Genomic DNA, 111,768 nt, shown 5'->3' with positions numbered 1-111,768 from the left:
CTCGACGAACTGCTGACGGCAATGGCGCGGCGCTGCGGCCACGATCCCGTGCCCGCCCTGCTCGAGCCGGCCGGCCGTCGCCCGGGCCACGTCGGCCCGAACCTGACGGTGGAGCTGAACCCCCTGTTCACCGCCCAGAGCCCGATCGATCCGACCCCCGCCGAATGGTCCGCGGTCCTTCAGGCCGCGACCGCGTTGCGCGGCGACCTCTGAGCCCGAGCCCCGGCCAGAACGGGACGCGGCGGGCCGGCCTCCGGGGTCCCATTCAGTCCCGTAGGCGAGGCCGTCCCGCCGACCCGTGCGCCCCTGCCGACAGGTGACCAACCCGCCGCTTCGCGGAGAGGCTTACACAACGCGGAGCTTACCCGGAACCGCTCCCAGGGCACGTGCGTCACACAAGTACAACAACTAAGAGCCGCCCGGCTCTCGGGTGTTGCGTCCCATTCAAGGGCGCACGGGAGCCGGGCTGACCACCCGGGACTTGCGTGCGCCACGGCATGAGGAGTCATGCATGTCCAAGGGGGAATCCCGCCATCCTCTGGCCCTGGCCGAAGAGGCCCTGCCGATCCGGTGGGTGTTCGACCCGGGCCTCCGGCCCAAGTTCCTGGACACGTGCGGTTTCACGTGCGTGTTCTGCCACAACGAGGGCACTCCGGTGACCTCTGACCAGGTTCCCGGAACGCCGATCACGGCAGGCCCGGGCAACCAGAGCCAGCGGGTGTCGATCTACGCGGAGAAGAACGGGGTGGACTTCCTCGCGGACCGCATGCGGCCCGACGAGGAGTTCGTGCGTGTGATCACGCTTCTCCGCGACAAGTGCGGTCTCACCGAGATGCACGGCACCGGTGGCGAACCGACGTTGCACCCTCAGCTCCACGAGCTGATCGCCCTCGCCAACGGCGCGGGCTACCGCAACATCGGCGTCACCAGCAACGGTGAGAACGGCGCGCTGGCCCTGCCGAAGGCCGCCCGCGCGGGCCTGCGGAAGGTGAACTTCTCCATATTCGGCACCACGGCGGAGGAACTGGCCGAGGTGCAGGCGGAGAAGTTCGGGCGCCTGAAGCTGGCCGAGAAGAAGATCGTCGCGCTGCAGCGGTCGATCGAGGCAGCCTTGGAGAGCGATCTCAAGGTCAGCGCGAACATCGTCGTGCCCGACGAGTCCCACATCGAGCGGGTACGGCATCTCATCGAGAAGTACGGGCGCCGGGTCGAGATCCGGCTCCTTCGCTCCATCGCCGAGCCGGCGAGCGCGAACGCGATCTGGACCCTCCTCGACTCGCTCGGGGCCACGCCCGTCGAGCGGGTCGACGCCTGGAACGTCTCGGGCGGGTACAAGGTCACGTACGCCCTGCCGGACGGCGGCACGGTGGGGCTCAAGCAGATCCGGCCGGTCTTCCTGCCGGAGACCTGTGGGAAGTGCCCGCTCGCGCCGTGGAACGGCGGCGGGTGCGACGAGGGCTACTACGGCCTTCGTCTGTACAAGGCCGTCGGCGGGCCGTACATGGTGGGCGTGTGCATCCAGCGGATGGACCTCACCATGACCGTCGACGAGTTCGTCGAGTCCGAGCTCTGCGCGGAGGTGATGCGGCGGGAACGCCGCCGCGCTGACACGCTGAGCTAGCCGAACCGATGGTGCCCGCAGCGCAGCCGCGCCGCGGGCACCATCTCCGTTTCACCGGCCGTACCGCCGAGATCCCGCGGGGTCAGACGCCGACGGGGTGCCAGACGGTCTTGGTCTCCAGGAACGCGGTCATCCGGGCCGTACCGGGATCGGCGGTCCAGTCGCCGGCGGCCGGGCGGCGCACCCGCTTGAGGTTGTCCGCCGCCGCCCGCGCGCAGTCGGCCGCTAGGTCGTCCGGCGCGCCGGCCAGGTCGATCGCGTTGACGTCCTGGTGGGAGGCGAGCCAGGGGGCCAGCTCGGCGCGGTGCCCGGTGAGAAGGTTGACGACGCCGCCCGGCACGTCGGAGGTGGCGAGGACCTCGGCGAGGGTGATCGCCGGGAGTGGTCCGGGCTCCGAGGCGACGACGACGGCCGTGTTACCGGTCACGATCACCGGCGCGATCACCGACACGAGCCCGAGCAGCGGCGAGTCCGGCGCGACGACCCCGACCACGCCGGTGGGCTCGGGCGTGGAGAAGTTGAAGAACGGTCCGGAGACGGCGTTGGCCGACCCCGTCACCTGGGCGATCTTGTCGGCCCACCCGGCGTACCAGACCCACCGGTCGATCGCGGCGTCCACCTCGGCGGCGGCCGCCGCCTTGCCGAGGCCGGTGTCCCGCAACTCCTCGACGAACTGGCCGCGGCGCCCCTCCAGCATCTCGGCGATCCGGTAGAGGATCTGCCCCCGGTTGTAGCCCGTGCGCGCCGCCCAGCCGGACTGGGCCTTGCGGGCGGCCACCACCGCGTCGCGGACATCCTTGCGCGAGGCGCGCGCGGCGTTGGCCAGGAGCCTTCCCTTGGCATCGTTCACGATCACGGTCCTGCCGGACTCCGAGCGGGGGAACGCGCCCCCGATGAACAGCTTGTAGGTCTTGCGAACACTCAATCGCTCGCTCATCGCAGGTATGCCTCCAGTCCGTGCCGTCCGCCCTCGCGCCCGAAACCGGACTCCTTGTACCCGCCGAACGGGGAGGCGGGGTCGAACTTGTTGAAGGTGTTCGCCCAGACCACGCCCGCCCGCAGCCGCTCGGCCATCCACAGGATCCGCGATCCCTTGTCGGTCCAGATCCCCGCCGACAGTCCGTACGGGGTGTTGTTGGCCTTCTCGATCGCCTCGGCCGGTGTACGGAACGTCAGCGCCGACAGGACCGGCCCGAAGATCTCCTCGCGGGCGATCCGGTGCGAGGCCGCCACCCCGGTGAACACGGTCGGCGGGAACCAGAACCCGCGCTCCGGCAGCTCGCACGCGGGCGCCCAGCGGGTCGCCCCCTCGGCCTCGCCGCTGTCGGACAGTTCGCGGATCTTCGACAGCTGCGCGGCGGAGTTGATCGCGCCGACGTCGGTGTTCTTGTCGAGGGGGTCGCCGACGCGCAGCGTCGCCATCCGCGCCTTCAGCCGGTCGAGGAGCTCCTCGGCGACCGACTCCTGGACCAGCAGCCGCGACCCCGCGCAGCAGACGTGACCCTGGTTGAAGAAGATCCCGTTGACGATGCCCTCGACGGCCTGGTCCAGCGGCGCGTCGTCGAACACGATGTTGGCGGCCTTGCCGCCCAGCTCCAGGGTGAGCCTCTTGTCCGTGCCGGCGACCGAGCGGGCGATCTGCCGTCCCACCTCGGTGGAGCCGGTGAAGGCCACCTTGTCGATCCCCGGGTGCTCGACCAGCGCGCGGCCGGTCTCGCCGGCACCGGTCACGATGTTCACGACGCCGGGCGGCAGCTCGGCCTGCGCGCAGATCTCGGCGAACGCGAGCGCGGTCAGCGGCGTCGTCTCCGCGGGCTTCAGGACGACGGTGTTGCCGCATGCCAGGGCGGGCGCGATCTTCCACGCGAGCATCAGCAGCGGGAAGTTCCACGGGATGACCTGCCCGGCGACGCCCAGCGGCCGCGGGTCGGCGCCGAACCCGGCGTACGCCAGCTTGTCGGCCCAGCCCGCGTAGTAGAAGAAGTGCGCGGCGACCAGCGGCAGGTCGACGTCCCGCGACTCACGGATCGGCTTGCCGTTGTCGATCGACTCCAGCACCGCCAGCTCACGCGAGCGCTCCTGGATCAGCCGTGCGATCCGGAACAGGTACTTCGCCCGCTCCGTCCCCGGCATCGGCCCCCACACCGCGTCGTACGCGCGACGGGCGGCCGCGACCGCGCGGTCCACGTCGTCGGCGCTCGCCTCGGCGACCTCGGCCAGGACCTCCTCGGTCGCCGGATTGATCGTCTTGAAGGACCTCTTCGCCTCGACGAACTCGCCGTCGACGAACAGGCCGTACGACGGCTTGATGTCGACGATGGCCCGTGACTCCGGCGCGGGGGCGTACTCGAAACTCATCTCTGCCTCAGTCAAGGGTGAAGTAGTCGGGGCCGCCGTACACGCCGGTCGTGAGCTTGCGGCGCTGCATCAGCAGGTCGTTGAGCAGGCTGGACGCGCCGAGCCGGAACCAGTCGGGGCTCAGCCAGTCTGGCCCCGCCGTCTCGTTCACGAGCACGAGGTACTTGATCGCGTCCTTGGTCGTACGGATGCCGCCCGCCGGCTTCACGCCGATCTGACGGCCGGTCCGCGCCCGGAAATCGCGCACGGCCTCCAGCATCACCAGCGTCACCGGCAACGTCGCGGCCGGACTCACCTTGCCCGTGCTCGTCTTGATGAAGTCCGCGCCGGCCAGCATCGCCAGCCACGACGCCCGCCGTACGTTGTCGTAGGTGACCAGCTCGCCGGTCTCCAGGATCACCTTCAGGTGCACGTCGCCGCACTCGGCCTTGATCGCGACGATCTCGTCGTAGACCTTCTGGTAGTCGCCTGCCAGGAACGCGCCCCGGTCGATCACCATGTCGATCTCGGAGGCGCCGTCGTCGATCGCCCGGCGGGTGTCGGCGAGCTTGGCGTCGAGTGGTGCCCGCCCCGACGGGAACGCCGTCGCGACGCTCGCGACGCCGACCCCCGTGCCCTTGAGAGCACCGGCCGCCTCGCCGACGAGGTCGGAGTAGACGCAGACGGCCGCGACCTTAGGCACACTCGCGTCGGCCGGATCCGGGTGAGCCGCCTTGGCGCACAGCGCCCGCACCTTGCCCGGGGTGTCCGCGCCCTCCAGCGTCGTCAGGTCCACCATCGAGATCGCCAGGTCGATCGCGTACGCCTTCGCCGACGTCTTGATCGAACGGGTCGCCAGCCGCGCGGCCCGCTCCTCCGCCCCCACCTGGTCCACCGGCGGCAGACCGCGTAGGAAGCCGCGGAGCTCGGCCGGCGAGATGGCCGCCTCCGCGAAGGTCGACAGGTCAGGCACGTCTCCCCCAGTGTTCGAGTGTCCGGTCGAGGATAAGCGCCGCCGCCGGAAGCATGACCATCCGGGAGGAGCTGGATCCCCCACGATTCAACAGCGTGCGCGGAACGGACGGCAACAGCGCCGCGACGAACCCGTCGGCGCCTGGAGTCGTCCCGTGTTGGCTCACCTGGCCGGAGGCGAACCGAGCAGTCAGCGCGTTGCCATGCCGGCGTCGACTTCGGCGAGAACCTCGGGGGTGAACGTGCGCAGGAACGGGATGATGACCGTTGCGGCGGCCACGGCGAAGACGCCGAACGCCAACCGATACCCGAGCCACTGCGCGAGCGCGCCCGCCAGCGGAGCACCCAGCGCGATAGGGCCCCAACTGGACAGCCGAGCGGCCGAGTTGTAGCGGCCCATCATCTCCGCGCTGACCAGCATTTGGCTGATGCCGCGGGAGTTGACGACCCACAGGGTGCCACCCATGCCTCCGAGGAAGGCCCCGGCGTCGGCGGCCCAGACGTTCGCGGTCACCGCCGGAACAGCCACCATCGAGCAGGTCAGGAAGATGTTCGCGAACATCACCCAGCGGCGCCCGAACAGCCGGTTCGCGGTGCCCACGCCCAGGGTCCCGACGATTCCGCCCAGGCCGAGCGCGCCGACGAGCGCGCCGTAGCCGGTCGGGCTCAAGCCCCACTTTTCCGTCGCGACCAGCGGCATGAGGGCCAACCAGGCGGCCCAGCAGGTGACGAGCACGGAGACCGAGAGCGACAGCAACCGCAGCAGCCGCTGATGCCACAAGAACCGCAGCCCCTCACCGACCTGCCTGTTCACCGAAGGAATGGGCCCGGCGGCACGCACAACCTTGAACCGGCCCACCAGCAGGGGCAGAACGGCCATGGCGATCAGGTAGCCGCCGGTCGAGGCGCCGAGCGCGATCGACGCGCTCGCCGCGACCAGCAGGCCGCCCAGGAACGGGCCGACGAACTCGTTGCAGAGGGTCTCCGCCCCGACCACCCAGGCATTGACGCGTTGCCGGTGAATCGGTGCCACGGCGTCGGGGACCATCGCGGCCCCCGATGTCGAGGCGATCACCTCGGCGACGCCAAGGACCACGGCTCCCCCGTAGAGCATCGGCAGCCCGACCACATGCGTCGCGAGCCCCATCGACAAGCTGAGGACCGCGGCGATCCGTATGCCGTTCGCCAGCCACAGCAGCCTGCGCCGATCGGCGCGGTCGACCAACACTCCCACGTGCAGGGCGACCAGCAGCCATGGCAATGAGAAGGCCAGCAGCACACCGGACACCAGCGCCGGTGACGTGGTCAACGATGTCGCCACCAGCGGAAGCGCGACCTTGGTGACACCGTCGGTCAGATTCGTGACCGCAGTGAACACCACCAGCACCCAACTGTTGCGCCGGCTTGGATCCGCTGCACGCCCACTCTCGGACATCCCGCCCGTGGAAACTGTTGTCGTGGGTTCCACGAGGGGCCCTCCCAATTCGCTCTGATCCGATACGTCAGCGGAGGACCCCGCCGGGGTGGTGATGCCGCCCGGTCGCCCGTGACCTGACGATCACCGGCGGCGCCGATGAACGCGGTGATCCCAGCGGCCTGGATCCGCCGACCGCGCCATGGCGGCTGGTACGAGGCCGTGATCATCTCCGCGTCGTGACTATAAACGCAACTAGCACGCAGTTGCAATGAACTCGCAACTGGGTCCCGTACGCGGAGTGGACACTCACAGCCACGTGATCAGCGAGCGGCCCGTTGAGGCGGGCACTGTCCCCTATGAGCAGTGACCGCCAGGGATCAGGATGTGGTCGAGCCTCGGACGGTGCATATCGCTGCACGCTCACCGCCGAGGAAACCGAACTCCGTGAGCAGCCAGCCCGGCCAGAGGATGTCGATAACCCGCAGACTGCCTGTCTCGTCATCGACGATGAAAGTCAACATTCCTTGGCCGTCATCGCCGAAGAACGTTTGTCTGACCGCCGACTGGCCTGGACGCTCTGCAACCGCATTCCAGGGTTCTTCCAGGAGATCGAGGAGACGCTGCAATAAAGGGCCATTCCGCACCTGCTCAGGAAGCCCGTTCAGCTCATACAGTGCACGTCCGTGAAAGCCATCGAACTTGTAGCTCAGACGAGGCCTTCCCACTCCGGGGGACCGTACCGAACGAACGCCTCCGAACACCCCTGGAGAGCATCCTGAACGGCCTCTTCGTATCCCGGCCGCGCGTAAGCGATCGCTCGCGGGCGCCACTGTCCGAGCAAGGTCTGCACCTGCTTGAACCGCGCAAGATCGTGCGCTCGGAGTCAATGCCTTTCGGCGGCATCGAATACCTACCAGCCGAGATTGTGCGATGAGTACGCTCGCTGCGCTTCGTCAATGCGCTCGTGAGGGAGATCTGTGATCGCTCGTCTTGGGGCAGCGGGCATTTGTCTGCTCGCCGCGGCCGGCTGCGCGGAGGGCCGGAGCGAGCCGGCCCTGCCTCCGAGAGCAGCGGCGCCGCCCAGCGCTTCTCCTTCGTCCGGGACCCCGGATCTGCATGACGCGGCTCGCCGATGGTGGCAGCGAGCCGCGACGATATCGTCGGACGACTTCTTCGACCCGAAACGGTGCGGTCTGAAACAGCCGGCCGACATCTGGCTACTCGCCGGAGGCGGCACCCTCGAAAGCCCCCACCTTCGCTGTGCCGTTCCCGCGCGTCGCCTCATCCTCGCCCCGGTGCTGGCCGCCCACTACCCCGTGAAGTCGCCGGCTCCGTCGACGTCCCAGCCCCCGTTCACCCTGGCCCGATAGACGTACGCCTCGACGGCAGGCCACTGACCCCGATCGAGGTCGCCAACGACTCGCCGTACCGCATCCACCGAGTGCGGGGATCGGTGCTCGTCTTCGACGACGAACCCCTGATCACTGACCACGGATACTGGGTGCTCATTCCGGGGCTCACCCTCGGCGAGCATCGGCTGACCATCCGCACCCCGGCGTGGCGACAGCGACCCTCCGTGGACTGGACACTCACCGCCACCTGAGTCATCCGCACGGCCGATCGGCACGCGGCATCGGCCGGCGGCGGCGGCGGCGGCGGCGGCCCAATCGTCCCGTCGCGGACCGAGGGTTCCAAGACCGCCTCGATCCGTGACCGTCAGCCTTTCGCCAGCAGGAGCTGGGTACCGACGATCGGGTTGCCGTTCATCGTCCGTATGAGCACCTGCCGGTCCGCGACACGTTCGAACCCCGCGAACAGCTCTCCGAACCAGTCCGGGCTGTGGTGGCGGCAGACGGCGCCGTCACCCGTCTCGAAGATCCCGTACGTGCCGTACTTCGCGGCGAACTCGTCATAGCGGGCAACGTTGCGCTCGTCCTGTTGCAGGCACAGGTCGCTCACGTAGAGAAGGCCGCCCGGCCGCAGGACACGGCGGAGCTCCGCGACCAGCGCCCGCTGTCCGTCGTCGGTGGGCACGCAGGTCAGCAGCGCGAACAGCAGCACCGCGTCGACGCTGCCGTCACCGTCCTCCAGCCGGGGAGGATCGTCCAGCACCGCGAACCGGGCGCCCGGATGCTCCTCGCGGGCCCGCGCGATGAGATTGGGGGCGACGTCCACGCCTTCGACGTTCCCGAACCCCCACTCGGCGAGCAGCCCCGTCAGCCGCCCGTAGCCACATCCGTAGTCGAGGACGCGCGCCTCCGGGCCGATCCGGTCCAACCAGGACCGCTCGACCGGATGCCCGAACGTCTTGGTCGCACCCGCGGAATCCCAGTACGCGGCCTGGTTAGCAAGATCCACCACGCGTCCAGCTTCCCACGTCCGCCCAGAGATGGGGGCATCCGGCACTCAGGCGAACCGGATGTTCGGTCCCAACGGCATGCCGGATTTGTGAGTGATTTGGCCGTACGGACGTGGTGACAAGAACGTCCGGACATCCACTGTGGAAGGGCAGGCGGCCGGACCTACGGACTCACACCGGGAGATGTTCGATGGCGGTTTCCGATCAGTCCCTGGCGGGTGTCGCCATACCGGATACGAAGCTCGCCACCGAGGCGACCGAGCTCATCCGGGACACCACGGACGAGCTGATCTACCATCACTCGCGCCGTGTCTACTGGTTCGGCAGTCTCCAGGGGCGCGTTCGCGGCCTGAGCTGGGATCCGGAGTTGCTCTACGTCGGCGCGATGTTCCACGACGTGGGCCTGGGAGAGGCGCATCGCGGGAGCGGCCGCCGGTTCGAGGTGGACAGCGCCGACGAGGCGCGCCGCTTCCTGCAGCGCCATGGTGTGCCCGAGGACAGCATCCGGCGGGTCTGGACGGCCATCGCCCTGCACACCACGCCCGGCATCCCCGAGTACATGGAGCCAGAGGTCGCCCTGGTCACCGCCGGGGTGGAGTACGACGTGCTGGGCATCGGCTACGAGGCCATCAGCGACGCCGACCGGGAGGCGATCGTCGCGCTGCACCCGAGGCCGGATTTCAAGCACCGCATCCTGAACGCCTTCACCGAGGGCATCGCACCGAAGCCCGAGACAACGTTCGGCAACGTCAAGGCCGACGTCCTCGCCCGCTACGTCCCGGGATTCACCCGAGGCGACTTCGTGACGACCATCCTGGAGTCCCGCTGGCCCGAGTAGGGAGACGGAGGGAGTCTGTGCCGCGGACGGCGACCGGCCGACGTGCCATCGCGTTCCGGGCCGTCTACCCAGGCGATAATTTTCCGCTGAGACGAAACGGCGTGGAAACGGCCGGACGCGGGGCCAGGAAAATGCGCCGCTCCCCCGATCCTCGGAGGTCACTGCGCTCAGTGGACGCTCACCGCCACCTGACGCATGCGCGAGGCCGGTCGAAGCGACGGTCTGTCAGGACAGGTGCCCGGACGCTCGTAGAGCGTCGAAGATGAGCTTGTCCACCGGGGAGACGCGGTCGCGGTCGGCGTAGGACAGCCAGACCACCTCTTCGATCTCGCTGCTGGGCGTGATGGTTCCCAGGTAGTCGCCCGTATAGCAGGTCATCCTGACCTTCACGCCGTCCGGATGACCGTGCGCCTGCGCCTCGTACGTGCCGAGATGGGCGACGGTCTCGGGGACGATCGCGACGGTGAGTTCCTCCTCGACCTCCCGGGCCAGGGTCTGCGCGTCGCTCTCCCCCGCCTCGCGTTTGCCACCGGGGAGGTAGTACGCGTCTTTCCCCCGCGAGCGCGTGCTGAGGACCCTGCCGTCCTCGACCCGAATCCACGCCACCTTGTCGATGAACGACATCGCCTCTGCTCCGATCCCTGCACGGCCCTCGATTCCGCCGCACCCTACCGAGACCGGGTCAGCTCCCGATACCGACTCCTTGCCGCCGGCGTGGCCGGTCGGTTGCCGGAATTGCCGGGATTTGTGCGTCAACAGTGGCGGCAAAGCCCGGCGTCACCGGGTTCAAGCGCGTCGAACCAGGCCGCTCTGTGGCCTGGTGTGCCGAAAGCTCGGCGAACGCCTCGCGGTCCGTCCCGTTAAGGGGACACCGCGGGGCAATCCGGCTCGCCACAAGGGTGTTCTCCGAGACCTTTGCACGGTGGCCGTGGCGAGGACGGGGCGGCATCCGGAGGGATCGCCGGGCTCCTTGTCGTTCGCGGCGCCGGAGGCCGGCTATCGCCGGCACTCCCTGGTCTGAACGCCGGCCGGGGACGAGGCCCCGGCCGGTGGCCGGGCCGTTACTCCGGGTCGCCGGGGCGGCGGGCGGGGGCGCCGGGGATGGCGTCGCGCTCGCCGGGGGCGATGACGCCGGCGCCGGTGTCACGCGGGGTGCGCTGGACGGCGTTGAGGACGTGGTAGCCGAGCAGGACGGCGATGGTGCCGAGGGCGATGCCCTGCAGCGGGAAGTCCTTGGTGATCTTGAGGGTGACGTTGCCGATGGCCAGGATGAGGCCCGCCGCCACCGGGACGAGGTTGACCGGGTCGCCGAAGTCGACGCGGTTCTCGATCCAGATCTTCGCGCCGAGCAGGCCGATCATGCCGTACAGCACGACCGTGATGCCGCCGAGGACCCCGCCGGGGGTCGATGCGACCAGCGCGCCGAATTTGGGGCACAGGCCGACGAGGATCGCGACGATCGCGGCGACGTAGTAGGCGGCCGTCGAGTAGATCCTGGTGGCGGCCATGACGCCGATGTTCTCGGCGTACGTGGTGGTCGGCGCGCCGCCGACCGCGGCCGCCAGGACGGTGCCGAGGCCGTCGGCGGCGATGGCGCGGCCGACGTACGGGTCGAGGTCCGCGCCGGTCATCGCGGCGACCGCCTTGACGTGCCCGGTGTTCTCCGCGATCAGGGCGATGACCGGGGGCAGGGTGACGAGGATGGCCGAGGTCTTGAAGTCCGGGGCGTGGAAGTGCGGCAGGCCGAACCAGTCCGCCGCCTTGACGTGGCTCAGGTCGACGCGGAAGTGGGAGCTGACCTTTCCGGTGCCGTCCGGCGCGGTGATCCGGCCGGCGGTCCTGTCGAGGATCCACGACAGCAGGAAGCCGAAGATCAGCCCGAGCAGCACCGCGATCCGCGACCAGAAGCCGCGGAGCACCACGGCGCACAGCACCACGACGGCGAGGGTGGCGAGCGCGACCCACTGGTCCTGCGGCCAGTAGACGTCGGCGACGACCGGCGCGAGGTTGAAGCCGATCAGCATGACGACCGCGCCGGTGACGACGGGCGGGAAGATCCGGTGGATGATCCCGGCGCCCAGAACGTGGATGACCAGGCCGACGACGGCCAGCACGGCGCCGGCGACGAGGATCGCGCCGGTCACGTTCGCGGTGGTACCGCCCGCCGCGCGGATGGAGGCGACGGCGCCGACGAAGGACGCGCTGGTGCCGAGATAGCTCGGCACCCTCCCGGCGGTGATCAGCAGGAACATGATCGTGGCGATGCCCGACATCATGATCGCGAGGTTCGGGTCGAGCCCCATCACGACCGGGAACACGAAGGTCGCGCCGAACATGGCGATCACGTGCTGGGCGCCGATGCCGACGGTGCGTCCCCACGACAGGCGCTCGTCCGGCGCGACCACCTCGCCCGGCGGGGGTGTACGCCCGTCGCCGTGCAGTTTCCAGCCGATCGCCATGGAGTCCTCCCGGGGATGTCGCCGCGGGCATGGCGGAACCGCCCGCCCACACAGTGGAGCGAACGCCTGCCCGGCCCGCGCGCGGGCGGTCGGGCCTCAGATCCCCCGCATGCGCAGGACGTGCAGCGCGAGGGTGAGGTTGAGGCGGAGATGGGCGTCGTCGGTGAACGGGCCCAGCAGGCGCTCCAGTTTACCGATGCGGTAACGGAGCGTGTTGTAGTGGAAGTGCAGCCGGCGGGCGGTCTCGGCGACGTTGAGGTTGGTCTCCAGGAGTACCTGCAGCGTACGGCGCAGGTCGACCGCCTCGGGGTCCTGGTCGCCGGCGAGCTCGCCGAGGGTCTCCTGGACGAAGGCGTGCAGCTCGGACGTGTTCTCGACCAGGCTGAGCAGCCGGAAGACGCCGAGCTCGTCGAAGTGCACGATGGCCCCGTCGCCGTGCATCTGCCGCCCCACCCGTACCGCCGTGATGGCCTGGTCGTACGTGGACGGCAGGTCGCCGGGCTGCTGCGCGACGCGGCTCACCCCGGTGGAGAACGTGCGCTCCTGGTCGGCGAAGACCGCGGCGGCGTCCTTGGCCAGCGCCTGGACGTCGCAGGCGTCGGCGGCGACGACCGCGACGACCTCACTGGAGAACCCGGCGACCGCGCCCTCGCGGTCGCGGCGCCGGACCGCCGAGGTCCACGCGGCGACCAGGCGGTCCTGGACGACGCGTTCCTCCGGGCCGCGCGCCGGTCCGCGGTCGAGTTCGGCGACGACGACGGCGGCGGGACGGCCCAGGTCCCAGCCGAAGCTCGCGCTGTGGGCGATGACGCGCTCGTCGGCGCCTGAGCGCCCGGTGAGCACGTCGCGCAGGAAGTCGGCGCGGTACTTGCTCTCCACGGCGGACACGGCCTGCTGCTTGGTGATGATGAGGGCCACGACCGTGGCCGCGCGTTCGAGGATGCCGAGGTCGGGCGCTGACACGCCGATCGCCGCCATCCGTCCGTAGGTGAACCCCCCGGCCACGATGGGGACGACGATGTGCCCGCCGAACTCGGCGGTCCCGGGGTCGTCGCAGGCCACCGGTCCCGCGGAGGGCACCGGGCGGCCGAGTCCGGGCCGGTCGCCCGCGGGGGCGGCGGGCCAGACGGGCGGGAGGACGTCCGGGGGCGACGCCTCGTCGGCCGCGGCCGGCCGGGGGTCCGACAGTACGGCCCGCAGCCGGGTCGGGAGCGCCTCGTCGCCGGAGGCCGCGAGCCGGCGGCCGTCACCGTCCAGGACGGCCACGGCGGCGTCCAGGAGCGTGGCGACCTCGTCGGTGACCTCCTGCAGGCCACCGCCGCAGAGCACGATCTGCACGAGGGCCCGGTGCACCTCCTCCCCGCGCGCCAGGACCGCCGCCTGGCGGTTGAGGATGTCGGTGAGCACCTGGTTGAGGATGTCGTCGAACCCGACGTCCTCGGGTAGCACGATGAGCGGGAGGCCGAGCCCGTCGGCCTGCTCGATCATCTCGGCCGGCAGGCGGTCGAGGTAGCGGCCGGGCTTGACCGCGAGGGCCGCGAGACCGCACGCGTCGAGGTCGGCGACCAGGTGACCGAGGGATTCGGGGGTGTGGCGCAGCGGATAGCCGGTGGTCAGGAGGAGTTCGTTCGGCTTGACCCAGGCGAGGACGTCCGGGACCTCCATGACGTTGAGGCGCTGCACGACGCGGCCGAGGCCACCGGCCCCGGCGATGAGCCGGGCGCCCGCGAGAGTAGACAGGCCCAGAACCTCCCCGACGGGCAGTCCGTACGTCAGGGTGCCGGTGCTGGCGAGACGCAGATTCGGAGGACGAGGTCCGGAAAAAGACGACATGGCCGCCCCATCTGCCGTAGTTACCCCCCGGTACCGATCACACGATGACGAGAAACACGAACGATGGCAACCATCCTTGGCAGAATTATCCATACGGCCACGGCCCACACCGGTTTACGTTCACGACCGTGACCGGCCCCGACGAGGCGGGCGATCCGACCCATCGCACGGCGGGAGGTCCGGATGAAGGCGTCCACCGGCGCCGGGCGGCGACGCGGCCCGCGCGCCGCCCCGGCCCTGAACCTGCCGGGCGCCGCCAGCCTCGGTGTCCGTGCCGTGCTCGGCGGTCCCCGGCGCGCCGCCCGCGTGGTCGCGGTGTTCCCCTCGACGGCCTACCTGAGAGTCGGCGGGCCCGCCGAGCCGATCATCGTCGCGCTGGTCGCCAAGGACGCCGTCCGGCCGCCGAACGCCGTCGTGCTGGCCGTGTCGGCGCGGCAGGAGCCGTTCCGTGGCGTGTGCGAGGGGGACGTCGCGTTCGTCGGAGACGGCGGCGTGGACGTCGCCACCCGGCTCCGGGTGCGGATACGCCGATGGTGGGACCCGACCCCGGTACTCGGGCCGCTCTCGCTGGCCCGGCTCGCGCACGGGGCCGGCGCGCTGGGCGAACTGGCCGGTCCCTGGGGGCTGAGCGGGCACCCGGTGCCGGGCGTCCTCGCCGACAGCTGCGCGGCGGGCGACCTCGCCCACGCCGTCGACGCCGCGGAGCGGATCGTCGGGCTGGGCCCGGGCCTGACGCCGAGCGGCGACGACGCGCTGGCGGGCCTCCTGCTCGCCCTGCGCCTGCTGGGGGGTGCGGTCCCCGGCGGAGGCCGGGCCGTCTGGCTGGCCGACTGGATCGGCGCCGCCGTCACCGCGTACGCGTGCGAGCGCACGACCGCCCTGGCGGCGACCCTGCTGCAGTGCGCCGCGCGCGGGCAGGCGAGCGTGGAGGCCGCCGCCGTCCTGCGCGGCATCGCCGGGCAGGAGCCCCTCGAGCCCGCCGCGCACCGCCTCATCGACATCGGGCACACCTCCGGCGCCGACGTCGCGTGGGGCCTGCTCACCGGCTGCCGCGCCGCCCTGGCGCTCAGCGCCCCGCAGCCGGGTTCCGGCCGCTGATGGCGCGGCGGCACCTGACGGCCGATGCGCCCGCGCCTCCGGCTGGACGACAATCGACGCATGACACTTACGGGGAACCAGTACGAGATCGGCGCGGGCCCGTACGGCGCAGTCGTCACCGAACAGGGCGCCACGCTGCGCGCCCTGACGCACGACGGGCGGCCGCTGATCCTCTCCCACGGCCCGGACGAGCTCGCGCCCGCGGCCGCCGGCCAACTGCTGGCACCGTGGCCGAACCGCGTGGACCGCGGCCGCTACGAGTTCGGCGGCGAGGCGTACCAGTTGCTGATCAACGAGGGCGGCCGCGACAACGCCATCCATGGACTGATCCGCCATGAGTCCTGGGCGATCGCCGAGCACGAGGCGCATCGGGTGCGCCTCACGTACCGGCTGCTCGGTCACAGCGGCTATCCGTTCCGGCTGGACCTGTCCGCGGAGTACGCCCTCGACCCCGAGCAGGGCCTGACCGTACGGCTGTCGGTACGCAACGCCGGCTCACGGCCCGCGCCGTACGGGCACGGCGCGCACCCGTACCTCACCCTGGGCCGCCCGCTGGACGAGTGCGACCTGACGGTGCCCGCCGACCGTTACCTCGAGGTCGACGACCGCGCCATCCCCGAGCCGACGGCCCGGGACGTGGCCGGCACCCCGTACGACCTGCGGGAGGGGCGGCGTCTCGGGGCCACGGAGATCGACAACCCGTACACCGGGCTGCGCCGCGACGCGGACGGACGGGCGTGGGTGCGCCTGGACGACGGGACGCGTTCGGTCGCGCTGTGGGCCGACGAGGCGCATCCGTGGCTGGAGATCTACACGGGCGACGAGACGCCTGCGGGCATGCGCCGCATGGGGGTGGGCGCCGAGCCGATGACCTGCCCGCCGAACGCGTTCGTCACGGGGACGGACCTGGTCACCCTGGAGCCCGGCGCGGAGTTCGGCGGATCCTGGGGCATCGTCGGCGGCTGACCCCGCACTCGCCGGGAACCGATCGCCGCGGGCGGCGATCACATTTGCCGAAGCCGGGCCGCCCGCCGGTGATCGACGCCGGCGGCGGCCCGGCTCGGTAACGTGTGACGCGGTGTCTTTGGGAAGGAACTTCGTGAAGCTGACCCTGTCCTCTGTCGACGACCTGAGCGCCCGTGTCGAGGAGGCGCGCGCCGAGTACGACCGCCGGTACCCCGGCGACTCGGACCAGCGCCGGCCCGTGCACACCGTGTACGTCCCGGCCGACCGCTTCACCGCCACCACGGCCGCCGACCTGGGCAAGGAGGCGCTGCGGCTGCTCGACGCGCACGCCCCCGACGGTGCCGCGACGGCCGGTGCCTTCGGCATCGACGCGGCCCTGGGTGAGACCGTGCGCGAGCGGGTCGCCGCAAAGCTGGCCCGCGAACCGGTGGAGGACCTGCGCATCGACTTCGAGGACGGGTACGGCGTCCGCGACGACGCCGAGGAGGACGGGCACGTCACCGCCGCCGTGGAGGCGGTCGCCCAGGCGTACGAGGCGCGGTCCCTCCCGTACTACTGGGGGCTGCGGGTCAAGTCGTTCGCGACGGGCGGCCACGGGCGGGCCATGCGCACCCTCGACGGCTTCCTCACCGGGCTGGCCGAGCGTCTCGGCCGCCTGCCAGGCGGCTTCGTGGTGACCTTTCCGAAGATCGTGACGCCCGAGCATGTGGGGATATTCGCCGACTTCCTCACCCGGTTCGAGGGGGAAATCGGCCTGCCGGAGGGGTTGCTGCGCTTCGAAGTCCAGATCGAGACGCCGCAGTCGGTCACCCACCTGGCGGACATCGTCGCCCTCGCCGGAAGCCGGTTGAGCGCCGCCCACTTCGGCGTGTACGACTACACGGCCGCGTGCGGGCTGCCCCCGTCGGAACAGCGGCTCGACCACCCGGCGTGCGACCATGCCCGCCATGTGATGCAGGTCACACTGGCCGGCACGGGCGTACGCCTCTCGGACGGCGCGACCAACATCGTCCCGGCCGGCGACGAGACGAAGGACGTGCACAGGGCCTGGCGGCTGCACGCCGGGCTGGTGCGCTACTCCCTGCTGCACGGCTTCTACCAGGGCTGGGACGGGCACGCCGCGCAGTTGCCGAGCCGGTACGCCGCGGTGTACGCGTTCCTGCTGAACGGCCTGGACGACACCGTCGACCGGCTGCGCGCGAACCGCGCCGGGCAGGTCGACGGCGCCGTCGACGGACCGGCGACCGTCGCGGCGCTGACCGCCCGGCTGCGGCACGCGGCCGACTGCGGCGCCGTCGACCGCGACGACGTCCGCGAGCTGATCGGCTGACCCGGCGGGCCTACCGGTCCACCACGGCGCCCGGGTGGGGCAACGGCGCGCCGTCGTCGCCGCGCCGGTCATCGCCGAGGTCGTCCACGCCCACGAACTGCCGCAGATCCTCGATCGCCATGGTCTGCTCGCGCATCTTGGCCATCATGTCGCGGAGCGTGTGGACGACGACGAGAGTGGCCTCCGCCTGGGCGAGAGTGGCGTGGACCTGCGCCAGCGCCATGTCCGGAGGCATCCGGGTCAGGGCGTTCTCGGCCTTGATCAGGTGGGAGGCGGCGCTGTCATTGTGCGTCACCCAGTGGTAGCCGGGTTCCTCCGGCCAGGCAGACGTCATAGCGGGTTGCTTACCTCTCCAGCCGGAGTCCCCGCGACCCCGGCGATCTTGTCCGAACCGTACACGGCCCCTGCGCGTCAGTAGGACGCACGAGTGGCGGCGCCGGTTGTCCCGGCGAACATCTCGATCCGATCTCCCGCCGTACGGTCGGGGCGCGGCGTCTCGGCGCGGGTACATCCACCGCCACGTCTCGATCCCCTCCGTACGGGCACGGCGAGGTCAGCGGAGGCGTTCGAGGTCCTCGGGAGTGTCGATGTCGTCGGCTCCGGCGACGTCGTCGCAGGGCACGGGGACGACGAGTTCGGGATGGGCGCGCAGGAAGGCGCGGGCCCCGACGTCTCCGGAGGCGTCGGCCGCCGCCTCCGCGACGTGCTCATGCGCGATGAGGACCGGGTTGCGGGGACGCCCCCCGTAGGTGGCGACCGCCACCCGCGCCCCGGACTCGTACGCCGCCCGCAGCCGGCGAACGGCCGCCGCGGTCACCCGCGGCTGGTCGACGAGGGCGATCACGACGGCCGGGCAGTCGGGCGGCAGGGCCGACAGCCCGGCGCGCAGCGACGAGGCCATGCCGGTGCGCCAGTCCGGGTTGTGGACGACGACCGCGCCGGCCACATCGGTCGGGGCCGCGCCGGTGACCACCACGATCGGGGTGCAGCCCGCCTCGTGCAGCATCCGCACCCCACGGTCGACGAGCCGAACCCCGCCGATCTCGACGAGCGCCTTCGGCGTGCCGAGTCGGCGCCCCTCTCCGGCGGCCAGCAACAGCCCGGCCGGCGCGCCCGCGTGCCTGATCCCCATCTCGGGAGCGTATCCATCCGCGTGGCCCCGGTCACGCGGAACAGACGGCCCGCCCGGCGGTGTCAGCGGTGGTGGGTGACGGGCGGGAGCACGCCATGGGCGGCGCGCTCGGGAGCGGCCACCGTCCCCCCGGCCACGGCGGTGCCGATCAGCGCCGTGACGACGAGCCGGCGCACCACGGTCCTCCGTGCGTTCTGTGACATGATCATCGGCCTTTCTCCCCGTTGTGGACTCTTCCGAGTCTCGGCCGTGAGCCGCGCCCGCGCATTGGGGCCAGACCTACTCTTCGACGGTGGTACTACCCCCCGTGGATCCGTCCGTCCGTCTCGCTGAGGGGGTGTCCGCTGCCACCCCAGCGGAGCCGGATGAGCTCCGCCGCGATCGAGACGGCGGTCTCCTCCGGGGTACGGGCGCCGAGGTCCAGGCCGATGGGCGAGCGCAGCCGCGCGATCTCGTCCTCGGTGACGCCCGCCTCGAGCAGCCGCTTGAGCCGGTCGTCGTGGGTGCGCCGGGAACCCATCGCCCCGATGTAGCCGGCCGGCGTGCGCAGCGCCACCTCCAGCAGCGGCACGTCGAACTTCGGATCATGGGTGAGGACGCAGATCACCGTGCGCTCGTCCACCTCCGTGTCGGCCAGGAACCGGTGCGGCCACGTCACGACGACCTCGTCCGCCTCGGGGAAGCGCTTGGCGGTGGCGAAGACCGGACGGGCGTCGCACACGGTCACGTGGTACCCGAGGAACCTGCCGATGCGGGCGACCGCCGCCGCGAAGTCGATCGCGCCGAACACCAGCATGCGCGGCGGCGGCGCGAAGGAGTGCACGAAGACGGAGAGTTCGTCGCGGCGGCGTTCGCCGTCCGGCCCGTAACGGCGGACCCCGGTGATCCCCTGGGCGAGCATCCCGCGGACGTCGTCGTCGACGGCGGCGTCCAGCCGGTCGAGCCCCAGGGAGCCCGCCGCGCGGTCGGGCCAGACGACGCGGCGCGTGCCGATCCGCCGCGGCCCGGCGACGGTGGTCGCGACCGCCACCGGCTCGTGCCGTTCGACCGACGCCGCCACGTCCGCGAACTCCGGGAACGTCGCCGGGCCGACCGGCTCGACCAGCACGTCGAGAAGCCCGCCGCAGGTCAGGCCGACGGCGAAGGCGTCGTCGTCGCTGACGCCGTACCGTCGCAGCACCGGCCGTCCCGTCTTCATGACCTCCCGCGCCAGCTCGTACACCGCGCCCTCGACACAGCCGCCGGACACGCTGCCCACCGCCTCGCCTCCTGCGGAGACGGCCATGGAGGCGCCCGGCGGCCGGGGCGCGCTGCGGAACGTGTCGACGACGGTGGCCAGGCCGAACATCTCCCCCGCCGCGTACCAGGTGCGGATCTCGCCGAGCACGTCACGCATCGCCGATCACTCCCGCCAGTTCCTCCAGGGCGGCCAGGCTGTGCCCGGCCACGAAGTCGTCGACGTGCGGCAGGGCCGCCGCCATCCCGGCCGTGAGGGGTTCGTACCCGGGCCGGGCCTTGTGCGGATTGGCCCACACGACCCGGTGGGCGAGCCGGCGCAGGCGCGCCATCTGCGCGCCGAGCAGGGTCGCGTCGCCGCGTTCCCAGCCGTCGGAGGCGACCACGACGACCGCACCGCGCGCCATGCCGCGCTGGCCGTACCGGTCGAGGAACTCCTTCAGCTCCTCGCCGAGCCGGGTTCCGCCGCTCCAGTCGGGGATCGCGGAGGACACCGCCGCGATCGCCGCGTCGGGTTCGCGGTGCCGCAGTTCGCGGGTGACGCGGGTCAGCCGGGTGCCGACCGTGAACACCTCGGTGCTGCGCGGGGCGCAGCGCACGGCGGCGTGCGCGAACCGCAACAGCACGTCGGCGTACGGGCTCATCGAGCCGCTGACGTCGACCAGGAGCACGACCCGGCGCGGCCGGGTCCGGTGGGCGCGGTGGTGGAGACGGGAGACCTCACCGCCCCGCCGGAGGACGGAGCGGACCGTCCGGCCCGGATCGAGACGCCCCCGGTGGGCCGGGGCGAAGCGCCGGGACCGGCGGCGCGCCGAGACGTCCTGGAGGAGGGCGATCAGGCGCCGCACCTCGGCCCGCTCCGCCGCGCTGAGCCGGGCGACGTCGCGCCTGCGCAGGACCTCGGCCTCGCTGGCCGCCGCCACGCTCGGGTCGCCGCGCCGCTCCTGCCCGCCCACCTCGGAGCGTGCGGCGAACCGTGCGGCGACCACCGGCGGACGGGACACGCGGCGGACCGAGGCGGACTCCCCGGAGAAGTACGCGGCGAAGCACCGGTCATAGCGCCGCAGGTCGGCGGGGTCGGCGCACAGGGTCAGGCGGCCGGCCCAGTACACGTCCCGGGCGTTCTCCACGTCCAGGCGGTCCAGCGCGGCGATCATCGCCTGGAGCCGCTCGGGGTCGGCGTTCACCCCTGCCGCGCGCAGCGTACGGGCGAAGCCGGCCATCGTCGCGACGACGTCGCGCGGGGACGTCCGGCGCTCCGCTCCGTCCGACGGTCCGGCGCCCGGCGGTTCGGGCTCCGAAGGCCCTGCACGTCCGCTCGCTCCGCCCATGGTCAGGATCCGTTGAGCAGGACGTCGAGGCCCCTGACGACCCGCTCGGTGTCCTCGCGGTACTTCAGGACCGCGCCGAGGGTGACGGCCGCGGTGTCGGGATCGAGGTCGCGGGCCCCCAGAGCGACGAGGGCCTCGGTCCAGTCGAGACTCTCGGCCACGCCGGGCGTCTTCAGCAGGTCCAGCCCCCGCAACCGGGCGGCCGCGCCGGCCACCTGCCGGACGAGCCGTTCGGACGCCTCCGGCAGCCGCCGCCGGATGATCGCGACCTCGCGGTCGAACGCCGGATGCTCCAGCCAGTGGTAGAGGCAGCGGCGTTTCAGCGCGTCGTGCACCTCGCGCGTGCGGTTGGAGGTGACGATGACGACGGGCGGATGCTCGGCCCGTACGGTGCCCAGCTCCGGGATCGAGATCGTGAAGTCGCTCAGCACCTCGAGCAGGAACGCCTCGAACTCGTCGTCGGCGCGGTCGATCTCGTCGACCAGCAGCACGCTCGGGCGGTCCGCCGACGAGGTCTCCAGCGCCCGCAGCAGCGGACGGGCGACGAGGAACCGCCGGTCGTACAGCTCCGACTCGAGCCGCTGGACGTCGGTCACGCCCGCGGCCTCGGCGGCGCGCAGGTGCAGCAGCTGGCGCGGGAAGTCCCAGTCGTAGAGCGCCTGCGCGGCGTCCAGGCCCTCGTAGCACTGGAGGCGGATCAGCGGGACGTCGAGCACGGCCGCGAGCGTCTTGGCCAGTTCGGTCTTGCCGACCCCGGCCTCGCCCTCCAGGAACAGCGGGCGGCTCATGCGCAGGCTCAGGAAACAGGCGGTGGCGAGCCCCTCGTCGGCCAGGTAGGCGTGCCGGTCCAGCGCCTCACTCAACGCCGTCGGCGAGGCGAAGTCAGACGCCGGAAATGAGGCGGTATTCGGCACGCCTCAAGGCTACTTCTCCGGACAGGACCATCCAGGGCGGTCACGCGCAGTACTCAAAGCGGGCATCTTGCCGATGACCACCGTGGCGTACGGGGGCGTCCAGGACGTCCTCGCGCAGGTCGGGGACGCGCTGCGCGGGCGAACGGTGATCGACTGTGTGAACGGCATCCGGCATCCCGGCGTCACGCTCGCCACCGGGAACGGCCCGTCCGTCGCCCGGCAGGTCGCCGACGCGACCGGCGCCCACGTGGTCAAGGCGTTCAACCTGTGCCCCGACGACGTCTGGCGGATGACGCCGCCGCACTTCGACGGCCGGCCGCTGACCGTGCCGATCTGCGGGCACGACCCGGGCGCCCTCGCGACGGCGCGGACCCTGATCACCGACCTCGGCTGCGCGCCGGCCGACGCCGGCGGGCTCGACCGATCCGGCCTGCTGGAGGCCACGGCGGCGTTCGTGATCGGCCTGCACATCTCCGGCGTCGACCCGCGCTCCGCCCTGCCCAGGGCTGATGCGTTCTCGGCTGGTGAGACTGTTGAGATCTGACGTCTGATGGGGCGGTCGGCCGAAACGAAGGGCACGGCCCTGAAGATCACGTGGTTGTCTGATCGATGACTTCGCCCGCTACTGCGCCGACGCGGATCTGCCGGATACGGCTGCCCAGGTGGATCTGGTGCCGGTGTTCCCGACACTGCTGGACTGCCTTGCACCGTACGGACGGGCGCATGGTCATGAGCTGGTGATTACCCCCGAACGAATCACCCATTTGGGAGGCACACCCATGTATTGGGCACCGACGGCACGCCACCGCGTCAGCCGCCGTCCACTGAGACGATAATTTTCTCGCCTGAGTAGACACCGTGGAAACACACGGGTTCCCCCACGGCGTTGGCGGCCGACCACCGTAACCCGCGCGGCACGATCCTCCTGACACCTCGGGCAGGAATAACCTCAAACCGGAAGTTGACGGAGGGTCATGATTCGACAGACCACTTACTCCCTCCCTCAACGAGCGGACGTCGGTCGGACCGGTTCGATTGACCTGCGGTACGGGTCGAACATTATGTCCTTCGCCAACCACCTCACACCTGAGTGAAGGAGTCAGAGCCCCGAACCTCGCTCGAACCGATTGAGTCAACACGCGATCAAACGTAGGTTTCTTTGGTAGATCATTAGCGTCGGGACCTGTTGCGAGGGGTAGGGCCGCAATTGTGAGGGACTGCACGGATATCGTCGGTCGTCACTGACCAAGCCGGCGGTCCAGTCCGATACGAAAATAGGAGAGTCCTCATGACGCCAGCGCCACCTTACAAACCGCCTCCGTTGACGAACCCTAAGTTCAACGACGCTCGGGTGCGCCAGTGGCAGCAGCAGATGAAGGACCGCGGCTGGAATATCGCGGTCGACAGTGACTATGGCGACGACAGCGAAAGGATCTGCAGGGCCTTCCAGAAGGAGAAGGGCCTGAAGGTGGACGGCATCGTCGGGCCGATCACCTGGAAGGCCACTTGGGAGGCACCGGTCACGGCCGCCGCCTCGCCCAGGCACTGAACCATCGCTTTCAGGTAACGGGCAAGGCCCGTGTGCCGCAGGACGACTAGCCGGGCCGACCGCCCTTCATCGGGTGGTCGGCTCGTGCCATGCCGTCTCGGCGGCGACCCGGACGAACTCTTGGATCATCGGATTCCGTGCGCCGGCCGGCCACACGGGCGCGCAGATCATCGGGGGCAGGCCGTAGACCGGCACGGTCACGACGTGTGGGTCGTCCAGGTGCAGTGAGGCGACCGTCAGGTGGACCACGTCCCCCTCGCCGACCAGGATGATCGCCTCTTCGATGGACGCGGAGGCATGACGGGCGACGCGGCGGAGCGGCACTCCGCTCGGAGTGGTCCGGGGAATCCAGAGGTCGGCGATCCGCTCCGGCATGCGGCTCGGATACAGCACGTCGTACGCGACCAACTCCTCGGCGTCGACGACGGCGCGCCGGGCCAGCGGATGCCCGGCCGCCACCAGCACCACGCGCTCGTCCCGCAGCAGCGCGGGTCCGACGCGGACACCCAGGTCCCGGATCAACGAGGGGTCGGCGGGAAGCCAGCCGATGAAGAGGTCCACCGGCCAGTCGCCGCGCCAGCGGACCGGGTCGGTGTTGGGATGCGCGGACCGCACCACGGCGCACTGCGGGTGCGCGCGCTCGAAGGCCCTGATCGGCCGGTCGGGCACGCCCTCGGGCAGGCTCGTCGCGACGCCGACGCGGAGCACGCCCGGCCGTACGCTCCGCTGCGCCTCGCGCAACGCCCGCTCCATCCGGTCGTACGCGGGCCGCAGTTCGTCCTCCAGCCGTTCGCCCAGCGGTGTCAGCCGCACCCGCCTGCTCGTCCGCTCGAACAGCAGAGCGCCGACCCGGCGTTCGAGCGCGCGCACCGCCTGGCTGACGCGGGGAGTGGAGATCCCCAGGTCGGCCGCCGCACGCCCGAAGTGCAACTCGCGAGCCACCGCCAGGAACGCCTCGATCTCCCGGATCTCCATACGATCATTGTGTCGCCCCGCTTAATGATCGTGACGCGATCCGTCCTTGATCACCTTTGCCGGAGCGGCCAGCCTTAGATCACTATGGGACTCGAAGAACATCTACCCGGAGGATTCCTGCTCACGACGGTCGAGGCGATGGCCGGTCTGGCTCGCAAGTCGTCGATGTGGCCGATGACCTTCGGTTTGGCCTGCTGCGGGATGGAGCTGATGGCGGTCGGCGATCCGCGCCACGATTTCTCGCGGTTCGGGATGGAGCGCGCGTCGGGCTCGCCCCGCCAGGCCGATCTCATGATCGTCGCCGGGCGGGTCAGCCAGAAGATGGCGCCCGTGCTGCGGCAGCTGTACGACCAGATGGCGTCGCCGAAGTGGGTCATCGCGATGGGCGTGTGCGCCTCCTCGGGCGGCATGTTCAACAACTACGCGGTCGTCCAGGGCGTCGACCACCTCGTGCCCGTCGACATCTACCTGCCCGGCTGCCCGCCTCGCCCGGAGATGCTCCTCGACGCGATCCTCAAACTGCACGACAAGGTCCAGAACACGAAGCTGGGCGCGCACCGCCGCGACCAGATCGTGGCCGAGGAGCGGGCTCGCCTCACGCAACTCCCGCTGATCGACGTGTCATCGCCCAGCGCGATTCACTGATCACCTGAATCTTCGACACCTCACGGTGTCGAAGATTCAGGTGATCACGACCCTTCTGCCGGATTCACGGTCACGCTCCCGGCGTCGGAGGTCAGGGGTGAGCTTGCGCGAGGCCGATGGGCTGTCGGTCACGTTGATGTGGGGTGTACCCGACCTCGTGCGGGCAGGAGGTCAGCGGCGCCAGGACGGCATGACCTCGAACATCGCCGCGGTCTTGGCCGGATCGCGGTCGACGAGTTCGTCGAGCACCTCGTCGATCCGCTTCATGATCGAGTCGTCGAGACGCCGCCCGCTGACGGCGGCGTTCTCGGCGACCTGCTCGGGCCGCGACGCACCGATGATCGCCGCCGCGACGTTCGGGTTCCGCAGGACCCACGCGACGGCGAGCTGGGCCATCGTGAGCCCGGCCTCCTCGGCGATCGGTCGCAGCCGCTGGACCCGTTCGAGCACCGTGTCGGACATGTAGCGGCCGACGAAGCGCGAACCCCGCGCGTCATCGGCCCGTGTCCCCGCGGGGACCTCACGGCCGGGCAGGTACTTGCCGGTGAGAACGCCTTGGGCGACCGGGGAGAACACGATCTGGCTCAGGCCGAGACGCTCGCACGCGGGCACGACCTCCGGCTCGATGACACGCCACAGCATGGAGTACTGCGGCTGGTTGGACACCAGCGACACCCCCATCCGGCGAGCCAGCGCCTGCCCCTTCTCGATCTGCGCGGCCGTCCACTCCGACACCCCGACGTAGAGGGCCTTCCCCTGCCGCACCAGGTCGGCGAACGCCCGGATGGTCTCCTCCAGCGGGGTGTTCTCGTCGAAGCGGTGCGCCTGGTAGAGGTCGACGCAGTCGGTGCCGAGCCGCCGCAGTGAGGCGTGGCAGCTCTCCATGATGTGCTTGCGGGAGAGCCCCCGATCGTTCGGGCCCGGTCCGGTCGGCAGGCACACCTTCGTGGCGATGACGACCGAATCGCGGCGAACGCCGGACAGCGCCCGGCCGAGCACCTCCTCGGCGCGTCCCTGGGAGTAGATGTCGGCCGTGTCGAACGTGGTGATGCCGGCGTCCAGCGCCGCCCGGACACATGCGGCCTGGGCGTCCTCGGCGATCTGGCCGTCCAGCGTCAGCCAGTTGCCGAAAATGATCTCACTGACCTTGAGTCCGCTGTCGCCCAGAAATCGATGCTCCATGGTGATCATCGTAGTGACGAGCGACGACGCGGATCGAACCGCTGCGCGGGCACCACATCTCCCGGCCACCATCTACCCGTCAGGCCCGTTTCGCCCGATCGTTCGCCGCCGAAAGCAGAACGCCCCCGCCGGACCGTGTCGGTCCAGCGGGGGCAATGAGTGAACGATCAGTGTTAGGGGTCAGGCCGTCACCGGCGGTCGAACGCCTCGCCGGCCCGCTCGATCACGGCCACCTCGACACAGTCACCACCGTTGGCCGTACTCCGTGCGGCCTTCCGCCACGTCACCGCCAGTTCGACGCAGTTGCCGCCATTCGCCGTGCTACGTGAGGCCTTCTGCCACGTCACGTCGTCCATTGCTCCGACTTCCTCCGAATGAGCTCGATCGACTGCCGCCTGGGGAGGGTGTCCGCCCGGAACACCTCGAACATACGCCGCAGCATCGCCACATCGTGCTGGCGCTCGACCACCTCTCCGCTGAGCTGACTGTCAACGTAGGCCAGCTCGATCCCGCCGTCGAGGGTCGCAACGGCGAATGGGCCCGTGAACCCGGCGCACGCCTCCGCCTCCGCCGGAACGATCTGCACCACCACGTTGTCCCGCTCGGCCATGGCCGCCAGGTACATGAGTTGGTCGGCCATGACCTTGGCTCCGCCGACGTTCTGGCCGAGCACGCTCTCGGCGATGACGGCGACGAGGACGGGCGGGGCGTCCTCCCGCGTAAGGATCTTCTGGCGGTCCAGCCGTGCGCCCACCATGTCCTCCAGGTCGGCGATGTCGTGGCGCCCCGCCCGCAGCACCGCGCGGGCGTATTCCTGGTTCTGCAGCAGGCCGGGCACCACGGTCGACTGGAATGACAGAAGCGACGTCGCCCGACGCTCGACGACCAGCCACTTGTCCAGCCATTCGGGCGGGACCTCGCCGGCGACGAGCTCATCGATGACGCGGACCAGGATGTCGCTCACGCCCAGCATCGGGAGGAGGCGTTCGAGATGCTCCGGCCTCGGCAGCATCCGATGGGTCTCCCATGCGGCGACCAGGGAGTCCGAAACGTAGAGGGATTTCCCCACTGTCGCCCGGGTCAGCCATTTCGCCTCGCGAGCGCGGCGAAGCTCTTTGGCGACGAATACTCGCGCCGTCATCCGATTTCCGCTCATCGACCCGTACCCTTTCGCCCGAAATGGGAAGCGTCCCATTCGTCCGGTAACAGTGGAGCGCTCCCCAGCGTACGCAGATGAGCACGCTCCGTGTCCAGATATTCGTCACGTCGGATGCGGAAAGCTCGGTGACCAATGGATCGGAGGTCCGGAAAAACGGGATTCGCCGCTTCTCACGGCCGATCCGCCGAGCATTCGGCCCGCACCGCGCTTACGGTCGATCGTGCGGCTGGAAGTCAGCAAAGGAATGCGTGCCACTCGGCGTCCGGTGAGTTGCAATCGCCCCGGCTCCCGGGACGATCTTCGGCAAACCGACAATCGAGAGACAACGAAGGGATCTTGCCATGAGCGAGACCATCACGTCACCGGCACCGAGTGTTCCGACTCCCAGGGACCTGATCATGTCGTTGCGTCTGCGCGAGCTCGTCCGTCTGGGGATGGTCTCGCCGCTGGACCGCGACGCCGTTCTGAAGGTCGCCGCCGCCGCGCAGGTGGTCGAAATCGTCGACGGCGGCTTCGACCTCATGCGCTACCGCCGGATGCGGACTGTGGCGACGCACCCGGAGTCGATCGAGATCCTCACCCTCGAACAGGAGCTCGGCAAGGGCGCCGGTAACACGTACGTCGACATCCGTCAGGTCGCCACCGACGTCACTCACGACCAGGTGAAGGACGTCATCGAGAACCACGACCTCGGATGGGGTTATCTCCCCCTGCTCCATGCCACCGCGTCACACGCCAAGACGCTCGAACTGCTCAAGGACGGTGTCGATGGGCACCAGTACGTCCGGGTGCACGAGTACGCCGGCAGTCACGAGAACACCCTTGAGGTGATCGCGGTGGCCGGACCCGAACTGTACGCGCCGCTCTCCGGCGCCTACATCTACCTGTGTGCGAACGGGGTGTCGCACCCGGAGGCGATGGAGGTCATCGTCGCCGCCCGCGACAAGAACATCAACCCCGCCCTGTACCTGTCCTACCGTGGGCTGCACGCGGCCAACCGGCCCGGCGACGTCACGCTGGGCCACCGCGAGGCGCTCCAGGAAGCCGTGAAGCACCCCCTGTAGCGGCTTGCCGATCCCCGTCGGCCCCCACTCCGCCAAACGGAGTGGGGGCCGAACCTCGTCATCCCGCAAGGCCCGATCGTGCGGTCGTCGGCGTCGAGGATCAGGAACGCGGGTGCCATGGTGGCCAGGCGACGCGCGAGGATCGGAACGCGCCGGCGGAGGAAGCCGGCCATGATGATCTGCCCGGCGTACGTTCGGGATGGTGCGCCGCGTCAGTGGTCTTTCGCCTCGCCGCGTTCGTGGATGAGTGCGGCCAGCTCGCCGAGGGCGCGGCTCGCGCGGTCGCCGTCGGACGCCTGGATGCCCATGATCGCGACGGTGGAGCCGTCGGCCAGGTCGAGGGTGGGCCAGGGCGCGCCCTCGGCCATCGACACGCCGATCAGCTCCGCCCAGTCGTACTCGTGCGTGCGCAGGCCGTTGACGATCGTCACCCCTTCGGGGTCGGCGGTCACGCGGCTGCGGGCGAGCATGTGCAGGATCCCGGCGACGATCAGTCCGATCGCGACCAGGCCGAGCCGGTCGCCGAGCCCCCAGGGGGCGGGCATGACCACGGCGAGAACGATCATGCCGAGGACCACCACCGTCGCAAGGACGTACGGGACGATCCTGGCCCGCCGTGGTCGCCACGTCGCCGTGGTCATGAGGGAGCCGCCTTAAACGAGAATGGGTCAGTCGACGATCTTGGAGATGGGGATCTCGAGGATGTCGCGGGCGCCCGCCGCCTTGAGCGCCGGGATCAGGGTGTTGACGCCGTGCTTGGCGACGACGCTCTCGACCGCGTGCATCTCACCGCCGGCCAGCGGGGTGACCGTGGGGAACGACATCGACGGGATGATGTCGAGCACCGACTGGAGCGCGCCGTTCTCGACGTTGAGCTTGAGCAGGACGTTGCCGCGGGCCCGGATCGCGCCCTGCAGCAGCAGCGCGATGTCCTCCATGGCCGCCCGCTTGTCGGCGTCCTCGTAGGCCTCGCGGCTGGCGACCAGCTCGGTGTAGCTGGTCAGCAGCGTGTCGAGGATGCGCAGGCCGTTCTTGCGCAGCGACGACCCGGTCTCGGTGAGGTCGACGATCACGTCGACGATGTCGGGGACCTTCGCCTCGGTGGCGCCGTACGAGGGCACGACGCGGGCCTTGACCCCGTGCTTGGCGAGGAACCGCTCGGTGAGGGCGGGGAACTCGGTGGAGATCCGCACCCCTTCCGGCAGGTCGGACACGGTCTGCCAGGGAGCGTCGTTCGGTACGGCCATGATGACGCGCACCGGGTTGGACGTGGCCTTGGAGTATTTCAGCTCGCCGAGCGAGACGACGTCGGCGTCGGTCTCGGTGATCCAGTCGCGGCCGGTGATCCCGAGGTCGAACAGGCCCTGTTCGAGGTAGGTCGGGATCTCCTGCGGGCGCAGGACGCGGACCCGGTCGATCCGCGGATCGTCGATCGAGGCGCGGTAGTCGCGGTCGGAGCCCCGGCGGACGGTCAGGTCGGCGGCGTCGAACAGCTCGAACGTCGCCTTCTCGAGAGAGCCCTTGGGCAGCACGAGTGACAGCACGGTTGTGAACCTTCCTGATGACAGATGGGAATCGCGGTGTCGACGCTCAGGAGCCCAGATGCTCCGCGTCGCGCCGCGCGTGACCGTGGTGCCGAAGACCTCGCAGGGTCAGTGCCGTATCGAGAGCGGCCACGGTCGCCTCCATCCCTTTGTCCTCACGGCTGTCGTCCAGCCCGCAGCGGTCCAATGCCTGGTCGAGCGTCTCACATGTTAGTACCCCATTGCCCACCGGGGTGCCCTCGTCCAGGGCAACCCTTGTCAAACCCGCGGTGACGGAGTCGCAGACGTAATCGAAATGCGGGGTCCCGCCGCGGATGACCGTTCCCAGGCAGACGACCGCGTCGTTGTCGCGGGCGAGCTGCTGGGCGACGACCGGGAGTTCGAGAGCGCCCGCCACGCGCACGACCACCGGGTCGGCGACGCGGCACTCCTTGGCGGCGGCGACGGCCCGCTCCAGCAGCCGGTCGGTGACCCGTGCGTGCCACCGGGTGCAGACGATGCCCAGGCTCAGCCCGGACGCGTCGACGAAGCCCTCTTCGGGGCGTCCGATTCCGCTCATGCGCCCTCCTTCGTCGGGGGAGTGACCAGACGCGCCATGCTTTCGATTCGCTCGCTCCGCTCGCTCATCCCAGATCTCCGATCGTGTGGCCGAGGCGGTCGCGCTTGGCCGAGAGGTAGCGCCGGTTGTGCTCGGTGACGACGACGGGCAGCCCGGCGCGCCCGCGCACCTCTACGCCGAAGCTCTCCAGCCCCTCGACCTTGGCCGGGTTGTTGGTCAGCACGCGTACGGACCGGACGCCGAGGTCGAGGAGCATCTGCGCGGCGTTGCCGTACTCGCGGGCGTCCACCGGGAGGCCGAGTTCGAGGTTGGCGTCGACGGTGTCGGAGCCGTCGTCCTGGCGCTGGTAGGCCCGCAGCTTGGCCAGCAGCCCGATCCCCCGGCCCTCGTGACCGCGCAGGTACAGCACCACTCCCCTGCCCTCGGCGGCGATCGCGGCCATGGCGGCCTCCAGCTGGGTGCCGCAGTCGCAGCGCTCCGAGCCGAGCACGTCGCCGGTCAGGCACTCCGAGTGGGCGCGTACGAGGACGTCCTCGCCGTCGCCGAGGTCGCCGTACACGAGGGCGACGTGCTCGCCGCCGTCCACCTCACTCGCGTAGCCGACCGCCCGCCACATGCCGTGGCGGTTCGGGATGCGGGTCTCGGCGACCCGCTCGACCATCCGCTCGGTCCGCTTGCGGTACTCCACGAGCTGGTCGATCGAGATCAGCTTCAGGTCGTGCTCCTTGGCGAACACCTCCAGCTGCGGCAGCCGCGCCATCGTGCCGTCGTCGTTGACGACCTCGGCCAGCACCCCGGCCGGCGTCAGCCCGGCCAGCCGCGCCAGGTCGACCGCCGCCTCGGTGTGCCCGCGCCGCCTCAGCACCCCGCCGTCGCGGTACCGCAGCGGGAAGATGTGCCCGGGCCGGACCAGTTCGTACGGCTCGGTCGCCGAGTCGGCGAGCGTGCGGATCGTGTGGGCGCGGTCGGCGGCGGAGATGCCGGTCTCCACGCCGTCGCGGGCGTCGACGCTCACGGTGTACGCCGTGCGCATCCGCTCGTGGTTGTGCGCCGTCATCAGCGGGACCTGCAGCCGGTCGAGGTCGCGGCCCTCCATCGGCACGCAGATCACGCCGCTGCTGTAGCGGATGGTGAAGGCCGTCAGCTCCGGCGTCGCCTTCGAGGCGGCGAAGATGATGTCGCCTTCGTTCTCCCGGTCGGCGTCGTCGACGACGACCACGGCCTTGCCGGCCGCGATGTCCGCGATCGCCTCTTCCACACTGTCGAAACTCATGCCACAACCACCTCGGGCTCGGGGTGCCGCCGCTGCCGGCGGTACTGCTTCTGCCAGTCACGGAAACCGGCGATGACGAGGATGAAGAAGATTCCGTACGCGGCGCCGGAGACGTACAGCCCCGACTTGAACGCGAGGGGGACGCCGACCAGGTCGACGAGGACCCAGATGACCCAGAAGTCCACGAGCGCCCGGCTCTGCGCGAACGTCGCCACCGCGCTGCCGACGAAGATGTACGCGTTGGCCAGCGGCGACCAGGAGATCTGCAGCCAGGGGATGTTCGCGAACAGCAGGGCCACCGCGGCGGTGCCCGCGGCGAGCGTCCCGATGAGCGCCAGACGCTCGCGACCGGTGGCCGGGCGGACCGGCAGGTCCCGGCTCTCCCGGAGGCCGCGCAGCCACCGGACCCAGCCGTACGAGACGAGCACGAGGAACATCACCTGCTTGAGCGCGTTGCCCGGCGCGTGCGCGCTGACCGAGGCGACCAGCAGGAGCGCCGCGCCGGCGAGCTGGACCGGCCAGGTCCAGATGGTCCGCCGCATCGCCAGCCACACCGTGGCCAGGGACAGGACGTTGCCCACCAGGTCGGTCCACAGGACCTTCTCGCCGAGGACGGTGATCCCCGCCTGCGTCCAGGAGCTCACCGTGTCGCTCCCGCCGTGACGAGCCGCTCGACGTACTTGGCGACGACGTCGACCTCGAGGTTCACCGGGTCGCCGGGGCCCTTGCGGCCCAGGGTGGTCAGCTCCAGCGTCGTCGGGATCAGCGCGATCGTGAAGGCGTCGTCGCGGGCCTCAACGACGGTCAGGCTGACGCCGTCGACCGTGATGGAGCCCTTCTCGACGACGTACCGGGCGAGCCGCGGGGGCAGCTCGACGGTCACGATCTCCCAGCGGTCCCCGGGCTCGCGGGACGTGATCCGCCCGACGCCGTCGACGTGGCCCTGGACGATGTGCCCGCCGAGCCGGTCGGCCGGCCGGACGGGCCGCTCGAGGTTGACCGCCGACCCCGGCTCCAGGGCGGCGAGGCTCGAGCGGTCCAGCGTCTCCTTCATGACGTCGACGGTGAAGACGTCGTCCTTGACGTCGGTCACGGTGAGGCAGACCCCGTTGACCGCGATGGACGCGCCGTGCACGGCGTCGGAGACGACGAGCGGGCCGCGCACGGTGAGCCGGGCGGAGTCCCCCGCCGGTTCCAGCGCGACGACCTCGCCCAGCTCCTCGACGATTCCGGTGAACATTCAGTTCTCCCTTCGGGCCGCTACCGGCTCCGGTGATGGGGGTACGACGGCTCGGCCGACCGCCGTGACCCGCAGGTCCGCGCCGATCCGGGTGACGTCGTCGATGTGCAGGCGGTGGGCCTCGGCGAGCGTGCCGACGCCCGCCGCGCCGAGGGCGGCGGGGCCGGCGCCGAGCAGCGTCGGGGCGAGGTAGGCGACGACCCGGTCGACCAGGCCGGCGGCCAGGAAGGAGCCGGCGAGCGTGGGGCCGCCTTCGAGGAGGACGGAGACGATCTGCCGGTCGCGCAGTTCGGTGAGGAGGGCGGCCAGGTCGAGGCCGCCGTCGCCGCGCGGCAGGCGCACGACGGCGGCGCGGCCCTCCAGCGCGGTCGTGTCGGCGTCCTCGGCGACGGCGATCAGCGTCGGGGCCTCATCGTCCAGGACCCGGCCGGTCGGCGGCGTGCGCGCCGACGTGTCGACGACGACGCGCAGGGGCCTGCGGGGCGTGCGCCGGTGGTCGTGGCGCCGCACGCCACGCACGGTCAGGCGGGGATCGTCGGCGAGCACGGTGCCGACGCCGGCGACGATCGCGTCGCATCGGGCGCGCAGCTCGTGGACGTCGTGCCGGGCCTCGGGGCCGGTGATCCACTGGCTGGTGCCGTCGGCGGCCGCGGACCGGCCGTCGAGCGTCGCGGCGAACTTCCAGGTGACGTGCGGCCGGTTCAGCCGGGTGCGGGTGAGCCACTCGGCGTTGCCACGCTCGGCCTCGTCGGCGAGCAGGCCGGCCTCGACCTCGATGCCCGCCTCGGCGAGCCGGCGGGCTCCGCCGCCCGCGACGGGGTGGGGGTCGGCGACGGCGTAGACGACGCGCCGGACGCCGGCGTCGATGATGGCGCGGGTGCACGGGCCGGTACGCCCCTGGTGGTCGCAGGGTTCGAGGGTGACGACGAGCGTGCCGCCCTGGGCGCGGCCGGCGGCCTCCCGGAGCGCGACGACCTCGGCGTGCGGGCCGCCGGCGTAGGGGTGGTACCCCTCACCTGCCACGTCTCCGGCGGGGTCGAGGACGACACAGCCGACCACGGGATTGGGGCTGGTCTCACCTTGGGCGCGGGCGGCGAGCGCCAGCGCCCGGCGCATCGCCCGCTCCCGCGCGGGATGAACGGTCACCCGGGCCTCCTCATCAGGCTCCGGGTGTGCGGCAAGGCCGCGAAAGGCCATGCCCACGAAGGGCACGGCCGCGCGCTGCCTCCCATCCGGACTTTAACCGTCGGTCCCGGAGTTCCACCGGGTCAACCGGCCGATGGTTTCGGCCGGGTCGCGGACTGTCACCGCCGGTTCGGAATTTCACCGACCCCGGAGCACGCTTATTGACTCCCAACCAGTGTGCCATGCCGGGCATTCCATGCCACATGTGAGGATGCACACGTCCACATTCGGCCAAGCAAGCGCTCGCTTGGCAAGCTTCCCCAGCGGGAACCATGGCGCTCCCCACCTCTGGTCCGATATAGATCGAATGTCGTTCTAGCGGAAAAGATGAGGTCGAGCCGATGACGCAGCGAACGGAGTGGACGGAGCCTGGAGCGTTCCAGGTGGCACCGGGTGTGCACCGGATCCCCCTGCCGCTACCGAGCGACGGCCTCCGCGCCGTCAACGTCTACGCGGTCTCCGGCGACGACGGGCTGGTGCTGGTCGACGGCGGCTGGGCGCTGGAGGAGTCCCGGCGGCGGCTCGAGGCGGCGCTGAAGGAGATCGGTCACGGCCTCGGCGACATCACCCGGTTCCTCGTCACCCACGTCCACCGCGACCACTACACGCAGGCGATCGCCGTCCGCCGGGAGTTCGGCACGCGGGTCAGCGTCGGCATCGGTGAACGCGAGACGCTCGAACTGCTCACCCGGCCGACGCGCCGCGCGGGCTCCCCCCAGCTCGCACGGCTCCTCGTCTGCGGCGCGCAGCCGCTCGTCGAACGCCTCAAGGTCGCCTGGCGCGAAGGCGGGCACGACGCCCTCGAGTGGGAGATGCCGGACGACTGGATCGACGGCCGCACGGCCCTGCCGCTCGGCGGGCGCGAGCTCCTCGCCGTCCCCACGCCGGGCCACACCCGCGGGCACCTCGTCTTCGCCGACCTCGACGGCGGGCTGATGTTCGCCGGAGACCATGTCCTGCCCCACATCACGCCCTCCATCGGCTTCGAGAGCGCGCCGGACACGTCCCCGCTCGGGGCCTACCTCGACTCCCTCAGGATCGTCAAGGAACTACCCGACCTGCGGCTGCTACCCGCCCACGGCCCGGTCACCGAGAGCGTGCACGCCCGCGTCGACGCCCTCCTGCAACACCACGCCGACCGCCTCGACGCGAGCGCCGCGGCGGTCGCCGCCGGCTCGGGCACGGCCTACGAGACCGCCCGTGCGCTGACCTGGACCCGGCGGGAACGCTCCTTCGACGACCTCGACCTGTTCAACCAGATGCTGGCGACCACGGAGACCCAGGCGCACCTGGAGGTTCTCGTCACCCAGGGCCGCCTGCGCAGCCGCGCCGACGGCGACGGCGTCGTGGCCTACGAACCGTAGGCGACCCCCGGCCCGCACGCCGACGGAACCGCGGCCCACACGGTGGAGGCGCCGCTCGCGTGAAGGCCCGAACGTCGACCCCGGCATGGCCTACGAACCGCAGGCCACGCCGGGCCCGCACGCCGACGGAACCGCGGCCTATGCGGTGTAGGCGTCACTCGCCCGATCCCGCAGGGAGCGCACCGCCGCGGCGGGGTCGTCGGCGGAGTAGACGGCCGACCCCGCCACGAAGACGTCCGCGCCCGCCTCGGCGCAGCGCTCGATGGTCTCGGCGTTGACCCCGCCGTCGACCTGAAGCCACACGTCGAGGTCCCGGCCCTTGATCAGCTCCCGGGCCCGTCGTACCTTCGGCAGCACCACGTCGAGGAACGACTGCCCGCCGAAGCCCGGCTCGACCGTCATCACGAGCAGCGTGTCGATCTCGGCGAGCAGGTCGGTGTACGGATCGACGGCCGTCCCGGGATTCAGGGCGAGCCCCGCGCGGGCCCCCGCCGAACGGATCGCCCGGAGCGTACGGATCGGCGCGCTCGCGGCCTCCACGTGGATGGTCACGCTGGACGCGCCCGCCTCCGCGTAGCCGGGGGCCCACCGGTCCGGGTCCTCGATCATCAGGTGGCAGTCGAGCGGCAGCGGCGTGACCTTGAGCAGCGACTCGACCACCGGCAGCCCGAGCGTGAGGTTGGGAACGAAGTGGTTGTCCATCACGTCGACGTGGATCCAGTCGGCGTTGGACACCGCCGTCACCTCGTCCGCGAGACGGGCGAAGTCGGCGGACAGGATGCTGGGAGCGATTTGCACGGCCATGATGCGCCCAAGTCTAGAGACGATCGCCGCAGCCGTCGTCAGTCGCCCTCGGGACGGCGGGAGGCGGTCCGCCGGGCGTCGAGGTCGGCGGCGGCGGACTTCAGCGCCTCGACGGTGACCGCGACGGACGGGCGGCGCACGCTCGCGGTCCGCACGACCGCGTAGACGTACCGGGTCATCGCACGCGGCAGTCTCCGCACGGCGATCCCCGGGATGTCGGCGGTCAGGGTGAGGCTGGGCACGGCGGCGACGCCGACGCCCCGGGCGACCAGCGCGAGGATGGTGCCGAGCCCCTCGAACTCCCACGGCACCGACGGCGCGCCGCCGACGTCGGCGAGGAGCCGGTCGAACGCCTCACGGGACGGCTCGCCGGGCGGCGCCGCCATCCACGGCTCTTCGCGAAGGCGCCGCAGGTCGACCCGGACGGCCGGGTCCGCCGCCCAATGGTCGGACGGCACGACGAGGACGACCGGGTCGTGCATCAGCACCGTGAACCGCAGGCTGCCGCCGCCACGGGTGGGCAGCCGGCCCGTCCAGTCGTCGATCAGGGCGATGTCCACCTCGCCCGAGCGCACCTGCGGCATGCCGTCGCCGGAGGTCTGGCGCAGCTGGAACGTCAGGCCCGAGTGCCGGCGCAGGCTGTGCGCGAGCGCCGGTGCGAACGCCACGGCCGCCGTGGGGAAGGCGGTGAGCACCACATGCCCGGAGGGCTCCGGCTCGGCCATGTCCGCCTCGGCGAACTCGATCATCCGCAGGATGCGCTCGGCGTGACCGACGAGCCGCCGTCCGGCGTCGGTCAGCTCGGCGCTGCGCGCGGTGCGGTCGAGGAGCGTCGCGCCGACCTCCCGCTCGAGGACGGCGAGCTGCTGGGACACGGCCGAGGCCGTGTAGCCCAGCGCCTTGGCCGTCGCGGCGATGCTGCCGCGCTCGGCGAACTCGCGCAGCAGACGGAGCCGCCGGACATCCAGCATAAGTTCATCTTACGCACAGCAGCGGAAAGCCTCGCTTGTGGTGATGCCCCGGATGGCTGAACGATTGAGGGGCGCGCGCCGCAACGACCACTCTTCCGCCAGCAGCTCCATTGGAGTCATGAGATGACAGTCGCAATATCCGCGACTCTGGCCGCCAACGAGGCGCTCGAACAAAGACGACGGGCCGGTCTGCCAGTGCTTCACCTGGCCTTCGGGGAGGCCGGCCTGAACGTCCACCCGACCCTCGAGAACCGGCTCGGCGCGGCGGCCGGACGCGGCGCCTACGGTCCGGTCGCGGGCAGCACCACCCTGCGGAACGCCGCCGCGGGGTACTGGCGCCGCCGCGGGCTGGCCGCCGACCCCGGTCTGGTGGTGGCCGGCCCCGGCAGCAAACCTCTTCTCTACGCCCTGCTGCTGGCGATCGGCGGAAGCGTCGTCGTCCCGCGCCCCAGCTGGGTCAGCTACGCCGCTCAGACCCGCCTGCTGGGCACCGAGCCCGTCTTCGTCCCCATCCGCCCCGGTGAGGGCGGCGTTCCCGACCCCGACGCCCTGCCCGGCGTGGTCGCGCGGGCCCGCGCCGCGGGGCACCACGTACGCAGCGTCGTCGTCACCCTCCCCGACAACCCCACGGGCACGCTCGCCCGTCCCGGCACCGTCCGCCGGCTCTGCGAGGTCGCGCGCGAGCTGGACCTGGTGATCATCGCCGACGAGATCTACCGTGACCTGGTCTTCGACCAGGGCGCCGACTTTCCGTCCCCGGCGCGGTTCGCGCCGGAGCGTACGGTCATCACCACCGCGCTGAGCAAGAGCCTCGCGCTCGGGGGCTGGCGGATCGGGGTGGCACTGCTCCCCGAGGAGCTGCACGGCCTGCGGGACCGGCTCGCCGGGGTGGCCAGCGAGATCTGGTCGAGCGCGTCCGGTCCGGTCCAGGAGGCGGCGGCGTACGCCTTCGGCGAGCCACCGGAGATCACCGGCCGGATCGCGGCGAGCCGCCGCCTGCACGCGGCCGTGGCGACGGCGATGGCGGAACGGTTCGCCGACGCCGGAACGCGCGTCGCGGCGCCGCAGGGCGGCTTCTACTGCTACCCGGAGTTCTCCGGGCCGGGCCGCGACGACCTGCGCGAGCGGCACGGGATCGAGACGTCCGCCGACCTGGCGGAGTTCCTCCTTGAGGAGTACGGCGTCGGTGTGCTGCCGGGCAGTGCTTTCGGCGACCCGCCCGACGCTCTGCGGATCCGCGTGGCGACCAGCCTGCTGTACGGGGAGACGCCCGAGCAGCGTGACGCCGCCCTCGGCGCTCCGGACCCGCTCGCCCTGCCCTGGATCGCGGACGCCCTCGACCGCGCCACCGAGGTGCTCTCGGACCTGACCTCCAAGGTCCGCGAACCGGCGCCGGCCTCCGCCTGACGCCGCCCGGCTCACCGGCGCGGGCGCCGACGGGGACCGGCGGGTCGCCCTCTCGTGGACGGTCAGGAGGTGCGGCGCAGGAGGGCGAGGAACATCGCGTCGGTGCCGTGCCGGTGCGGCCAGAACTGCGCGTACGGGCCGTCGCCCAGGCCGGGCACCTCCTTGAGGTGCGCGGGGGCGTCCAGGCGCTCGACGTCGTCACGGCCGCGCAGGACGTCGTCGACGACGACCCTGGTCTCGGCCAGGTGCGGCGAGCAGGTGACGTACGCGACCACGCCGCCGGGCCGTACGGACTCCAGAGCCGAGGTGAGCAGCCGCCGCTGCAGCGGGCCCAGCTCGGCGACCGCCTCCGGGCCGCGCCGCCAGCGCGCCTCGGGCCTGCGGCGCAGTGCTCCGAGACCCGTGCACGGGGCGTCGACCAGCACCCGGTCGAAGGAGCCGGGCCGCCAGGCGGGCCGGGTGCCGTCCACGACGGCGACCCCACCGGCGGCGTCCACGCTCCCCGCCACCAGCCGGGCGCGGTGCGGCTGCACGTCACAGGCGAGCAGGTGCCCACCGCGCTCGCCCGCCAGCCCCGACAGCAGGCCGGCCTTGCCGCCCGGTCCCGCGCACAGGTCGAGCCAGCGGCGGTCCGGGCCGTCGATGGCGGCGCGTGCGAGGGCGAGGGCGACCAGCTGGCTCGCCTCGTCCTGGACCCCGGCGCGGCCCTCGGCGACCGCGCGGATCGCGCCAGGGTCGCCCTCGGCGAGGTACGCCGCGTACGGGGAGTACACGGCGGGCTCACCGCCGAGCTCCTCGACGGTCGCACGGCCCGGCCGGGCGACGAGCGTGACGCGGGGCCGCTGGTTGTCGGCGGCGAGCAGTGCCTCGATCTCCTGCGGTCCGACCGCGTCGCGCAGGGCGTTCACGATCCAGCGCGGGTGGCTGTGCACGACGGCGAGCCGCCCGGTCTCGTCCCCGGGCGCCACGATCTCCAGCCACGCGTCCATGTCACGGGCGGCGACCTTGCGCAGCACCGCGTTGGCGAACTTGGCCTGGCCGGGACCGGCCACCGAACGGGCCAGGTCCACGGTCGTACCGACGGCGGCGTGCGGGGGGATGCGGGTGCTCAGCAGCTGGTGGGCGCCGAGCCTCAGGACGTTCAGCAGCGGCTGGTCGATCTTGGTCACCGGGCGGTCGCTGCACACGTCGAGCACCGCGTCGTACGTGCCGCGCCCGCGCAGGGTGCCGTAGGTCAGCTCGGTCGCCAGCGCGGCGTCCCGGCCGGTCAGCCCGCGTTCGCGCAGCAGGGACGGCAGCAGCAGGTTGGCGTACGCGTCGCGGTCGTCGACCGCCTGCACGACGTCGAACGCGGTACGGCGGACGGGGTCGCGCGGACGGCGCGGCCGCTGCGCGGGCCGGCGGTCCGGCCGGTCTCCCTGGCCGGACGTGCGGCGGGGTTGCCGGGGCGGCATCAGATCAGTTCGTCCTCATCGGTCGGGTGGACGCCGCGCGCCCAGGCGGAGGCGTCCATGCGCTGCTTGCCCTGCGGCTGGACCTGCCCGAGCAGCACCGGGTGAGTGCCGGTGCCGGCGAAGACCTCCTTCTTGGTCACCCGCAGGCGCCCGGCCGCGAGCGGCTCGGCGTCGGGAGCGGGCCGCACCGGCGCGAGCTTGAGCCGCTCACCGCGGAACGTCGTCCAGGCCCCCGGCGCCGGCGTGCAGGCGCGGACGAGCCGGTCGACGTGCAGGGCCGGCTTGGTCCAGTCGACCCTGGCGTCGTCCGGGGTGAGCTTGGCGGCGTGCGAGACGCCGTCGGCGGGCTGCGGGCGAGGCTCGAGGCTGCCGTCCTCGATGCCGTCCATCGTCGCGACCAGCAGGTGCGCGCCCGTCCGCGCCAGCCGGCCGAGCAGATCGCCGCTGGTGTCCTCGGGCAGGATCGGCTCGGTGACGACGCCGTACACGGGTCCGGTGTCGAGGTCCTCCTCGATCTGGAACGTCGCCGCGCCGGTGATGTCGTCGCCGTGCAGCACGGCGCGCTGGACGGGCGCCGCGCCCCGCCAGGCGGGCAGCAGCGAGAAGTGCAGGTTGACCCAGCCGTGCCGCGGGATGTCCAGCGCCGCGCGCGGGATCAGCGCGCCGTACGCGACGACCGGGCAGCAGTCGGGCGCGATGGCGCGCAGCCGGTCCTGGAACTCCGGCTCCTTCACCTTGGCGGGCTTGAGGATCTCGATGCCCGCCTCGGCAGCCCGCTCCGCGACCGGGCTCGGCGTGAGCCGGCGCCCGCGCCCGGCGGGCGCGTCGGGCCGCGTGACGACCGCGACGACCTCGTGGCGGGAGTTCAGCAGCGCCTCCAGGGCGGGCACCGCGGTCTCCGGGGTTCCGGCGAATACCAGACGCACTAGCGGTCTCCGTCCGCGCTCACAGGGCCTTGCCGAACGTGCGGTGCGGGGACTCCTTCACGATGGGCTTCGGCTCGCCGAACCACTCGGCCTCACGGATCGCCTTCATCGCGGTCTTGCGCTGCTCCGTGTCGAGCCGGTCGATGAAGATGATGCCGTCGAGGTGGTCGGTCTCATGCTGGACGCAGCGGGCCAGCAGGTGGGTGCCCTCCAGCACGATCGGCTCGCCGTACATGTTGAAGCCCTTGGCGACCACGCCGACGGCGCGCTTGGTCGGGAAGGCGAGGCCCGGCAGCGACAGGCAGCCCTCGTCGCCCTCCTCCTGCTCGTCCGACAGGTCGAGGGTGGGGTTGACGACGTGGCCCAGCTGGTCGTCGACGTAGTAGGTGAAGACCCGCAGCCCGACGCCGAGCTGCGGCGCGGCCAGCCCGACGCCCGGCGCGTCGAGCATGGTGTCGGACAGGTCCTTGACCAGCGTCCGGAGCTCCTTGTCGAAGTCCTTGACCGGATCCGCCGGAGTCCGCAGGACCGGGTCACCGAAGAGGCGGATGGGCTTGACTGCCACGTACGGCTCCGTTCGACGTTCTGGGGCTGGGGACCCCAGTCTACGGAGGTCTCGGCACCGGAATCCCTCAGATGAGTTCCAGCGGGTCGATCTGGACGCGGACGACCTCGGTGGCCTTGCGCGCGCTCCGGGCCGCCTGGGCGGCCTTGAGGCACCGGGCCAGCACGGCGCCGCGGGCGCGGTCCACCCGGACGAGCGCGCGCTCCTGGCCGTCGCCGACCTCGACCGGCCCCAGCACCTCGGCGTCCGGGGGGAGGCCGGCCGCCTCCACGAGCTCCCGGACGGCCTGCGGGCCGCCGGTCAGGGACGCCATGCGCACGGCGGGCGGGAAGCCGAGCTCCCGGCGTTCGGCGAACTCGCGTTCGGCGAACGTCACCGGGTCCCAGCGGATCAGCGACTGCACGGGGGTCAACGCGCCGTCGGCGAGGACGACGACGGTCCCGCCCGAGCGGACGAGCGCGGCGGCGTTCGTCCACCGGCGCAGCGCCTCCTCACCGGCCCGCAGGTCGGCGCGGCCGAGCAGCACCCACCCATCGAGCAGGAGCGCGGCGGCGTACCCCTCCGCGGGCACCGGCTCGGCGCCGGGGGTGGCGACGACCAGCGCGGGTTCGGCGCCGACCGACGCCAGCACGCCGTCCCGGCCGGAGGTGCGAATCGGGACGCCGGGGAAGGCCCGGCCGAGTTCTTCGGCCGTGCGCCTGGCACCGACCACGACGGCCCGCACGTGCCCGCTCCCGCACTCCGGGCACTGCCACGCCCCGGCGATGCGGCCGCACCACCGGCAGTACGGCGCGGCGTGTCCCGAGGTGAGGGCGAGCGGACCCTCGCACTCCGGGCAGCGCGCGGGCCCCCGGCAGCGGGCGCAGGCCAGGGCCGGCACGTAGCCGCGTCGCGGCACCTGAACGAGCACCGGACCCGTCTCCAGCCCCTGCCGGGCCGTCCGGAACGCCAGGTGCGGCAGCCGTGCCGTGCGGGCGGCCTCGTCACGGGCCAGTTCGGCGTCGTCACCGGCGGGCCGGACGTACGGCATCGACCGGCGCAGCCGATCCCGGTCAGGGACCAGCGGATGCGCCCAGCCGGCCTCGACGAGCTGCGTGCCGTCGGTCGTGCGCGTGAAGCCGCCGATCAGCGCGCCCGCCCCGGCCCGGTGAGCCCGCAGCGCGAGCACCTCGCGGGCGTGCGGGTACGGCGCGTGCGGCTCGGCGTGGACGTCGTCGCCGTCGTCCCAGAGAACGACGAGCCCGAGGTCGCGCACTGGCGCGAACATCGCGGCGCGCGTGCCGACGACGACCTTCACCTCGCCGCGCAAGATGGTGAGCCACCGGCGGTACCGCTCGGCCGGACCGAGCTCGGCGGTGAGCGCGACGTGCCGGCCGGGACCCAGGGCCGTCTGCAGGGCCGTGTCCACCCGCGCCACCTCGCGGCCGTCGGCCACCACGATCAGGACTCCGCGTCCGCCGTCCAGCGCGGCCCGCGCCGCGCGGGCGGCGAAGGCGGTCCAGTCCGTCCCCGGAAGGGCGGTCCAGACCGCGCGGGGAGCCCGCGCCTCCATCAGGGCGGCGAGGAAGGACGGCCCTGCCCGATAGGCCTCCCACGGCCCCGGATCGGCGCACGCCCCCACGTCCCGGCCCGGACGGACGGCGTCGACCTCGACCGTCGGCCGCTCCAGGGCGACGTCCCGCCCGGCGGCGCCATCGTCCGCCACCGGGCGCTCCGCGCCCGCCTCCTGACCGACGTCGCGGTTCTCCGTCGCGGCCGTCTGCCGCTGCGCACCCGGACCGGTGTCTCCAGCCTCCGGCTCCGCGTCCTGACCGGCGTCGCCCGCCTTCGGCGCGGTCTCCTTACGCTCCGCCTCGACGCGGGCGTGGCGGGGCGGGACGGCCAGACGCAGCACGTCGGCGAGGGTGCCCGCGTACCGGTCGGCAACCTCCCGGGCGAGCGCGGCGATCTCGGGGGTCAGCACCGGTTCGGGGGAGATCACGCGCTCGAGGAAGGACAGTCGCCCGTCGTGCTCGCTGTCCTCGACCCGCTCCAGCAGGAACCCGTCGACCAGCTGACCGGCGAACCGCACCCGCACCCGGCAGCCGGGCACGGCCTTCTCGTCCAGGTCGGACGGGACCAGATAGTCGAACGGCCGGTCCAGGTGCGGCAGGGACACGTCGACGGCGACCCTCGCGACTTTCAGCGTCTCCGCGGGCTGCCGCGCGCCCTTCCGCGACGTCTTGCGTGCGGCGCGCGGGCCCGCCTCGGAGACGACGGCCGTCACGTCGTCCATCCCGGGGATCTGGGGAGCGGTCCCGGGCCCCCCGCCATCGTTCGCCACTACCCCGTCCTACCAGATCGAACGGACGCCGACGCCGCTGCAGACCAGTGGAACCCGTGACCCAGCCGGCTCGTCACACCGATCATGGATTCAGAGCAGAAGACCGAGACCGTGAGCCCGAGGGCCGATGCCGAACGGATCGACTTCGCGGATCTGTGCCAGGACCTCGGCGGGATCGTGTGCGACTATCCGTACTGCGATCCCGCCCTTGTGCTGCAGGTGACCGCGTCGGATCTGCGGGCCAGGGCGGAGGACGGCGGGCACCCGGCCCGCGACGATGCCCCCGGTCTCCTGCTCGCCCTCCACGCGGCGTCCTGGTACGCCGTGTCGGGGCGGATCGACGACCCCGCGGTCGTCGACTCGATGATCGAGGCCGTGGAGCGGGCGGCTACCGGATACGAGGCGGGCGCCTGCCCGCACCCCGGAGGCGAGGGCCACCCCGACCTGACGGACGAGAGCCCCGACTCGATCGTGGACCTGATCCTGCCGCTCTACGACGAGGAGGAGTGGAAGGACTACTACGGGACGGACTTCGCCGAGGGCGCGGAGGAACGGGCCGGCTGGTTCTGTCCCGGGTTCATCCGTGGCATCGCCGAGAGCACGCTGGCGACGCTGCGCGATGGGCGGGATGAGCTGTTCGGTCCCCCGGACATCGACGCCCTGGAACGCGTCTACCTGAAGCCCGACGGCCGAGCCGACATCTCTCGTCTGATCCACGACGCCGGCGATGCATGGTACGGCGGCTCTCCCGGGCTGACGGAGAAGGCCAGTGTCCTGGCCGCCCACCGGATGGCCCATGGCGCCCCTGCGGAGGAGCGGCTGCCGCTGTTGCTCACCGTCGGCTTCGCCGTGCAGAACGCCACGTGGGAGGCGATCCCCCCGAAGACGGCCGAGCTCTACCACAGGGCGCTCGAGTCGGTGGATCAGACCCCGCTCGCCGCGCCGTGCCCGCATTCCGACGGGCACCCCGAGGTCGCCGTGGAGGCCAAGGACTGGGCGCGGCTCGCGCGGGCGCTCCACGACCCGAGCACGAAGAAGGGGATGACGGTGGACGAGGCCGCCGTGCGATGCCCGAAATTCGCCGCCGAGCGGGCCGCCGCGCTGCTCCGCGTCACCGGCGAACACCTCACACCCGGCGAGGGCTGACCTTCGGTACGACCCGCAGCGCGATCCCGAGTTCCTCCTTGATCTCCCGAGCACATGCATCCAGCGGTGATTCCTCCGCCTCAAGCATCCCGCCAGGGATCTCCCATCCGTCCTTATAGACCGGATGAACGACCAGCACACGGCCCTGCCGGTCACGGATCACGGCGCCTGCCGCCGCGCGGACCCGAACCAGCCCGGCGATGTAGGAAGGGTCCGGCGCGCTGCCGGGAACGTTCATCCAGCGACTTTACGACGTGCGTTCCGCACGCTGGCCTGCGGACAGCGTGATGTGGCCCCGCTCCCGGGCACGGGGCCGAGCAGGAGCACGAGTACCTGTGCCGCCGCTCGGGGACGGCCACAGGCCCGTCCCCGGCGCTTCGGTCACCGACACCGGGTGCCCGTGACCGGGCTCGGTCCGAGACGTGTGGCGGCGACGCGCTTGGGAACGACCATGCGCCAGGCCTCCTCGACGAGTTCGCGCATCTCGTCCTCGTCTAGGGTGGCGAGGCGGACCTCGACCCAGTTGAAGCGCTGGTCGGAGAGCCGGGGCAGGCGGAACTTCTCCGGCTCTCCGGCGATGAGCGCGGCCCGCTCCTCCTTGGGGAAGGCGAAGCCCATCCACTCCTCGTCGGCGGAGAACGCGAGGTAGACGATCTTGCCGACGCGGAACTTGATGCGGTCCCTGATCAGGTGCTCTTCGGTGCGCGGCAACGACGATGCCACGCGCCGCACGTCCTCGACCGTGACCATTCCCGCCCGCCTCCCGCTCACGGCCCCGTACGGCTCAGCAGTCCGGGGCGGAGCAGGGGATCAGCTCCAGGCCGTCAGCGTCGTCGACGCGAGACCGGCCCGGCGGTCCCTCCGGGGCATGATGCCGCTCGAGCCGGGCCGCGACGGCCAGGGCCCGCAGCGAGTGCGACCGCACCATATGCTGGCGAGGGCTCGCGGCCCGGTTCCGGCGTTCGGGGATGCTGCTGTTCACAGTGACCTCCAGGGGTTGAAAACGCCACCGGGTCCGTCGATCGCGGACACCCGTCTCTCCTCCCCCACAGCAGAAAATCACTCCTGAATATTCCGAAAGTGAATAATTCATACCTCTGGGATCCCACCGGCCTCAGCAGTTCACCGGCGTGAACGTGACGGGCAGGTGCTCGAGTCCGCGCAGTCCGGCGACCTGCCAGGGCAGTTCTTCGTACGGCACGGCGAGAGCAAGATCGTCGAGTCGTCGCAGCGCCGTCCCGATGGCGATCCGCCCCTCCAGCCGGGCCAGCGGCGCGCCGAGGCAGTAATGGATGCCGTGCCCGAACGCCAGGTGGGCACCTGCGGTCCGTGTGACATCGAGACGGTCGGCCTCGGGGAACTCCGTGAGGTCGCGGTCGGCGACCGCGGTGGCGATGATGACGGTCGCGCCCCGGGGAACGGCCACTCCGCCGATCTCGAGGTTCTCCGCCGCGACGCGCAGGATGCCCGGGTTCACCGGACCGTCGTATCGCAGGAACTCCTCGACGGCGCCCGGGAGCAGACCCGGGTCGTCGCGAAGGAGCTTCAGCTGGGCGGGGTGGGCGAGCAGCGCCACGATCCCGTTGCCGATCAGATTGACCGTGGTGATGTAGCCGGCGACCAGCAGCAGGAAGGCCATCGCCACCAGCTCGCCCTCGTCGAGTCGCTGGTCCCGGTCCCTGGCAGTGATCAATGCGCCGAGCAGATCGTCGGCGGGGTCCGTCCGCTTGGCCGCCAAGAGCCCTTCCAGGTAGGACCACATCTGCCGCCACGCCCGCTCTGTCGCCGCCAGGTCCGGCCGGTCCGGGCGCTGGGTGAGCAGGACGTTCGTCCACTCCTGGAAGCGATCCCGGTCCGTCAGGGGCACGCCGAGCAGCTCGCTGATCACCGTGACCGGCAGCGGCAGGGCGAAATCCTTGATCAGGTCCGCCCGCCCGGCCGGGATGATCGCGTCGAGCAGCCGATCCGTGATCGCCTGCACTCGTGGTTCGAGTTCGGCCACCCGGCGTGCCGTGAACGCCTTCGACACGAGACGGCGCAGCCGGCCGTGGTCAGGGGCGTCCAGGCGGACCATGCTGCGCATGGCGGAGGTCCGCTCCGCGGAGGGCAGTTGCTCCAAGAGCCGAGGGTCTGTGGCACCGCGGAGATCGCTGGTCAGGCGGGGATCCGTGAGCGCCTCCCGCGCATCGCCATAGCGGGTCACCAGCCACGCTTCCATCCCGCGGACGGTGACGACCCGGCGGACCGGGCCGCCCTCGCGGAGCCTGCGGTAGAACGGGAACGGGTCGGCCACGAAGGCCGGATCCTCATGCGGTAGAACGATCGGCTCACCCATCCGGCCCCCCGAACCGGTCACGACGGCGGCGACGTCCGCCGCCCGGACCACGCCCCCTTAACCGGTGCCCCGTTCCAGGCCTCCGCTGACGCGACCGCGAGCGACCGGAAGCGCACCGTCCGTACATGATCGGTCTGCCCGCCCGGAACCGGGCTCAAGCTTCGTTGCCGCGGTTGCGGTCGCCCCGGACGCCACCGCTCAGACCGGCCGGCTCAGAGACTCAGCCCCGCCTCTTTCGCGGCGACCGTGATCGGCCCCGAGAACTCCTTGACGGCAGCGTCCCGGGCGGCCTCGGGCGGGGTTCCGGGCCACAGGTGGGTGAGCATCAGACCGGCGGCGCCCGCGTCGGCGGCCTGCCGCGCCGCCTGCCGGGCGCTGGTGAGGAAGGCCGCGTCCTCCGGCGGTACGACCTCCGGATAGGTCGCGTCGGCGATCAACAGGTCGGCGTCCCGGGCGAGTTCGACCACGTCCGGGCTCGGGCCGGTGTCGCCGGTGTAGGCCAGGACCTTTCCGCCTGCGGCCACCCGCATCCCGGCGTTCGGCACCCAGTGCGGGAGCAGCCGGGTGTCGACCGTGAACGGGCCGATGCTCAGGCGATCGCCGGCGGAGAACTCCCGCAGCGCGAGGGCGTGGTCGAGCATCCCCGGACGGTCCAGCGCCAGCACCGCGTCCAGGGCGCCGGGCAGCGCATACACCGGCAGGGCGGGGACCGACTCCGCCGTCAGGCCACGAGCCCGCAGGAACGGGTTGAGGTCGGCACAGTGGTCCGGGTGCCCGTGGCTGATGACGACCGCGTCGACCTGGTCGGCCGTGACGTGCCGGAGCAGCTCGGGCACTGTCGCGTACCCGAGGTCCAGTAGCAGCCGATGGCCGTCGTGCTCCACGAGGAACCCGCTGCACGCCGCCCCGGCGGCCGGCCACGCGCCGCACCCGCCCAACACAGTGATCTTCACGGCGAACAGCGTAGAACGCGTCGCGGCCGCCCCGGAGGATCCGGAACGGCCGCGATGCGAAGCAGGGTGCTTCCCCGTCGGAGAGCGCTCGGGGTCAGAGCCCGGCGGCCGCCTGCAGGGCCTCGGCGCGGTCGGTCCGCTCCCACGAGAAATCGGGCTCCTCGCGGCCGAAGTGGCCGTACGCCGCGGTCTGGGAGTAGATCGGGCGCAGCAGGTCGAGGTCGCGGATGATCGCGGCCGGGCGGAGGTCGAAGACCTCGAGGACGGCCTCCTGGATCTTCTCGACCGGGAGCTTCTCGGTGCCGAAGGTCTCGATGAACAGGCCGACCGGGTGGGCCTTGCCGATGGCGTACGCGACCTGGGCCTCGCAGCGGTCGGCGAGGCCGCCGGCGACGACGTTCTTGGCGACCCAGCGCATGGCGTACGCGGCGGAGCGGTCGACCTTGGACGGGTCCTTGCCGGAGAAGGCGCCGCCGCCGTGGCGGGCCATGCCGCCGTAAGTGTCGATGATGATCTTTCGGCCGGTCAGGCCGGCGTCGCCCATCGGGCCGCCGATCTCGAAGCGGCCGGTCGGGTTGACCAGCAGGCGGTAGCCCTCGGTGTCGAGGTCGAGCTCGGCGACGACCGGGTCGACGACGTGCTCCTTGATGTCGGGGGTCAGCAGGTCGCTGAGGCTGATGTCCGGGGCGTGCTGGGAGGACACGACGACCGTGTCGAGCCGGACGGGGCGGTCGCCGTCGTACTCGATGGTGACCTGGGTCTTGCCGTCCGGGCGGAGGTAGGGGACCACGCCGCTGTTGCGGACGGCCGACAGACGCCGGGCCAGCCGGTGCGCGAGGGTGATCGGCAGGGGCATCAGCTCGGGGGTCTCGCGGCAGGCGTAGCCGAACATCAGGCCCTGGTCGCCGGCGCCCTGCCGGTCGAGCTCGTCGGAGCCGTCGCCCTCGCGGGTCTCGTAGGCGTCGTCGACGCCCTGCGCGATGTCGGGCGACTGGGCGCCGATGGACACCGAGACGCCGCAGGAGTGGCCGTCGAAGCCCTTGCTGGAGGAGTCGTAGCCGATCTCGAGGATCTTCTCCCGGATGACGCCGGGGATGTCGACGTACGTCTCGGTGGTCACCTCGCCCGCGACGTGGACCTGCCCGGTCGTGATCAGCGTCTCGACGGCGACGCGGCTGCGCGCGTCGTCCTTCAGCATCGAGTCGAGGATCGCGTCACTGATCTGGTCGGCGATCTTGTCGGGGTGACCTTCCGTCACGGACTCGGAGGTGAACAGGCGACGTGACACGTACGTGTACTCCTTGCAGCGGCTGCTGACTGACGTAGCAGAGTGGTCTGGTCTCGGTGGCGAAGTCTAGCCGGGACCGGTCGAGCAACAATTGAGCGTGCGAGAACCGGCGACTTTACTGTAGCCGCCCGGCCACCTGATCCCATACGACGTCGGCGAGCGCTTCTTTCGAACCTCGCGGCACGTCGACGGGCGTGCCGTCGACGGAGAGGATCACCGCGGCGTTGTCGGGGGCGCCGAAGGTCAGGCGCTCCCCCACCTCGTTGACGACCAGCAGGTCACAGCCCTTGCGGGCGAGCTTCTCGCGGCCGTTGCGGAGCACGTCGTTCGTCTCGGCGGCGAATCCGACGATCACCTGGCCGGGGCGGCGGGCGGCGACGAGCTCGACGAGGACGTCGGGGTTCTTCACCAGGCGGATCGGCTCCGGCTCGGCGTCGTCCGTTTTCTTGATTTTCATGTCGCGGTAGCCGGCGGGCCGGAAGTCGGCCACCGCGGCCGCCATGACGACGGCGTCGGCCTCGCCGGCGACCTTGAGCACCGCGTCGCGCAGTTCGAGGGCCGAGCCGACGGGCACCACCTCAGCGCCCGCCGGATCCGGCAGCGCGACGTTGGCGGCGACCAGGGTGACGCGGGCGCCACGCGCGAGCGCCGTCCGCGCCAGGGCGTACCCCTGCAGGCCCGACGAACGGTTGCCGATGAACCGGACGGGGTCGATGGCCTCGCGGGTGCCGCCCGCCGAGATGACGACGTGGCGGCCGGTGAGGTCGGCGGGAAGGTCTCCCCGCGCCAGCACGAGGCGGGCGGCGTCGAACAGCGCGTCCGGATCGGGCAGCCGCCCCTTACCGGAGTCGGCGCCGGTGAGCCGGCCGACGGCCGGGTCGATCACGACGCACCCGCGGGAGCGCAGAGTCGCCGCGTTGGCCTGCGTGGCGGGGTGCTCCCACATCTCGGTGTGCATCGCGGGCGCGAACACGACCGGGCACCGGGCGGTCAGCAGGGTGTTGGTGAGCAGGTCGTCGGCGAGACCGTGCGCGGCCTTGGCCAGCAGGTCGGCGGTGGCCGGCGCGACGATGACGAGGTCGGCGCCCTGGCCGAGGCGGACGTGCGGCACCTCGGCGACGTCCGACCAGACCTCCGTGGTCACCGGCTCGCCGGACAGGGCCGCCCACGTCGGCTCGCCGACGAAGCGCAGCGCGTCGCGCGTCGGGATCACCCGGACGCGGTGGCCCGACTCGGTCAGCCGCCGCAGCAGCTCGCACACCTTGTAGGCGGCGATACCGCCGCCGACGCCGAGGAGCACGCGGGGACGACGCCCGGCCGGCTCCGATGCCTCACTCACCGGCAGACCCTTCCGCGGGGCACGAGGCGACACCCGAAGGTCGTCACCGCGGGCGCCCGCATGTCAGGGCGCCACACGCCCCGGGGCCGCCGGAGGACAACTCAGGCGCCTTCGATGGCCTCGGAGTTGAGCAGGCCCTCGCTGACCTCGCGCAGCGCGATGGACAGCGGCTTCTCCTGGACCTGGGTCTCCACCAGGGGACCGACGTACTCCAGGAGACCCTCGCCGAGCTGGGCGTAGTAGGCGTTGATCTGGCGGGCGCGCTTGGCCCCCATGATCACGAGGCTGTACTTGCTGTCGACGATCTTCAGCAGGTCGTCGATCGGCGGGTTGGTGATGCCTTCGGCACCAGGGGCATTCGATGCCACTCCTGCGCCTTCCGCTAGTCGGAGTTCGGTGGTTGTGCAGCCAGCAAGGCTACCAGCTCGGCACAGACGTCCTGGACCGACGTGTTGACGAGGGTGACGTCGAACTCCTTCTCGGCCGCCAGCTCGGTGCGGGCGGTGTCGAGGCGGCGTTCGATCACCTCGGGCGGCTCGGTGCCCCGGCCGACGAGACGGCGGACGAGCTCGTCCCACGACGGCGGCGCGAGGAACACGAACAGCGCGTCGGGCATGGCCGCGTGCACCTGGCGTGCGCCCTGCAGGTCGATCTCGAGCAGGACCGGCACGCCGGCTTCGAGGTGCTCCAGCACCGCGCGGCGCGGCGTGCCGTACCGATTGCCCGCGAACTCGGCCCACTCGAGCAGTTCACCCTCGGCGACGAGCCGGTCGAACCCGGCGTCGTCGACGAAGAAGTAGTGCACACCGTGGGTCTCGCCAGGACGGGGCGTACGGGTTGTCACCGAGACCGACAGCCACACCTGTGGGTGGGCACGCCGGATCTCGGCGACGACCGTGCTCTTGCCGACGCCGGACGGCCCTGAGAGGACCGTCAGGCGCCTGGACGGGATGGAGCCGCCCGCCAGGGGGGTGGCGGAAGCGGCCGCGGCGGTCTGCCCGCCGCGCCCGTCCGAGGCGAGCCGATCAGCGATTTCCACCGCCGCCGAACTCACGCTCGAGAGCGGCCCGCTGGTTGTTACCGAGACCCCGCACGCGGCGGGACTCGGCGATACCAAGCCGCTCCATGATCTGCTTGGCACGGACCTTCCCGACGCCAGGCAGGGATTCCAGCAGAGCCGACACCTTCATCTTGCCGATGACGTCGTCGGCCTGCCCATCCTTCAGAACCTCAGCGAGGGAGGTACCCCCGTGCTTGAGCCGGTCTTTGACCTCGGCACGCTCTTTGCGAGCCTTTGCAGCCTTTTCCAGGGCTGCGGCGCGCTGTTCAGGGGTTAGGGGCGGAAGCGCCACGCCGGGTCACCTCGTGTTTCCACTCGATTGAGTCGGACGGCTCGGGAACCTAGCGAGTTCAGGGCCCATAAAGCAACGTGAAAGCCCGTACAGCCCGGCATTTAGTTACAGATGTCACTCTATGCGCCGTCACGATCACTCACTGTATTGAAAGTAGGCGGTTCTTACACCCCGAACCGTACGACGGCCTGGCGTTTCTTGCGAGGGGAAAACCGGTCAGTCAAGCTGTTCCGGTACGGCGCAGCGCCGCCGCGATGCCGGCCGCCGCCGCCCCCGGATCCGGGGCGCCCGTGATGGGCCGGCCGATCACGAGAAGGTCGGCTCCGGCGGCGAGGGCCTCCTCGGGGGTCGCCACGCGCGCCTGGTCCTGTGTCGCGGCGCCGGCCGGCCGGACGCCCGGAGTGATGAGGGTGATGCCGGGACCGACCTCCGCCCGGACGTCCGCCACCTCGCGGGGCGAGCACACCAGCGCCTGGGCCCCCGCGCCGACGGCCAGGGCGGCCATACGGCGCACGACGTCGGCCGCCGGGCCTCCGAGTCCAACCCCGGCCAGATCGGCCTCCGAGAGCGACGTGAGGACCGTGACGGCCGCGATCTTGGTGTGCGGTGCCGCCTCGACGGCCGCGCGGATCATGGCGGCGCCGCCGCCGGCGTGCACGGTGAGGTACGCGGGCTTCAGGCGGGCCACCGCGTGCGCGGCGCCCGCGACGGTCGCCGGGATGTCGTGGAGCTTCAGGTCGAGGAAGACCTGGACGCCGCTCGCCCCGCGGACGCTCGCGACGACGTCGGGGCCGTACCTCAGGTACAGTTCAAGGCCGACCTTGACCGTGCTGACGTGCGGGGTGACCAGCGCGGCCCAGCGCGCGGCGGTCTCGAGGTCCGCCGCGTCGAGCGCGACGGCGATGGGAGCGGTGTTCACTGGGTGGTCTCCTGTTCGATCGGCTCGGCCCCGCCCGCGCCGACGGTGTCTCCGGCGACCGCCAGGCCGACGTTGGGGTCGATGCGGCGGAAGTGGGTCCCCGCCGGCTTGTGGGCGAGCCCCACGACGTCGGCGAGCCGGTCGATGCCGCGCTCCTTCAACGCCCCTTCGAGCTCGCGCAGGATGCGTGCGCACGCGGACGGGTCGTGCAGGAGCACCGTGCCCACGGCGACGGCCGAGGCCCCGGCCAGGACGAACTCCAGGGCGTCCAGGCCGGTCCGGATCCCGCCGGTCCCGACGATGGGCACCTCCGGCAGCGCGGCGTGCACCTGGTAGACGCAGCGGACCGCCACGGGGCGGATCGCCGGTCCGGACAGTTCGCCGGTGACGCCGGCGAGCCTCGGGCGCAGCGTGGTCGTGTCGATCGCCATGCCGTGTAGCGTGTTGATCATCGACAGGCCGTCCGCGCCGGCGTCGGCGCACGCCATGGCGACCCCGACGATGTCGGTGACGTCCGCGGACAGCTTGGCCAGCACCGGGAGGCGGCGCGGCGTACTCGCCCGCACCGCGCGCACCAGGCCGGCGGCGGCCGACGGGTGGGCGGCGAACATCGACCCGCGGTCCTCGGCGTTGGGGCAGGAGGTGTTGACCTCCACGGCCGCGACGCCGGGCGCGTCGCCGAGAAGACGGGCGACCTCGGCGTACTCGCCGACGCTGCCGCCGGCGATCGACACGATCACGCGGGCCTCACGCTCGGCGAGCCAGGGCAGGTCGCGGCTCAGGAACGCCTCGATCCCCGGGCCCTGGAGGCCCGCGGCGTTCAGCACGCCGGACGGCGTCTCGGTGAGCCGGGGCGCCGGGCGCCCGGCGCGCGGCTGCGGCGTGATGGACGGCGTCACCAGCGCGCCGAGCCGGGCGACGTCGAAGAAGCGGCCCAGTTCGCGACCCGTCCCGCCGCAGCCCGCCGCCGTCATGACCGGATTCGGCAGCGTGAGGCCGCCGATCCGCGCCTCCAGGTCCGTCATGAGAAGTTTCCGGGCAGTAGGGAGCGGGGGGCGCCGTAGGCGTCGAACGGGATCGTGCCGAGGTCGTCCCAGCGCACGCGCTCGCCGCGGAACACCGGGCCCTCGACGCACGAGCGCGCCATGTGGGTGACGCCCTCGTCATCGATCACCGGGAGCACGCAGGCCAGGCACACGCCCGTGCCGCACGACATCGGCTCCTCCACCGCCACCTGCACCGGCAGGTCGTTGCCGGCGGCGATCCGGCTCACGGCCCGCAGCGTCTCCGTGGGCCCGCAGGCGTAGACCACGTCGGCGCCGACCTCCTCGATGACGGCGGCCACGAGGTCCTCGGGACGGCCCCGGTGGCCGAGCGAGCCGTCCTCGGTGACCACGGACGTGGAGTCGCCGTCTCGGCGCGCCGCGCGCGTGCCGTAGACGTGGTCGGAGTCGGCTCCGCCCAGGACGAAGTGCAACGGGCACTCGCGCTGGCGGAGCACGGCGGCGAGCGGGAACAGCGCCGCCGCGGAGTACCCCTCGCCGACGAGGACGCAGCGCACGGGGTGACGCGGCAGCGGGAACGGGCGGCCGAGCGGGCCGGCGACGTCGAGGATGTCGCGCGGCCGCAGCGCCGCCAGCCACCGGGTGCCGGCGCCGCGCACCGCGAAGACGATCTCGACGGTGCCGCCGTAGTCGGGCTTGACCTCGCGGACGAAGAAGCACCGCCGCGTCAGCATGCTCGACTGTTCCCCGCCCACGGCGAGGGCGGCGAACTGGCCCGGCCGGAAGCGTTCGGCGATGCCCGGGGCCATGAGGGTGATCGTGTGGTAGGCCCCGGTCCGCCGGATCGTCAGGACCGTTCCGGGCACCTGCACCGGTGCGACCGGTGAGTCGGTCAAATGTCCTCCTCGCCACCCCAGAGGTGCTGGGCGTGCTCCTGCAGCGACCGGACTCCGACAACGCCCGCAGCGATCGCCTCGATGCCCTGGACGGCCGCACCGAGCGCCTGCACCGTGGTGAGGCAGGGCACACCGCGGAGCACGGCGGCGGTGCGGATCTCGTATCCGTCGAGCCGCGGCCCGGACTGCCCCGGGCTGCCGAACGGGGTGTTCACGATGAGGTCGACCTCGCCGTCGAGGATGCGCCGCACGATCGTCGGCTCGCCGTCCGACCCGGGGCCGGCGCTGTGCTTACGCACGATCTTGGCATGCACCCCGTTGCGGCGCAGGACTTCCGCCGTCCCCTCGGTGGCCAGGATCTCGAACCCCAGGTCCGCGAGCCGCTTCACCGGGAAGATCATGGCTCGTTTGTCGCGGTTCGCCACGGAGACGAACGCGCGGCCCTTCGTGGGCAGCGAGGCGTAGACCGCGATCTGCGACTTGGCGTACGCCGTGCCGAAGACCGCGTCGATGCCCATGACCTCGCCGGTGGAGCGCATCTCCGGGCCGAGGATGGTGTCGACGCCGATCCCCTCGGGCGTGCGGAACCGGTCGAACGGCAGCACCGCCTCCTTGACCGAGATCGGCGCGTCGAGCGGGAGGTCGCCGCCGTCGCCGGTGGCGGGCAGCAGGCGCTCGGCGCGGAGCCGGGCGACGGTCTCGCCCATCATGACCCGCGCCGCGGCCTTGGCCAGCGGCACGGCCGTGGCCTTGGACACGAACGGCACCGTACGGGACGCGCGCGGGTTGGCCTCCAGGACGTACAGGACGCCCGCCGCGAGGGCGTACTGGACGTTCATGAGGCCGCGCACGCCGATCTCGCGCGCGAGGGCCTCTGTGGAGGTGCGGATGCGGGCGATGTCCTCCTGCCCGAGGGTGATCGGGGGCAGGGCGCACGCCGAGTCGCCGGAGTGGATGCCGGCCTCCTCGATGTGCTCCATGACGCCGCCGAGGTACAGCTCCTCGCCGTCGTACAGCGCGTCGACGTCGATCTCGATCGCGTCGTCGAGGAACCGGTCGACGAGCACCGGGTGCTCGGGGTTCCACCGCCCGCCGCCGGCGCGCTCGACGTAGGACTTCAGCGTGGCGTCGTCGTAGACGATCTCCATGCCGCGCCCGCCGAGGACGTACGAGGGCCGGACGAGCACCGGGTAGCCGATCTCGGCCGCGATCGCCGCCGCCTCCTCGTAGGACGTGGCGGTGCCGTGCTTGGGCGCGGGCAGCCCGGCGCGGGCCAGGACCTGGCCGAACGCCCCCCGTTCCTCGGCGAGATGGATGCTCTCCGGTGAGGTGCCGACCACGGGCACGCCCGCGTCCTTGAGCTTCTGCGCCAGACCCAGCGGCGTCTGCCCGCCGAGCTGGACGATCACCCCGGCGACCTCGCCGGTCTCCTGCTCGGCGTGCACGACCTCCAGGACGTCCTCCAGGGTGAGCGGCTCGAAGTACAGCCGGCCGGAGGTGTCGTAGTCGGTCGAGACGGTCTCGGGGTTGCAGTTGACCATCACCGTCTCGTAGCCGGCGTCGGCCAGCGTGAACGAGGCGTGCACGCAGCTGTAGTCGAACTCGACGCCCTGCCCGATGCGGTTCGGGCCGCTCCCGAGGATGATCACCTTGGGTTTGTCGCCCGCTGGGACCTCGGTCTCCTCGTCGTAGGTCGAGTACAGGTACGGCGTGCGGGCCTCGAACTCGGCGGCGCAGGTGTCGACGGTCAGGTAGACGGGGCGGATGCCGAGGGCGTGCCGCAGCTCGCGGACGACCTCGGCGGAGGTGCCGCGGATCTCGGCGATCTGCTCGTCGGAGAAGCCGTGCCGCTTCGCCTCGCGGAGCGCGTCCGGGTCGAGGTGGTCGCCTGACAGGTCGGCGGCGACCTCGTCGAGGGCCGCGATCTGGTCGAGGAACCACGGGTCGATCGACGTCGCCTCGTACAGCTCCTGGACCGTCGCGCCCGCCCGCAGCGCCTGCTGCACGTCGCGCAGCCGGCCGTCGTGCGGCCTGCGGGCGCGCTCGACCAGCTCGGCCTTCAGCGCGGCCCGCTCGTCGCCTGTGAGGCCCTCCGGGCCCGGACCCCAGGAGAAGGAGCTTCCGGCCTTCTCCAGCGACCTGAGGGCCTTCTGCAGCGCTTCGGGGAAGGACCGGCCGATCGCCATGGCCTCGCCGACCGACTTCATGTGGGTCGTGAGCGTCTTGTCGGCCGCGGGGAACTTCTCGAACGCGAACCGCGGCGCCTTCACCACGACGTAGTCGAGGCTCGGCTCGAAGCTGGCGGGCGTCTCGCGGGTGATGTCGTTGCGGATCTCGTCGAGGGTGTAGCCGACGGCGAGCCTCGCTGCGATCTTGGCGATCGGGAAGCCGGTCGCCTTGGAAGCCAGCGCGCTGGAGCGCGACACGCGCGGGTTCATCTCGATGACGATCATGCGGCCGTCGTGCGGGTCGATCGCGAACTGGATGTTGCACCCGCCGGTGTCGACGCCGACGGCGCGGATGACGTCGATCGCGACGTCCCGCATCCGCTGGTACTCCCGGTCGGTGAGCGTCATGGCCGGCGCGACGGTGATCGAGTCGCCGGTGTGCACGCCCATCGGGTCGACGTTCTCGATGGAGCAGACGACCACGACGTTGTCGTGCCGGTCGCGCATCAGCTCCAGCTCGTACTCCTTCCAGCCGAGGATCGACTCCTCCAGGAGCACCTCGCTGGTCGGGCTGGCCGCCAGGCCGGCGCCGGCGATGCGGCGCAGGTCGTTCTCGTCGTAGGCCATGCCGGACCCGGCGCCGCCCATCGTGAACGACGGCCGGACGACCATCGGGTATCCGAGGGTCGTCGCGGCGGCGAGGCAGTCGTCCATCGTGTGGCAGATCACGCTGTGCGCGGACTCGGCGCCGATGTCGGCCACGATCTTCTTGAACCGCTCGCGGTTCTCCCCCGCCTGGATGGCGTCGATGTTGGCGCCGATCAGCTCGACGCCGTACCGCTCCAGGACGCCGGACTCGTGCAGCGCCACGGCGGTGTTGAGCGCGGTCTGGCCGCCCAGCGTGGGCAGCAGCGCGTCGGGGCGTTCCTTGGCGATGACCTTCTCGACGGTGTCCGGGGTGATCGGCTCGACGTACGTCGCGTCGGCGATCTCCGGGTCGGTCATGATCGTCGCTGGGTTGCTGTTGACGAGGGCCACGCGCAGGCCCTCGGCCTTGAGGATCCGGCACGCCTGGGTGCCGGAGTAGTCGAACTCGGCGGCCTGGCCGATGACGATCGGGCCCGAGCCGATGACGAGGACGGATTTCAGGTCGGTACGGCGCGGCATCAGGTTCCCTGTCCGGACGCGACCGCGACGGCCACGAGGGCCACCACGGTCAAGACGGCGGCGACGGCGGTGAGGATGAGGGCGATCGGTGTCGGCGGACGGGCCCGTACGACGGCGTCGTTCGGGTCGACGGGCACGTGACCGTGGGAGGCGGTGTCCGAAGCGTGGTCGTCTGTGTGCCCGTGAACGTCACTCATTTTGAGTCCATCAATTCGCAGAACCGGTCGAACAGTCCGGTGGCGTCGTGCGGGCCCGGCGCCGCCTCAGGGTGGTACTGGACGCTGAACGCGGGCCGGTCGAGCAGCCGCAGCCCCTCGACGACGCCGTCGTTCAGGTCGACGTGGCTGACCTCGGCGCGGCCGTACGGCGTGTCGAACGGCCCGTCCAGGGGCGCCTCGACCGCGAACCCGTGGTTGTGGCTGGTGATGTGCACCCGCCCGTCGGCGCGGTCCTGCACCGGCTGGTTCACGCCGCGGTGGCCGAACCGCAGCTTGTACGTGCCGAGGCCGAGCGCGCGGCCGAGCATCTGGTTGCCGAGGCAGATGCCGAACACCGGGGTGCCGGAGTCCAGCACGCCGCGCAGGGAGTCGACCGCGTAGCCGCAGGCGGCCGGGTCGCCCGGCCCGTTGCTGTAGAACACGCCGTCCGGCTCGAGCGCGAGGATGTCCTCGGCGGTCGCGGTCGCCGGCAGCACGTGCACCTCACAGCCGCGCTCGGCCATGCGCCGCGGCGTCATCGCCTTGACGCCCAGGTCGATCGCCGCCACCCGGTGGCGCACGTCCCCCTCGGGGCGCACGACGTACGGCTCGGAGGTGGAGACGACGCGGGCCAGGTCGGCGCCGATCATGTCCGGGCTGTCCAGCACGCGCTCCAGGAGCGCCTCGGGGTCGGTCTCGGCCGTGCTGACGCCCGCCCGCATGGCTCCGCGATCCCGCAGGTGCCGGGTGAGCGCACGGGTGCCGTTGATCGCGATGCCGACGACGCCGTACGCGCGCAGCTCGTCGTCGAGCGAGCGGCGCGCCCGCCAGTTCGAGACGATCCGGGAGGGCTCGCGGACGACGTACCCGGCGACCTGGACGCGGCCGGACTCGGGGTCCTCGTCGTTGACGCCGGTGTTGCCGATGTGCGGCGCGGTCATCGTGACGATCTGCCGGTGGTACGACGGGTCGGTCAGCGTCTCCTGGTAGCCCGTCATGCCGGTGTTGAAGACGATCTCCCCGAACGCCTCTCCCTCGGCGCCGTACGCGGCCCCGTGGAACGTCCGGCCGTCCTCCAGGACGAGCAGCGCGGGCTTGGTCGCGGAACTCAAATGACCTTTCCTTCCAGGACGGTGGGACGGCCGCGCAGGAACGTCGCGTGCACCCGGCCCGGCAGCTCGAGCCCGGCGAACGGCGTGTTGCGGCTCTTCGAGACGAAGGCCGCCGGGTCGACGGCCGTGCGCGCGGCCGGGTCGTACAGCGTCAGATTGGCCGGGGCGCCGACCTCGATCGGGCGGCCCTGGCCGGTGAGGCGGCCGATGCGCGCCGGACGGGCCGACATGCGGTCCGCGACGCCGGCCCAGTCGAGCAGCCCGGTCTCCACCATGGCCTCATGGACGACGGACAGGGCCGTCTCCAGGCCGATCATGCCCATCGCGGCCGGCGCCCACTCGGTCTCCTTCGCCTCGGCCGGGTGCGGGGCGTGGTCGGTGGCGACGCAGTCGATCGTGCCGTCGGCGAGGGCCTCACGCAGCGCCTCGACGTCGGCCTTGGTGCGCAGCGGCGGATTCACCTTGTAGACCGGGTCGTAGGTCTCGGCGAGCTCGTCGGTCAGCAGCAGGTGGTGCGGGGTGACCTCGGCGGTGACCTGCCAGCCCTTGCTCTTCGCCCACCGGAGGATCTCCACCGAACCGGCGGTGGAGACGTGGCAGACGTGCAGCCGGGAGCCGACGTGCGCGGCGAGCAGGCAGTCGCGGGCGATGATCGCCTCTTCGGCCACGGCCGGCCAGCCGGCCAGGCCGAGCCGCCCGGAGACCTCGCCCTCGTTCATCTGCGCGTGCTCGGTGAGCCGGGGCTCCTGCGCGTGCTGGGCGACCACGCCGTCGAACGCCTTGACGTACTCCAGCGCACGGCGCATCAGCACCGCGTCGGACACGCAGTGGCCGTCGTCGGAGAACACCCGGACCCGCGCCGCGGAGTCGGCCATCGCGCCGAGCTCGGCGAGGCGCTCGCCCTCCAGCCCGCGGGTGACCGCGCCGACCGGGTGGACGTCGCAGTGACCGGCCTCCCTGCCGAGCCGCCAGACCTGCTCGACGACGCCGGCCGTGTCGGCCACCGGCTCGGTGTTGGCCATGGCGTGCACGGCGGTGTAGCCGCCGGCCGCCGCGGCGCGGGTGCCGCTCTCGACCGTCTCGGCGTCCTCCCGGCCGGGCTCGCGCAGGTGGGTGTGCAGGTCGACCAGGCCGGGCAGCGCGATCAGCCCGTCGGCCTCGACGACGGTCGCCTCCGGCGCGGTGAGACCCGCGCCGACCTCGGCGACGACGCCGTCGCGCAGCAGGATGTCGGCGGGTGCCCCGCCGAGGATCCGCGCGCCCTTGATGAGGAACATCACGCGTCTTCCCTTCTCGATGCGTCGCCGCCGTTCCGTATCGCATCGCCGCCACGCGACACGTCCCCGCGGTCACGGATCGCTCCGCCACGCGACACGTCCCCGCCGTCACGGGCGGCGTCGCCGCCGTCGCGGGCCGCGCCGCCGATCGCCGGCTCGGAGCCGCCCAGCAGGAGGTAGAGCACGGCCATGCGGACAGTCACGCCGTTGGCCACCTGCTCGACGATGGTCGAGCGCGGCGAGTCGGCCACCTCCGCGGCGATCTCGACGCCGCGGTTCATCGGGCCGGGGTGCATGACGATCGCATGCTCCGGGAGCGCGGACAGGCGGCGGGCGTCCAGGCCGTAGCGCCGGCTGTACTCGCGGACGGTCGGGAAGAAGGCGTCGGACATCCTCTCCTGCTGCACCCGCAGCATCATCACGACGTCGCTCTTGGGCAGGACGGCGTCGAAGTCGTAGGCGACCTCGCACGGCCAGGTGTCGACCGCGACGGGGAACAGCGTGGGCGGCGCGACCAGCGTGACGTCCGCGCCGAGCGTGTTCAGCAGGAGCACGTTCGAGCGGGCGACCCGGCTGTGCAGGATGTCGCCCACGATGGTGACGCGGCGCCCGTCGAGGTCACCGAGCCGCCGCCGCATGGTGTAGGCGTCGAGCAGCGCCTGCGTCGGATGCTCATGCGTGCCGTCGCCGGCGTTGACGACGCTGCCGCGCACCCAGCCGGCGAGCCGATGCGGAGCGCCGGAGGCGTTGTGGCGGATGACGACGCCGTCCGCGCCCATCGCCTCGAGGGTGAGCGCGGTGTCCTTGAGGCTCTCCCCCTTGGAGACGCTGGAGCCCTTGGCGGAGAAGTTGATGACGTCCGCCGACAGCCGCTTGGCGGCCGCCTCGAAGGAGATGCGGGTGCGCGTGGAGTCCTCGAAGAAGAGGTTGACGACGGTGCGCCCGCGCAGCGTGGGCAGCTTCTTGATCGGACGGTCGGCGATCCGGGACAGCTCTTCGGCCGTGTCGAGGATGAGCAGCGCGTCGTCCCGGGTGAGATCGGCCGCCGAGATCAGGTGGCGCTTCACTTGGGGACCTCCAGCACGACGGCGTCCCGGCCGTCGATCTCGGCGAGCAGCACCTTGACCTTCTCGCGGGCGCTGGTCGGAAGGTTCTTGCCGACGTAGTCGGCGCGGATGGGCAGCTCGCGGTGGCCGCGGTCGACCAGTGTGGCGAGCTGCACGGCGCGCGGGCGGCCGAGGTCGTTCAGCGCGTCGAGGGCCGCCCGGACGGTGCGGCCGGAGTAGAGGACGTCGTCGACCAGGACGACGACGCGGTCGTCGACCCCCTCGGGGGGCAGCTCGGTGCGGCCGAGCGCACGGGCCGGGCGCAGGCGCAGATCGTCGCGGTACATCGTCACGTCGAGGGAGCCCTGCGGAATCGGCTCGCCCTCGACCTCGGCGATCCGCGCGGCCAGGCGGGCGGCGAGCGTGACCCCGCGTGTCGGGATGCCGAGGAGGACGATGTCGCGGCCGCCCTTGGTACGTTCGAGGATCTCGTGGGCGATCCTGGTGAGCGCCCGCCGGATGTCGGGGGCCTCCAGAACGGTCTTGTGACTCACATCACTATCGGGTGACGATCCGTGCGCAGGCACGGAGGCAGCACTCACCGCGATAACCTCCTTTCCCGCCTCACTGGACGGGCCTTAAAGGACGTCGGGCGCTCTCACGTTAGCAGGACGGCCACCGGCGCCCCGCACCGGCACCGGCACGTTTCCGCTGGTGACGACACTGCGCAAGCGAGCCGCCGGACGCCGGGCCCCGGATATGGCAAGCTTTTACCCGACGGTCGGCGGTCCACTCGACGCGGGGCCACCGGGTCCCGGAAGCCCCGGCACACAAGGGATTCCGAGCGCTCCGAGCCCCTCTTCGGAGGCCCCGCGGACGCCGACTGATTCGCCGCTTTTTTCCAATCAGCTTGACCTGGGGCTCTCCCCGTTTTACCGTCACTGTCCGTAACCATCCCTGGGATGGACCCCTCGGGCAGTCGGCCCCCCGGCCGACTGAGAGTGCGCCTCACGGCGCACCCGTCTCGGGGTGGCGGGAACCACCCGTCCGGGGTCCTCCTCCCGGGGCCATATCGACGACGAGAAAGTGAGCCTGGGGGCCGCACGATGCCGTCTGAATACGCTAAGGCTCTCGGCGCGAGGCTTCGCGCCATCCGCACCCAGCAGGGTCTGTCCCTGCATGGCGTGGAGGAGAAATCACGTGGCCGCTGGAAGGCCGTCGTCGTAGGTTCGTACGAGCGGGGCGACCGCGCCGTCACCGTTCAGAAGCTGGCCGAGCTCGCCGAGTTCTACGGCGTGCCGGTGTCCGAGTTGCTCCCCGGCGGAGCCGCGCCGAGTCCGCTCGGCCCGACGCCGAAGCTCGTGATCGATCTCGAGCGACTCCAACAGCTTCCGAAGGACAAGGCCGGTCCCCTCGCCCGTTACGCCGCGACGATCCAGAGCCAGCGGGGCGACTACAACGGAAAGGTCCTGTCCATCCGGCAGGAGGATCTGCGTTCGCTGGCGGTGATCTACGACAAGTCACCGACGGAGCTCACCGAAGAGCTCATCGGCTGGGGCGTCCTCGACCCTGAGGCACGCCGCGCGGTCGAGGCGTTCTGAGCCATAACCAGTGATCATGCGGCCCCCACGGGTCGCCGCATGATCGATGCGTCGTGAGGAAACCCGTCCGGTATGACCGGACGGGTTTCTTCATGCCCGCACGTGCGTCGTGGCCGCCAAGGGCCCGCCCAGCGGACGGACTACTCGGCGCAAAGACCGACTACAGCGCGCGATTCACGGCTTTCAGCCGGATTTGTGCTCGCGGTCACCGAGCATTCGGCGCGTCCGGCGGGCCGAGAGGCCGACCGGGCGAACGTGGGCATGGTGAGCGGCCGCGCGGGTCCCGTCGCTTCGGGGGGAGGTCCACGACGGGACCCGCGGGCGCACCCGGCTCCGGTGAAGAGCCGGCCTTCGGAGGGGGCTCAGCCGACGGCGGGCAGCATGGGCTGGCCCGGGACGCCAAGGGTGGTCTCGACGAGCGAGACGAAGATCTCCGCGTCGCGCAGGAGCTCGTCGGCCTCGTCCGCGGTGACGGCGCGCGGCAGGCCGGCCTCCGCGGCGGCGCGCTTGTCGGCGCCCGCGGCGAAGAACGCCGCCCACTCGCGCAGCGCCGGCTCGACCTCGGGCAGCAGCACCCAGACGCTGCGCGGTCTGCCGCGGGTGCGGGATCCGGGGTCGGCGCGCTCGGCGAGCACGGCGGCGGCGGCGCGCAACGCCGCCAGATGCGCCGCGACGTAGCGCTGCGCCGGAGCGGCCGACTCGGCGGCCTCGATGAGCCCGCGCCGGGCCGTCTGAAGGAGGGACATCGCCGATGCGGCGGGCCGGTGCCGTGGCGCAGGACGAAGAGGGGCGGCAGTGGACGACCTTGCGGACATGACATGCCTCCTTCCGCTCGGCGGGCCCAAGGGCCCAGGGGGGCCGGGCGAAGCGCTTCCCCTCGCCCCGCCCGGCCGTCGCATCCCGCCCGGCATGCGCTGCCCGCGAGAGACGATCCCCTCGGCGCGGGCCGCGAGTCCCGCGCCGTACTCGAACACAAGTTCGAGCATGTACCTCAGTAAAGCGGCCACCACTCCATTCGTCAACGTGTTCGAATAGATGTGTCCTCGCAGTTCGGAACCCCTTACCTCGCTCCGGGCCATAAGGTGCTGGCATGCATCCCAACGCCGAACACGTCGCCGCCCGCCTCCGCGAGCTGGGCGCCGGCGGACAGGTCCGCGAGCTGCCGGAGGCCGCGCCGACGGCGGCCGCGGCGGCGGCCCAGCTCGGCTGTGACGTCGGCGCCATCGCGAACAGCCTGATCTTCGTCGCCGACGGGGAGCCGCTGCTCGTCCTGACCAGCGGAGCGCACCGGGTCGACACCTCCGGGCTGGCCGAGCGGATCGGCGTCGCCGGGATCAAGCGGGCGGACCCCGAGTTCGTCCGGTCGGTGACCGGGCAGCCCATCGGAGGCGTCGCACCGCTCGGGCACCCGCGGCCGGTGCGCACGCTCGTCGACGAGTGGCTGGCCAAGTACGACGTCGTCTGGGCCGCCGCCGGGCATCCGCACACCGTCTTCCCCACCTCGTACGACGAACTGCTCCGTCTCACGGGCGGCGCGCCGGCCGACGTCGGGTAGACCTGCGGTGTGACCGACACCGGACGGTCCGTCACGGCATCGGGCACGCGTCAGCGGAGACAAGGGCCGACAGGCGGTGATACAACGGTCACCAGAGGCGTGAGCGCACTCCCCGGAGCGTGTGCCCTATGGCTGGACAGGACGGTCTGCGTGCCAGTGCGGCGCGCGACAAGGATTTCGTCGGCATCGACACCGCCGCGATGGCTCGGCTCATCCAGCAGATGACGAGCGCGTCGAACGCCATCACCGCCTGGCTGCGCACGAACGCCGCGCTGCCCCCGAGCGTCCCGCACACCGGCCTGCGCCAGGCTGCGGCCGTGGAGAGCTGGACCCGCGCCCAGCAGGGGATGCTCGCCAGGCGGCGCGACTACGCCATCGCGCACCTGAGCAAGGGCGCCGCCGACATGCCGCGGGTCGGCACGGGCCGCCTCGGCGATCGCCCGAGCCGTACGACCGCGGCCGGGGCGGGGCACGCGGTCGGCCACTTCCCCGACGCGCACGCCGCGACCAGGGCGGGTTCCGCCGACGCCGCCACGATCCACGCGGCGCTCCAGGCGCACCGCCTGGTCCCGGCCGACGTCTGGAGACGGCTGTCGGCCGATGCCGGGGACCCCGACTACGTCAAGGGTCTGTACGCGCGCCTCGGCCCCGCCGGAACCGCCGACCTGATCGCCGCCGCCCTCGGGCACGAGGCGCGCCTGGCGGCGGTCCGGGAGTCGCTGGGCCTGGCCGGCCATCATCTGCCGATGACGGAGAAGTGGTTCCGGGAGCTCCTCGACGAGGCCTCACGGAAGGGCGTGCACGACGACGTCGTCCACGTGCTCGAACACGCCGGGCTCGACCGGCGGGCGAAGGTCGCCCTCGCGCACATCGGGCTGACCCACCTCGCAGCGGCCCCACCCGAGCACCGGTTCCCCACTCCCCACCCGCCACATGAGGCGATGGTCCGCCCGGCCGCGACGGACCCCGAGGCGGCGGCCGAACTCTACGCACGTCACTCCGAGGCCGTGCACCGGGCGCTCGCGGGCTACCCGCACTCCACGACGCTGGAACGGCTGGTCGCGCACGGCACGGCCGCCCACGCCGCCGACGCCCATGCCACGGCTGCGGCCCACGCCGCCACCGCCGCTCACGCAGCCGCCGCCCACGCATCCGACCAGGCCACGACCCGCCACGCGGCCGGCGCCCACGCCGCCGCAGCCGTCCCCCCATCCGACCAGGCCACCACCCACCACGCGGCTGCCGACGGCCGCGGCGCGGCCGCTCCGCCCACGGCCGCCCGCGACGCCGGGAGGGACTCATGAGCGCCTATCCGCCGTCGCCGGCCACCCTCCGTCCGCCGACGGACCCGCCCGGCCCGCCGGGTGGCCCGGCGCAGCGGCCCAACCCGGCGTACGCCGAGTTGTACGCCGCCTACGAGCGCGCCTACGCGAGTGCCCCTACGCTGGAGGCGGCGCTCGATCCACCGGTCCGCACGGCCGGCGACGCCTGGGTCGGGCCGGCCGCGCGGACCTGGGAACGGCAACTGGAGACCGAGCGCGGGCAGCTGAAGAAGGCGGCGGCCCAGATTCTGTGGGACATTTACGACGCGCTGTCGAAGGTCCCGCCTTATCTACCTAAGTGAGCCACGTGAGACCAGCTTTTGGAGCCCGGCGGGAGACCGCGCCGCAGATACGGGAGATCGACAAGCGGGCGTTCTTCCGGCGGCTCGACGCGATGCTGGAGACGTACGCCGCGGCGATGGAGCCGCCGACCGACCAGATGCCGGGCCGGCGGACCATCATGGAACGCCATACCGCGTACCCCGGGTTCCGCGCGTTCGTCGCCGGCCGCCGGCGCAACGTGGCCGGCTTCGCGTACGGCTTCCACGGCGAGCCCGGGCAGTGGTGGCATGACGTCGTACACGCCGCGCTGGCCGAGACCGGCGGCGCGGAGCACGCGCGCACCTGGATGGACGACGCCTTCGAGGTCGCCGAGTTGCACGTGCACCCCGACAGTCAGGGCCAGGGGCTCGGCCGGAGGCTGATCACCACACTGTGCGCCGGACGCACGGAGGGCACTGTCGTGCTGTCCACGCTCGACGCCCAGACGCCCGCCCGGAACCTCTACCGCTCGCTCGGGATGACGGACCTGCTGAGCGGCTTCCGGTTTCCCGGCGGTGGGCCGCTCTACGCGGTGATGGGCGCGCGCCTCCCGCTGACCTCCAGGCGGTCGTAGACCTCGCGCGTCGCGGTCGAACTGTTGAACGTGATGAAGTGAATGCCGGGCACGCCCTCATCCAGCAGCGTGCGGCACAGCCCCGCGGCCTGCTCGATGCCGAGCCGCCGCACCGCCTCCGGGTCGTCCCCGACGGCCTCGAACCGCTCCGCCAGCTCCGCCGGGAACGGCGCGCCCGACAGCTGTTCGGACCGCTCGATCGTGCTCAGCTTGGTGACCGGCATGATGCCCGGGATGATCGGCACGTCACAGCCCTGCGCGGCGACGCGGTCGCGCAGCCGCAGGTAGTCCTCGGCCTGGAAGAACATCTGTGTGATCGCGTAGTCGGCGCCGGCCTGGCACTTGCGCACGAAGTGCCGGGTGTCGCTCTCGACATCGGCCGACCGCGGGTGCTTGTACGGGAACGCCGCGACACCGACACTGAAGTCGCCCGAGGACTTGATGAGCCGCACGACCTCCTCGGCGTACTCGACGCCGTCGGGATGCTTGATCCACTCCCCCATCGGGTCGCCGGGCGGGTCGCCCCGCAGCGCCAGCAGGTCGCGCACGCCGACGGCGGCGAACCTGCCGATCAGCTGCCGCAACTCGCGGATCGAGTGGTCGACGGCGGTGAAGTGCGCGACCGGCGTGAGCGTCGTGTCCATCGCGATGCGCTCGACGATCTCGACCGTTCGGTCCCGGGTGCCGCCGCCGGCACCGTACGTCACCGAGACGAAGGTCGGGCGCAGCACCTCGAGCCGGCGGATCGCCTGCCACAGGTTGCGGGCGCCCTGCTCCGTCTTGGGGGGAAAGAATTCGAAGGAGAACGTCGGCTCGCCCGCGGCGAGCACTTCCCGGATCGTGGGGCGAGCGGAGGTCATGCAGACCAGGGTAACGGGGCAGGCCTCGAAGGCCACTAGTCTCGACACATGGCCTCCAGTCGTGTACGTAAGGAGATCGACGAGGCGCTGTACGCCTTCGTCGACCGGCAGCGCCCGGTGCTGCGGGCGGTCGGCGACGACCTGGCACCGATGCTGACGGCGCTCGATGCGCTGCTGGCCGGGGGCAAGCGACTGCGCCCGGCGTTCTGCTACTGGGGCTGGCGCGGATCGGGCGGCGAGCAGCGGCCCGAGATCTACGCGGCGGCGGCGTCCCTGGAGCTCCTGCAGGCGAGCGCGCTGATCCACGACGACGTGATGGACGGCAGCGACACACGACGCGGTCAGCCCGCCGCGCACCGCCGGTTCGAGGCGCTGCACGCCGGGTCGGGCTGGCGCGGTTCGGCCGAGGCGTTCGGCGCGGGCGCGGCCATCCTTCTCGGCGACGTGTGCCTGTCCTGGAGCGACGAGATGTTCCAGGGCAGCGGTCTTCCGCAGGACGCCCTGCGGCGTGGGCGGCCCGTGTTCGACCTCATGCGCACCGAGGTGATGTGCGGGCAGTACCTCGACCTCGTCGGGCAGGCGCGAGGATCGGGCGTGGACGGGCGGGCCATGGTGGAGGCGGCCCTGCGGGTCGTCCGGTTCAAGTCCGCCAAGTACACCATCGAGCGGCCGCTGCAGCTCGGCGCGGCGCTGGCCGGGTCCGGGGCGATGGCGGCCCTGTCGGCGTACGGCATGCCGCTGGGGATCGCGTTCCAGCTGCGCGACGACGTCCTCGGCGTCTTCGGGGACCCGGCGGAGACCGGCAAGCCCGCGGGCGACGACCTCCGCGAGGGCAAGCGCACCGTCCTGATCGCGCTGACCCTCGAGCGGTCGGCTCCGGTCCAGGCGGAGACCGTGGAGCGGCTGCTCGGCGACCCCGGGCTCGACGCCGAGGGGGTCGAGCGGCTCCGGGCGATCATCGTGGAGACGGGCGCGCTGGACGCCTGCGAGCGGATGATCGACCGGTACGCCGACGAGGCGTCCGGTGCGCTGGCGAGCGCGCCGCTCACGACGGAGGCCCGCACGGCACTGTCGGAGCTGACGATCGCCGCCACCGCCCGCCGGGTCTGACCCTTCTGACCTGGGCCTCCGGCCGGGATAGTGATTCGCCGGACAAGCGGGGTTTGGGTGGATAAGAATGAGGGCATGATCCCTCGAATGCCCGCATGAAGCTCGACACGCCGTACCCGCCGCGTATCGTCGAACCCGTGGCCCACGTGCGCGCCTCCGCGCCCGGGCCGCGACACAGCCCCCGCAGCCGGAGACTGATTCTCGCGCTGACCTTGGTGGCCGTCGCCGGGTTCCTGCTGGGCCTGGGCCTGCCGGCCCATCCCTAGCGCCGGCTGACGCGACGGCGCGTCCTCCGAGCAGACGCCGGCGAGCCCGGCCGTCATCCCGACACAACGAAGAGCCCCCGGCCCGAGAGAGCGGGCCGGGGGCTCCTTTTCGTCAGCTGACGCCTCAGCGCGTCGCCTTGATCGTCTGCGCCGCGCCCGTACCGATCGACACCCTCAGGCTGGTCACGCCGGTCCAGTGGAGGCCCTTCTTGCCACCCAGGAGGACATAGCCGGGCTTGCCGAGCTTGCCGGCGGCCGGGACGGCGATCGGCTTCAACGGCGTGGAGATCTTGCCCCTGACGATCGTGATCTTGACGTAGACCTTCTTCTTGGTCTTGTTCTCGGCAAGGCCGGTCAGGGTCGTCAGCTTGCCGCGGAAGACGACCTTTCCGAGCGCCCTCGACGTCCAGTGCTTCGTGGTGGGGCTGTAGACGTGAAGCTTCTTGACCGCCACCGGCGTGGGCTTCGCCACGGTGGCGTGGGCGGTGCCGGCGGCGCCCATGAGGGCGACGCCCGACACGATCGTGGCGGCGATCGTCTTGTGGACGAGCGACATGTGCTTCTCCTCGCGTGAAGGGGGATCCGGCCGCGTCACAGGCGAACCTCCGCCCCGCGACCGGACGCGAAGCTACCAAGCCCTTTGATCTTGCTGGAAGGTCCCAGGACCAAGTTGAGCCGCAAGTCCCCTACAAAATCGACCAAGATAGTGGAGAACGCCGGACTTCTGAGCTCAAAGCTCCTGGAAGAGAGGGTGGACCACCGATCCCCCGGTCCGCCCGGGGAAATTGGTCACGCGGACTCTGGCGCGGCCGGGCCGGGTCTGTTACCAGTGCGGCGGACGGTCCTCCAGCAGACGGGCGTCGTCGTCATCGTCGCGGGGGTAACCGCCCCAGCCGAGCTCGGACTCGTCGCGCGTCTGGTCGGGCAGCACCGCCAGATCGTCGTCGTCGGCCAGCTCAACGAGGCGCTCGTCGTCAGGGTTGCCGATCACGCGTCCCATTGTCGCGCATCGGACCGGTCGTCTCGTCCGGGGGTGATCAGAACGCGTGGTCGGCGTCGCGAAGGCGTCGGGCGAACCCGGCCGCGGCGCCTCGCGGATCGTCCGCATCGGTGATCGCGCGGACCACGACGACGCGGTGGGCCCCCGCCGCGAGCACCTGGTCGAGGTTGCCGGCGTCGATGCCGCCGATCGCGAACCAGGGCCTGCCGAAGCCGCGCCGGGAGATGTACTCCAGCAGACCGATCCCGGCCGCCGGACGGCCGGGCTTCGTCGGCGTCGGCCACGTCGGACCGGCGCAGAAGTAGTCGACGCCGGGCTCGGCGGCGGCGGCCGCGGCCTGTGCCTCCGAGTGCGTCGACCGGCCGATGAGCATGTTCTGGCCGACGACGGCGCGCGCGTACGGGACCGGAAGGTCGTCCTGTCCCAGATGGAGGACGTCCGCGCGTACGGCGTGGGCGATGTCGGCCCGGTCGTTGACCGCGAGCAGCGCGCCGTGCTTGTCGCAGGCGGCGCGGAAGGCCGAGAGGTACTCGATCTCCTGCCGCGCCTCCAGGCCCTTCTGCCGGAGCTGCACGATGTCGACGCCGCCGCCGAGGACCGCGTCCAGGAAGTCCTCCAGGTCGCCCTGGGCCTCCCGTGCGTCCGTGCAGAGGTAGAGGCGGGCCCGGTCGAGCCGGGCCCGCAGGGTCACGGCGCGTTCAGAGGGCAGGTGCCTCGCCACTCCCAGACCTTTCGCCGGTGGAACGACCCGTCGCCCGCCCTCCGCGGCTCAAAGGGCCAGCGCCTGGGCGCGCCGATTGATCTCCTTGAGGCGGTGCTGGGTGAGCGCCTGGACGGGTGTTCCCGGGAGGGACTCGTCCTCGGTGAACAGCCAGCGCAGCGCCTCGACGTTGTCGAGGCCAGAGTCGGCGAGCACCGTCAGGGTGCTGTTCAGTCCCTTGAGCGGCTGGCCGTCGGAGATGAACGCCGCCGGGACGCAGAGCCCTGCGGCACGCTGCACTCCCAGGAGCTTGTGGTCACGGAGGAGCTGCTTCACTCGCTTGAGATCGAGGCCGAGGCTGTCGCCCACCTCACGGAGGGTGAGCCATTCGCCCACCAGTGCGTCGGTCTGTCGGTCGATCTCGATTTCGGCAACGGTGTGCGTCACGGAATCCTGCCTACCACCTTCGGCATCTTCTGAAACCTCACTCACGGACGGTGTCCCTGACCGGAACGGCGGGATCCGCCAACGCTGACCGGTCGATGCGTTTCCGGCCTGCGATGATACGCCGAGCCTGCAGCAGGTCGCGCGGCCGGTCGACGGTGAGGATCGCGACGAGCCGATCGCCGGCGAGCCAGCAGGCCGCCCACCCTCCGGCTCCCGGCTCCCCGCGCCAGATCATGGCGTCGGCGACCGGATGATGTCCGGCGTACTGCACCATGTGCCCGAACTGCTCCGACCAGAAGTACGGCACCGGATCATAGACGCGGTCTCCGCCCAGGAGACCCGCGGCCGCGACCTCCGGGGCGTTCAGCGCGGTGTCCCAGTGCTCGACGCGCAGGCGGCGCCGGAACGTCGGCGACCACCACGCGGCGCAGTCGCCGACCGCGAACACCCCTGGTCGGCCGGTGCGCAGCCGCTCGTCGACGGCGATCCCGTCGTCGAGCGCCAGGCCCGCGCCCTCGAGCCAGGCCGTCTCGGGACGGACTCCGACGCCCGTCACGACCGCGTCCGCCTCGATCGAGCCGCCACCCGCCAGGTCGAGGCCGCCCCGCCCCACGGAGGCGACCTTGACGCCGGGGCGGAGCTCGACGCCCGCTTCGGAGTACCAGGCCGCCGTCTTCGAGCCGACCTCGGCGCCGATGGCGCCGGCGAGCGGCGCGTCGGCGGCCTCCACGACGGTGACCCGGCAGCCGGCCGCGGCCGCCGCCGTCGCCACCTCCGCGCCGATCCAGCCGGCGCCCACGATGGCCACCCGGGCTCCGGGGCGCAGCTCGGCGCGGAGCGCGCGGGCGTCGTCGATGGTGCGCAGCACGTGCTGCGGGCCCTCGCCGGGCAGCCGGATCGGCGACGCCCCCGTCGCGATCACCAGGCCGTCGAAGCCGAGGGGGCCCGCCGTCGTCTCCAGGGCGTCGGTGAGACCGGTCACACGGTGCCCGAGGAGCAGTTCGCAGTCGAGCGCCGTCCAGTCGGCGTCGACGGTCGTGTCGTCGGTCTCACCGCGCAGGACTGCCTTGGACAGCGGTGGCCGGTCGTACGGGCGGTGTGGCTCGGCCCCGACCAGCGTCAACCGGCCGGTGTACCCCTGCGCCCGCAGTGCCTCGACGGTCCGGACGCCCGCCAGTCCACCACCTGCGACGATCACCCGCTCCATGTCCGTGACCTTATAGTCTGATGGCGTAAGCGCGGGAGTCCGGCGTACCGGGCTGAGAGGGCGGCACAGCGGCCGCCGACCGCATGAGCCCAGCCGACGGCGGCCTTTCGCCGGCGGGGGCTCTGGACCTGATCCGGATCATGCCGGCGAAGGGAGCGCACGCGTGCACGTGGTCATCGTGGGCGGCGGAGTGATCGGCCTCGGGATCGCGTGGCGGTCCCTGGTCCGTGGCGTCCGCGTCACGGTCGTCGATCCCGAGCCGGCGAGCAAGGCGTCGCGCGTCGCCGCCGGCATGCTGACCCCCGTCACCGAGCTCGGGTACGGCGAGAACGCCCTGCTGCGGCTCGGTATCGCCTCCCGTGACCGGTACCCCTCGTTCGTCGCCGAGCTGGAGGACGCCTCCGGCCTCGACACCGCGTACCGGCGTGACGGGGTGCTGCAGGTCGCTCTCGACTCCGACGACCTGGCCGTCCTGGAGGAGCTGCGGAGGTTCCAGGAGTCGCTCGGCATCGCCGCCGAGGCGCTCACCGGCCGGGAGTGCCGCCGCCGGGAGCCCATGCTGGCGCCGTCGGCGCGCGGCGGGCTGTTCGCGCCCGACGACGGTTCGATCGACCCCCGCCGCCTGTCGGCGGCCCTGCTGGCCGCCGTCGACCGGCTCGGCGGCACCCTGATCCGCGACCGCGCGGCCGAGGTCCTGGTCGACCGCGACCGGGCCACCGGCGTGCGGCTCGCCGGCGGCGACGCGCTCCACGCGGATCAGGTCGTCCTGGCCGCCGGCCCGTGGAGCCACGAGCTCAAGGGGCTGCCGCCGGACACCGTTCCCCCGGTCCGCCCGGTGAAGGGCCAGGTCGTACGCCTGCGCGGCACGGTCCCCCTGCTCGGCCACACCGTCCGCGGCCTCGTGCGCGGCTCCTCGGTCTACCTCGTGCCCCGCGCCGACGGCGGGCTCGTCATTGGCGCGACCCAGGAGGAGATGGGCTACGACACGACGGTCACCGCGGGCGGCGTCTGGGAGCTGCTGCGGGACGCCCGCGAGCTGGTCCCCGGCGTCACCGAGCTGGCGTTCGAGGAGGTGACCGCGGGCCTGCGGCCCGGCTCCCCGGACAACGCCCCCATCCTCGGGCCGTCGGCGCTGCCCGGTCTGCTGCTCGCCACTGGTCACTTCCGCAACGGCGTGCTCCTCACCCCGGTGACCGCCGACGCCATGGCGGAGACCCTCGCGACCGCCGAGCCGCCCGAGGTCATCCGGCCGTTCACACCCGGAAGGTTCCGACATTGAAGATCACCGTCAACGGCGCCGAACGGGACACCCCGGAGGGGTCGTCGGTCGCGGGCGTGGTCGCGTCGCTGACCGAGCGTCCCGCCGGTGTCGCCGTCGCGCTGAACGACGAGGTCGTGCCGCGCGCCGACTGGACCACCACGATTCTGCGCGAGGCGGACCGCATCGAGGTGCTGACCGCCGTTCAGGGAGGTTGACCATGCAGCGCAACGCCGAAGACGCCCCCGCGGCGGAGCCCCTCGTCATCGCGGGCGAGAGCTTCGAGTCACGTCTGATCATGGGGACGGGAGGCGCGCCGAGCATGCGGGTCCTGGAGGAGGCGCTGACCTCCTCCGGCACCGAGCTGACCACCGTCGCGATGCGCCGCGTCGGCGCGGACGCCCCCGGCTCCGTCCTCGACGTGCTCCGACGATGCGGCATCCGGATCCTGCCGAACACCGCCGGATGCTTCACGGCGGGCGAGGCCGTCCTGACCGCCAAGCTCTCCCGTGAGGCCCTGGGCACCGACTGGGTCAAGCTCGAGGTGATCGCCGACGAGCGGACCCTGCTGCCCGACCCGATCGAGCTGCTCGACGCCGCGGAGCGGCTCGTCGACGACGGGTTCGTCGTGCTGCCGTACACCAACGACGATCCGGTGCTGGCCCGGCGCCTCGAGCAGGCCGGCTGCGCCGCGGTGATGCCGCTCGGCTCCCCCATCGGCTCGGGGCTGGGCATCCGCAACCCGCACAACATCGAGCTGATCGTCGAGCAGGCCGGGGTGCCCGTGGTCCTGGACGCGGGCCTGGGGACGGCCAGCGACGCCGCCCTCGCCATGGAGCTCGGCTGCGACGCGGTCCTGCTCGCCACCGCCGTCACCCGGGCCCAGTCGCCTGCACTGATGGCCGCGGCGATGCGGCACGCGGTGGAGGCCGGCCGGCTGGCCCGCCTCGCCGGCCGGATCCCCAAGCGCCGGTACGCTCAGGCATCGTCGCCGTGGGAGGGGCTGAGCTCTTGAACCCGCAGCCCGGCGGTCCGGCCATCGGTTACGAGATCCTTGGGCTCGCCGGACACGCCGCTCACCAGGCGGTTCGGCTCGGCGATGGTCTCGATCGGACAAGGATTGATGCTTTGATCCACACTCGTGACAAGTATGCACCTCGATCCCTAATACACTCCCTCTGATGGATACGACGGTTGCGGACCCCCTCGTCGGGCAGGTGCTCGACGGGCGCTACCTCGTACGGTCACGTGTCGCCCGCGGGGGCATGGCCACCGTTTACGCCGGTCACGACACCAAGCTCGACCGTACGGTGGCGCTCAAGGTCATGCACGGAAACCTCGCCGGCGACGAGGAGTTCGTGCGGCGTTTCATCGGCGAGGCCAAGCACGCCGCCGCCCTGTCCCACCCCAACGTCGTCGCGGTCTACGACCAGGGCACCGACAAGGGCTACGTGTTCCTCGCGATGGAGTACGTCCCCGGGCGGACCCTGCGCGACCTCCTGACGGAGCGCGGCCGGCTGGGACCGCGCGAGGCCCTGCAGGTCATGCAGCCGGTCCTGTCGGCGCTCGGCGCCGCGCACCGCGCCGGCCTGATCCACCGCGACGTGAAGCCCGAGAACGTCCTGCTCACCTCCGACGGACAGGTGAAGGTCGCCGACTTCGGCCTGGCCCGCGCCGAGACCGCGAGCAAGCAGACCAAGACCGGCATGATCATCGGCACGGTCGGCTACCTCGCCCCCGAACAGGTCATCTCCGGCGACGCCGACGCCCGCACCGACGTGTACGCCGCGGGCATCATGCTGTTCGAGCTGCTGACCGGCCGCCAGCCGTACGACGGCGGCACGCCGCTGGCCGTCGCCTACAAGCACGTCAACGAGACCGTGCCGTTGCCGTCGAGCGTCATCGCCGGCCTGCCGCCGCAGCTCGACGCGCTCGTGGCCAGCGCCACCAACCGCGACCCGGCGCGCCGCCCCTCCGACGCCGACCACTTCCACGCCGCGGCCGGCGAGGTGTACCGCCTGCTGCCGCCGGAGGTCGACGCGGCGCTGGCCGGAGTGGCGGCGGCGCCCCCGCCTCCGCCCGCCTCGCTCTCGCCCGCCACCGCCCTCGGCGCCACGTCCGCCGACGGCTCGACGCAGATGTTCGGCCAGCACCCGGGCGGCTACGCACCGCCGCACGCGGGGACGCAGACGTTCAACCCGCAGACGATGGCGATCCACCACCAGCCGCCGTCCCCTCCGACCATGCGGGATCGGCTGCTGCGGCCGCCTGGCCTGTACGGGCTGATCGCGGCCGGTCTCGCCGTCGTGCTGCTGCTCGGCGGGGTCGTGTGGTTCCAGACGGTGGGCAACAAGGAGCGTGTGCCCACGCTGACGGGGCTGACCGAGGAGCAGGCCCGCGTCAGCGCCGAGAAGGTCGGCTTCAAGATCAAGGTCGGCTCTTCGCGCTTCGACCCGAACGTCCCGAAGGACAAGGTCGCCGAGGTCCAGCCGCAGCCGGGCACGGAGGTCAAGAAGGGCACTCTGCTCACGCTGATCCTGTCCAAGGGCAAGCAGCCGGTCGCGATCCCGGACGTCAAGGGCAAGCCGGTCGAGGAGGCCAAGCAACTGCTGCAGCAGAAGGGCCTCAAGGCCGGCGACTTGGACAAGCTGGCCAGCACCACCGTGCCGAACGGCTCGGTGATCAAGACGCGCCCGGCGGCCGGCACGGAGCAGAGCCCGGATGACCCGGTCACCCTCGTGGTCAGCACCGGCATCAAGATGCCGAGCCTCGTCAACCTGAAGCGTGAGGTGGCCGCCCAGAAGCTGGCCAAGCTCGGTCTCAACGTGCAGTGGCAGGAGCAGGACCCGGGCGACGGGCAGCAGCCGAACACCGTGATCGGCCAGAACCCGCCCGCCGGTTCGCCTCTCACGCCCGGCCAGGCCGTCCAGGTCAACGTGACCAGGGCCGAGAAGAAGTGCGCGCCCTTCGACCTGCCCTGCCTGTTCAATCGCATGAACGGGAAGGATCAGAACGCAGGCCAGCCGGCCCCCGTTCCCAACGTGGTCGGCCAGCCGATGCAGCAGGCCGCCACGGCGCTGATCAACAGCGGTTTCCGGGTCCAGGCCAGCGGCGGTCAGCCGTCGGACGTCGTCACCGGCCAGGATCCCGGAGCTCCCGGTCCGCTGCCGCGGGGAACGGTCATCAACATCTGGCACTGAGCGCCGCCGTCGCCACGGGGCCTCGGCGTCGGCCGACCGGCCGGATGAGGATCCCCGGCACGGCACTAAGCTGGATCGGTCATGGCCAGTGAACGCATCAATCCGATCGGGGCGCACGTTCCGGTGGCGGGCGGGCTCGCGACCGGCGGGCTCCGCTACGCCGCCGAGATCGGGGCCGAGGCCGTCCAGGTCTTCGTGAGCAATCCACGGGGCTGGGCACGCGCCGCCGGGAAGCCCGCCGAGGACCGGCGGCTGCGCGAACACAGCGAGCAGCACGACCTGCCGGTGTTCGTGCACGCGCCCTACCTCATCAACCTCGGCTCACCGAGCCCCGAGACCATCGCGGGCTCCGTCGCCTCGATCCGGCACGCCCTCCAGCGTGGCGCCGTGATCGGCGCGCGGGGCGTGGTCGTGCACACCGGCTCCGCGGTGTCGCAGCCGCGGGAGGACGCCATGCGGCAGATCCGCGAGCACCTGCTGCCCCTGCTCGACGAGATCCCCGCCGACGGTCCCGACCTGCTCCTGGAGCCGATGGCCGGCCAGGGCAACATGCTGTGCGCCACGGTCGGAGACCTCGGCCCGTACCTCGACGCCATCGACCGTCATCCGCGCGCCGGAATCTGCCTCGACACCTGCCACGCGTTCGCCGCCGGACACGACCTGACGGCGCCGGGCGGCGTCGCGGAGACCCTCGACGCGCTGGCCGAGACCGCCGGCGCCGACCGGCTGGGGCTCATCCACGCGAACGACAGCAAGGACGCGTGCGGCTCGTGCCGGGACCGCCACGAGAACATCGGAGCCGGGCTGATCGGCGCCGCCCCGTTCGCCGAGCTGTTCCGCCATCCGGTCAGCCGCGGCGTGCCCCTCGTGATCGAGACCCCGGGCCGCAGCGCCGAACCGCACCGCGCCGACATCGAGACCCTCAAGAAACTCCGCGACGGCTGACCCGGCCTCGGCATGAAAAAGGCCTGGGTGCCGCTGAACAACCCCCCGACCGTTCAGCAGCACCCAGGCGCGCCGCCTGGCATCCACCCCCCCGAGTCGGAGCCTGGCGGCCGTCCGGAGAACGTCGCTGTGTCCGAAACCCTAGGGTCCCCGCGCCGCCCCGCGAAACCCATATTGGCCTCGCCTCGGCAAACGGTTAGTAGTGAGCGGTATACGTTCCGTAAGTGGGAGCCGAGCGGTCGGTGGGGCGCGACGAACGGCGTCAGCGCGGCCCCTCCGGCAGGAGTTCCTCGGGGAGGTGCATCCGGGCCATCGCACGGTCCGTGCGCTCGGGAACCCGGCCGGGGGTGAGCAACGACACCGCGATCGTCGCCGCGAACGCCAGGGGAACGGTCAGGATCGCCGGTTGCTCGACGAGCGTGCCCAGCCAGCCGGAGCCCGGGCCGGGATCGCCGAGCACCCGCGCGAGCCCGGCGGCGGTGGCCGGCAGGCCGCCGGCGACGACCCCGGTCATCGCGCCGGGCGGGGTGAGCCGCCGCCACCACACGCCGAGCACGAGCACGGGGCACAGTGACGAGGCGGCGACGACGAACGCGACGGTCACCAGGGCCGCCGACTGCGGCGTGCAGGCCCAGGGCGCGAGCAGCAGCGGCACGGCCACCGCGACCAGGACGGCGGTACGGAAGCCGCGGGTCCCGCCGCCGAGGCCCTGGGCGATGCTGCCCGACACGGCGACCACGACGCCGCAGGACGTCGAGGTGAAGGCGGCGAACGCCCCCGTCGCGACCAGGGCGGTGAGCAGGTCTCCGGTGACGCCGGGGACGATCCGGTGCGGCAGCAGGAGCAACGTCGCGTCGGTGTCCCCGGTCATCAGCAGTTCCGGCGTGTAGAGCCGGCCGAGGGTGCCGAACAGGGCCGGGAAGAGGGAGAACACCGCCAGCATCAGGACGACGAGCCCGGCCGTGCGCCGGGCCGTGCGCCCGCACGCGTTGGTGTAGAACCGCACCGTGATCTGCGGCAGGCCCATGGTCCCGAGGATCGTCGCGAGGAGCACGGAGTAGGTGGCGGCCAGCGGGTGTTCACGGCCGCCCGCGAACGGCGTCGCCCAGCGGTCGCCGCGCAGCAGCGCGATCCGCGACGTGTGGGGCACCGCCGCGCCCGCGGGGAAGCGGAGCCGGGTGCCGGCCCGCACCCGGTGCCGGCCCGCCGCGAGGTGAAGCCGCTCGCCGCTGTGGCGACGGCCGTCGAGGACGCCGGTGACCGCCACCACGGCCGGTGCCGCCAGGTGGATGCCCGCGCCCGTGTCGGCCGTCACGGTCGTCTCACGGTGGAAGTACGGCGGCCGCGCGGCGTCCGCGTCGTTCTGCAGCCGCCACACGGCCAGGAAGACCAGCGCGGGGACGGCCACGGCCGTCAGCTTCAGCCAGAACTGCACGGCCTGCACGCCGGTGATGCTGCGCACCCCGCCCGGGAGGACGAGCACGACGACCGCCGCCATCACCACGAGCCAGCCCATCCACACGGGCAGTCCGCTGATCACCGACAGGGTCACTCCGGCGCCCTGGAACTGCGGGAGGAGGTAGAACCACCCGATGACGAGGACGCACGTGCTGACGGCACGGCGAACCCGCCGCGAACCCAGCCGCCATTCGGCGAAGTCCGACAGGGTGTACGCCCCGGAGCGCCGCAGGGGAGCCGTGACGAGGGCGAGCAGCACGACGTGACCGGCGGCGGCGCCGATCGGCAGCCACAGCATGTCGGCGCCGTACGCGAGCACGAGACCGGCCATGCCGAGGAAGGCCGCCGCGGAGACGTACTCGCCGCTGATCGCCGAGGCGTTCCACCAGGGCGACACCTCGCGGGCGGCGGTGTAGAGGTCGCAGACCTGGGCGGGCCGGCCCCGCGCCGGCACGGTCGCGAGTGAGGCGATGAGCAGGGCCATCGCGAGCATTGTGATCATTTGTTCTCCTCGCCGGGCGGCGAGTCCCACCACCTTCCGGGGGGTATGGCGTCGGCACGTGCTCCGGTCACTCGTGCCGGGTCATGGCGGCGAAGTCGCGTTCGGCACGCTCGGCAAGGCGTACGTGCCGGCGCGCCACGGCCACCCACACGACGGGAACGACCGCGCACAGGACCAGCCAGGGCAGGCGTACGCCGAACAGCCGGACCCGTGACAGCGCGGGCTCCCACGCGAACAGCAGCGGCAGCCCACCGGCGACCAGCGCGACGATCGCGCAGGTCAGCGCGGCGTGCCCGGCCTGGACGCGCATGAGTGCCCGGACCGGAGCCGCGTCGACGCGGCTCCGGTCACCGGTGGTGCGGCGCAGGGGCCGCGCCGAGCGTCCACGCGGACCGGTGACGGTGACGCGTTCACTCATCTGGGGGTTCGGGCCTCTGCCGGAACCGGCGGATCAGCAGGTCGCGGACCTCCCGCGTGTGGCGGCGGCTCACCGGCAGCAGCCGGTCGCCGATCTCCAGGAGCACACGGCCCTCCTCGAAGCGGAGCTCGGTGATGTGCGCGGCGGCGACGAGCGTCTTGCGGTGGATGCGGATGAACCCGGCGGCCTGCCAGCGCTCGGCGAGGACGGCCAGCGGCATCCGGAGGAGGTAGCTGCCGTCTGCGGTGTGCAGGCGGATGTAGTCGCCGTGGGTCTCGGCATGGGTGACGTCGGCACGGGAGATCAGCCGGGTGCGCCCGCCCAGCTCCACCGGGATGACCTCGTCCGCCTCCGGCTCGGGCGGGGTGGTGTCCCGGTGGACGGCCTCGTCGACGCGGCGCACGGCCTCGCTGAGACGGTCGGGGTCGATGGGCTTCAGGAGGTAGTCGACGGCGCCGAACTCGAAGGCGGTGACGGCGAACTCGTCGTGCGCGGTGACGAAGACGATGGCGGGCGGGTCGGCGAAGCCGGCGGCGAGGCGCGCGAAGTCGAGTCCGTCGAGCGCGGGCATGCAGATGTCGAGGAAGACCGCGTCGAGCCGCTCCCCGCTCTTGATCATCCGCCCGATCTCGCGAAGCGCCTCCGCGGCGTCCCGCGCGGCCTTGACGTGCTCGATCCGCGGATGTCGGCGGAGCAGATAGGTGAGCTCCTCCAGCGCGGGGGCCTCATCATCGGCGGCGAGCACGCGAAGCATGGCAGGAGACTCCCTCTTTTACTCTCGGTATGCAACTCGTTTCACCAAGTAGTTGGTTTCTTTTACCGAGCGGCGACGGCCGTGTGGCTCTTGGGCACGCGTAGGCTGACCTTCATGCCCGCCCCGACGGCCGTCTCGATGACCAGGCCGTACTCCTCTCCGTACACCTGACGCAGGCGGTGGTCGACGTTGACCAGGCCGATGCCGCCGTGCGGAGCGCTCTCTCCGCCCTCCTCCAGGAGGGCCCGCAGCTTGCCGGGATCCATGCCGACCCCGTCGTCCTCCACGCTGATCGCCGCCTCGGCGCCCGCGTCCCGCGCCACGATCCGGACGTGGAGCCGCTCGGCGCCGTACTGCATGCCGTGCCGGATGGCGTTCTCGACCAGCGGCTGCAGGGACAGGAACGGCACCGCGACCGGGAGCACCTCCGGGGCGATCTCGACGCTGAACCGCAGCCGCTCGTCGCCGAAGCGCGCCCGCTCCAGCAGGAGGTACCGGTGGATCGACCGCAACTCCTCGGCCAGCGTCGTGAAGTCCCGCTGGTCGCGGAAGGAGTAGCGCGCGAAGTCGGCGAAGTCGAGCAGCAGCTCGCGGGCCCGCTCGGGATCGGTGCGCACGAAGGACGCGATCGTGGTCAGCGAGTTGTAGACGAAGTGCGGGGAGATCTGGGCGCGCAGCGCCCTCATCTCCGCCTCAACGAGGCGGGTCTTCGACGACTCGAGCTCGGCCAGCTCCAGTTGCCCGGAGGCCCAGCGGGCCACCTCGCCGAGGGTCTGCAGGCGTTCGTCGCGGACGCCCCCGCCGTACGCCGCCAGGGCCCCGGCGACGCGGCCCTCGATGGTCAGCGGCGCGATCAGCGCGACCCGGATGGGGCAGCCGGGGTCGCCGCACGCGACCGGCTCGGGGACGGCGACGCGTGGCCGCCCGGTCGTGAGGACCGGTGAGGCGAGCGGGAACACGGTCGCGGAGTGGACCTCCCCGGCGCCCTCCCAGGCGAGCAGGCGCTCGGTGTCGGTGATCGCGACGGCCGGCACGCCGAGGAGCTCCCTCAGGTGACGGGCCGCGCGCCGCGCCGACTCCTCGGTCAGGCCGGTCCGCAGGGAGGCCGACGCGAGGGAGATGGTGTGCAGGACGGCGAACGACGCCTCACCGCCCGGCGCGTCGTCCCCGCGCCGGCGGGCCGAGCCCAACGACCATCCGGCCGCGGCCGCCGTCAGGGCGGCCGTGGCGGCGAGCACGGCCTCGGCCGAAATCCCCAGCATGACCACAGACGGTAATGCCATCGTCACGCAATCGCCGGTATTTCGGCAAGTCACCTCGGAGCTCGCCCGGAATGGGCGTCGGATCGGGGAGCCCGGCGGTCCGTTCCGCGTGGACTCTCACGCCGGAGGCTCGTCCTCCTGGTAGGAGTACCGCTGCTCATGCCAGGGATCGGCGATGTTGTGGTAGCCGCGCTCCTCCCAGAAGCCACGGCGATCCACGGTGAGGTATTCGATGGCGCGCACCCATTTCACGCTCTTCCAGGCGTACAGGTGCGGCACGACCATCCGCAGCGGCGCGCCGTGGTCGGGGGTGAGCGGCTCACCGCCCTGATGAGTGGCCAGCAGCGCCCTGTCGTCCAGGAAATCGATCATCCGCAGGTTGGCGCTGTAGCCGTAGTCCGCCCACACCATGACGTGGGTGGCGTCGTCGGCCGGTGGCGCCAGCTCGACCAGCATGGCCGTGAGGACGCCCTCCCACCCGACGTCGGGCACGGTGAACTTCGTGACGCAGTGGAAGTCGGCGCTGACCTTCGCGCGCGGCATCGCCTGCACCTGCGGCCAGGTCCAGGCGTACTCCCGCCCCGACTCGGTGGCGCCGTACACCCGCAGGTCCCAGGTGTCGGGGCGGAACTTCGGCACCGGGCCGTAGTGCAGGACGGGCCAGCCGCGCGGGACGTACTGTCCCGGCGGGAGCCGATCATCAGGCCCCACCGCGTCGTCCTTGCCACTCCGAATGCGCGCTCATGGTCATCGCCATCCTGCCACCCCCCGCGGGCGGAGTCCGCCGAACCCCTCCCCCCGCACGCCCTCCGGACATCGGCTACGCTGTGCTCCGTGAGCAACGTCTTCTCCTTTACCTATGGCGGGCCCGGGACACGGGTGGCTGCCAGGAGGACGCTGCGCTAAAAGGCAACCACTGACAGATGCCCCGGGCCCGATGGGTCCGGGGCATCTGTCGTTTTCGCAGAAATGGGGAGCACCATGGTCGTCGTCATGTCCGCCGAGGCGGAGGAAGCGCACATCCAGGCCGTCGTCGGGCTCGTCGAGAAGGCGGGCGGTGAGGCGTTCGTCAGCCGCGGCGTCAACCGTACGATCATCGGGCTGGTCGGCGACGTCGAGCAGTTCGGGACGCTGAACCTCCACGCCCTGCCCGGCGTCACCGACGTGGTGCGGATCTCCGTGCCGTACAAGCTGATCAGCAGGGAGAACCACCCCGACCGCTCGGTCGTCCGGGTCGGCGGGGTGCCGATCGGCCCCGGCACCATGACGCTCATCGCCGGGCCGTGCGCGGTCGAGACGCCGGAGCAGACCCTCGAGGCGGCGCTGATGGCCCGGTCCGCGGGCGCGACCCTGCTGCGCGGCGGGGCTTTCAAGCCGCGCACCTCCCCCTACGCCTTCCAGGGACTCGGCGAGAAGGGCTTGGGCATCCTGGCCGACGTACGCGCCGAGACGGGCATGCCCATCGTCACCGAGGTCGTGGACGCCCGCGACGTCGAGCTCGTCGCCTCCTACGCCGACATGCTCCAGGTCGGCACCCGGAACATGCAGAACTTCGCGCTGCTGCAGGCGGTCGGCGCCGCCGGCAGGCCGGTCATGCTCAAGCGCGGCATGAACGCCACGATCGAGGAGTGGCTGATGGCCGCCGAGTACATCGCCCAGCGCGGCAACCTCGACATCGTGCTGTGCGAGCGCGGCATCCGCACGTTCGAGAAGGCCACCCGCAACACCCTGGACATCTCGGCCGTCCCGGTGGCACAGCGGCTGTCGCACCTGCCCGTCATCGTCGACCCGTCCCACTCCGGCGGCCGCCGCGACCTGGTCCTGCCGCTGACCCGCGCGGCGATCGCGATCGGCGCCGACGGCGTGATCATCGACGTGCACCCGCACCCGGAGACCGCGCTGTGCGACGGCCCGCAGGCCCTCGTCGACGGTGACGTGCGGGAGCTCGCCGAGACCGTGCGCGCCCTGCCGCCGGTGGTCGGCCGCACCCTCACCCAGGTCTGACCTCGCGGTGCGCCGCCCGGACCACGCCCCCCCGGGCGGCGCGCCGCGCCACGCGGACGGTAGTCTCCCCGTCATGGCGTACTACACCGCCCAGCTCGGGCCGCCCCGCTCCTGACCGGGGCCACCGCACGCACGCCCGGCACCGCCGGACGCCTTCTGTGACGCCGCACTGAAGCGGCTCTTCGGCACGCCCCGGATTCGCGTACCCCGAACCGTACGTCTTCTGGAGCGTTCTCCTTGACCACCACTGAGGTCTCCTCGCCCGCGCGCCGCGGGCTCGGCGGGTCCGCCGACATCGTCCTGGCCGCCGCCCTGTGGGGCACGACCGGCACCGTACGCAGCTTCGTCCACGCCGACCCGGTCGCGGTGGGCGCCGCCCGCCTCCTCATCGGGGGTGCCTTCCTGTTCGCCGTCGCCCTGCGCGGCGGCGGGCTGCGGCCCCTGCTCGCCCGCGGCACCCGCACCCGGCTGGTGCTCCTCCTGGGCGCGGTGCTCGTCGCCGTCTACCAGACGGCGTTCTTCAGCGCGGTCGCCCGCACCGGCGTGGCGACCGGGACCGTCGTCACGATCGGCAGCGGTCCGGTCTTCGCCGGCCTGCTGTCCCGGCTCCTGCGCATGGGGACGCTGACCCCACGCTGGATGCTGTCCACGGCCGGAGCGGTCGCCGGATGTGCGGCGCTGACCCTGGGCGGCCAGGCGGCCGGTGTCGAGCCCGCGGGCGTCGCGCTGGCCCTGCTGTCCGGGTTCGGCTACGCCGCGTACGCCACCGTCGCTTCGTACCTCATCACGCGCGGCGACGACAGCCGGGCGGTGCTCGGCGCGCTGTTCGGCGGGTCCGGCGTGCTGCTGCTACCGGTGCTGCTGATCGCGGGCTCCGGCTGGCTGTTCACCGGAGGCGGCGCGGCGGCGGCCGTCTATCTCGGCGTGATCACGACCGGGATCGGCTACCTGCTGTACGGCCGGGGCCTGCGGACGACGCCGGTGGCCGCCGCGACCACCCTCACCCTGGCCGAACCCGCGGTCGCGGCACTCCTGGGGTTGTTCGTCCTCGGCGAGCACCTGGGCGCGATCGCCCTCGGCGGCCTGGCCCTCCTCGCCGCCAGCCTGCTGACCCTCACCCTCCCCACCCGCTCCCAGTAAGTTCCGGGCGAAACCGGAGCGGTAGCCCGATGCAGATCGCCTATCGAGAGGGCGTTTGCAGAAGAGCGGCCGCCCGCGCGGGTCACGGTGGTCGGCCACCAACGCCGTTGGGGGAACCCGTGTGTTTCCACGGTGTCTACTCAGGCGCGAAAATTATCGTCTCAGTGGACGGCGGCTGACGCAGTGGCGTGCCGTCGGTGCCCAATACATGGGTGTGCCTCCCAAATGGGCGGTTCATTCGGGGGCCATCACGAGCTCATGACCATGCGCCCGTCCGTACGCAGCTTGCCCTGGCGGAAGAGCAGCCGAAGAGGCCCCCGGCCTAGCCGGGGGCCTCCGCTTTCCCGGGCGTCAGGCGGTGGGCTCGCCGTAGCCGGGGCGGTGCTCCTGGAGGTTGCCGGCGAGCTGCTCGGCCATCTCCCCCGCGTCGAGCCGCTTCTCGATCTGACGAAGGTCGTCGATCTTGGCGCGGGTCTCGGCGCGGCGGGGGGTGAGCACGGTGCAGCAGTCCTCGTCGGGCAGCTCCGAGATGCTCAAGGTGTGGATCCTCCGCGCCTCGGCCATGATCTCGGTCTTGTCCATGCCGATGAGCGGGCGCAGGATCGGCAGGTTCACCGCGTCGTCGAGGGCGGTGATGTTCTGCATCGTCTGGCTGCTGACCTGGCCGAGGGAGTCGCCCGTGATCAGGGCCGCGCCCCCGAGCTTGTGCGCGACGACCTCGCCGGTCTTCAGCATCAGGCGGCGCTGCGCGATGATCTGCAGCCGGTCGGCGCCGGAGGACTTGATCTGCTGCTGCGCCTTGCCGAACGGCACGACGAACAGCCGCGACCCGCCCTGAAACTTGTCGAGCTCGCGCACCAGGGCGTACGCCTTGTAGATCGACTCGGGGCCGGTGAACGGCATCCCGGAGAAGTGCAGGAAGTCGACCCGCAGTCCGCGGCGCATCATGCGATACGCGGCGACGGGCGAGTCGATGCCCCCCGACATGAGCACCAGCGCCCGGCCGCTCATGCCGACCGGCAGGCCGCCCGCGCCGGGCATGCCGTCGGTGAAGACGAACACCTCGCGCTGGTCGACCTCGATGAAGACCGCGAGGTCGGGGTGCTTGAGGTTGACCGGAAGGTCGTAGCGCTCCTTGACCTTCGAACCGACGAGGACGTTGAGGTCGGAGGAGGTGATCGGGAAGCGCTTGTCGCGGCGGCGCGCGCGGATGGCGAACGCGCCCTTGCGGGCGAGCGCGGGGTGCTGCGCGACGAGGTCGAGGGCCGCCTGGACGGTCGCGTCGACGTCCTTGGCCACCCGCCAGGCGCGGTGCACCCACACGATGCCCATCACGTCGGTGAGCCGCCGGGCCACGGCGTCGACGTCGGCCAGCTCGCCGCTCTCGGCACGGACGACGATGACGCCTTCGCGCTGCCAGACGTTGATCTTGATGCCGAGCCCCTTCACGGCGGCGCGGATGTTGTTCTGCAGCCGCCGCTCGAACAGCTCGCGGTTCTTACCCTTGAGGACGATCTCGCCCAGTTTGAGCAGAACGCAGGGCTCACCGGCGACGGCGGGCCGCTCGGCGTTCTGGGGCTGCGTCACGGTCTCGAGCGTGGGCATGCGTCCTAACCTCCAACGGACAATGGGTGCCTCTCAAGTGTCGCGCACGATGACGACTACCCGCACCAACCGCGAGGGCGCATACCCGTCTTCCCCCGGCGATGACACGCGACCGGCCCGTGGCGCAGTGGGCACCACGGGCCGGTGACGGTCACGGCCGTGCGGGCCGGGTCGCCCCGGCCGCCCGGTCAGCCGAAGAAGACCTCGGCCTCTTCGTAGCGCTGGACCGGGACGGTCTTGAGCTGGTCGGTGGCGGCGCTCAGGTCGACGCGCACGATCTCGGTGCCCTCCAGGCCGACCATCTTGCCGTACGCGCCGTCATGGATGGCGTCGATGGCGTGCACGCCGAACCGGGTGGCCAGCACCCGGTCGAACGCGGTCGGCGTGCCGCCGCGCTGGATGTGGCCGAGGACCGTCGTGCGGGCCTCCTTGCCGGTGCGCTTCTCGATCTCCGCGGCGAGGCGCTCGCCGATGCCGCCGAGGCGCACGTGGCCGAAGGAGTCGAGCTCCTGGGTCTGCGTGTCCATCTGGCCGTCGACCGGGTGTGCGCCCTCGGCCACCACGATGATCGGCGCGTAGCGCGTCTTGAAGCGGCTCTCGACGTACCCGCAGACCTTCTCGATGTCGAAGGGCTTCTCCGGGATGAGGATGACGTTCGCGCCCGCGGCCATGCCGGCGTGCAACGCGATCCAGCCCGCGTGCCTGCCCATGACCTCGCAGATCAGGGCGCGGTGGTGCGACTCGGCCGTGGTGTGCAGCCGGTCGATGGCCTCCATCGCGATGTTCACCGCGGTGTCGAACCCGAACGTGTAGTCCGTGGCGTTCAGGTCGTTGTCGATGGTCTTCGGGACGCCGACGACCTTGACCCCGTTGTCGTGCAGCTGGCGCGCCACGCCGAGGGTGTCCTCCCCGCCGATGGCGATGAGCGCGTCGACGCCCAGCCCGGCGAGGTTGTCCTTGATCCGCTCGACGCCGCCCTCGATCTTGATCGGGTTCGTCCGGGACGAGCCGAGGATCGTGCCGCCGCGCGGCAGGATGCCGCGCACCGCCTGAACGTCGAGCGGCCGGGTGTCGCCCTCGAGCGGACCACGCCAGCCGTCGCGGAAGCCGACGAACTCGTATCCGTAGACCTGGATGCCCTTGCGGACAACGGCGCGGATGACGGCGTTCAGCCCGGGGCAGTCACCGCCACCGGTCAGCACTCCGACACGCATGCCCAACTCCTCTTTGTAACCCTGTGTTCACCCGACCAGACTAGTGGTGCGGGTAGGACGTATCGAAGGCGGCGCGTCCTCAGGACACCACCATCCCGATTGGTCTAGACCATATCGGAAAGCGGCCCCTCTGATCAGCCCTTCGAGGTGTTTGATGCTCGCTCGGCACCCTGCTCTTCCGCCTCGGTCAGGTCGTCCGCCGGATGCCCTGCCGCCTCGACCGGGCCCGGCGCCGTGTCCTGCTTCACGTCGCCGGCGTACCGATCGACGTACTCCTGCCCGGACAGCCGCATGATCGCGTACATGATCTCGTCGGTCACCGCCCGCAGCACGACCCTGTCGTGGGCCATGCCGTAATACCGGGAGAAGTCGAGGGGCTCACCGAACCGCACCTCGGGGCGCGGGCGCAACCGGGGCAGCCGCCGCCCGGAGGGCATCAGCTCGAACGTGTTGATCATGGCCATCGGCACGACCGGCGCACGCGACTCCAGGGCGAGCCGGGCCACCCCGGTCTTGCCTCGGTACAGCCGGTTGTCCGGCGCGCGGGTCCCCTCCGGGTAGATGCCGAGCAGCCTCCCCTCGGCCAGCACCCGCAGCCCGGTCCGCAGCGCGGCCTCGCTCGCCCGGCCGCCCGTACGGTCGATGGGCACCTGCCCGACGCCGCTGAAGAACATCCGGCTGAGGAAGCCCTTCACGCCCGTCCCGGTGAAGTACTCCGCCTTCGCCAGGAACGTGACCTTGCGCGGCAACGGCAGCGGCCCGAAGAAGTGGTCGGCGAACGACAGATGGTTGCCGACCAGGATCGCCGGGCCGTGGCGCGGCACGTTACGCGTCCCGCGCGCCCGTGGTAGCCAGACCAGGTACAGAATGGGACCCAAGATCGCCTTGACGACCCAGTAGAACAACGCCCCGCCTTCCCCTACCCCCTGCCGTTCACCCGTCCGTGGGATGATAATCATCTTCCCATCTCAGGCCGGACACACCCACATCCACACACCGCACGTTTTCGTCATTGCGCGGCGCGGGAGCCGTAGGCTCATCTTGAAGCGTCGGCCGACGGCAGTTCGAGGGGAGGCGCCATGGCGTTGACGCCGGACGTCCGGTCACGCACGACCGACGTGCCGCACGACGACCTGGCCACGATGCGACGGGAGACCGGGGTATGAGTCGGCGCGGCAACGGGCTCACGGCGGACGCCTACGTTCCACTCGCCGACCTGACTCCGCAGCTCGCCGACGCGATGCTGTCCGCCCTCCGTGAGGTCGGAATCGCCGCCTACGCGGCGCCGGCGCCGGGCACGACCGGCGGCTACCTCGACGTACGGCTGCCCGAGGAGCCCACCGACCGGCTGTACGCCGACGCGGAGGCCAAGCAGGCCGCCGAGGACATCCTCGAACGACGCCTTCCCGAGTTGCGCGCGGACTACGCCGCCTCACGCGACGAGGACGAGATCTTCGCCGAGATCGTGGCGGGGTTCGACCGTCCGGCGGACGGCGACGAGACGCCCTGGCCCGCCGAGGAGAACATCGACGAAGGCCCCGAGGAGGCCGCCGCGCTGTCCGGCGAGGACTCCGGTACGGAGCGCACCGTGACCGCGCGCGTCGTCAAGCCCGCCTCCGAGGACGAGGACGAGGACGAGGACCACTTCGTCCCCCCGCCCCCACCGCCGCTCCCCAAGGCGGACCCGATGACGCGGTTCGCGTGGATCGCGCTGCTCGGCGGGCCGGTGTACCTGGTGCTGTCGGTGTTCCTCGGCTGGGCGGTCCCGAGCTGGGCGGCGTTCGCCGCCGTCGCGGCGTTCATCGGCGGCTTCGTCGCGCTCGTACTCCGCATGGGCGACGACCCCCCCGACGACGACGGCGCCGTGGTCTGACACCGCCACGGCCGGGACGTCACGGCTCGGCCCGCGTCCCCACTGGGCCGGATCCGGTCACGGCCGGAGCCGGCTCCCGCGGAACACCCCTTAGTCGATCTTGGATCGATACGATCGACGTCCGGTGATCATGGAGGACGGCGAGGTATCTCATGTCCGGCGAGGAGCCGACACCGAACAGTGGGCGGGAAGAGCCGCCCTCGCTCCAGGACGTCCCGCCCTCTTACGGAGCGCCTCCGCAGGGCGCGCCGCCACCGTACGGAATGCCTCCCGCGTACGGACCGCCGCCCTCCTACGCGCCGCCCGCACTTCCGTACGGGCCGGGGACGGTCACCGGGCCGCTGCCGCCGCTCGCCCACCGGGGCAAGCGGCTCCTGGCCCGAATGATCGATTTCGTGATCATGACGTTGACGGCGATGGCACTGGCCGTCCCTTGGATCATGTTCGTGGCGCACGAGGATCCCTACGGCGAGACCACCTGGACGAATATCGGCGTCGCCGGGATGGTGATCATCCTGGCCGCGACCTTCTTCCTTTATGAGGGGCTGCAGCTCGCCATGTGGGGGAAGACCCTGGGCAAGCGGTGGCTGGGCCTTCGGGTCGTGCTCGCGACGCCGCCCGGCGCCCCCTTGCCCACCGGGAGAGCCCTGGGACGCGCGGCGGTCTATCCGCCCGGGTTCATGCTCGTCAACGTCATACCGATCCTTGGACTCCTCGGCCTGCTCAACGTGCTGTCGCAGTTCTGGGACGAGCCCCTCCACCAGTGCCTGCACGACAAGATCGCCGGCACCATGGTCATCGACGGCCGGTCGGCGGATCGCGCTCTGGCCGGCGCGTTCGTCGGCGGCTGACCGGCCGGACCGCGGGCGCTGACGGCGAGCGCCGTCAGACGCGGAGTTCGGCGAGGACGGGACGGTGGTCGGTGGCGGCCGGGTAGTCGGCGAGCAGGTCGGGGTCGTCGGGCACGCCGCAGCGGAGGACCTCGATGCCCTCGTCGGCGAAGACGCCGTCGATGCGGCGCATCGGGTTCGCCGTGCTGAAGGTCTCCCGCAACCCGAACGGCGCGGTCGCGCCCGCGTCCTGGAAGCGTTCGGCGAGGAAGTCCCAGGCTGCGCCGCCGGGCTGTTCGTTGATGTCCCCGGCGACCACGACGGGCGCTCCGGTCTCCGCGCGGGCCCGGTCGAGCTCCTCGGCGATCTCCTCCGCGTGCCGGCGGCGTGGCCCGGCGGCGAGGTCGAGGTGGACGCTCGCGGCGATCAGGCGGACGCCGCGGACGTCGAACAGTCCCAGCGCGAGCCCACGGCGGTGCATTCCGGGCACGGGCGACAGCAGGCGGTCCCGCCCGTTCGTGGCGGTGGCCCGCGGCCCGGCGTACAACTGCAGCCCGGCGGCCCGCCTCAGCACGACCGGGACCAGGGCGGCGCGCCGGGCGAGCCAGATGCGCCGGCGGCGCCAGAACAGGAAGCGCGGGGCCTCTTGGACGCAGACGATGTCCGGCCGCAGGCGCCGGACGACGCGGGCGAGCGCCGCCCGGTCGTCCCGCATCGACCGGATGTTGTAGCTGACCAGTCGTACCGTGGGCATCTACCGGGAGCGGGCCAGGTCCGCGGCGCCGACGATGCCGGCGTCCGGGCCGAGCTCGGCGATCCGGATGTCGGCGAAGACGCGGTGGCCCCGGCCGGTCAGGGCGTTCTGGAACGCGGCGCGGGCCGGGTCGAGCAGCAGGTCGCCCGCCTCCGACAGGCCACCGCCGATGACGAACGCCCCGGGGTCCAGGATGGCCGCGAGGTCGGCCAGGCCCTGCCCGACCCAGCGGGCGACTGTGCGGAAGCACTCCAGTGCCGCGCTGTCGCCCTCGCGTGCCGCCTCGGTGATCTCCGGGCCGCTGATGCCCTCGGGCCTGCCGTCGCCGAGCTCGAGCAGCCGACCGGCCAGCGCCGGGGACACACGGGCCAGTTCGCGGGCCTCGGCGACCAGGGCGTTGCCGGAGGCGTACTGCTCCCAGCAGCCGCGGTTGCCGCAGCCGCAGCGCCGGCCGTCGGGGACCACGCGGTAGTGCCCGAACTCGGCACCGATGCCGAACCGGCCGCGGTACAGCTCGCCGCCGAGGATCAGGCCGCCGCCGATGCCCGTGCCGAGGGTGATGAGGACCATGTGATCCTCGCCTCGTCCGGCGCCGAACTTCGCCTCGCCCCAGGCGGTGGCGTTCGCGTCGTTCTCCACCACCACGGGGAGGCCGACCTCGCCCTCGACCTTCTTCTTGATGGGCTCGTCGCGCCAGGCGAGGTTCGGCGCGAACAGCACGGTGGACCGGCTCTCGTCCACGAATCCGGCCGCGCCGAGACCCACCGCCTCGACCTCGCCGAAGCGGCCCCTGAGGATGTCGACGACCTCCGCGATCACGCGGGCCGTCTCGTGCGGGCTCGTCGACGGCGTCGGGCGGCGTACCTTCTCCAGGATCCGCCCATGGTCGTCGACCACACCGGCGGCGACCTTCGTGCCGCCGACATCCACACCAATGGTCAGCGTCATGGACGCTTCTCCTCCGTCAACCCGTCGCCGTGCCGGCGCCCGCCGGGTCGTCGCCCGCCGCCTGGGGGCGCGGCCGCGTGCGCTCGAACCCTGCCATCGCCTCGCGGACCGCCGAGTAGAGCTGCTCGCCCGCCGCCATCACGTGGGAGAGGACCTCGGGGCCCGACTCGCGCGACGCCGCGATCGCGCGGCACACCGGGCAGTAGCGGCACTCGGCCGCACCGGTCGCGATGTGCCCGCCCCAGGCCTCGCTCGTAGCGTCGCTCCACACGTCGCCCTTGGGCGCGCCGCCGGCGTTCATCCGCCGGCGAAGCGTGTCGACGAGGCGCACTGCCTCGTACAACACGGATGGTGGCTGCTCACTCATTGGTCATCATCTACCTATCGTCCAGCGTGAAACCGTACCGTCCCGGAAGGGATGCCCGCGCCAGCGGGTGCCCGCGCCGTCCAGGGCGGCGCCCACCGTCGGATCCCGTCGCATGCCTATCCCTCGACGCGTCGCTTGAGCCCTCTGAGGGCCGTGTCGATGATGCGCTTCTCCGCCTTCCGCCTGACCATGCCGATCATGGGGACGCGCACGTCGACGGAGAGCTCGTACGTCACCTCGGTCTCACCGTCACGCTCGGCGAGGCGGTAGCCGCCGGTCATGCCGGTCAGCATGGTTCCGCGCTCCGCGAGGTGCCAGTGCACCGCTTCGTCGTCGTCCCAGTCGTAGGCCAGGACGTAGGTGTCCTTGATCGGCCCAGCCTCCAGCGTGATCCGCACCTGTTCGGCGCGTCCGTCGTCCTCGGTCACGACGACCTCGGCCGCGGTGATTCCCTCTGCCCATTCAGGGTATTCCGCGAAATCGGCGATGACCGCCATGATCTCCGGCTTTCCGGCCTTGATGGTGATGCTGGAGCTCGTACGGTCCGCCATCGGCGTTTCCTTCTTTCGGCTTCTTTCGGGCGGGAACGGCGCGGTGTCACTGCCTTGAGCGGAGCGTAGCGGCTACCACTCCAGAACGTACGGAACCCCGCGTGCGCGGAAGTGCCCGACGTTCACGCATTCGGTCCGGCCGATGCGGGTGCGAGGGACGAGCGGCTGGTGGACGTGGCCGAACAGCACGTATTTCGGCTGCGTCTCGTGGATCGTCCGCAGGACCGCCTCACTGCCGCGTTCGAAACGCCGCGCGACCGTGTCGTACAGCAGTTCGGGCACCGCCGGGGGGATGTGGCAGCACAGCACGTCCACCGCGCCGATCGCGGCGACCTTCGCCGCGAAGACGTCGTCGTCGAGTTCGTACGGGGTGCGGTATTCGGTGCGCAGCCCGCCGCCCACGAAGCCGAAGCGCAGGCCGCCGATCTCCACGGTCTCGCCGTCGAGAACCCGCTGGCCGGGACGCAGGCTCTCCGGCCACAGCCGGGGGACGTCGACGTTGCCGTAGGTGAGGTACGTGGGCGTGGGCATGGCGCCGAACAGCTCCTTGTACTGCCGGCGCACGGCGGCCTCGATGTACGGCCCGGCACCGCCCTCCAGCGTCGCCCACATCGAGCGGGAGAAGGCCCGCGCCTCCTCGAACCGCTTCTGGGTGCGCAGTTCGATGAACGTCGCGGCGTGCTCCTCGCCGAACAACTCGGCGAAGATGCCCTTGCCGTGGTCGTCGTAGTCGATGAACAGGATCAGATCACCGAGACAGATGAACGCGTCGGCCCCGTCCCCGGCCCGGGCGAGCGCGTCGGCCCGTCCGTGCACGTCGCTCACCACATGAACCCGCATGCGCCAACTTTATGACCAGCCGGCCGCGCGGCGATCACAGCCGCCCGGCGATCGGCCTCAGCGCTCCGGAGGCCTCAGCGCTCGGCGGCGGCGTCGACGAGCGTGCGCCATTCGCGGACGCGGGCGGCGTCGACCGGAGCCTGGCCGCCGGGGCTCACCGGGCGTACGGCGTCCTCGACCTGGAAGGCACGCACCCCGGCCGCCGCCAGGGCCGCCACGTGCCTGCGCCGCAGGCCGCCGCCCACGAGCATGAGCCGCGCGTCGCGGGCGGCCCGGCGCAGCAGCGCCTCCATACCGGCGCCCACGCCGCCCGCCGCTCCGGCGCACAGGACGGAGTCGAGGCCGCGCAGCAGGCCGAGCGTGCGCCAGGCGGCCTCCGGCTCGACGGCGTGGTCGATCGCCCGGTGGAACGTCCAGGGCAGCGGCAGCACGGCGTCGGCGAGCCGCGCCGTCGCGGACAGGTCGACGGTGTGGTCGGCGTGCAGGAAACCGAAGACGAACCCGTCCGCGCCGGCGGCGGCGTGGGCGGCGGCGGCCCGGCACAGCCGGTCGAGCTCCGGCTCGGTCGTCCGGAAGCCGCTCTTGGCCCGGAGGACGACCCGGATCGGCAGGGAGGTCGTCTTGCGCATCGCGGCGACGGTCTTGGGATCGGGAGAGAGCCCGCCGGACTGGCGGTCGGCGACGGCCATGACGCGGTCGGCGCCTCCCGTCTCGGCGGCCTCGGCGTCCACCTCGTTCATCGCGACCACCTCGAGCAACGCCATCGTCTCCCCCCGCTCCGGCGACCGCGAACACCGCGGCCGACGCGTATTCTGGCCGCGCTCGTTCGGGGCCGCTTCCGCGGCTGGCCTTCCTTTGACGTGAAGCGACGATGTCGTTACCGGACCCGTACGCGATCAGGCCGAGACGGCCGTCGCGGGAACGGGAATCAACGAGGTCCTTTCACGCGTGGTAAGAAGAAATGCGACAGGTGTCACGCGCCGAAGGCTACCGATCGGTAGGTGGAGGCGGTAGCGTCCCTGCACCGATGGCCGCCGCACCAGCTGAGGAGTAGTCGTGCGTGAGTACACCGTTCCCGCACAGGTGACGATCGTCGACTCTGCCAATCTCACCGACACGCTCTTCTCCCGGGCCGCCGAGGAGCCGGACCGCGTCGTCTTCCGGCGCAAGGCCGGCTCCGGATGGCGGGACGTCACCGCGCGGGAGTTCGCCGACGAGGTGACCGAGGTCGCCAAGGGGCTGATCTCCGCGGGCATCGAGCCGGGTGACCGTGTCGCGATCATGTCACGCACCCGCTACGAGTGGACCGTCGCCGACTACGCGATCTGGGCCGCCGGCGGCGTCACCGTGCCGATCTACGAGACGTCCTCCGCCTCGCAGGTCGAGTGGATCGTCGGCGACTCCGGCGCCAAGGCCGTCTTCGTCGAGAGCGACGACCACGAGAAGGTGGTCGAGGCGATCCGGGAGCGTCTGCCCGAGCTGAAGAACGTCTGGCGGATCGACACCCTTCCGAGCGGCGAGGGCTCCGACGAGGACCTGACGGAGCGGCGCGAGTCGCGGGCCGCCGCCGACCTGGCGACGATCATCTACACGTCGGGCACCACCGGCCGCCCCAAGGGCAGTGAGATCACTCACGGCAACCTGCTCGCGACGGCACGGAACGTCGCCGAGGGCGCGCTGACGGAGGTCTTCGGCCTCAAGGACGGCTCGACGCTGCTGTTCCTTCCGCTCGCCCACGTCTTCGCCCGGCTCATCGAGGTCGGCTGCGTCGAGGCGGGCGTCACGGTCGGCCACACGCCCGACACGACGCACCTCGTGGACGACCTCGGCTCCTTCCAGCCGACCTTCCTGCTGGCCGTCCCCCGCGTCTTCGAGAAGGTCTACATCGGCGCCGAGCAGAAGGCGACCGCCGACGGCAAGGGCCGCATCTTCCGCATCGCCGCGGACACCGCGATCGCCTACAGCCGCGCCGACTCCCCCGGCCTGGGGCTGCGGTTGAAGCACGCCGTGTTCGACCGGCTGGTGTACGGCAAGCTGCGCGCCGCGGTCGGCGGCCACGTCACCCACGCCGTGTCGGGCGGTGCCGCGCTGGGCGAGCGGCTCGGGCACTTCTTCGACGGCGTCGGCATCAGCATCCTCGAGGGCTACGGCCTGACGGAGACGACCGCCCCTGTCGCGGTGAACTTCCCCAGCGGCAACCACATCGGGACCGTCGGCAAGCCGATCCCCGGCACGACCGTCCGCATCGCCGACGACGGAGAGGTCCTCGTCAAGGGGCCGAACGTCTTCGCCGGGTACTGGCACAACGAGGAGGCGTCCGAGCAGTGCCTGGAGGACGGCTGGTTCCACACCGGTGACGTGGGCGAGCTGGACGGTGACGGATACCTGAAGCTCACCGGCCGCAAGAAGGAGATCATCGTCACCGCCGGCGGGAAGAACGTCGCGCCGGCGCCGCTGGAGGACCGCCTGCGCGCGCATCCGCTCATCAGCCAGTGCATGGTGGTCGGTGACGGCCGGAAGTTCATCGGCTGCCTCGTGACCCTCGATCCCGAGTCGCTGGACGCGTGGAAGGAGCAGCACGGCAAGACCGCGCTGTCGACCGCCGAACTGGCCGAGGACCCGGACCTGGTCAAAGAGATCGACGCGGCGGTGGCCGACGCCAACACCACGGTGTCCCGGGCCGAGGCGATCAAGAAGTACCGGATCCTCGACAGCGACTTCACCGAGGAGTCCGGTCACCTCACCCCGACCCTGAAGGTGAAGCGGAACCTCGTGGAGAGGGACTTCGCCGCCGAGATCGAGGCGCTGTACGCCTAGGGGCACCCGTCACAGGATGGCGGCGAAACGGGCCGCCTGGACCTCCCAGCGCCACTCGCGTTCCACCCAGGCGCGTCCTCTCTTGCCCATCGCCTGGGCCGCGGACGGGTCGCGCAGCAGGCCGATGACGGCCTCGGCGACCGCGCGGACCGAGCGGCCGTCGACCACGACGCCGGTCTCGCCGTCGAGGACGGCGTCGGGTGCGCCGCCCGAGTCGCCCGCCACCACCGGAAGGCCGGTCGCGGACGCCTCGAGGTAGACGATGCCGAGGCCCTCGACGTCGAGCCCGCGGCGGCGGGTACGGCACGGCATGGCGAACACGTCACCGGCGTCGTAGTGCGCGGGGAGTTCCTCCCAGGGAACGGCGCCGGTCAGCCGTACGGCGCCGGCCACGCCCAGCTCGACGCGGAGCCGTTCCAGCGCGGTCCGGTGCGGGCCGCCGCCGACGATCAGCAGGGCGGCGTCCGGCACGGCGCGCAGCACGTGCGGCCAGGCGTGGATCAACGCGTCCTGGCCCTTGCGCGGCACCAGGCGGGAGACGCACACGACGACCGGGCGGTTCGCCAGGCCGTGCCTGGCCCGGATCTCCTCCCCGCCGGCACCGGGGCGGAACACCGTCTCGTCGACGCCGGGGGCCAGCCGCCGCATCCGCGCCACGGCCGCGGGTGACAGCGCGCGGGCCATCCGGCTGCGGGTGTACTCCCCCAGGTAGGTCAGGACGTCGACCTCGTCCCCGATGCGGCGCAGCAACCGCCGCGATGCGGGCAGGGCCGCCCAGCCCGCCTCGTGGCCGTGCGTGATGCCGACGATCCGCTCGACGCCGGACCGCCGCAGCGGCGCGGCGAGCAGCCCGAGAGGCGCCGCCGCACCGAAGACGACCGAATCGCAGCCCTCCGCGCGGACGATCGCTGCGGCGCGCCGCAGCACCGGGGGCACCGGGAGCATCAGCGAAGCCGGATGCCGGACCACGGGGAACGATTGAGCGGCGTCGAACTTCGCCGCGTCCTCCCAGGTGGGCGCGTACACGATGAGCGAGCCGGGCGGCCGGCGGACCGCGAGGTTGTGGACGAACGCCTGGATGCCGCCCGGCCGGGGCGGGAAGTCATTGGTCACGACGAGCGTCTTCGTCATTGCTGTCAGGATCGCATGAGCAATCTGATCATTCTTGCGCGCCCCCGTGACCAGCGCGAAACAGGGAGTTAATGTAAAGGCGCGTCATTTGCGGCCGCCCGATCCCCGCCCGGCCTGCGATACGAAAGGCGGACCTGACGAGGCACGGCGGTGGGAGCTTCACAACGAGGAGGAGCCACCCCATGACCGAAACCCCCCGACCCCCGACCACCCCGGTATCCGCGATCGCCGATCCAGCCCCACTCGGCCTCGCGGCGTTCGCCCTGACGACATTCCTGCTCTCCGCCAAGAACGCCGGGTGGACCAACGGCACGGACGCCTGGCTCGGCTACGCGTTCGCGTACGGCGGCCTGGTCCAGTTGCTCGCCGGCATGTGGGAGTTCCGCAACCGGAACGTCTTCGGAGCGACCGCCTTCTCGACGTACGGCGGGTTCTGGATCGGCCTGGGCCTGTACGTCCACTGGGTCGTCCCCACGGCCGCGGCCACGGCGGCGGCCACGAAGGCGAATCCGGAGGACCTGATCCAGAACGACCTCGGCTGGATCCTGCTGGCGTTCGCGATCTTCAACACGTACATGCTCCTGTGGAGCACCCAGGTGACGGCGGCGGTCTTCGGGGTATTCCTCACCCTGGAGCTGACCGAGATCATCCTCTTCATCGGCAACCTCTCCCACAGCAGCGGCACCGTCAAGCTCGGCGGCTGGGTGGGCGTCCTCACCGCCCTGGTCGCGTGGTACACCTCCGCGGCCGGCGTCGCGAACGGCATGGGCGGCCGGTTCGCGCTGCCGGTCGGCGCGCCGCTCGGCGCCCGTCGTCCCGTCGTCGGAGAGACGAGCCCGGTCACGGAGTAGTCGCGCGGGCCGTCCGTACGTCCCCGGCCACGGCGGGACCGTGGTCAGGGGCGTACGGACGGCGCGGGTACGGGCACGTGGTGCAGACGGGCCCACGCGCGACCCATGGCGATGCGCTCTGGCCCGGAGGGGTGGGTGTTCCACAGCGCGTAGGCGAACGCACTCGGTGACAGGTCGTCCAGGTTGCGGAGGCTGAGCGACCGCTGCATCGCCCCGAACGACACCGGGTCCCGCGTCAGATCGAGGGCGTGCACGTCGGCCCGGGCCTCGACGTGCCGGCTCATCAGGTTCTGCACGGGCCCTGCGGCCAGGGTCAGGACGGTCACCGTGGCCAGCAGCAGCGCGGTCGAGCGCGGGTCGGCGGCCGAGCGAACCCCGGCACGGCGCAGCAGCCGCGGCGAGGTCATCGCCAGGTACAGGACACAGGCGCCGGCCGCGACCCCGAGCCCGCTGACGAGGGTGCCCGTGAGTACGTCGCCGCGCTTGGCGTGGCCGAGTTCGTGCGCGACGACGAGCCGGACCTCCTTGGGCGACTGCGACGCCAGAAGGGTGTCGTAGACGACGATCCGCCGGGTCGAGCCGAACCCCGAGACATAGGCGTTCAGCTCCGTGGTGCGCTTGGAAGCGTCGGCGACCAGCACGTCGCGCACCGGCACGCCGTCCGCGTGGGCCATCCGGAGCAGATCGGTGCGCAGCGGGCCGGCGGGCATCCTCGTGAACGAGTTGAACAGCGGCTCGACCACGACCGGATAGGCGTAGAAGACGCCGGTGACGAGCAGGAAGCCGCCGACGGCCGCGCCCGCCCACCAGTGGCGGGGGAAGCGGTGGATGAGCAGGTGCAGTGCCAGGAGCGCGACGATCCAGATCACGAGGCTCACCCCGAGCTCCGTGAGCCGGTCGGTGAGCCAGGAGCCCCAACCCTGGGTCGACAGGCCGTACCTCCGCAGCACCGACTCCGACCACGCCGCGAACGGCAGCGTGACCAGCCGGCTCAGCGCGGACAGCACCACCGCGACGGCGATCAGTCGCAGGGCCCGGAGCCGCAGCGGCGGATTCGCGCCTGAGGGGTCCGGCCGCCGGGTGACCACGCCCAGCAGGCGTGCGCCCCAGGGCGTCAGGCCGAGGCCGAGGGCCACGACCAGGCCGATGGCGAGCCCGGCGTACGCGGGGGGATCGAGCGCGGCGCCGAAGGCCTTGCTGCGAGCGATCTGGTCCCGCGTGAAGTCGAGCGCCGGATCCGCGGCGACCCGGCCGCCGGGCAGCGGATGCCAGGGCGTCATCACCGCGACCACGACGACCAGCAGCGCGCCGAGGACCACGGCGGCGACGGCCGCGGCCCGCCGGGACGGTGCCTCGGGCTCCCCGCGGTGAGCGGACTCGCGATCGGCCTCGGTGCGCACGGGCGGCGCCGCGTACTCCGGGCCGTCCGGCTCCCTCAAGTGAGCTCCTTCCGCATGTAGGCCCGCCACTGCGCGGCGAACTCGGTCGACCCGACGCCGAGCACGCTCCGCAGGGCGCGCTCCTCGATCCGCGGGTCCCCGGCGTCGCCGGGTTCGGCCATGGCGGTCCGGTACAGCCGGACCAGCTTGCTCTCACCGTAGCGTTCCGCGATCATCCGGCAGGCCAGCCACGCCTCTTCGTAGGCGGCGGACAGGCGTTCGCCGGACCCGGTGAAGGCGTTACGCCCCGGCGGTGACGCGGGGGCGTCTCCGGAGGTGATCAGGGCGGCGAGCTCGCGCCCCGCCGCCCGCGTCGAGACGCCGGCCTTCTTGTAGCCGACGTAGTCGGCGAGTCCTTCGACGAGCCACATGGGGGTGCGGCTGTCGCGGGCACCGCCCATCGCGACGTGGACGAGTTCGTGGGTGAGCACGACGTGCCGGCCGAGCCCGTTCAGCCGGCCGAACGCGGTGGGGGTGATGACGACGCGGTCGGCGCCGCGCTCGCTGTCACCCGCACCGCCGCTGACGGTGGCGAGCGCGGCGATGTCGCCCAGGTTCCGGACGTCGCCGACGAGTTCCTCGGCCTGCTGCTCCGTCGCGGGCGCGAGCGCCACGACCCGCCGTGACCAGCGGTCGCCGACGACGTCGGAGACCAGGCCGACTCCGGTGTCCAGCCGGTGGGCGATGTCGCGCAGCTCGACGGTCCGTGTCTCGGGGCCGTCGGTCGCTCCGGCCCCGTCCCCGACCCCGGTGCCGCCTTCGCCGAGGACCAGGCTGCGCCGGCCCCGGATGACGGTGAGGTCGCCATCGTCCCAGATCTGCGGGTCGTCGCGCAGACCGTGCGCGGAGCCGTCGCCGGACACCACCCAGCCCGCGTCCTTGCGCCGGTCGAAGGTGAGGTACTGGGTGTAGGCGACGTCGCTCGCGTCGAAGCCGCGCAGCCGGTACGTGAGCGTCAGGCGCGCCGTCCAGCCGTCGTCGGCGGCCGTGGCTGCGCGGGTGTCCGCCAGCGACTCGCGCCACGTCGCCAGGGGGATCTTCGCCAGGTTGTCGAAGAGCGTCTCCTGCCCGGTGCGGAACGCCTCGTCCGACGGATCGACGGTGGCGAGGAAGGCCGCGCGGTCGTGGGCGAGGACGGCGCGGGAACGGCGCTGCAGGACGGCCGTGACGGTGGCCGGGCTGGGGGCGGGCACCGCCCCGGCGGCGACCGGCGACGCGGCCGTACGCCCCGACTCGCGGTGCAGCGTGACGTAGCCGACCGCGGTGACCAGGTTCAACGCGATCGCCGCCCCGGCCAGCGCGGCGACCCGTCCCTGCCCGGTGCTCGCCGACGACATGCGCGTGATGGTAGCGGGCGAAACTGAGAACGCCGGGGCCGTCCGTGTGGACGGCCCCGGCGTGATCAGCCGGCTCGCTGCCGAATGCCGCGCCGCAGCGGGGGGCGGCGCCGGGGTTCAGCTCCGCTCAGTACGGGCGTGCGGCGCCGTAGAACTTACTGCGGTAGTAGCTGTTGTTGTCGATCCGGACCTCTTTGATCTGCGTGCCGGTGTGCGACGCGTGGATCATGTAGATCTTGTGGCCCTTCACCTTGGAGATGATCCCGGTGTGGTTGTTGTAGTTGAAGTACACCAGGTCACCGGCGGCGAGGTTCTTCCACCGGATGTGGCGCTTGATGTGACGGTGCTGCTGGCCCGCGGTGCGCGGCAGGCGGACGCCCGCCTTGCGGTACGAGTACTGCACCAGACCGGAGCAGTCGAACCTGGTCGGCCCGGCGCCCCCGTAGCGGTACCACTTGCCGATCTGCTTACGGGCGGCGGAGACCGCCTTCAGACCGACCTTGTGACGCTGACTCCAGGACTTGTGCTTCTTCTGCGCCTTGACGACGGCCGTCTGAGGGGTCGCGGCGTGCGCCGCGGAGGCCGTGAAGGCGACGGGGGCGAGGACCGCACCCGCTGCCACCATGCCTCCGACGAGGCGGAGGCGCAGCGACGAAGTGGTCGAGGGGTTGCGAGACAGGGGTCTCTCCTTCCACTACGCCTACCGGGTTAGCTGTCGGGTTCGGACGTGGAAGCCGCCCTACGGCATGCCTGTGGGAGAACAGGCGCCCCGATTCACCCCCGTGAAGCCGCGCCTTTCGGCGCGGTTGGTTCCCCGGTTCCGCGTGCCCGCGGATTAGGCGTTGACGGCCACCCGCGGCCCCCGTCGGACCACGTCGGTGATGACCGTTCCTCTGCATCTCTGACAAGCCGGAACCGGCCCGTCCTCAGGGGCGCGTCCCCACGACGCGCCGCCGTTGACGGAGGCCTCTCCGGCCGAGCGGCGCATGGCGTGCGCCGCAAGCCTGCACCGCACCATCACCGGGTGCGGAAGATTCGCGATGACGCCGGCAGGCCGACCGGATCCGGTCCGCGCCGCAGGTCGAGCCCGGCCGGGAATCCGCTCCCGGCCTGCCGCCGTCCGCTGTTTCAGTTGTCCGCCGGCCTCAGACCAGCCGGCCGCCGCCTACCCACACGGAGGTGTACCAGGAGTCGCTGAGGTTAGAGATCTTGACGACGTCGCCGGTGTGCGGGGCGTGCAGGAACTTGCCCTGGCCGACGTAGATCCCCATGTGCCCGAGGTCGTGGAAGAAGACCAGGTCGCCCGGCTGCAGGTCCGCCTTGGAGACCCGTCGGCTGGCGTCGTACTGGTCCGGCACCCAGTGGTTGAGCTTGATGCCGACCTTGCGGAACGCCACCATCGTCAGCCCAGAGCAGTCCCAGACCCCCGGGCCCGCGCCGCCGAAGACGTACGGCTTGCCGAGCTGGGCGCAGGCGAACTTCAGGACGATCTCCGCCTTGCCCGTCGCCAGGATCGAGCAGTTCTCCTTGGAGCTGCCGGGATCGATGCTCCCGCCGAGCTTGGCGATCAGCCGCAGCTGCTTCTTGACGGCCGCGTTGGCCTGCGAACGCTGCTTCTCCAGCTGGTTCTTCTTCGCCGTGAGCTGCTGGGCCGCCTGCACGCGCAGCGCCTGCTCGCGCTCCAGCCGCTGGGCGGAGGCGAGGTACTGCGAGAACTCGGCCGTCCGGTTGTGCGCGAGCTGGGTGAACGCCGACATCTGCGAGAGCACGGCGTCGGGGTCCTTCGAGCCGACGAGCGCGGGGATCGATCCGTTGTCCCCGGACTTGTAGGCGTCCGCGGCCAGCTGCGCCACCCGCAGCCGGAGCTGCTGGAAGGTCTTGCGCTCTGCCTGCACCGACTTGCTCAGCGCGTTGAGGCGGCCCTGAGCCGCCTTCCAGTCGGCCTTCGTCTTGTTGTACTGGTTGCCCAGCTGGTCGACTTGGTCGTTCAGCGTCGCCAGCTGCTTCTTCGCCGCGCTCAGCGAGCCACCGGGGCTGGCGTGCGCGGGAACTCCGGGCAGGGAAAGCCCGGCGATGGCGACGAACCCGATGGTCGTCACGAACCGGCGGCCGGTCCTGGACATGATCGTACGCTCCTTGGCCATGGTGATCGCGCTCCTAGAGCTGGCCGGCGCCGACGTAGTGGGAGCTGTACCAGACGTTGCTCAGGCTGTCGATCTTCACGTACGAGCCCGTGTGCGGGTCGTGGATGAACTTGCCGCCGCCGACGTAGATGCCGACGTGCCCGAGGTTGTCGAAGAAGACCAGGTCGCCGGGCGACAGGTTGGCCCGGGAGACCCGGCTGGTCGCGTCGTACTGGTCGGGGACGACGCGGGGGATGCTCACCCCGGCCTGCCGGTAGGCCGCCATCGTGAAGCCCGAGCAGTCGTACCGCGGGCCGTTGCCGCCGTAGAGGTACGGGCTGCCGCACTTGCTGTACGCCCAGACGAGGACGGTGCGCGCCTTGCCCGTCGCCGAGCCCGTGTAGCCGCCGCCGCAGTTGCTCGGCATGGGGCCGCTGTCGTCACCGCCGCCACCGCCACCGCTCTCGGCCGCGGGGCCCAGCTTCTTGATCAGCGCCTTCTGCCGCGTGACCAACTTCTCCATCTGCTTCTTCTGGTCGAGGGCGGCGTTCTTCTTCTGCGCCAGGTCTGTTTCGGCCTGCTTGGCCTGCGCCTGCTGCCGCTGCAGCAGCTGGGCGACGTTCAGGAACTGGCTGAGCTCGGTCGAGCGGTTCTTCGACACCTGCGCGAACGCCGACATCTGGTCGAGCACGGACTGCGGGTCCTTGGCCGACACGAGTGCGGGGATGTCCGCGTTGGCCGAGCCGCTCTTGTACGCGGACGCGGCCATCTGAGCGACGCGGACGCGCAAGTCCTCCCAGGACCGGCGCTGCTGCTTGACCGAGGCGTTCAGCGCCTTGAGCCTCTTGTCGGCCGCCTGCCACTGGGACTTGGCCTTGTTGTAGGTGTTGTCCTGGTGGTCGAACTTGGAATTCAACCTGGTCAGCTCGGCCTTCGCCTGGCTCAGCGTCTGCTTCGGCTTCGCCTCGGCCGTACCGGCCGGCAAAGTCAGCGCCACTGAGGCGGCGACGCACAGGGTGACCAGCACGCGGCCGCCGAACCCGCCACTCGCCGGCCGACCGACGGCTGAGCCGTCGGCACTGCGCTCTGTTGCCACGATTGCGGCACGCCCCTCTCCCACTGACCGCCTACCGGGTTAGCTGACGGATTCGGGCGTGGAAGGCGCCCTACGGAGCGCGTCGCGCCCCGATTCACCCCGGAAACCTGGTTCCCCGGCTCGTCGTGCCGGTGAGGATCGTAGGGCCCGAACCCCGGGCGACCTCACCGAACGTGACGACTCGGCGGTGGCCGTCGCCGTCGCCTGGGGGGCGACGAAACAGCGACCGGCTCAGCGCGTGAGACTAGTCAAGTCTCACGCTGGTAACAACCGCTTCTCCCGGAATTCTAACAATTCTCGTCATTCAGGCAACAGCCTGCGCGCTTGTCGTCACGATGCGCGATCGACGGAGATCGTCAACCGCAGCGGGGGAATCAATCCCTCGGCGGCGAGTATCCCCAGCGCCCGGCGCTCGAGCGGCCCGATCTCCAGACCTGACTCCGGGATCACGGGCATCGCTGTGACGACGCAGTCGGCACATCCGACGTTGCGTAGCTCACACTTGTCGCAGTCGATGATCACGAATTCCTCCTCGTGTCGTCGTCATGGCCGAACGTTAGGAGGAGCCACCGACAAATCCGGGGCGAGGACGAGGAGCGGTCGAGGGACGGGGCCGCCGCGCAGCGAGTGAGGAAGACGAGCGACCCACGAGCCCGAGCGAGGACGACGAGCGCGCGGAGTGGCCGGGCGAGGGGCGCGTGAGCGGAGTGGCCGGGCGAGGGGCGATCGTCAGGTGCGGCCGAGGCGGCGGAGGAGGAGCGACGACGGGGCCGGCCGGGCGTCGGCCCTGCGGGCCGAGTCGCAGACCTCCTGGTCGGAGGAGATGACCACCACGGCGCGTCCCCTCGGCTCGGCGCGTACGAGGTGGCCGATGAGCTCGTCCGCCGTCTGGCCGGGCTCGCTGAACAGCACGCGGACGCCGCGTGGCGCCTGCACCGCGACGGGGGCGTTCAACTCCGCACCGTCGAACACCACCGTCACCTCCGCCTTGGTCTGGGCGTGCAGCACGCCCAGACCCGAGACCAGACGGGCCCGCTGGTCGGCTAGCGGCAGGTCGCCGTAGCCGGTCTTGGTGACGTTGTAGCCGTCGATGATGAGGTGGACCTGCGGGAGGGTGAGCAACTGGTCGAGGAGCGCCGGGTCGCTGTCGGCCAGCGCCCGCCCGGGCAGCGTGCGGTGCCCGGGACGGCTGGGCGTGATGCCCCCGACGCTGTCGGCGGGCCTGGTGATGCCGGGCGGCAGGGCGATCTCGTCGCGCAGGCCCTTGGCGGCGTCGGTGAGGGCGTCCAGAAGGACGCGCAGCCGGGCCTCGTCGACGCTGCGGCCCTCCCGGGCGGCACGCCGGGCGCTCTCCGCGGCGGCCTCGGCATGGGACAGCCGGCTGCGCAGCCGGCGCAGCTCCGCCTCGGCGGCGGCCGCCGCGACGGACGACGCGGCGCGCTCCTCCCCCAGCCGGCGGTCGAGCTCCTCCGCCCGTGCGTGCTCCCGTTTCGCCTTGGCCCGCGCCTCGTGCAGGCGCTTGCGCAGCTCGGCGTTCTCGCCGCGGACCTCGCGCAGCTCGGCGCGGAGCTTCTCCGTCTCCTCCGAACGGGTGGCCTTCGCCGCGGCGATCTGCTCGCGGAGTTCGGCGACCTGGCGGATGACCCTGGCCTCCTCGGCGGCCGCCGCGGACCGCTCCAGGTCACGGCGCGCGGTCTCGATCCGCTCGGGCCAGCCTGGCGGGCGCAGCAGGTAGGCGAGGGCCGCGACGGTCACCGGGTCGGCGGCGGGAGGCACCGTGCCCGAGAGGATCGCCTCACCCAGCACCGGCTCGCTCTCCCGGACGACCTCGGCGACGCGCTCGCGGAACCCCGCGTGGTCCTCCAGATGCGCGGCGATCAGGGTCGCGGCCAGCCGGGCCCGGCGGCGGGGTTCGAACCGGGCGACGCGCCGCAGCGGCGCCGGGAGCTCATCGGACCGGAGCGCACCGATCACGTCGGCCGCGGCCTCGACGACGCGCTGCCGGACCGCTTCGGGGAGCGGCTGATCGAGGTGTTCGCCCGGGCCGGTGTCGATGGTCTGCTCCTCATTGGTCGAGCCGGGTGGGGTGGTGCGCCGGGACGCGTGCACCGGGCTCCGTGTCGCCGTCGCTGCCCAGCGTAGACGCCCTGGCGACCCACGGTCCGCAATCCCCCCGACGAATACCGCACGGTATCCGGCACCAGGTCACCGGCACGGAATGTCGGTCGCCACGCGTACGGTTCCGCCATGGCCTCTGTCGGCCCTGCCGTGCAGGGCACCCTCGATGACCTCGGCACCCCGCTGGCCGGGGTCACCTTCGTCGTCGTCGATCTCGAGACGACCGGAGGATCGGCCAAGGATGACGCGATCACCGAGATCGGCGCGGTCAAGGTGTGCGGGGGCGAGGTCGTGGGCGAGTTCGCCACTCTCGTCGACCCCGGCATGCCGATCCCGCCGTTCATCTCGGTGATCACCGGCATCACCCAGCAGATGGTCGTGGCCGCTCCCCGGATCGGCGAGGTCCTGCCCTCCTTCCTGGAGTTCGCCAGGGGCGCCGTCCTCGTCGCCCACAACGCGCCGTTCGACACGGGCTTCCTGAAGGCCGCCTGCGCCGCGCAGGAGCGCCCCTGGCCGGCACCGCCGGTCGTGGACACGGTCGACCTCGCGCGCCGTCTCCTCACCCGCGACGAGGTCCCCAACTGCAAGCTCGCCACCCTCGCCCGCTTCTTCCGCACCCGCATCGAGCCCTGCCACCGCGCGCTCACCGACGCCCGCGCGACCGTCGACGTGCTGCACGGCCTGCTGGAGCGCGCCGGCGCGTTCGGGGTGCACACCCTGGAGGAGCTGACCGGCTTCACCCGCGCGCCGACGCCGGAGCAGCGCAGCAAACGTCACCTGGCCGACGGCGTGCCCGCCGCACCCGGCGTGTACCTCTTCGAGGACACCCGCGGCGAGGTGCTGTACGTCGGCAAGAGCGGCCGGCTGCGCAGCCGTGTCACGTCCTACTTCACCGCGTCGGAGACCCGCCGCCACGTTCGCGAGATGATCGGGATCGCCGAGCGGGTGCGGACCATCGTGTGCGCGAGCCCCCTCGAGGCCGAGGTCCGCGAGCTGCGGCTCATCGCCGCGCACAAGCCGCGTTACAACCGCCGGTCCCGCCATCCGGAGCGGGCGGTGTGGCTCAAGCTCACCGCCGAGGCCTTCCCCCGGCTGTCGATCGTCCGGGAGGTCCGCGACGACGGCGCCACCTACCTGGGCCCGTTCGGCAGCACCCGCACGGCCGAGGAGGCGCGCGCCGCCGTCCATGACGCGGTCCCCCTGCGCCAGTGCACCCAGCGGCTGACCCTGCGGCTGATCGAGAGCGGGCGCGCCGCCACCTGCGCGCTGGCCGAGCTCGGGCGCTGCGGGGCGCCGTGCGAGGGCCGGCAGGCGCCGGAGGACTACTCCCGGCACGGCTCCCTGGCGCGGACGATCCTGGAGGGCGACGTCCGGCCGGTCGTCACGGCCGCCCGGGCCCGCATCGACCGGCTCGCCGCCGAGCTGCGCTACGAGGAGGCCGCCGTGCAGCGCGACCGGCTGGCCGCCTTCGTCCGCGGCGCCGCGCGCTGCCAGCGGCTGTCCGCCCTCGCGGGGCTGGCGCAGCTGGTCGCGGCACGGCCCGCCTTCGACGGCGGCTGGGAGCTGCACGTCGTGCGCCACGGCCGGCTCGCCGCCGCCGGCACCGTCCCGCCGAACGCCCACCCCGTCCCGTACGTCGACGCGCTCGTCGCCACCGCCGAGACGGTACGCCCGGGGATCGGGGCGACCCCGAGGGCCTCGGCCGAGGAGATGGAATGCGTCCTGCGCTGGCTCGACTCCCCCGGCGTGCGCCTGGTCGAGGTCGACGGCACGTGGACCTGCCCGCCCCACGGCGCCGAGAGCGTCCGGCGCTGGATCGAGAATGCCGCGGCGCGCCCTGATTCCCGTAAGGTTGACCGCGCCGGTCGGCCGATGCGATAGGAGCAGGTGTGGCGCTGCCGCTGTACGACAACCAGCCGACGCGGCGCGCGCCCCTGGTCACCTACCTCCTCATCGCCGCCAACGTCGTCGTCTTCCTGCTGTCGCCGATCGCCTCGATCGGGCACCACGACGAAGGGCCCACGCAGCGCAAGTGCGCGCAGGTGACGTTCCTGCTGAAGTACGGTGCCATCCCGAAGGAGCTGCTCTCGGACCGGCCGAATCCGGTGCCGGAGGAGGTCGCCGACGCCTGCCACCCGAAGCCGTACCACAAGCGGCCCTGGTTCTCCGCGCTGTCGTCGATGTTCCTGCACGGCGGCGTCGCGCACATCCTCGGCAACATGGTGTACCTCTTCATCTTCGGCGCGGCGACCGAAGACCGCCTCGGGCGGCTCCGTTTCCTGGTCTTCTATCTGCTCGTCGGCTACATCGCGGCGTACGGCTTCGCGATCACCTACCCCGGCTCCGCCACCCCGCTCGTCGGGGCGTCCGGCGCCATCGCCGGGGTGCTCGGCTCCCACCTGGTGCTCTATCCGCGGTCGCGGACGATCGCGCTCATCCTGTCGATCTTCCCGTTCCGGCTGCCCTCCTGGGCCCTGCTCGCGCAGTTCTTCGTGTTCCAGTGGCTCAGCCTCGGCGACAGCCAGAGCCAGACCGCGTACGTCGCGCACATCTACGGCTTCGTCGCCGGAATGGTCGTCGGCCTCCTCGTGCGACGCGGCACCGTCGCACGCAGGTCGGCCGCCCTGAGCTGGCAGTAGTCCGGGTTCGGCGGCGGGCGCGCCCGCCCACGATCACGCCGAACGGCCTCTACTAGTCTGTGCGACGGGCGACCCGACGCCGCGCGCAAACCATCGCAGGAGGCATTCCGTGATCACCGCCATCGTGCACATCAAGGCCGACGTCTCGCGCATCCCGGAGGTCGCCGAGACCATCGCGGGTATCGAGGGGGTGAGCGAGGTCTATTCCGTGACCGGCGAGTTCGACCTGGTCGCCCTCGTGCGCGTCCGGCAGTACGAGCAGATCGCTGACGTCATCCCCGGCGGGCTGAACAAGGTTCCGGGTGTCACGCACACCGAGACTCACATCGCCTTCCGCACCTACTCCCAGCACGACCTGGAGGCCGCCTTCGCGCTCGGCCTCCCCGACGCGGACTGACCGGCACACCGCCGACGCTCGCCGGCCCGTGGCTCGGCGTCGCCCCGTGTCCGCGTCAGTCCTGCTTTCACCGGGGAGTCCGAGGGGCCGCGCCCTCAGCGGCTCACCGGCCGCGCCGGCGCTCTCCGTACGCGACGCGGCTCTCCGTACGCGACGAAGGCCGCCCTCCGGGACCGCCCGCAGACGAACGCCGGCCCCGCCACCCGGATCTTCCGGGCGGCGGGGCCGGCGTCGTTCGCTGAACGCGGGCGTCAGTGGCGGCTGATGGCCTTGCCGCCGCCCGTCTCGACGCCGTCCGACGCGAGTTGCTCATCGTCGTGCGGGCCGGTCTCGTGGTGGCCCTCGCCGTGCCCGTCGACCGAGACCTCGTCGGGAGCGAAGGCGCGGTTGAGGTTCTTGCGCACCTTGCCCAGCGGACCACGGGCGGACGGCGCCGGGACGCCGTTCTCGTCCTCTGCCTCCTCGAGTTCGGGGGCGGGCAGCAGGTCCTTGCCCTGGAGAACCGCCGCTTCCTCCTCGCTCGCCGGCTCGTGCACCTCGATGAACTCGCCGTTCGGAAGCCGCATGATCTTTCCGGACTCCACACCGTGGTGCAGCACGTCCGCGTCCTTGCCCTGCAGACCCAGGCAGATCCGCTTGGTGACGAAGAACGCGATGACCGGGCCGATGACGATCGTGAACCGGAAGAACCACGTCGTCGCGT

Annotated in this window: 115 protein-coding genes, 1 pseudogene and 3 riboswitches (2 of these 119 cut by a window edge); of the genes and pseudogenes, 35 read left to right on the top strand and 81 right to left on the bottom strand. The window is 71.8% G+C overall.

Features of this window, described 5'->3' with window-relative positions; translation table 11 throughout:
* Together NE236_RS12485 and NE236_RS12480 are read left to right on the top strand one after the other, a co-directional pair.
* Positions 1-213, top strand: the final stretch of a protein-coding gene (locus tag NE236_RS12485) for a hypothetical protein (protein WP_252842076.1). It extends 789 nt beyond the left edge of the window; only the last 213 of its 1,002 coding nucleotides appear in the window; its start codon lies beyond the left edge, outside the window; it ends in the stop codon at positions 211-213.
* 298 nt (positions 214-511) lie between these two features.
* Positions 512-1,621, top strand: a complete 1,110-nt coding sequence (locus NE236_RS12480; RefSeq protein ID WP_252842075.1) for a radical SAM protein — start codon at positions 512-514, stop codon at positions 1,619-1,621.
* A gap of 82 nt (positions 1,622-1,703) precedes the next feature.
* On the opposite strand, the gene NE236_RS12475 is transcribed toward NE236_RS12480, so the two are convergent.
* From NE236_RS12475 to NE236_RS12455, 5 genes are all read right to left on the bottom strand, one after another.
* Positions 1,704-2,558 (bottom strand): aldehyde dehydrogenase family protein, encoded by an 855-nt coding sequence (locus NE236_RS12475; protein WP_252842074.1) that lies wholly within the window; start codon positions 2,556-2,558, stop codon positions 1,704-1,706.
* The gene (locus NE236_RS12470) at positions 2,555-3,979 is read right to left on the bottom strand and encodes an aldehyde dehydrogenase family protein (protein ID WP_252842073.1); all 1,425 of its coding nucleotides are present in this window, start codon (positions 3,977-3,979) and stop codon (positions 2,555-2,557) included. Before NE236_RS12470 ends, NE236_RS12475 begins: the two co-directional genes overlap by 4 nt.
* Positions 3,980-3,986: 7 nt before the next feature.
* Positions 3,987-4,922 (bottom strand): deoxyribose-phosphate aldolase, encoded by a 936-nt coding sequence (gene deoC, locus NE236_RS12465; protein WP_252842198.1) that lies wholly within the window; start codon positions 4,920-4,922, stop codon positions 3,987-3,989.
* A gap of 198 nt (positions 4,923-5,120) precedes the next feature.
* The gene (locus NE236_RS12460; protein WP_252842072.1) at positions 5,121-6,317 is read right to left on the bottom strand and encodes an MFS transporter; all 1,197 of its coding nucleotides are present in this window, start codon (positions 6,315-6,317) and stop codon (positions 5,121-5,123) included.
* A gap of 407 nt (positions 6,318-6,724) precedes the next feature.
* Positions 6,725-7,072, bottom strand: a complete 348-nt coding sequence (locus tag NE236_RS12455) for a hypothetical protein (RefSeq protein WP_252842071.1) — start codon at positions 7,070-7,072, stop codon at positions 6,725-6,727.
* Positions 7,073-7,788: 716 nt separating this feature from the next.
* Here NE236_RS12455 and NE236_RS12450 point away from each other — a divergent pair.
* Positions 7,789-7,950 carry a hypothetical protein gene (locus NE236_RS12450; RefSeq protein ID WP_252842070.1) on the top strand — a complete coding sequence of 54 codons (162 nt, stop codon included), beginning with the start codon at positions 7,789-7,791 and terminating at the stop codon, positions 7,948-7,950.
* Between the two features lie 113 nt (positions 7,951-8,063).
* On the opposite strand, the gene NE236_RS12445 is transcribed toward NE236_RS12450, so the two are convergent.
* Entirely contained in the window at positions 8,064-8,708 is a 645-nt protein-coding gene (locus NE236_RS12445; RefSeq protein ID WP_252842069.1) for a class I SAM-dependent methyltransferase, read from the bottom strand.
* 188 nt (positions 8,709-8,896) lie between these two features.
* Between NE236_RS12445 and NE236_RS12440 the strand changes: the two genes are divergently transcribed.
* On the top strand, positions 8,897-9,544 hold the full coding sequence (locus NE236_RS12440) for an HD domain-containing protein (protein ID WP_252842068.1): 648 nt from the start codon (positions 8,897-8,899) through the stop codon (positions 9,542-9,544).
* Positions 9,545-9,769: 225 nt separating this feature from the next.
* On the opposite strand, the gene NE236_RS12435 is transcribed toward NE236_RS12440, so the two are convergent.
* From NE236_RS12435 to NE236_RS12425, 3 genes are all read right to left on the bottom strand, one after another.
* Positions 9,770-10,168, bottom strand: a complete 399-nt coding sequence (locus NE236_RS12435; protein WP_252842067.1) for an NUDIX hydrolase — start codon at positions 10,166-10,168, stop codon at positions 9,770-9,772.
* Positions 10,169-10,605: 437 nt separating this feature from the next.
* Positions 10,606-12,003 carry a uracil-xanthine permease family protein gene (locus NE236_RS12430; RefSeq protein WP_252842066.1) on the bottom strand — a complete coding sequence of 466 codons (1,398 nt, stop codon included), beginning with the start codon at positions 12,001-12,003 and terminating at the stop codon, positions 10,606-10,608.
* Between the two features lie 96 nt (positions 12,004-12,099).
* Positions 12,100-13,836 (bottom strand): PucR family transcriptional regulator, encoded by a 1,737-nt coding sequence (locus tag NE236_RS12425; protein ID WP_252842065.1) that lies wholly within the window; start codon positions 13,834-13,836, stop codon positions 12,100-12,102.
* A 183-nt stretch (positions 13,837-14,019) separates the two neighbouring features.
* On the opposite strand from NE236_RS12425, the gene NE236_RS12420 reads away from it, so the two are divergent.
* The 3 genes from NE236_RS12420 (at position 14,020) to NE236_RS12410 (ending at position 17,230) form a co-directional block, all read left to right on the top strand.
* Entirely contained in the window at positions 14,020-14,934 is a 915-nt protein-coding gene (locus tag NE236_RS12420) for an oxamate carbamoyltransferase subunit AllH family protein (RefSeq protein ID WP_252842064.1), read from the top strand.
* A gap of 60 nt (positions 14,935-14,994) precedes the next feature.
* Positions 14,995-15,900, top strand: coding sequence for an aldose 1-epimerase family protein (locus NE236_RS12415; RefSeq protein ID WP_252842063.1), 906 nt, complete (start codon positions 14,995-14,997; stop codon positions 15,898-15,900).
* 133 nt (positions 15,901-16,033) lie between these two features.
* Positions 16,034-17,230, top strand: a complete 1,197-nt coding sequence (locus NE236_RS12410) for a DUF6986 family protein (protein WP_252842062.1) — start codon at positions 16,034-16,036, stop codon at positions 17,228-17,230.
* A 10-nt stretch (positions 17,231-17,240) separates the two neighbouring features.
* Here NE236_RS12410 and NE236_RS12405 read toward each other — a convergent pair whose 3' ends face one another.
* From NE236_RS12405 to NE236_RS12380, 6 genes are all read right to left on the bottom strand, one after another.
* Positions 17,241-17,564 (bottom strand): hypothetical protein, encoded by a 324-nt coding sequence (locus tag NE236_RS12405; RefSeq protein ID WP_252842061.1) that lies wholly within the window; start codon positions 17,562-17,564, stop codon positions 17,241-17,243.
* 219 nt (positions 17,565-17,783) lie between these two features.
* Positions 17,784-18,362 carry a nucleotidyltransferase family protein gene (locus tag NE236_RS12400; protein WP_252842060.1) on the bottom strand — a complete coding sequence of 193 codons (579 nt, stop codon included), beginning with the start codon at positions 18,360-18,362 and terminating at the stop codon, positions 17,784-17,786.
* A gap of 62 nt (positions 18,363-18,424) precedes the next feature.
* A complete protein-coding gene (locus tag NE236_RS12395; RefSeq protein ID WP_252842059.1) occupies positions 18,425-18,571 on the bottom strand; it encodes a hypothetical protein in 147 nt (48 codons plus the stop codon).
* An 89-nt stretch (positions 18,572-18,660) separates the two neighbouring features.
* A complete protein-coding gene (locus NE236_RS12390; RefSeq protein WP_252842058.1) occupies positions 18,661-19,758 on the bottom strand; it encodes an XdhC family protein in 1,098 nt (365 codons plus the stop codon).
* Positions 19,751-20,929, bottom strand: coding sequence for a vWA domain-containing protein (locus NE236_RS12385; protein ID WP_252842057.1), 1,179 nt, complete (start codon positions 20,927-20,929; stop codon positions 19,751-19,753). Before NE236_RS12385 ends, NE236_RS12390 begins: the two co-directional genes overlap by 8 nt.
* Positions 20,930-20,931: 2 nt before the next feature.
* Complete coding sequence (locus NE236_RS12380) at positions 20,932-21,843, bottom strand: AAA family ATPase (RefSeq protein WP_252842056.1); 912 nt, start codon at positions 21,841-21,843, stop codon at positions 20,932-20,934.
* A gap of 73 nt (positions 21,844-21,916) precedes the next feature.
* On the opposite strand from NE236_RS12380, the gene NE236_RS12375 reads away from it, so the two are divergent.
* Entirely contained in the window at positions 21,917-22,387 is a 471-nt protein-coding gene (locus NE236_RS12375) for an NADPH-dependent F420 reductase (RefSeq protein ID WP_252842055.1), read from the top strand.
* Between the two features lie 744 nt (positions 22,388-23,131).
* Positions 23,132-23,392 carry a peptidoglycan-binding domain-containing protein gene (locus NE236_RS12370; RefSeq protein ID WP_252842054.1) on the top strand — a complete coding sequence of 87 codons (261 nt, stop codon included), beginning with the start codon at positions 23,132-23,134 and terminating at the stop codon, positions 23,390-23,392.
* Between the two features lie 66 nt (positions 23,393-23,458).
* Here the strand turns inward: NE236_RS12370 and NE236_RS12365 are convergent, their stop codons facing one another.
* Positions 23,459-24,367, bottom strand: a complete 909-nt coding sequence (locus NE236_RS12365) for a LysR family transcriptional regulator (protein WP_252842053.1) — start codon at positions 24,365-24,367, stop codon at positions 23,459-23,461.
* Between the two features lie 84 nt (positions 24,368-24,451).
* Between NE236_RS12365 and NE236_RS12360 the strand changes: the two genes are divergently transcribed.
* Positions 24,452-25,012, top strand: a complete 561-nt coding sequence (locus tag NE236_RS12360) for a NuoB/complex I 20 kDa subunit family protein (protein WP_252842052.1) — start codon at positions 24,452-24,454, stop codon at positions 25,010-25,012.
* 171 nt (positions 25,013-25,183) lie between these two features.
* Here the strand turns inward: NE236_RS12360 and NE236_RS12355 are convergent, their stop codons facing one another.
* The 3 genes from NE236_RS12355 to NE236_RS12345 all read right to left on the bottom strand — a co-directional run bounded on the left by NE236_RS12355 (position 25,184) and on the right by NE236_RS12345 (position 27,335).
* Positions 25,184-26,194 carry an aldo/keto reductase family protein gene (locus tag NE236_RS12355; RefSeq protein WP_252842051.1) on the bottom strand — a complete coding sequence of 337 codons (1,011 nt, stop codon included), beginning with the start codon at positions 26,192-26,194 and terminating at the stop codon, positions 25,184-25,186.
* A 188-nt stretch (positions 26,195-26,382) separates the two neighbouring features.
* On the bottom strand, positions 26,383-26,550 hold the full coding sequence (locus NE236_RS12350; RefSeq protein ID WP_252842050.1) for a DUF397 domain-containing protein: 168 nt from the start codon (positions 26,548-26,550) through the stop codon (positions 26,383-26,385).
* On the bottom strand, positions 26,538-27,335 hold the full coding sequence (locus tag NE236_RS12345; RefSeq protein ID WP_252842049.1) for a helix-turn-helix domain-containing protein: 798 nt from the start codon (positions 27,333-27,335) through the stop codon (positions 26,538-26,540). Before NE236_RS12345 ends, NE236_RS12350 begins: the two co-directional genes overlap by 13 nt.
* 359 nt (positions 27,336-27,694) lie before the next feature.
* On the opposite strand from NE236_RS12345, the gene NE236_RS12340 reads away from it, so the two are divergent.
* On the top strand, positions 27,695-28,417 hold the full coding sequence (locus tag NE236_RS12340; RefSeq protein WP_252842048.1) for a hypothetical protein: 723 nt from the start codon (positions 27,695-27,697) through the stop codon (positions 28,415-28,417).
* A gap of 212 nt (positions 28,418-28,629) precedes the next feature.
* Here the strand turns inward: NE236_RS12340 and NE236_RS12335 are convergent, their stop codons facing one another.
* The 7 genes from NE236_RS12335 to ribD all read right to left on the bottom strand — a co-directional run bounded on the left by NE236_RS12335 (position 28,630) and on the right by ribD (position 34,179).
* Complete coding sequence (locus NE236_RS12335; RefSeq protein WP_252842047.1) at positions 28,630-29,058, bottom strand: PH domain-containing protein; 429 nt, start codon at positions 29,056-29,058, stop codon at positions 28,630-28,632.
* Between the two features lie 27 nt (positions 29,059-29,085).
* Positions 29,086-29,961, bottom strand: a complete 876-nt coding sequence (gene hisG, locus NE236_RS12330; RefSeq protein WP_252842046.1) for an ATP phosphoribosyltransferase — start codon at positions 29,959-29,961, stop codon at positions 29,086-29,088.
* Positions 29,962-30,007: 46 nt separating this feature from the next.
* Positions 30,008-30,520 (bottom strand): 6,7-dimethyl-8-ribityllumazine synthase, encoded by a 513-nt coding sequence (gene ribH, locus NE236_RS12325; protein ID WP_252842045.1) that lies wholly within the window; start codon positions 30,518-30,520, stop codon positions 30,008-30,010.
* Positions 30,521-30,584: 64 nt separating this feature from the next.
* A complete protein-coding gene (locus NE236_RS12320) occupies positions 30,585-31,793 on the bottom strand; it encodes a bifunctional 3,4-dihydroxy-2-butanone-4-phosphate synthase/GTP cyclohydrolase II (RefSeq protein ID WP_252842044.1) in 1,209 nt (402 codons plus the stop codon).
* Positions 31,790-32,437 carry a nicotinamide mononucleotide transporter family protein gene (locus tag NE236_RS12315; RefSeq protein ID WP_252842043.1) on the bottom strand — a complete coding sequence of 216 codons (648 nt, stop codon included), beginning with the start codon at positions 32,435-32,437 and terminating at the stop codon, positions 31,790-31,792. Before NE236_RS12315 ends, NE236_RS12320 begins: the two co-directional genes overlap by 4 nt.
* Positions 32,434-33,033, bottom strand: a complete 600-nt coding sequence (locus NE236_RS12310) for a riboflavin synthase (RefSeq protein WP_252842042.1) — start codon at positions 33,031-33,033, stop codon at positions 32,434-32,436. Before NE236_RS12310 ends, NE236_RS12315 begins: the two co-directional genes overlap by 4 nt.
* A complete protein-coding gene (gene ribD, locus NE236_RS12305; protein ID WP_252842041.1) occupies positions 33,034-34,179 on the bottom strand; it encodes a bifunctional diaminohydroxyphosphoribosylaminopyrimidine deaminase/5-amino-6-(5-phosphoribosylamino)uracil reductase RibD in 1,146 nt (381 codons plus the stop codon).
* 68 nt (positions 34,180-34,247) lie between these two features.
* A riboswitch (FMN riboswitch) is annotated at positions 34,248-34,378 on the bottom strand.
* Between the two features lie 181 nt (positions 34,379-34,559).
* On the opposite strand from ribD, the gene NE236_RS12300 reads away from it, so the two are divergent.
* A complete protein-coding gene (locus NE236_RS12300) occupies positions 34,560-35,582 on the top strand; it encodes an MBL fold metallo-hydrolase (protein WP_252842040.1) in 1,023 nt (340 codons plus the stop codon).
* A gap of 138 nt (positions 35,583-35,720) precedes the next feature.
* On the opposite strand, the gene rpe is transcribed toward NE236_RS12300, so the two are convergent.
* Positions 35,721-36,386 (bottom strand): ribulose-phosphate 3-epimerase, encoded by a 666-nt coding sequence (gene rpe, locus NE236_RS12295; RefSeq protein WP_252842039.1) that lies wholly within the window; start codon positions 36,384-36,386, stop codon positions 35,721-35,723.
* 38 nt (positions 36,387-36,424) lie between these two features.
* Positions 36,425-37,357: a LysR family transcriptional regulator gene (locus NE236_RS12290; RefSeq protein ID WP_252842038.1), complete on the bottom strand. Its 933-nt coding sequence runs from the start codon at positions 37,355-37,357 to the stop codon at positions 36,425-36,427.
* A gap of 123 nt (positions 37,358-37,480) precedes the next feature.
* Between NE236_RS12290 and NE236_RS12285 the strand changes: the two genes are divergently transcribed.
* The gene (locus NE236_RS12285) at positions 37,481-38,764 is read left to right on the top strand and encodes a pyridoxal phosphate-dependent aminotransferase (RefSeq protein WP_252842037.1); all 1,284 of its coding nucleotides are present in this window, start codon (positions 37,481-37,483) and stop codon (positions 38,762-38,764) included.
* A 62-nt stretch (positions 38,765-38,826) separates the two neighbouring features.
* Here NE236_RS12285 and NE236_RS12280 read toward each other — a convergent pair whose 3' ends face one another.
* The 4 genes from NE236_RS12280 to NE236_RS12265 all read right to left on the bottom strand — a co-directional run bounded on the left by NE236_RS12280 (position 38,827) and on the right by NE236_RS12265 (position 43,984).
* Positions 38,827-40,218, bottom strand: coding sequence for an RsmB/NOP family class I SAM-dependent RNA methyltransferase (locus NE236_RS12280; protein WP_252842036.1), 1,392 nt, complete (start codon positions 40,216-40,218; stop codon positions 38,827-38,829).
* Positions 40,218-41,144, bottom strand: a complete 927-nt coding sequence (gene fmt / locus NE236_RS12275) for a methionyl-tRNA formyltransferase (protein ID WP_252842035.1) — start codon at positions 41,142-41,144, stop codon at positions 40,218-40,220. Before fmt ends, NE236_RS12280 begins: the two co-directional genes overlap by 1 nt.
* Positions 41,145-41,163: 19 nt before the next feature.
* Positions 41,164-41,709, bottom strand: coding sequence for a peptide deformylase (def, locus tag NE236_RS12270; RefSeq protein ID WP_252842034.1), 546 nt, complete (start codon positions 41,707-41,709; stop codon positions 41,164-41,166).
* A 67-nt stretch (positions 41,710-41,776) separates the two neighbouring features.
* Positions 41,777-43,984 (bottom strand): primosomal protein N', encoded by a 2,208-nt coding sequence (locus NE236_RS12265; RefSeq protein WP_252842033.1) that lies wholly within the window; start codon positions 43,982-43,984, stop codon positions 41,777-41,779.
* Between the two features lie 132 nt (positions 43,985-44,116).
* On the opposite strand from NE236_RS12265, the gene NE236_RS12260 reads away from it, so the two are divergent.
* The gene (locus NE236_RS12260) at positions 44,117-45,178 is read left to right on the top strand and encodes a hypothetical protein (protein ID WP_252842032.1); all 1,062 of its coding nucleotides are present in this window, start codon (positions 44,117-44,119) and stop codon (positions 45,176-45,178) included.
* On the opposite strand, the gene NE236_RS12255 is transcribed toward NE236_RS12260, so the two are convergent.
* The 19 genes and pseudogenes from NE236_RS12255 to pyrR form a co-directional block, all read right to left on the bottom strand.
* Positions 45,159-45,416 (bottom strand): NUDIX domain-containing protein, encoded by a 258-nt coding sequence (locus NE236_RS12255; RefSeq protein WP_252842031.1) that lies wholly within the window; start codon positions 45,414-45,416, stop codon positions 45,159-45,161. The genes NE236_RS12260 and NE236_RS12255 overlap by 20 nt on opposite strands.
* 143 nt (positions 45,417-45,559) lie before the next feature.
* Positions 45,560-45,928: an MmcQ/YjbR family DNA-binding protein gene (locus NE236_RS12250; protein WP_252842030.1), complete on the bottom strand. Its 369-nt coding sequence runs from the start codon at positions 45,926-45,928 to the stop codon at positions 45,560-45,562.
* Between the two features lie 34 nt (positions 45,929-45,962).
* Positions 45,963-46,160 carry a hypothetical protein gene (locus tag NE236_RS12245; RefSeq protein WP_252842029.1) on the bottom strand — a complete coding sequence of 66 codons (198 nt, stop codon included), beginning with the start codon at positions 46,158-46,160 and terminating at the stop codon, positions 45,963-45,965.
* Between the two features lie 132 nt (positions 46,161-46,292).
* Positions 46,293-47,471, bottom strand: a complete 1,179-nt coding sequence (locus NE236_RS44450; RefSeq protein ID WP_252842028.1) for a cytochrome P450 family protein — start codon at positions 47,469-47,471, stop codon at positions 46,293-46,295.
* Between the two features lie 254 nt (positions 47,472-47,725).
* The gene (locus NE236_RS12235; RefSeq protein ID WP_252842027.1) at positions 47,726-48,466 is read right to left on the bottom strand and encodes an MBL fold metallo-hydrolase; all 741 of its coding nucleotides are present in this window, start codon (positions 48,464-48,466) and stop codon (positions 47,726-47,728) included.
* 94 nt (positions 48,467-48,560) lie between these two features.
* Entirely contained in the window at positions 48,561-49,754 is a 1,194-nt protein-coding gene (metK, locus tag NE236_RS12230; protein ID WP_252842026.1) for a methionine adenosyltransferase, read from the bottom strand.
* A 115-nt stretch (positions 49,755-49,869) separates the two neighbouring features.
* On the bottom strand, positions 49,870-51,054 hold the full coding sequence (gene coaBC / locus NE236_RS12225) for a bifunctional phosphopantothenoylcysteine decarboxylase/phosphopantothenate--cysteine ligase CoaBC (RefSeq protein WP_252842197.1): 1,185 nt from the start codon (positions 51,052-51,054) through the stop codon (positions 49,870-49,872).
* A gap of 140 nt (positions 51,055-51,194) precedes the next feature.
* On the bottom strand, positions 51,195-51,461 hold the full coding sequence (rpoZ, locus tag NE236_RS12220; RefSeq protein ID WP_252842025.1) for a DNA-directed RNA polymerase subunit omega: 267 nt from the start codon (positions 51,459-51,461) through the stop codon (positions 51,195-51,197).
* A 14-nt stretch (positions 51,462-51,475) separates the two neighbouring features.
* Positions 51,476-52,060 (bottom strand): guanylate kinase, encoded by a 585-nt coding sequence (gene gmk / locus NE236_RS12215; protein WP_252842196.1) that lies wholly within the window; start codon positions 52,058-52,060, stop codon positions 51,476-51,478.
* Positions 52,061-52,118: 58 nt separating this feature from the next.
* Positions 52,119-52,445, bottom strand: coding sequence for an integration host factor, actinobacterial type (gene mihF / locus NE236_RS12210; protein ID WP_252842024.1), 327 nt, complete (start codon positions 52,443-52,445; stop codon positions 52,119-52,121).
* 220 nt (positions 52,446-52,665) lie between these two features.
* A complete protein-coding gene (pyrF, locus tag NE236_RS12205; protein ID WP_252842023.1) occupies positions 52,666-53,364 on the bottom strand; it encodes an orotidine-5'-phosphate decarboxylase in 699 nt (232 codons plus the stop codon).
* Positions 53,361-54,389: a dihydroorotate dehydrogenase gene (locus NE236_RS12200; RefSeq protein ID WP_252842022.1), complete on the bottom strand. Its 1,029-nt coding sequence runs from the start codon at positions 54,387-54,389 to the stop codon at positions 53,361-53,363. The genes pyrF and NE236_RS12200 overlap by 4 nt, the downstream gene beginning before the upstream one ends.
* Entirely contained in the window at positions 54,386-55,264 is an 879-nt protein-coding gene (locus NE236_RS12195; protein ID WP_252842021.1) for a dihydroorotate dehydrogenase electron transfer subunit, read from the bottom strand. The genes NE236_RS12200 and NE236_RS12195 overlap by 4 nt, the downstream gene beginning before the upstream one ends.
* On the bottom strand, positions 55,261-58,599 hold the full coding sequence (gene carB, locus NE236_RS12190) for a carbamoyl-phosphate synthase large subunit (protein WP_252842020.1): 3,339 nt from the start codon (positions 58,597-58,599) through the stop codon (positions 55,261-55,263). Before carB ends, NE236_RS12195 begins: the two co-directional genes overlap by 4 nt.
* Positions 58,599-58,796: a hypothetical protein gene (locus tag NE236_RS12185; RefSeq protein WP_252842019.1), complete on the bottom strand. Its 198-nt coding sequence runs from the start codon at positions 58,794-58,796 to the stop codon at positions 58,599-58,601. The genes carB and NE236_RS12185 overlap by 1 nt, the downstream gene beginning before the upstream one ends.
* Positions 58,793-59,908 (bottom strand): glutamine-hydrolyzing carbamoyl-phosphate synthase small subunit, encoded by a 1,116-nt coding sequence (gene carA / locus NE236_RS12180; RefSeq protein ID WP_252842018.1) that lies wholly within the window; start codon positions 59,906-59,908, stop codon positions 58,793-58,795. The genes NE236_RS12185 and carA overlap by 4 nt, the downstream gene beginning before the upstream one ends.
* A complete protein-coding gene (locus tag NE236_RS12175; protein ID WP_252842195.1) occupies positions 59,905-61,185 on the bottom strand; it encodes a dihydroorotase in 1,281 nt (426 codons plus the stop codon). The genes carA and NE236_RS12175 overlap by 4 nt, the downstream gene beginning before the upstream one ends.
* Before the next feature lie 158 nt (positions 61,186-61,343).
* A pseudogene (locus NE236_RS12170) lies at positions 61,344-62,252 on the bottom strand (aspartate carbamoyltransferase catalytic subunit); the annotation flags it as partial.
* Positions 62,249-62,785 (bottom strand): bifunctional pyr operon transcriptional regulator/uracil phosphoribosyltransferase PyrR, encoded by a 537-nt coding sequence (pyrR, locus tag NE236_RS12165; RefSeq protein ID WP_252842017.1) that lies wholly within the window; start codon positions 62,783-62,785, stop codon positions 62,249-62,251. The pseudogene NE236_RS12170 and the gene pyrR, both read right to left, overlap by 4 nt.
* Positions 62,786-63,337: 552 nt before the next feature.
* Here pyrR and bldD point away from each other — a divergent pair.
* The gene (gene bldD, locus NE236_RS12160) at positions 63,338-63,832 is read left to right on the top strand and encodes a transcriptional regulator BldD (RefSeq protein WP_252782932.1); all 495 of its coding nucleotides are present in this window, start codon (positions 63,338-63,340) and stop codon (positions 63,830-63,832) included.
* A 362-nt stretch (positions 63,833-64,194) separates the two neighbouring features.
* Here the strand turns inward: bldD and NE236_RS12155 are convergent, their stop codons facing one another.
* Complete coding sequence (locus tag NE236_RS12155; RefSeq protein ID WP_252842016.1) at positions 64,195-64,647, bottom strand: SAV_6107 family HEPN domain-containing protein; 453 nt, start codon at positions 64,645-64,647, stop codon at positions 64,195-64,197.
* 275 nt (positions 64,648-64,922) lie between these two features.
* Here NE236_RS12155 and NE236_RS12150 point away from each other — a divergent pair, with 275 nt between their 5' ends.
* From NE236_RS12150 to NE236_RS12135, 4 genes are all read left to right on the top strand, one after another.
* Positions 64,923-65,387 (top strand): YbaK/EbsC family protein, encoded by a 465-nt coding sequence (locus tag NE236_RS12150; RefSeq protein WP_252842015.1) that lies wholly within the window; start codon positions 64,923-64,925, stop codon positions 65,385-65,387.
* Between the two features lie 128 nt (positions 65,388-65,515).
* Positions 65,516-66,691: a hypothetical protein gene (locus tag NE236_RS12145; protein WP_252842014.1), complete on the top strand. Its 1,176-nt coding sequence runs from the start codon at positions 65,516-65,518 to the stop codon at positions 66,689-66,691.
* A complete protein-coding gene (locus tag NE236_RS12140) occupies positions 66,688-67,011 on the top strand; it encodes a hypothetical protein (protein ID WP_252842013.1) in 324 nt (107 codons plus the stop codon). Before NE236_RS12145 ends, NE236_RS12140 begins: the two co-directional genes overlap by 4 nt.
* Positions 67,012-67,016: 5 nt before the next feature.
* The gene (locus tag NE236_RS12135) at positions 67,017-67,604 is read left to right on the top strand and encodes a GNAT family N-acetyltransferase (protein ID WP_252842012.1); all 588 of its coding nucleotides are present in this window, start codon (positions 67,017-67,019) and stop codon (positions 67,602-67,604) included.
* Here NE236_RS12135 and metF read toward each other — a convergent pair.
* A complete protein-coding gene (gene metF, locus NE236_RS12130; RefSeq protein WP_252842011.1) occupies positions 67,556-68,464 on the bottom strand; it encodes a methylenetetrahydrofolate reductase [NAD(P)H] in 909 nt (302 codons plus the stop codon). The genes NE236_RS12135 and metF overlap by 49 nt on opposite strands.
* 48 nt (positions 68,465-68,512) lie before the next feature.
* On the opposite strand from metF, the gene NE236_RS12125 reads away from it, so the two are divergent.
* Both NE236_RS12125 and NE236_RS12120 read left to right on the top strand, forming a co-directional pair.
* Positions 68,513-69,574 (top strand): polyprenyl synthetase family protein, encoded by a 1,062-nt coding sequence (locus NE236_RS12125; RefSeq protein ID WP_252842010.1) that lies wholly within the window; start codon positions 68,513-68,515, stop codon positions 69,572-69,574.
* A gap of 95 nt (positions 69,575-69,669) precedes the next feature.
* Positions 69,670-69,840, top strand: a complete 171-nt coding sequence (locus tag NE236_RS12120; RefSeq protein ID WP_252842009.1) for a hypothetical protein — start codon at positions 69,670-69,672, stop codon at positions 69,838-69,840.
* Positions 69,841-69,964: 124 nt separating this feature from the next.
* Here the strand turns inward: NE236_RS12120 and NE236_RS12115 are convergent, their stop codons facing one another.
* From NE236_RS12115 to NE236_RS12095, 5 genes are all read right to left on the bottom strand, one after another.
* Positions 69,965-70,396 carry a hypothetical protein gene (locus NE236_RS12115; RefSeq protein WP_252842008.1) on the bottom strand — a complete coding sequence of 144 codons (432 nt, stop codon included), beginning with the start codon at positions 70,394-70,396 and terminating at the stop codon, positions 69,965-69,967.
* A 267-nt stretch (positions 70,397-70,663) separates the two neighbouring features.
* Positions 70,664-70,831, bottom strand: a complete 168-nt coding sequence (locus tag NE236_RS12110; protein WP_252842207.1) for a hypothetical protein — start codon at positions 70,829-70,831, stop codon at positions 70,664-70,666.
* A 46-nt stretch (positions 70,832-70,877) separates the two neighbouring features.
* Entirely contained in the window at positions 70,878-71,561 is a 684-nt protein-coding gene (gene thiE, locus NE236_RS12105; RefSeq protein WP_252842007.1) for a thiamine phosphate synthase, read from the bottom strand.
* A 48-nt stretch (positions 71,562-71,609) separates the two neighbouring features.
* Positions 71,610-71,987: an Rv2175c family DNA-binding protein gene (locus NE236_RS12100; RefSeq protein WP_252842006.1), complete on the bottom strand. Its 378-nt coding sequence runs from the start codon at positions 71,985-71,987 to the stop codon at positions 71,610-71,612.
* 37 nt (positions 71,988-72,024) lie between these two features.
* Positions 72,025-73,194 (bottom strand): NAD(P)/FAD-dependent oxidoreductase, encoded by a 1,170-nt coding sequence (locus tag NE236_RS12095; protein ID WP_252842005.1) that lies wholly within the window; start codon positions 73,192-73,194, stop codon positions 72,025-72,027.
* 163 nt (positions 73,195-73,357) lie between these two features.
* On the opposite strand from NE236_RS12095, the gene thiO reads away from it, so the two are divergent.
* From thiO to NE236_RS12070, 5 genes are all read left to right on the top strand, one after another.
* Positions 73,358-74,473 (top strand): glycine oxidase ThiO, encoded by a 1,116-nt coding sequence (thiO, locus tag NE236_RS12090; protein ID WP_252842004.1) that lies wholly within the window; start codon positions 73,358-73,360, stop codon positions 74,471-74,473.
* Entirely contained in the window at positions 74,470-74,670 is a 201-nt protein-coding gene (gene thiS / locus NE236_RS12085) for a sulfur carrier protein ThiS (protein WP_252842003.1), read from the top strand. The genes thiO and thiS overlap by 4 nt, the downstream gene beginning before the upstream one ends.
* A 2-nt stretch (positions 74,671-74,672) precedes the next feature.
* On the top strand, positions 74,673-75,467 hold the full coding sequence (locus NE236_RS12080) for a thiazole synthase (RefSeq protein ID WP_252842002.1): 795 nt from the start codon (positions 74,673-74,675) through the stop codon (positions 75,465-75,467).
* Positions 75,468-75,633: 166 nt separating this feature from the next.
* Positions 75,634-77,652 (top strand): Stk1 family PASTA domain-containing Ser/Thr kinase, encoded by a 2,019-nt coding sequence (gene pknB / locus NE236_RS12075; RefSeq protein ID WP_252842001.1) that lies wholly within the window; start codon positions 75,634-75,636, stop codon positions 77,650-77,652.
* Positions 77,653-77,733: 81 nt separating this feature from the next.
* Positions 77,734-78,597 carry a deoxyribonuclease IV gene (locus NE236_RS12070; protein ID WP_252842000.1) on the top strand — a complete coding sequence of 288 codons (864 nt, stop codon included), beginning with the start codon at positions 77,734-77,736 and terminating at the stop codon, positions 78,595-78,597.
* A gap of 262 nt (positions 78,598-78,859) precedes the next feature.
* Here the strand turns inward: NE236_RS12070 and NE236_RS12065 are convergent, their stop codons facing one another.
* The 5 genes from NE236_RS12065 to NE236_RS12045 form a co-directional block, all read right to left on the bottom strand.
* Positions 78,860-80,557, bottom strand: coding sequence for a sodium/solute symporter (locus tag NE236_RS12065; RefSeq protein ID WP_252841999.1), 1,698 nt, complete (start codon positions 80,555-80,557; stop codon positions 78,860-78,862).
* A gap of 67 nt (positions 80,558-80,624) precedes the next feature.
* Positions 80,625-80,975, bottom strand: coding sequence for a hypothetical protein (locus NE236_RS12060; protein ID WP_252841998.1), 351 nt, complete (start codon positions 80,973-80,975; stop codon positions 80,625-80,627).
* Positions 80,968-81,729 (bottom strand): LytR/AlgR family response regulator transcription factor, encoded by a 762-nt coding sequence (locus NE236_RS12055; RefSeq protein WP_252841997.1) that lies wholly within the window; start codon positions 81,727-81,729, stop codon positions 80,968-80,970. The genes NE236_RS12060 and NE236_RS12055 overlap by 8 nt, the downstream gene beginning before the upstream one ends.
* Positions 81,730-81,791: 62 nt before the next feature.
* Complete coding sequence (locus tag NE236_RS12050; protein WP_252841996.1) at positions 81,792-82,991, bottom strand: sensor histidine kinase; 1,200 nt, start codon at positions 82,989-82,991, stop codon at positions 81,792-81,794.
* A gap of 117 nt (positions 82,992-83,108) precedes the next feature.
* Positions 83,109-83,702: a molybdopterin-dependent oxidoreductase gene (locus tag NE236_RS12045; protein ID WP_252841995.1), complete on the bottom strand. Its 594-nt coding sequence runs from the start codon at positions 83,700-83,702 to the stop codon at positions 83,109-83,111.
* A 270-nt stretch (positions 83,703-83,972) separates the two neighbouring features.
* Between NE236_RS12045 and aroF the strand changes: the two genes are divergently transcribed.
* Together aroF and NE236_RS12035 are read left to right on the top strand one after the other, a co-directional pair.
* The gene (gene aroF, locus NE236_RS12040) at positions 83,973-84,995 is read left to right on the top strand and encodes a 3-deoxy-7-phosphoheptulonate synthase (RefSeq protein ID WP_252841994.1); all 1,023 of its coding nucleotides are present in this window, start codon (positions 83,973-83,975) and stop codon (positions 84,993-84,995) included.
* Positions 84,996-85,232: 237 nt separating this feature from the next.
* Positions 85,233-86,135, top strand: a complete 903-nt coding sequence (locus NE236_RS12035; protein ID WP_252841993.1) for an EamA family transporter — start codon at positions 85,233-85,235, stop codon at positions 86,133-86,135.
* 351 nt (positions 86,136-86,486) lie between these two features.
* Here NE236_RS12035 and thiI read toward each other — a convergent pair whose 3' ends face one another.
* The 3 genes from thiI to NE236_RS12020 form a co-directional block, all read right to left on the bottom strand.
* The gene (thiI, locus tag NE236_RS12030; protein ID WP_252841992.1) at positions 86,487-87,740 is read right to left on the bottom strand and encodes a tRNA uracil 4-sulfurtransferase ThiI; all 1,254 of its coding nucleotides are present in this window, start codon (positions 87,738-87,740) and stop codon (positions 86,487-86,489) included.
* 188 nt (positions 87,741-87,928) lie between these two features.
* Entirely contained in the window at positions 87,929-88,954 is a 1,026-nt protein-coding gene (locus tag NE236_RS12025; RefSeq protein WP_252841991.1) for a 6-phosphofructokinase, read from the bottom strand.
* A gap of 134 nt (positions 88,955-89,088) precedes the next feature.
* Entirely contained in the window at positions 89,089-89,859 is a 771-nt protein-coding gene (locus NE236_RS12020) for a lysophospholipid acyltransferase family protein (RefSeq protein WP_252841990.1), read from the bottom strand.
* A 257-nt stretch (positions 89,860-90,116) separates the two neighbouring features.
* Between NE236_RS12020 and NE236_RS12015 the strand changes: the two genes are divergently transcribed.
* Positions 90,117-90,827 (top strand): hypothetical protein, encoded by a 711-nt coding sequence (locus NE236_RS12015; RefSeq protein WP_252841989.1) that lies wholly within the window; start codon positions 90,117-90,119, stop codon positions 90,825-90,827.
* A gap of 152 nt (positions 90,828-90,979) precedes the next feature.
* A complete protein-coding gene (locus tag NE236_RS12010; protein WP_252841988.1) occupies positions 90,980-91,678 on the top strand; it encodes an RDD family protein in 699 nt (232 codons plus the stop codon).
* Positions 91,679-91,712: 34 nt separating this feature from the next.
* On the opposite strand, the gene NE236_RS12005 is transcribed toward NE236_RS12010, so the two are convergent.
* The 6 genes from NE236_RS12005 to NE236_RS11980 all read right to left on the bottom strand — a co-directional run bounded on the left by NE236_RS12005 (position 91,713) and on the right by NE236_RS11980 (position 95,881).
* The gene (locus tag NE236_RS12005; RefSeq protein ID WP_252841987.1) at positions 91,713-92,411 is read right to left on the bottom strand and encodes an endonuclease/exonuclease/phosphatase family protein; all 699 of its coding nucleotides are present in this window, start codon (positions 92,409-92,411) and stop codon (positions 91,713-91,715) included.
* On the bottom strand, positions 92,412-93,359 hold the full coding sequence (locus NE236_RS12000; protein ID WP_252841986.1) for an ROK family glucokinase: 948 nt from the start codon (positions 93,357-93,359) through the stop codon (positions 92,412-92,414). It abuts the gene before it with no gap.
* A gap of 16 nt (positions 93,360-93,375) precedes the next feature.
* Entirely contained in the window at positions 93,376-93,726 is a 351-nt protein-coding gene (locus tag NE236_RS11995) for a hypothetical protein (protein ID WP_252841985.1), read from the bottom strand.
* A 116-nt stretch (positions 93,727-93,842) separates the two neighbouring features.
* On the bottom strand, positions 93,843-94,277 hold the full coding sequence (locus NE236_RS11990; protein ID WP_252841984.1) for an SRPBCC family protein: 435 nt from the start codon (positions 94,275-94,277) through the stop codon (positions 93,843-93,845).
* A gap of 72 nt (positions 94,278-94,349) precedes the next feature.
* Positions 94,350-95,117, bottom strand: a complete 768-nt coding sequence (locus NE236_RS11985; protein ID WP_252841983.1) for a metallophosphoesterase family protein — start codon at positions 95,115-95,117, stop codon at positions 94,350-94,352.
* A 74-nt stretch (positions 95,118-95,191) separates the two neighbouring features.
* Positions 95,192-95,881 carry a copper homeostasis protein CutC gene (locus NE236_RS11980; RefSeq protein WP_252841982.1) on the bottom strand — a complete coding sequence of 230 codons (690 nt, stop codon included), beginning with the start codon at positions 95,879-95,881 and terminating at the stop codon, positions 95,192-95,194.
* 292 nt (positions 95,882-96,173) lie between these two features.
* On the opposite strand from NE236_RS11980, the gene NE236_RS11975 reads away from it, so the two are divergent.
* Complete coding sequence (locus tag NE236_RS11975) at positions 96,174-97,934, top strand: AMP-dependent synthetase/ligase (protein WP_252841981.1); 1,761 nt, start codon at positions 96,174-96,176, stop codon at positions 97,932-97,934.
* A 9-nt stretch (positions 97,935-97,943) separates the two neighbouring features.
* On the opposite strand, the gene NE236_RS11970 is transcribed toward NE236_RS11975, so the two are convergent.
* Positions 97,944-99,065, bottom strand: a complete 1,122-nt coding sequence (locus NE236_RS11970) for a glycosyltransferase family 4 protein (RefSeq protein ID WP_252841980.1) — start codon at positions 99,063-99,065, stop codon at positions 97,944-97,946.
* Between the two features lie 182 nt (positions 99,066-99,247).
* Between NE236_RS11970 and NE236_RS11965 the strand changes: the two genes are divergently transcribed.
* Positions 99,248-99,916 carry an acetate uptake transporter gene (locus NE236_RS11965; protein ID WP_252841979.1) on the top strand — a complete coding sequence of 223 codons (669 nt, stop codon included), beginning with the start codon at positions 99,248-99,250 and terminating at the stop codon, positions 99,914-99,916.
* A 44-nt stretch (positions 99,917-99,960) separates the two neighbouring features.
* Here NE236_RS11965 and NE236_RS11960 read toward each other — a convergent pair whose 3' ends face one another.
* From NE236_RS11960 to NE236_RS11930, 7 genes are all read right to left on the bottom strand, one after another.
* A complete protein-coding gene (locus NE236_RS11960; RefSeq protein WP_252841978.1) occupies positions 99,961-101,355 on the bottom strand; it encodes a M48 family metallopeptidase in 1,395 nt (464 codons plus the stop codon).
* A complete protein-coding gene (locus NE236_RS11955) occupies positions 101,352-102,692 on the bottom strand; it encodes a hypothetical protein (RefSeq protein WP_252841977.1) in 1,341 nt (446 codons plus the stop codon). Before NE236_RS11955 ends, NE236_RS11960 begins: the two co-directional genes overlap by 4 nt.
* Positions 102,693-102,819: 127 nt before the next feature.
* A complete protein-coding gene (locus NE236_RS11950) occupies positions 102,820-103,317 on the bottom strand; it encodes a C40 family peptidase (protein ID WP_252841976.1) in 498 nt (165 codons plus the stop codon).
* 57 nt (positions 103,318-103,374) lie between these two features.
* Positions 103,375-103,544: riboswitch (cyclic di-AMP (ydaO/yuaA leader) on the bottom strand.
* A gap of 293 nt (positions 103,545-103,837) precedes the next feature.
* On the bottom strand, positions 103,838-104,815 hold the full coding sequence (locus NE236_RS11945; protein WP_252841975.1) for a C40 family peptidase: 978 nt from the start codon (positions 104,813-104,815) through the stop codon (positions 103,838-103,840).
* 34 nt (positions 104,816-104,849) lie between these two features.
* On the bottom strand, positions 104,850-105,911 hold the full coding sequence (locus tag NE236_RS44445) for a C40 family peptidase (RefSeq protein ID WP_252841974.1): 1,062 nt from the start codon (positions 105,909-105,911) through the stop codon (positions 104,850-104,852).
* Positions 105,912-105,923: 12 nt separating this feature from the next.
* Positions 105,924-106,055: riboswitch (cyclic di-AMP (ydaO/yuaA leader) on the bottom strand.
* A gap of 186 nt (positions 106,056-106,241) precedes the next feature.
* Positions 106,242-106,433 carry a hypothetical protein gene (locus NE236_RS11935; protein WP_252841973.1) on the bottom strand — a complete coding sequence of 64 codons (192 nt, stop codon included), beginning with the start codon at positions 106,431-106,433 and terminating at the stop codon, positions 106,242-106,244.
* 207 nt (positions 106,434-106,640) lie between these two features.
* Complete coding sequence (locus NE236_RS11930; RefSeq protein WP_252841972.1) at positions 106,641-108,020, bottom strand: NYN domain-containing protein; 1,380 nt, start codon at positions 108,018-108,020, stop codon at positions 106,641-106,643.
* 138 nt (positions 108,021-108,158) lie between these two features.
* Between NE236_RS11930 and NE236_RS11925 the strand changes: the two genes are divergently transcribed.
* From NE236_RS11925 to NE236_RS11915, 3 genes are all read left to right on the top strand, one after another.
* Positions 108,159-109,910, top strand: coding sequence for a DEDD exonuclease domain-containing protein (locus NE236_RS11925; protein ID WP_252841971.1), 1,752 nt, complete (start codon positions 108,159-108,161; stop codon positions 109,908-109,910).
* An 8-nt stretch (positions 109,911-109,918) separates the two neighbouring features.
* The gene (locus NE236_RS11920; RefSeq protein ID WP_252841970.1) at positions 109,919-110,668 is read left to right on the top strand and encodes a rhomboid family intramembrane serine protease; all 750 of its coding nucleotides are present in this window, start codon (positions 109,919-109,921) and stop codon (positions 110,666-110,668) included.
* A 109-nt stretch (positions 110,669-110,777) separates the two neighbouring features.
* The gene (locus tag NE236_RS11915) at positions 110,778-111,065 is read left to right on the top strand and encodes an Lrp/AsnC family transcriptional regulator (RefSeq protein ID WP_252841969.1); all 288 of its coding nucleotides are present in this window, start codon (positions 110,778-110,780) and stop codon (positions 111,063-111,065) included.
* A gap of 251 nt (positions 111,066-111,316) precedes the next feature.
* Here the strand turns inward: NE236_RS11915 and qcrB are convergent, their stop codons facing one another.
* Positions 111,317-111,768, bottom strand: the 3' end of a protein-coding gene (qcrB, locus tag NE236_RS11910; RefSeq protein WP_252841968.1) for a cytochrome bc1 complex cytochrome b subunit. 1,219 nt of this gene lie beyond the right edge of the window; the window shows 452 of its 1,671 coding nt (coding positions 1,220-1,671); its start codon lies off the right edge, out of view; the stop codon is at positions 111,317-111,319.

This window comes from Actinoallomurus purpureus (assembly GCF_024055795.1).
In the GTDB taxonomy this organism is placed as follows: Bacteria; Actinomycetota; Actinomycetes; order Streptosporangiales; family Streptosporangiaceae; genus Actinoallomurus; species Actinoallomurus purpureus.
The sequence above is the reverse complement of the archived record's forward strand: the minus strand, read 5'-3'. Positions and strand labels throughout refer to the sequence as shown.

Bases quoted from the DNA above. Each gene is read 5' to 3' on its own strand.
- NE236_RS12480 (WP_252842075.1), top strand. From the start codon at position 512: ATGTCCAAGGGGGAATCCCGCCATCCTCTGGCCCTGGCCGAAGAGGCC.
- NE236_RS12475 (WP_252842074.1), bottom strand. From the start codon at position 2,558: ATGAGCGAGCGATTGAGTGTTCGCAAGACCTACAAGCTGTTCATCGGG.
- NE236_RS12470 (WP_252842073.1), bottom strand. From the start codon at position 3,979: ATGAGTTTCGAGTACGCCCCCGCGCCGGAGTCACGGGCCATCGTCGAC.
- NE236_RS12440 (WP_252842068.1), top strand. From the start codon at position 8,897: ATGGCGGTTTCCGATCAGTCCCTGGCGGGTGTCGCCATACCGGATACG.
- NE236_RS12435 (WP_252842067.1), bottom strand. From the start codon at position 10,168: ATGTCGTTCATCGACAAGGTGGCGTGGATTCGGGTCGAGGACGGCAGG.
- NE236_RS12430 (WP_252842066.1), bottom strand. From the start codon at position 12,003: ATGGCGATCGGCTGGAAACTGCACGGCGACGGGCGTACACCCCCGCCG.
- NE236_RS12425 (WP_252842065.1), bottom strand. From the start codon at position 13,836: ATGTCGTCTTTTTCCGGACCTCGTCCTCCGAATCTGCGTCTCGCCAGC.
- NE236_RS12420 (WP_252842064.1), top strand. From the start codon at position 14,020: ATGAAGGCGTCCACCGGCGCCGGGCGGCGACGCGGCCCGCGCGCCGCC.
- NE236_RS12415 (WP_252842063.1), top strand. From the start codon at position 14,995: ATGACACTTACGGGGAACCAGTACGAGATCGGCGCGGGCCCGTACGGC.
- NE236_RS12405 (WP_252842061.1), bottom strand. From the start codon at position 17,564: ATGACGTCTGCCTGGCCGGAGGAACCCGGCTACCACTGGGTGACGCAC.
- NE236_RS12400 (WP_252842060.1), bottom strand. From the start codon at position 18,362: ATGGGGATCAGGCACGCGGGCGCGCCGGCCGGGCTGTTGCTGGCCGCC.
- NE236_RS12395 (WP_252842059.1), bottom strand. From the start codon at position 18,571: ATGATCATGTCACAGAACGCACGGAGGACCGTGGTGCGCCGGCTCGTC.
- NE236_RS12390 (WP_252842058.1), bottom strand. From the start codon at position 19,758: ATGCGTGACGTGCTCGGCGAGATCCGCACCTGGTACGCGGCGGGGGAG.
- NE236_RS12385 (WP_252842057.1), bottom strand. From the start codon at position 20,929: ATGGGCGGAGCGAGCGGACGTGCAGGGCCTTCGGAGCCCGAACCGCCG.
- NE236_RS12375 (WP_252842055.1), top strand. From the start codon at position 21,917: ATGACCACCGTGGCGTACGGGGGCGTCCAGGACGTCCTCGCGCAGGTC.
- NE236_RS12370 (WP_252842054.1), top strand. From the start codon at position 23,132: ATGACGCCAGCGCCACCTTACAAACCGCCTCCGTTGACGAACCCTAAG.
- NE236_RS12365 (WP_252842053.1), bottom strand. From the start codon at position 24,367: ATGGAGATCCGGGAGATCGAGGCGTTCCTGGCGGTGGCTCGCGAGTTG.
- NE236_RS12360 (WP_252842052.1), top strand. From the start codon at position 24,452: ATGGGACTCGAAGAACATCTACCCGGAGGATTCCTGCTCACGACGGTC.
- NE236_RS12355 (WP_252842051.1), bottom strand. From the start codon at position 26,194: ATGGAGCATCGATTTCTGGGCGACAGCGGACTCAAGGTCAGTGAGATC.
- NE236_RS12350 (WP_252842050.1), bottom strand. From the start codon at position 26,550: ATGGACGACGTGACGTGGCAGAAGGCCTCACGTAGCACGGCGAATGGC.
- NE236_RS12345 (WP_252842049.1), bottom strand. From the start codon at position 27,335: ATGACGGCGCGAGTATTCGTCGCCAAAGAGCTTCGCCGCGCTCGCGAG.
- NE236_RS12340 (WP_252842048.1), top strand. From the start codon at position 27,695: ATGAGCGAGACCATCACGTCACCGGCACCGAGTGTTCCGACTCCCAGG.
- NE236_RS12335 (WP_252842047.1), bottom strand. From the start codon at position 29,058: ATGACCACGGCGACGTGGCGACCACGGCGGGCCAGGATCGTCCCGTAC.
- ribH (WP_252842045.1), bottom strand. From the start codon at position 30,520: ATGAGCGGAATCGGACGCCCCGAAGAGGGCTTCGTCGACGCGTCCGGG.
- NE236_RS12320 (WP_252842044.1), bottom strand. From the start codon at position 31,793: ATGAGTTTCGACAGTGTGGAAGAGGCGATCGCGGACATCGCGGCCGGC.
- NE236_RS12310 (WP_252842042.1), bottom strand. From the start codon at position 33,033: ATGTTCACCGGAATCGTCGAGGAGCTGGGCGAGGTCGTCGCGCTGGAA.
- NE236_RS12300 (WP_252842040.1), top strand. From the start codon at position 34,560: ATGACGCAGCGAACGGAGTGGACGGAGCCTGGAGCGTTCCAGGTGGCA.
- rpe (WP_252842039.1), bottom strand. From the start codon at position 36,386: ATGGCCGTGCAAATCGCTCCCAGCATCCTGTCCGCCGACTTCGCCCGT.
- NE236_RS12290 (WP_252842038.1), bottom strand. From the start codon at position 37,357: ATGCTGGATGTCCGGCGGCTCCGTCTGCTGCGCGAGTTCGCCGAGCGC.
- NE236_RS12285 (WP_252842037.1), top strand. From the start codon at position 37,481: ATGACAGTCGCAATATCCGCGACTCTGGCCGCCAACGAGGCGCTCGAA.
- NE236_RS12280 (WP_252842036.1), bottom strand. From the start codon at position 40,218: ATGCCGCCCCGGCAACCCCGCCGCACGTCCGGCCAGGGAGACCGGCCG.
- NE236_RS12265 (WP_252842033.1), bottom strand. From the start codon at position 43,984: ATGGACGACGTGACGGCCGTCGTCTCCGAGGCGGGCCCGCGCGCCGCA.
- NE236_RS12260 (WP_252842032.1), top strand. From the start codon at position 44,117: ATGGATTCAGAGCAGAAGACCGAGACCGTGAGCCCGAGGGCCGATGCC.
- NE236_RS12255 (WP_252842031.1), bottom strand. From the start codon at position 45,416: ATGAACGTTCCCGGCAGCGCGCCGGACCCTTCCTACATCGCCGGGCTG.
- NE236_RS12250 (WP_252842030.1), bottom strand. From the start codon at position 45,928: ATGGTCACGGTCGAGGACGTGCGGCGCGTGGCATCGTCGTTGCCGCGC.
- NE236_RS12200 (WP_252842022.1), bottom strand. From the start codon at position 54,389: ATGACGGACCTGGAGGCGCGGATCGGCGGCCTCACGCTGCCGAATCCG.
- carB (WP_252842020.1), bottom strand. From the start codon at position 58,599: ATGCCGCGCCGTACCGACCTGAAATCCGTCCTCGTCATCGGCTCGGGC.
- NE236_RS12185 (WP_252842019.1), bottom strand. From the start codon at position 58,796: ATGAGTGACGTTCACGGGCACACAGACGACCACGCTTCGGACACCGCC.
- NE236_RS12175 (WP_252842195.1), bottom strand. From the start codon at position 61,185: ATGTTCCTCATCAAGGGCGCGCGGATCCTCGGCGGGGCACCCGCCGAC.
- bldD (WP_252782932.1), top strand. From the start codon at position 63,338: ATGCCGTCTGAATACGCTAAGGCTCTCGGCGCGAGGCTTCGCGCCATC.
- NE236_RS12155 (WP_252842016.1), bottom strand. From the start codon at position 64,647: ATGTCCGCAAGGTCGTCCACTGCCGCCCCTCTTCGTCCTGCGCCACGG.
- NE236_RS12150 (WP_252842015.1), top strand. From the start codon at position 64,923: ATGCATCCCAACGCCGAACACGTCGCCGCCCGCCTCCGCGAGCTGGGC.
- NE236_RS12145 (WP_252842014.1), top strand. From the start codon at position 65,516: ATGGCTGGACAGGACGGTCTGCGTGCCAGTGCGGCGCGCGACAAGGAT.
- NE236_RS12140 (WP_252842013.1), top strand. From the start codon at position 66,688: ATGAGCGCCTATCCGCCGTCGCCGGCCACCCTCCGTCCGCCGACGGAC.
- metF (WP_252842011.1), bottom strand. From the start codon at position 68,464: ATGACCTCCGCTCGCCCCACGATCCGGGAAGTGCTCGCCGCGGGCGAG.
- NE236_RS12125 (WP_252842010.1), top strand. From the start codon at position 68,513: ATGGCCTCCAGTCGTGTACGTAAGGAGATCGACGAGGCGCTGTACGCC.
- NE236_RS12120 (WP_252842009.1), top strand. From the start codon at position 69,670: ATGAAGCTCGACACGCCGTACCCGCCGCGTATCGTCGAACCCGTGGCC.
- NE236_RS12115 (WP_252842008.1), bottom strand. From the start codon at position 70,396: ATGTCGCTCGTCCACAAGACGATCGCCGCCACGATCGTGTCGGGCGTC.
- NE236_RS12095 (WP_252842005.1), bottom strand. From the start codon at position 73,194: ATGGAGCGGGTGATCGTCGCAGGTGGTGGACTGGCGGGCGTCCGGACC.
- NE236_RS12080 (WP_252842002.1), top strand. From the start codon at position 74,673: ATGCAGCGCAACGCCGAAGACGCCCCCGCGGCGGAGCCCCTCGTCATC.
- pknB (WP_252842001.1), top strand. From the start codon at position 75,634: ATGGATACGACGGTTGCGGACCCCCTCGTCGGGCAGGTGCTCGACGGG.
- NE236_RS12070 (WP_252842000.1), top strand. From the start codon at position 77,734: ATGGCCAGTGAACGCATCAATCCGATCGGGGCGCACGTTCCGGTGGCG.
- NE236_RS12065 (WP_252841999.1), bottom strand. From the start codon at position 80,557: ATGATCACAATGCTCGCGATGGCCCTGCTCATCGCCTCACTCGCGACC.
- NE236_RS12060 (WP_252841998.1), bottom strand. From the start codon at position 80,975: ATGAGTGAACGCGTCACCGTCACCGGTCCGCGTGGACGCTCGGCGCGG.
- NE236_RS12055 (WP_252841997.1), bottom strand. From the start codon at position 81,729: ATGCTTCGCGTGCTCGCCGCCGATGATGAGGCCCCCGCGCTGGAGGAG.
- NE236_RS12050 (WP_252841996.1), bottom strand. From the start codon at position 82,991: ATGCTGGGGATTTCGGCCGAGGCCGTGCTCGCCGCCACGGCCGCCCTG.
- aroF (WP_252841994.1), top strand. From the start codon at position 83,973: ATGGTCGTCGTCATGTCCGCCGAGGCGGAGGAAGCGCACATCCAGGCC.
- thiI (WP_252841992.1), bottom strand. From the start codon at position 87,740: ATGCCCACGCTCGAGACCGTGACGCAGCCCCAGAACGCCGAGCGGCCC.
- NE236_RS12025 (WP_252841991.1), bottom strand. From the start codon at position 88,954: ATGCGTGTCGGAGTGCTGACCGGTGGCGGTGACTGCCCCGGGCTGAAC.
- NE236_RS12015 (WP_252841989.1), top strand. From the start codon at position 90,117: ATGAGTCGGCGCGGCAACGGGCTCACGGCGGACGCCTACGTTCCACTC.
- NE236_RS12010 (WP_252841988.1), top strand. From the start codon at position 90,980: ATGTCCGGCGAGGAGCCGACACCGAACAGTGGGCGGGAAGAGCCGCCC.
- NE236_RS12005 (WP_252841987.1), bottom strand. From the start codon at position 92,411: ATGCCCACGGTACGACTGGTCAGCTACAACATCCGGTCGATGCGGGAC.
- NE236_RS12000 (WP_252841986.1), bottom strand. From the start codon at position 93,359: ATGACGCTGACCATTGGTGTGGATGTCGGCGGCACGAAGGTCGCCGCC.
- NE236_RS11995 (WP_252841985.1), bottom strand. From the start codon at position 93,726: ATGAGTGAGCAGCCACCATCCGTGTTGTACGAGGCAGTGCGCCTCGTC.
- NE236_RS11990 (WP_252841984.1), bottom strand. From the start codon at position 94,277: ATGGCGGACCGTACGAGCTCCAGCATCACCATCAAGGCCGGAAAGCCG.
- NE236_RS11985 (WP_252841983.1), bottom strand. From the start codon at position 95,117: ATGCGGGTTCATGTGGTGAGCGACGTGCACGGACGGGCCGACGCGCTC.
- NE236_RS11980 (WP_252841982.1), bottom strand. From the start codon at position 95,881: ATGGCGTTGCTCGAGGTGGTCGCGATGAACGAGGTGGACGCCGAGGCC.
- NE236_RS11970 (WP_252841980.1), bottom strand. From the start codon at position 99,065: ATGACGAAGACGCTCGTCGTGACCAATGACTTCCCGCCCCGGCCGGGC.
- NE236_RS11965 (WP_252841979.1), top strand. From the start codon at position 99,248: ATGACCGAAACCCCCCGACCCCCGACCACCCCGGTATCCGCGATCGCC.
- NE236_RS11955 (WP_252841977.1), bottom strand. From the start codon at position 102,692: ATGTCGTCGGCGAGCACCGGGCAGGGACGGGTCGCCGCGCTGGCCGGG.
- NE236_RS11950 (WP_252841976.1), bottom strand. From the start codon at position 103,317: ATGGTGGCAGCGGGTGCGGTCCTCGCCCCCGTCGCCTTCACGGCCTCC.
- NE236_RS11945 (WP_252841975.1), bottom strand. From the start codon at position 104,815: ATGTCCAGGACCGGCCGCCGGTTCGTGACGACCATCGGGTTCGTCGCC.
- NE236_RS11925 (WP_252841971.1), top strand. From the start codon at position 108,159: ATGGCCTCTGTCGGCCCTGCCGTGCAGGGCACCCTCGATGACCTCGGC.